Annotated in this window: 107 protein-coding genes, 2 tRNA genes and 3 pseudogenes (1 of these 112 cut by a window edge); 63 read left to right on the top strand and 49 right to left on the bottom strand. The window is 72.0% G+C overall.

Annotated elements, in window-relative coordinates; all coding sequences use genetic code 11:
- A protein-coding gene (locus tag FKN01_RS18860) for a DUF6344 domain-containing protein (protein WP_143622094.1) crosses the window boundary here: on the bottom strand, window positions 1-113 show its 5' portion. 271 nt of this gene lie to the left of the window's left edge; 113 of the gene's 384 nt are visible here — the first part of the coding sequence; the start codon lies at window positions 111-113; its stop codon lies beyond the left edge, outside the window.
- 295 nt (window positions 114-408) lie between these two features.
- On the opposite strand from FKN01_RS18860, the gene FKN01_RS32850 reads away from it, so the two are divergent.
- The gene (locus tag FKN01_RS32850; protein WP_221939369.1) at window positions 409-543 is read left to right on the top strand and encodes a DLW-39 family protein; all 135 of its coding nucleotides are present in this window, start codon (window positions 409-411) and stop codon (window positions 541-543) included.
- 366 nt (window positions 544-909) lie between these two features.
- Window positions 910-2,244: a hypothetical protein gene (locus FKN01_RS18850; protein WP_143622128.1), complete on the top strand. Its 1,335-nt coding sequence runs from the start codon at window positions 910-912 to the stop codon at window positions 2,242-2,244.
- 22 nt (window positions 2,245-2,266) lie between these two features.
- Here FKN01_RS18850 and FKN01_RS18845 read toward each other — a convergent pair whose 3' ends face one another.
- Window positions 2,267-3,658, bottom strand: a complete 1,392-nt coding sequence (locus FKN01_RS18845) for a serine/threonine-protein kinase (RefSeq protein ID WP_143622092.1) — start codon at window positions 3,656-3,658, stop codon at window positions 2,267-2,269.
- 55 nt (window positions 3,659-3,713) lie between these two features.
- Window positions 3,714-4,262 (bottom strand): helix-turn-helix transcriptional regulator, encoded by a 549-nt coding sequence (locus FKN01_RS18840; protein WP_143622091.1) that lies wholly within the window; start codon window positions 4,260-4,262, stop codon window positions 3,714-3,716.
- 168 nt (window positions 4,263-4,430) lie between these two features.
- Here FKN01_RS18840 and FKN01_RS18835 point away from each other — a divergent pair.
- The 6 genes from FKN01_RS18835 to FKN01_RS18810 all read left to right on the top strand — a co-directional run bounded on the left by FKN01_RS18835 (window position 4,431) and on the right by FKN01_RS18810 (window position 10,326).
- Window positions 4,431-4,503: transfer RNA gene (locus tag FKN01_RS18835), tRNA-Ala, on the top strand.
- 176 nt (window positions 4,504-4,679) lie between these two features.
- Window positions 4,680-5,252 (top strand): hypothetical protein, encoded by a 573-nt coding sequence (locus tag FKN01_RS18830; RefSeq protein WP_143622089.1) that lies wholly within the window; start codon window positions 4,680-4,682, stop codon window positions 5,250-5,252.
- 3 nt (window positions 5,253-5,255) lie between these two features.
- Window positions 5,256-6,596, top strand: a complete 1,341-nt coding sequence (locus tag FKN01_RS33590; protein ID WP_143622087.1) for a peptidoglycan-binding protein — start codon at window positions 5,256-5,258, stop codon at window positions 6,594-6,596.
- Window positions 6,597-6,676: 80 nt separating this feature from the next.
- The gene (locus FKN01_RS18820; RefSeq protein ID WP_143622085.1) at window positions 6,677-7,366 is read left to right on the top strand and encodes an ABC transporter ATP-binding protein; all 690 of its coding nucleotides are present in this window, start codon (window positions 6,677-6,679) and stop codon (window positions 7,364-7,366) included.
- On the top strand, window positions 7,363-8,652 hold the full coding sequence (locus tag FKN01_RS18815) for an ABC transporter permease (protein WP_143622083.1): 1,290 nt from the start codon (window positions 7,363-7,365) through the stop codon (window positions 8,650-8,652). The genes FKN01_RS18820 and FKN01_RS18815 overlap by 4 nt, the downstream gene beginning before the upstream one ends.
- Before the next feature lie 15 nt (window positions 8,653-8,667).
- Window positions 8,668-10,326, top strand: a complete 1,659-nt coding sequence (locus FKN01_RS18810; protein WP_143622081.1) for a cell wall metabolism sensor histidine kinase WalK — start codon at window positions 8,668-8,670, stop codon at window positions 10,324-10,326.
- Here the strand turns inward: FKN01_RS18810 and FKN01_RS18805 are convergent.
- Both FKN01_RS18805 and FKN01_RS18800 read right to left on the bottom strand, forming a co-directional pair.
- Window positions 10,312-11,019 carry a response regulator transcription factor gene (locus tag FKN01_RS18805; protein WP_143622079.1) on the bottom strand — a complete coding sequence of 236 codons (708 nt, stop codon included), beginning with the start codon at window positions 11,017-11,019 and terminating at the stop codon, window positions 10,312-10,314. The genes FKN01_RS18810 and FKN01_RS18805 overlap by 15 nt on opposite strands.
- 160 nt (window positions 11,020-11,179) lie before the next feature.
- Window positions 11,180-11,920, bottom strand: coding sequence for a DUF5324 family protein (locus FKN01_RS18800; RefSeq protein ID WP_143622077.1), 741 nt, complete (start codon window positions 11,918-11,920; stop codon window positions 11,180-11,182).
- A 306-nt stretch (window positions 11,921-12,226) separates the two neighbouring features.
- Here FKN01_RS18800 and FKN01_RS18795 point away from each other — a divergent pair, with 306 nt between their 5' ends.
- Together FKN01_RS18795 and FKN01_RS18790 are read left to right on the top strand one after the other, a co-directional pair.
- A complete protein-coding gene (locus FKN01_RS18795; RefSeq protein ID WP_143622075.1) occupies window positions 12,227-12,754 on the top strand; it encodes a peptidylprolyl isomerase in 528 nt (175 codons plus the stop codon).
- A 156-nt stretch (window positions 12,755-12,910) separates the two neighbouring features.
- Complete coding sequence (locus FKN01_RS18790) at window positions 12,911-13,810, top strand: rhomboid family intramembrane serine protease (RefSeq protein WP_143622126.1); 900 nt, start codon at window positions 12,911-12,913, stop codon at window positions 13,808-13,810.
- 316 nt (window positions 13,811-14,126) lie between these two features.
- Here FKN01_RS18790 and crgA read toward each other — a convergent pair whose 3' ends face one another.
- A complete protein-coding gene (crgA, locus tag FKN01_RS18785) occupies window positions 14,127-14,381 on the bottom strand; it encodes a cell division protein CrgA (protein ID WP_143622073.1) in 255 nt (84 codons plus the stop codon).
- A gap of 141 nt (window positions 14,382-14,522) precedes the next feature.
- Between crgA and FKN01_RS18780 the strand changes: the two genes are divergently transcribed.
- From FKN01_RS18780 to FKN01_RS18760, 5 genes are all read left to right on the top strand, one after another.
- On the top strand, window positions 14,523-15,290 hold the full coding sequence (locus tag FKN01_RS18780; protein ID WP_185992893.1) for a DUF881 domain-containing protein: 768 nt from the start codon (window positions 14,523-14,525) through the stop codon (window positions 15,288-15,290).
- A gap of 94 nt (window positions 15,291-15,384) precedes the next feature.
- A complete protein-coding gene (locus FKN01_RS18775) occupies window positions 15,385-15,570 on the top strand; it encodes a hypothetical protein (RefSeq protein WP_143622069.1) in 186 nt (61 codons plus the stop codon).
- On the top strand, window positions 15,567-16,205 hold the full coding sequence (locus tag FKN01_RS18770; RefSeq protein ID WP_018101916.1) for an aminodeoxychorismate/anthranilate synthase component II: 639 nt from the start codon (window positions 15,567-15,569) through the stop codon (window positions 16,203-16,205). The genes FKN01_RS18775 and FKN01_RS18770 overlap by 4 nt, the downstream gene beginning before the upstream one ends.
- Window positions 16,202-17,467, top strand: a complete 1,266-nt coding sequence (locus FKN01_RS18765; RefSeq protein WP_143622067.1) for a class E sortase — start codon at window positions 16,202-16,204, stop codon at window positions 17,465-17,467. The genes FKN01_RS18770 and FKN01_RS18765 overlap by 4 nt, the downstream gene beginning before the upstream one ends.
- A gap of 33 nt (window positions 17,468-17,500) precedes the next feature.
- A complete protein-coding gene (locus FKN01_RS18760) occupies window positions 17,501-18,229 on the top strand; it encodes a class E sortase (RefSeq protein ID WP_143622065.1) in 729 nt (242 codons plus the stop codon).
- Between the two features lie 75 nt (window positions 18,230-18,304).
- Here FKN01_RS18760 and pknB read toward each other — a convergent pair whose 3' ends face one another.
- From pknB to FKN01_RS18730, 6 genes are all read right to left on the bottom strand, one after another.
- Complete coding sequence (gene pknB, locus FKN01_RS18755) at window positions 18,305-20,296, bottom strand: Stk1 family PASTA domain-containing Ser/Thr kinase (RefSeq protein ID WP_143622063.1); 1,992 nt, start codon at window positions 20,294-20,296, stop codon at window positions 18,305-18,307.
- 167 nt (window positions 20,297-20,463) lie between these two features.
- Window positions 20,464-21,921, bottom strand: a complete 1,458-nt coding sequence (locus FKN01_RS18750) for a penicillin-binding transpeptidase domain-containing protein (protein WP_143622061.1) — start codon at window positions 21,919-21,921, stop codon at window positions 20,464-20,466.
- On the bottom strand, window positions 21,918-23,330 hold the full coding sequence (locus tag FKN01_RS18745; RefSeq protein WP_143622059.1) for an FtsW/RodA/SpoVE family cell cycle protein: 1,413 nt from the start codon (window positions 23,328-23,330) through the stop codon (window positions 21,918-21,920). The genes FKN01_RS18750 and FKN01_RS18745 overlap by 4 nt, the downstream gene beginning before the upstream one ends.
- A gap of 23 nt (window positions 23,331-23,353) precedes the next feature.
- A complete protein-coding gene (locus FKN01_RS18740) occupies window positions 23,354-24,859 on the bottom strand; it encodes a Stp1/IreP family PP2C-type Ser/Thr phosphatase (protein ID WP_143622057.1) in 1,506 nt (501 codons plus the stop codon).
- Window positions 24,860-24,988: 129 nt separating this feature from the next.
- Window positions 24,989-25,501 (bottom strand): FHA domain-containing protein, encoded by a 513-nt coding sequence (locus FKN01_RS18735; protein WP_143622055.1) that lies wholly within the window; start codon window positions 25,499-25,501, stop codon window positions 24,989-24,991.
- Window positions 25,502-25,511: 10 nt separating this feature from the next.
- Entirely contained in the window at window positions 25,512-26,384 is an 873-nt protein-coding gene (locus tag FKN01_RS18730) for a DUF3662 and FHA domain-containing protein (protein WP_143622053.1), read from the bottom strand.
- 383 nt (window positions 26,385-26,767) lie between these two features.
- Between FKN01_RS18730 and FKN01_RS18725 the strand changes: the two genes are divergently transcribed.
- From FKN01_RS18725 to FKN01_RS18710, 4 genes are all read left to right on the top strand, one after another.
- Window positions 26,768-26,850: transfer RNA gene (locus FKN01_RS18725), tRNA-Leu, on the top strand.
- Window positions 26,851-27,052: 202 nt separating this feature from the next.
- The gene (locus FKN01_RS18720) at window positions 27,053-28,552 is read left to right on the top strand and encodes a DUF2252 domain-containing protein (RefSeq protein ID WP_143622051.1); all 1,500 of its coding nucleotides are present in this window, start codon (window positions 27,053-27,055) and stop codon (window positions 28,550-28,552) included.
- Between the two features lie 135 nt (window positions 28,553-28,687).
- Window positions 28,688-29,596 (top strand): hypothetical protein, encoded by a 909-nt coding sequence (locus FKN01_RS18715; protein ID WP_185992892.1) that lies wholly within the window; start codon window positions 28,688-28,690, stop codon window positions 29,594-29,596.
- Window positions 29,597-29,663: 67 nt separating this feature from the next.
- Window positions 29,664-30,008: a rhodanese-like domain-containing protein gene (locus FKN01_RS18710; RefSeq protein WP_143622049.1), complete on the top strand. Its 345-nt coding sequence runs from the start codon at window positions 29,664-29,666 to the stop codon at window positions 30,006-30,008.
- A gap of 33 nt (window positions 30,009-30,041) precedes the next feature.
- Here the strand turns inward: FKN01_RS18710 and FKN01_RS18705 are convergent, their stop codons facing one another.
- Genes FKN01_RS18705 through paaA form a run of 5 tightly spaced genes read right to left on the bottom strand, consistent with a single transcriptional unit; the run spans window position 30,042 to window position 33,596 of the window.
- Entirely contained in the window at window positions 30,042-31,097 is a 1,056-nt protein-coding gene (locus FKN01_RS18705) for a 2Fe-2S iron-sulfur cluster-binding protein (RefSeq protein ID WP_143622047.1), read from the bottom strand.
- Entirely contained in the window at window positions 31,098-31,598 is a 501-nt protein-coding gene (gene paaD, locus FKN01_RS18700) for a 1,2-phenylacetyl-CoA epoxidase subunit PaaD (RefSeq protein WP_143622045.1), read from the bottom strand.
- Window positions 31,592-32,293 carry a 1,2-phenylacetyl-CoA epoxidase subunit PaaC gene (gene paaC / locus FKN01_RS18695; RefSeq protein ID WP_143622043.1) on the bottom strand — a complete coding sequence of 234 codons (702 nt, stop codon included), beginning with the start codon at window positions 32,291-32,293 and terminating at the stop codon, window positions 31,592-31,594. The genes paaD and paaC overlap by 7 nt, the downstream gene beginning before the upstream one ends.
- Entirely contained in the window at window positions 32,290-32,580 is a 291-nt protein-coding gene (gene paaB, locus FKN01_RS18690) for a 1,2-phenylacetyl-CoA epoxidase subunit PaaB (RefSeq protein WP_018101933.1), read from the bottom strand. Before paaB ends, paaC begins: the two co-directional genes overlap by 4 nt.
- Window positions 32,577-33,596: a 1,2-phenylacetyl-CoA epoxidase subunit PaaA gene (paaA, locus tag FKN01_RS18685; protein WP_143622041.1), complete on the bottom strand. Its 1,020-nt coding sequence runs from the start codon at window positions 33,594-33,596 to the stop codon at window positions 32,577-32,579. The genes paaB and paaA overlap by 4 nt, the downstream gene beginning before the upstream one ends.
- A 103-nt stretch (window positions 33,597-33,699) precedes the next feature.
- Here paaA and FKN01_RS18680 point away from each other — a divergent pair, with 103 nt between their 5' ends.
- Genes FKN01_RS18680 through FKN01_RS18670 form a run of 3 tightly spaced genes read left to right on the top strand, consistent with a single transcriptional unit; the run spans window position 33,700 to window position 36,346 of the window.
- Window positions 33,700-34,407: a DUF5819 family protein gene (locus FKN01_RS18680; RefSeq protein ID WP_143622039.1), complete on the top strand. Its 708-nt coding sequence runs from the start codon at window positions 33,700-33,702 to the stop codon at window positions 34,405-34,407.
- Window positions 34,404-35,654: an HTTM domain-containing protein gene (locus tag FKN01_RS18675; RefSeq protein ID WP_143622037.1), complete on the top strand. Its 1,251-nt coding sequence runs from the start codon at window positions 34,404-34,406 to the stop codon at window positions 35,652-35,654. Before FKN01_RS18680 ends, FKN01_RS18675 begins: the two co-directional genes overlap by 4 nt.
- Window positions 35,651-36,346 carry a TrmH family RNA methyltransferase gene (locus FKN01_RS18670; protein WP_143622035.1) on the top strand — a complete coding sequence of 232 codons (696 nt, stop codon included), beginning with the start codon at window positions 35,651-35,653 and terminating at the stop codon, window positions 36,344-36,346. The genes FKN01_RS18675 and FKN01_RS18670 overlap by 4 nt, the downstream gene beginning before the upstream one ends.
- Before the next feature lie 118 nt (window positions 36,347-36,464).
- On the opposite strand, the gene paaN is transcribed toward FKN01_RS18670, so the two are convergent.
- Window positions 36,465-38,168 (bottom strand): phenylacetic acid degradation protein PaaN, encoded by a 1,704-nt coding sequence (gene paaN / locus FKN01_RS18665; RefSeq protein ID WP_143622033.1) that lies wholly within the window; start codon window positions 38,166-38,168, stop codon window positions 36,465-36,467.
- A gap of 123 nt (window positions 38,169-38,291) precedes the next feature.
- Between paaN and FKN01_RS18660 the strand changes: the two genes are divergently transcribed.
- Entirely contained in the window at window positions 38,292-38,894 is a 603-nt protein-coding gene (locus FKN01_RS18660) for a TetR/AcrR family transcriptional regulator (protein WP_143622031.1), read from the top strand.
- Between the two features lie 220 nt (window positions 38,895-39,114).
- Here the strand turns inward: FKN01_RS18660 and FKN01_RS18655 are convergent, their stop codons facing one another.
- A complete protein-coding gene (locus tag FKN01_RS18655) occupies window positions 39,115-39,621 on the bottom strand; it encodes an Lrp/AsnC family transcriptional regulator (RefSeq protein WP_143622122.1) in 507 nt (168 codons plus the stop codon).
- A gap of 216 nt (window positions 39,622-39,837) precedes the next feature.
- On the opposite strand from FKN01_RS18655, the gene pdhA (FKN01_RS18650) reads away from it, so the two are divergent.
- The 7 genes and pseudogenes from pdhA (FKN01_RS18650) to FKN01_RS18620 all read left to right on the top strand — a co-directional run bounded on the left by pdhA (FKN01_RS18650) (window position 39,838) and on the right by FKN01_RS18620 (window position 48,629).
- The gene (gene pdhA / locus FKN01_RS18650) at window positions 39,838-41,001 is read left to right on the top strand and encodes a pyruvate dehydrogenase (acetyl-transferring) E1 component subunit alpha (protein ID WP_143622029.1); all 1,164 of its coding nucleotides are present in this window, start codon (window positions 39,838-39,840) and stop codon (window positions 40,999-41,001) included.
- Entirely contained in the window at window positions 40,998-42,029 is a 1,032-nt protein-coding gene (locus tag FKN01_RS18645) for an alpha-ketoacid dehydrogenase subunit beta (RefSeq protein ID WP_143622027.1), read from the top strand. The genes pdhA (FKN01_RS18650) and FKN01_RS18645 overlap by 4 nt, the downstream gene beginning before the upstream one ends.
- On the top strand, window positions 42,029-43,405 hold the full coding sequence (locus FKN01_RS18640; protein WP_143622025.1) for a dihydrolipoamide acetyltransferase family protein: 1,377 nt from the start codon (window positions 42,029-42,031) through the stop codon (window positions 43,403-43,405). The genes FKN01_RS18645 and FKN01_RS18640 overlap by 1 nt, the downstream gene beginning before the upstream one ends.
- Before the next feature lie 40 nt (window positions 43,406-43,445).
- A complete protein-coding gene (locus FKN01_RS18635) occupies window positions 43,446-44,294 on the top strand; it encodes an NTP transferase domain-containing protein (RefSeq protein ID WP_143622024.1) in 849 nt (282 codons plus the stop codon).
- 821 nt (window positions 44,295-45,115) lie between these two features.
- Window positions 45,116-46,513: pseudogene (locus FKN01_RS18630) on the top strand (molybdopterin molybdotransferase MoeA); the annotation flags it as partial.
- Window positions 46,514-46,533: 20 nt separating this feature from the next.
- Entirely contained in the window at window positions 46,534-47,607 is a 1,074-nt protein-coding gene (locus FKN01_RS18625; RefSeq protein ID WP_143622118.1) for a TrkA family potassium uptake protein, read from the top strand.
- Window positions 47,608-47,639: 32 nt separating this feature from the next.
- Window positions 47,640-48,629, top strand: a complete 990-nt coding sequence (locus FKN01_RS18620) for an NAD(P)H-quinone oxidoreductase (RefSeq protein WP_143622023.1) — start codon at window positions 47,640-47,642, stop codon at window positions 48,627-48,629.
- 87 nt (window positions 48,630-48,716) lie between these two features.
- Here FKN01_RS18620 and FKN01_RS18615 read toward each other — a convergent pair whose 3' ends face one another.
- The 6 genes from FKN01_RS18615 to FKN01_RS18590 form a co-directional block, all read right to left on the bottom strand.
- Window positions 48,717-49,262 carry a bacterial proteasome activator family protein gene (locus tag FKN01_RS18615; protein ID WP_143622022.1) on the bottom strand — a complete coding sequence of 182 codons (546 nt, stop codon included), beginning with the start codon at window positions 49,260-49,262 and terminating at the stop codon, window positions 48,717-48,719.
- 95 nt (window positions 49,263-49,357) lie between these two features.
- Window positions 49,358-52,207: an FtsX-like permease family protein gene (locus FKN01_RS18610; RefSeq protein WP_143622021.1), complete on the bottom strand. Its 2,850-nt coding sequence runs from the start codon at window positions 52,205-52,207 to the stop codon at window positions 49,358-49,360.
- The gene (locus FKN01_RS18605; RefSeq protein WP_143622020.1) at window positions 52,204-52,971 is read right to left on the bottom strand and encodes an ABC transporter ATP-binding protein; all 768 of its coding nucleotides are present in this window, start codon (window positions 52,969-52,971) and stop codon (window positions 52,204-52,206) included. Before FKN01_RS18605 ends, FKN01_RS18610 begins: the two co-directional genes overlap by 4 nt.
- Before the next feature lie 40 nt (window positions 52,972-53,011).
- Window positions 53,012-53,635, bottom strand: coding sequence for a PadR family transcriptional regulator (locus FKN01_RS18600; RefSeq protein WP_143622019.1), 624 nt, complete (start codon window positions 53,633-53,635; stop codon window positions 53,012-53,014).
- 72 nt (window positions 53,636-53,707) lie between these two features.
- Entirely contained in the window at window positions 53,708-54,448 is a 741-nt protein-coding gene (locus FKN01_RS33270; protein WP_260696944.1) for a hypothetical protein, read from the bottom strand.
- A gap of 75 nt (window positions 54,449-54,523) precedes the next feature.
- Window positions 54,524-56,164, bottom strand: coding sequence for a protein kinase domain-containing protein (locus FKN01_RS18590; RefSeq protein ID WP_143622018.1), 1,641 nt, complete (start codon window positions 56,162-56,164; stop codon window positions 54,524-54,526).
- Between the two features lie 349 nt (window positions 56,165-56,513).
- On the opposite strand from FKN01_RS18590, the gene FKN01_RS18585 reads away from it, so the two are divergent.
- Window positions 56,514-58,220 carry a protein kinase domain-containing protein gene (locus FKN01_RS18585; protein WP_143622017.1) on the top strand — a complete coding sequence of 569 codons (1,707 nt, stop codon included), beginning with the start codon at window positions 56,514-56,516 and terminating at the stop codon, window positions 58,218-58,220.
- A 35-nt stretch (window positions 58,221-58,255) separates the two neighbouring features.
- On the opposite strand, the gene FKN01_RS18580 is transcribed toward FKN01_RS18585, so the two are convergent.
- The 3 genes from FKN01_RS18580 to FKN01_RS18570 form a co-directional block, all read right to left on the bottom strand.
- Window positions 58,256-59,257: a phosphotransferase gene (locus FKN01_RS18580; protein WP_143622115.1), complete on the bottom strand. Its 1,002-nt coding sequence runs from the start codon at window positions 59,255-59,257 to the stop codon at window positions 58,256-58,258.
- A 63-nt stretch (window positions 59,258-59,320) separates the two neighbouring features.
- On the bottom strand, window positions 59,321-59,746 hold the full coding sequence (locus FKN01_RS18575; protein ID WP_143622016.1) for a pyridoxamine 5'-phosphate oxidase family protein: 426 nt from the start codon (window positions 59,744-59,746) through the stop codon (window positions 59,321-59,323).
- A gap of 89 nt (window positions 59,747-59,835) precedes the next feature.
- Window positions 59,836-60,495 carry a response regulator transcription factor gene (locus FKN01_RS18570; RefSeq protein ID WP_143622015.1) on the bottom strand — a complete coding sequence of 220 codons (660 nt, stop codon included), beginning with the start codon at window positions 60,493-60,495 and terminating at the stop codon, window positions 59,836-59,838.
- Between the two features lie 340 nt (window positions 60,496-60,835).
- On the opposite strand from FKN01_RS18570, the gene pdhA (FKN01_RS18565) reads away from it, so the two are divergent.
- The 4 genes from pdhA (FKN01_RS18565) to FKN01_RS18550 all read left to right on the top strand — a co-directional run bounded on the left by pdhA (FKN01_RS18565) (window position 60,836) and on the right by FKN01_RS18550 (window position 65,225).
- Entirely contained in the window at window positions 60,836-61,999 is a 1,164-nt protein-coding gene (pdhA, locus tag FKN01_RS18565; protein WP_143622014.1) for a pyruvate dehydrogenase (acetyl-transferring) E1 component subunit alpha, read from the top strand.
- A 2-nt stretch (window positions 62,000-62,001) separates the two neighbouring features.
- Window positions 62,002-62,982, top strand: a complete 981-nt coding sequence (locus FKN01_RS18560; RefSeq protein WP_143622013.1) for an alpha-ketoacid dehydrogenase subunit beta — start codon at window positions 62,002-62,004, stop codon at window positions 62,980-62,982.
- Window positions 62,983-62,994: 12 nt separating this feature from the next.
- Window positions 62,995-64,413, top strand: a complete 1,419-nt coding sequence (locus tag FKN01_RS18555; protein ID WP_143622012.1) for a dihydrolipoamide acetyltransferase family protein — start codon at window positions 62,995-62,997, stop codon at window positions 64,411-64,413.
- A 146-nt stretch (window positions 64,414-64,559) separates the two neighbouring features.
- Window positions 64,560-65,225 (top strand): DUF4232 domain-containing protein, encoded by a 666-nt coding sequence (locus tag FKN01_RS18550; protein WP_143622011.1) that lies wholly within the window; start codon window positions 64,560-64,562, stop codon window positions 65,223-65,225.
- Window positions 65,226-65,296: 71 nt separating this feature from the next.
- On the opposite strand, the gene FKN01_RS18545 is transcribed toward FKN01_RS18550, so the two are convergent.
- Complete coding sequence (locus FKN01_RS18545; RefSeq protein ID WP_143622009.1) at window positions 65,297-65,872, bottom strand: TetR/AcrR family transcriptional regulator; 576 nt, start codon at window positions 65,870-65,872, stop codon at window positions 65,297-65,299.
- A gap of 70 nt (window positions 65,873-65,942) precedes the next feature.
- On the opposite strand from FKN01_RS18545, the gene FKN01_RS18540 reads away from it, so the two are divergent.
- The gene (locus tag FKN01_RS18540; RefSeq protein ID WP_143622007.1) at window positions 65,943-66,848 is read left to right on the top strand and encodes an NADP-dependent oxidoreductase; all 906 of its coding nucleotides are present in this window, start codon (window positions 65,943-65,945) and stop codon (window positions 66,846-66,848) included.
- On the opposite strand, the gene FKN01_RS18535 is transcribed toward FKN01_RS18540, so the two are convergent.
- On the bottom strand, window positions 66,803-67,330 hold the full coding sequence (locus tag FKN01_RS18535; RefSeq protein ID WP_143622005.1) for an ATP-binding protein: 528 nt from the start codon (window positions 67,328-67,330) through the stop codon (window positions 66,803-66,805). The genes FKN01_RS18540 and FKN01_RS18535 overlap by 46 nt on opposite strands.
- A gap of 213 nt (window positions 67,331-67,543) precedes the next feature.
- Here FKN01_RS18535 and FKN01_RS18530 point away from each other — a divergent pair, with 213 nt between their 5' ends.
- The 7 genes and pseudogenes from FKN01_RS18530 (at window position 67,544) to FKN01_RS18500 (ending at window position 70,439) form a co-directional block, all read left to right on the top strand.
- Window positions 67,544-68,422 carry a helix-turn-helix transcriptional regulator gene (locus FKN01_RS18530; protein ID WP_143622003.1) on the top strand — a complete coding sequence of 293 codons (879 nt, stop codon included), beginning with the start codon at window positions 67,544-67,546 and terminating at the stop codon, window positions 68,420-68,422.
- A gap of 2 nt (window positions 68,423-68,424) precedes the next feature.
- Window positions 68,425-68,604, top strand: a complete 180-nt coding sequence (locus tag FKN01_RS18525) for a DUF397 domain-containing protein (RefSeq protein ID WP_143622001.1) — start codon at window positions 68,425-68,427, stop codon at window positions 68,602-68,604.
- Window positions 68,605-68,701: 97 nt separating this feature from the next.
- Window positions 68,702-68,968, top strand: coding sequence for a hypothetical protein (locus FKN01_RS18520; protein ID WP_018101969.1), 267 nt, complete (start codon window positions 68,702-68,704; stop codon window positions 68,966-68,968).
- Entirely contained in the window at window positions 68,949-69,467 is a 519-nt protein-coding gene (locus FKN01_RS18515) for a DUF6879 family protein (protein WP_398932714.1), read from the top strand. The genes FKN01_RS18520 and FKN01_RS18515 overlap by 20 nt, the downstream gene beginning before the upstream one ends.
- Before the next feature lie 13 nt (window positions 69,468-69,480).
- Window positions 69,481-69,717 (top strand): annotated as a pseudogene (locus FKN01_RS18510) (helix-turn-helix domain-containing protein); the annotation flags it as partial.
- Window positions 69,718-69,782: 65 nt separating this feature from the next.
- Window positions 69,783-69,926: a DUF397 domain-containing protein gene (locus FKN01_RS18505; protein WP_143621999.1), complete on the top strand. Its 144-nt coding sequence runs from the start codon at window positions 69,783-69,785 to the stop codon at window positions 69,924-69,926.
- Between the two features lie 51 nt (window positions 69,927-69,977).
- Entirely contained in the window at window positions 69,978-70,439 is a 462-nt protein-coding gene (locus tag FKN01_RS18500) for a TIGR03618 family F420-dependent PPOX class oxidoreductase (RefSeq protein ID WP_143621997.1), read from the top strand.
- A 129-nt stretch (window positions 70,440-70,568) separates the two neighbouring features.
- On the opposite strand, the gene hisS is transcribed toward FKN01_RS18500, so the two are convergent.
- The 3 genes from hisS to FKN01_RS32580 form a co-directional block, all read right to left on the bottom strand.
- Window positions 70,569-71,882 (bottom strand): histidine--tRNA ligase, encoded by a 1,314-nt coding sequence (gene hisS / locus FKN01_RS18495; protein WP_143621995.1) that lies wholly within the window; start codon window positions 71,880-71,882, stop codon window positions 70,569-70,571.
- 46 nt (window positions 71,883-71,928) lie between these two features.
- A complete protein-coding gene (locus tag FKN01_RS18490; protein ID WP_143621993.1) occupies window positions 71,929-73,173 on the bottom strand; it encodes a hypothetical protein in 1,245 nt (414 codons plus the stop codon).
- A gap of 87 nt (window positions 73,174-73,260) precedes the next feature.
- Window positions 73,261-73,434: a hypothetical protein gene (locus tag FKN01_RS32580; RefSeq protein ID WP_185992895.1), complete on the bottom strand. Its 174-nt coding sequence runs from the start codon at window positions 73,432-73,434 to the stop codon at window positions 73,261-73,263.
- Between the two features lie 160 nt (window positions 73,435-73,594).
- Between FKN01_RS32580 and FKN01_RS18485 the strand changes: the two genes are divergently transcribed.
- The 3 genes from FKN01_RS18485 to FKN01_RS33585 all read left to right on the top strand — a co-directional run bounded on the left by FKN01_RS18485 (window position 73,595) and on the right by FKN01_RS33585 (window position 75,395).
- A complete protein-coding gene (locus FKN01_RS18485) occupies window positions 73,595-74,338 on the top strand; it encodes a helix-turn-helix transcriptional regulator (RefSeq protein ID WP_143621992.1) in 744 nt (247 codons plus the stop codon).
- Between the two features lie 4 nt (window positions 74,339-74,342).
- The gene (locus FKN01_RS18480) at window positions 74,343-74,816 is read left to right on the top strand and encodes an NUDIX domain-containing protein (protein WP_143621990.1); all 474 of its coding nucleotides are present in this window, start codon (window positions 74,343-74,345) and stop codon (window positions 74,814-74,816) included.
- A gap of 264 nt (window positions 74,817-75,080) precedes the next feature.
- Window positions 75,081-75,395, top strand: a complete 315-nt coding sequence (locus tag FKN01_RS33585; RefSeq protein ID WP_313906160.1) for a hypothetical protein — start codon at window positions 75,081-75,083, stop codon at window positions 75,393-75,395.
- An 8-nt stretch (window positions 75,396-75,403) separates the two neighbouring features.
- On the opposite strand, the gene FKN01_RS18470 is transcribed toward FKN01_RS33585, so the two are convergent.
- The 3 genes from FKN01_RS18470 to eno form a co-directional block, all read right to left on the bottom strand.
- A complete protein-coding gene (locus tag FKN01_RS18470) occupies window positions 75,404-77,119 on the bottom strand; it encodes a GAF domain-containing SpoIIE family protein phosphatase (protein ID WP_143621986.1) in 1,716 nt (571 codons plus the stop codon).
- Between the two features lie 105 nt (window positions 77,120-77,224).
- Entirely contained in the window at window positions 77,225-78,019 is a 795-nt protein-coding gene (locus tag FKN01_RS18465; RefSeq protein WP_143621984.1) for a DUF4097 family beta strand repeat-containing protein, read from the bottom strand.
- A gap of 549 nt (window positions 78,020-78,568) precedes the next feature.
- Window positions 78,569-79,849 (bottom strand): phosphopyruvate hydratase, encoded by a 1,281-nt coding sequence (gene eno / locus FKN01_RS18460; RefSeq protein WP_143621982.1) that lies wholly within the window; start codon window positions 79,847-79,849, stop codon window positions 78,569-78,571.
- Window positions 79,850-80,005: 156 nt separating this feature from the next.
- Here eno and FKN01_RS18455 point away from each other — a divergent pair, with 156 nt between their 5' ends.
- A complete protein-coding gene (locus FKN01_RS18455; RefSeq protein ID WP_143621980.1) occupies window positions 80,006-80,428 on the top strand; it encodes a MarR family winged helix-turn-helix transcriptional regulator in 423 nt (140 codons plus the stop codon).
- A 49-nt stretch (window positions 80,429-80,477) separates the two neighbouring features.
- Here FKN01_RS18455 and FKN01_RS18450 read toward each other — a convergent pair whose 3' ends face one another.
- Both FKN01_RS18450 and FKN01_RS18445 read right to left on the bottom strand, forming a co-directional pair.
- Window positions 80,478-81,026 (bottom strand): DUF1062 domain-containing protein, encoded by a 549-nt coding sequence (locus FKN01_RS18450; protein WP_143621978.1) that lies wholly within the window; start codon window positions 81,024-81,026, stop codon window positions 80,478-80,480.
- Window positions 81,027-81,486: 460 nt separating this feature from the next.
- Window positions 81,487-82,386, bottom strand: a complete 900-nt coding sequence (locus FKN01_RS18445) for a D-alanyl-D-alanine carboxypeptidase family protein (protein WP_185992890.1) — start codon at window positions 82,384-82,386, stop codon at window positions 81,487-81,489.
- A gap of 219 nt (window positions 82,387-82,605) precedes the next feature.
- Between FKN01_RS18445 and FKN01_RS18440 the strand changes: the two genes are divergently transcribed.
- From FKN01_RS18440 to FKN01_RS18425, 4 genes are all read left to right on the top strand, one after another.
- Window positions 82,606-82,926 (top strand): hypothetical protein, encoded by a 321-nt coding sequence (locus tag FKN01_RS18440; RefSeq protein WP_143621975.1) that lies wholly within the window; start codon window positions 82,606-82,608, stop codon window positions 82,924-82,926.
- Between the two features lie 23 nt (window positions 82,927-82,949).
- The gene (locus tag FKN01_RS18435) at window positions 82,950-83,450 is read left to right on the top strand and encodes a GNAT family N-acetyltransferase (RefSeq protein ID WP_143621973.1); all 501 of its coding nucleotides are present in this window, start codon (window positions 82,950-82,952) and stop codon (window positions 83,448-83,450) included.
- Window positions 83,451-83,523: 73 nt separating this feature from the next.
- Window positions 83,524-84,216, top strand: a complete 693-nt coding sequence (locus tag FKN01_RS18430; RefSeq protein ID WP_143621971.1) for a GntR family transcriptional regulator — start codon at window positions 83,524-83,526, stop codon at window positions 84,214-84,216.
- Window positions 84,213-85,523, top strand: a complete 1,311-nt coding sequence (locus FKN01_RS18425; RefSeq protein WP_143621970.1) for a nitrate/nitrite transporter — start codon at window positions 84,213-84,215, stop codon at window positions 85,521-85,523. The genes FKN01_RS18430 and FKN01_RS18425 overlap by 4 nt, the downstream gene beginning before the upstream one ends.
- A gap of 75 nt (window positions 85,524-85,598) precedes the next feature.
- Here the strand turns inward: FKN01_RS18425 and FKN01_RS18420 are convergent, their stop codons facing one another.
- A complete protein-coding gene (locus tag FKN01_RS18420; protein ID WP_143621968.1) occupies window positions 85,599-86,423 on the bottom strand; it encodes a maleylpyruvate isomerase family mycothiol-dependent enzyme in 825 nt (274 codons plus the stop codon).
- Between the two features lie 179 nt (window positions 86,424-86,602).
- Between FKN01_RS18420 and FKN01_RS18415 the strand changes: the two genes are divergently transcribed.
- Entirely contained in the window at window positions 86,603-87,376 is a 774-nt protein-coding gene (locus FKN01_RS18415) for a carbon-nitrogen family hydrolase (RefSeq protein WP_143621966.1), read from the top strand.
- Between the two features lie 61 nt (window positions 87,377-87,437).
- Here the strand turns inward: FKN01_RS18415 and FKN01_RS18410 are convergent, their stop codons facing one another.
- Window positions 87,438-87,929: an LURP-one-related/scramblase family protein gene (locus tag FKN01_RS18410; RefSeq protein WP_143621964.1), complete on the bottom strand. Its 492-nt coding sequence runs from the start codon at window positions 87,927-87,929 to the stop codon at window positions 87,438-87,440.
- Between the two features lie 64 nt (window positions 87,930-87,993).
- On the opposite strand from FKN01_RS18410, the gene FKN01_RS18405 reads away from it, so the two are divergent.
- Window positions 87,994-89,799, top strand: a complete 1,806-nt coding sequence (locus tag FKN01_RS18405) for an NHL domain-containing thioredoxin family protein (protein WP_143621962.1) — start codon at window positions 87,994-87,996, stop codon at window positions 89,797-89,799.
- A 16-nt stretch (window positions 89,800-89,815) separates the two neighbouring features.
- Here FKN01_RS18405 and FKN01_RS18400 read toward each other — a convergent pair whose 3' ends face one another.
- From FKN01_RS18400 to FKN01_RS18380, 5 genes and pseudogenes are all read right to left on the bottom strand, one after another.
- A complete protein-coding gene (locus FKN01_RS18400; RefSeq protein WP_143621960.1) occupies window positions 89,816-90,151 on the bottom strand; it encodes a hypothetical protein in 336 nt (111 codons plus the stop codon).
- Window positions 90,152-90,232: 81 nt separating this feature from the next.
- Window positions 90,233-91,046, bottom strand: a pseudogene (locus tag FKN01_RS18395) (BTAD domain-containing putative transcriptional regulator); the annotation flags it as partial.
- 111 nt (window positions 91,047-91,157) lie between these two features.
- Window positions 91,158-91,376: a DUF6458 family protein gene (locus tag FKN01_RS18390; protein WP_143621959.1), complete on the bottom strand. Its 219-nt coding sequence runs from the start codon at window positions 91,374-91,376 to the stop codon at window positions 91,158-91,160.
- A 124-nt stretch (window positions 91,377-91,500) separates the two neighbouring features.
- Window positions 91,501-92,799 (bottom strand): M18 family aminopeptidase, encoded by a 1,299-nt coding sequence (locus tag FKN01_RS18385; protein ID WP_143621957.1) that lies wholly within the window; start codon window positions 92,797-92,799, stop codon window positions 91,501-91,503.
- 128 nt (window positions 92,800-92,927) lie between these two features.
- On the bottom strand, window positions 92,928-94,754 hold the full coding sequence (locus tag FKN01_RS18380) for an acyl-CoA dehydrogenase (protein WP_143621955.1): 1,827 nt from the start codon (window positions 94,752-94,754) through the stop codon (window positions 92,928-92,930).
- A gap of 148 nt (window positions 94,755-94,902) precedes the next feature.
- On the opposite strand from FKN01_RS18380, the gene FKN01_RS18375 reads away from it, so the two are divergent.
- The 3 genes from FKN01_RS18375 (at window position 94,903) to FKN01_RS18365 (ending at window position 97,611) form a co-directional block, all read left to right on the top strand.
- On the top strand, window positions 94,903-95,343 hold the full coding sequence (locus FKN01_RS18375) for an SseB family protein (protein ID WP_143621953.1): 441 nt from the start codon (window positions 94,903-94,905) through the stop codon (window positions 95,341-95,343).
- Window positions 95,344-95,496: 153 nt separating this feature from the next.
- On the top strand, window positions 95,497-96,453 hold the full coding sequence (locus FKN01_RS18370) for a pirin family protein (RefSeq protein WP_143621951.1): 957 nt from the start codon (window positions 95,497-95,499) through the stop codon (window positions 96,451-96,453).
- Window positions 96,454-96,549: 96 nt separating this feature from the next.
- Window positions 96,550-97,611: an AI-2E family transporter gene (locus FKN01_RS18365; RefSeq protein WP_143621949.1), complete on the top strand. Its 1,062-nt coding sequence runs from the start codon at window positions 96,550-96,552 to the stop codon at window positions 97,609-97,611.
- Window positions 97,612-97,642: 31 nt separating this feature from the next.
- Here the strand turns inward: FKN01_RS18365 and FKN01_RS18360 are convergent, their stop codons facing one another.
- Complete coding sequence (locus FKN01_RS18360) at window positions 97,643-99,757, bottom strand: SpoIIE family protein phosphatase (protein ID WP_143621947.1); 2,115 nt, start codon at window positions 99,755-99,757, stop codon at window positions 97,643-97,645.
- Window positions 99,758-99,908: 151 nt separating this feature from the next.
- On the opposite strand from FKN01_RS18360, the gene aspS reads away from it, so the two are divergent.
- The 4 genes from aspS to FKN01_RS18340 all read left to right on the top strand — a co-directional run bounded on the left by aspS (window position 99,909) and on the right by FKN01_RS18340 (window position 104,681).
- Window positions 99,909-101,690, top strand: a complete 1,782-nt coding sequence (aspS, locus tag FKN01_RS18355) for an aspartate--tRNA ligase (protein WP_143621945.1) — start codon at window positions 99,909-99,911, stop codon at window positions 101,688-101,690.
- Window positions 101,691-101,892: 202 nt separating this feature from the next.
- A complete protein-coding gene (locus FKN01_RS18350; RefSeq protein WP_143621943.1) occupies window positions 101,893-102,735 on the top strand; it encodes a L,D-transpeptidase family protein in 843 nt (280 codons plus the stop codon).
- Between the two features lie 99 nt (window positions 102,736-102,834).
- Complete coding sequence (locus tag FKN01_RS18345; RefSeq protein WP_221939370.1) at window positions 102,835-103,488, top strand: response regulator transcription factor; 654 nt, start codon at window positions 102,835-102,837, stop codon at window positions 103,486-103,488.
- Window positions 103,485-104,681 (top strand): cell wall metabolism sensor histidine kinase WalK, encoded by a 1,197-nt coding sequence (locus FKN01_RS18340; protein WP_143621939.1) that lies wholly within the window; start codon window positions 103,485-103,487, stop codon window positions 104,679-104,681. The genes FKN01_RS18345 and FKN01_RS18340 overlap by 4 nt, the downstream gene beginning before the upstream one ends.
- Here FKN01_RS18340 and FKN01_RS18335 read toward each other — a convergent pair.
- Window positions 104,630-106,057, bottom strand: coding sequence for a VWA domain-containing protein (locus FKN01_RS18335; protein ID WP_398932737.1), 1,428 nt, complete (start codon window positions 106,055-106,057; stop codon window positions 104,630-104,632). The two genes, FKN01_RS18340 and FKN01_RS18335, sit on opposite strands and share 52 nt — an antisense overlap.
- A 704-nt stretch (window positions 106,058-106,761) precedes the next feature.
- Between FKN01_RS18335 and FKN01_RS18330 the strand changes: the two genes are divergently transcribed.
- The gene (locus FKN01_RS18330) at window positions 106,762-107,169 is read left to right on the top strand and encodes an RNA-binding S4 domain-containing protein (protein ID WP_143621935.1); all 408 of its coding nucleotides are present in this window, start codon (window positions 106,762-106,764) and stop codon (window positions 107,167-107,169) included.
- Between the two features lie 14 nt (window positions 107,170-107,183).
- Here FKN01_RS18330 and FKN01_RS18325 read toward each other — a convergent pair whose 3' ends face one another.
- Complete coding sequence (locus FKN01_RS18325) at window positions 107,184-108,137, bottom strand: NADP-dependent oxidoreductase (protein ID WP_143621933.1); 954 nt, start codon at window positions 108,135-108,137, stop codon at window positions 107,184-107,186.
- 43 nt (window positions 108,138-108,180) lie between these two features.
- Window positions 108,181-109,071 (bottom strand): hypothetical protein, encoded by an 891-nt coding sequence (locus FKN01_RS18320; RefSeq protein WP_143621932.1) that lies wholly within the window; start codon window positions 109,069-109,071, stop codon window positions 108,181-108,183.
- A 121-nt stretch (window positions 109,072-109,192) separates the two neighbouring features.
- Here FKN01_RS18320 and FKN01_RS18315 point away from each other — a divergent pair, with 121 nt between their 5' ends.
- Entirely contained in the window at window positions 109,193-109,591 is a 399-nt protein-coding gene (locus FKN01_RS18315; RefSeq protein WP_143621930.1) for a hypothetical protein, read from the top strand.
- Between the two features lie 91 nt (window positions 109,592-109,682).
- Window positions 109,683-110,810 (top strand): MerR family transcriptional regulator, encoded by a 1,128-nt coding sequence (locus tag FKN01_RS18310; RefSeq protein WP_143621928.1) that lies wholly within the window; start codon window positions 109,683-109,685, stop codon window positions 110,808-110,810.
- The last annotated feature ends 131 nt before the right edge of the window (window positions 110,811-110,941 follow it).

Below are 110,941 nucleotides of genomic sequence, written 5' to 3'. Positions count from 1 at the left end.
GCCGTGGCCTGCGCGGCGGTGGCCGTGGAGCTCGCGAAGCCCAGGGCCGCGAGGAGTGCGAAGAACGCTGTGACGAAGGCGGTCCAGATGTTCTTGGCCGTGACGGTGCTCATGGCCCCTCACTTTCGGGTGGTCCGGTTTGCTTACCTTTCCGATGATGTGGATCCGGCCCGCGATTCCGTGGACCGACGCCGCGCATGCGCCGATCTTCAGATGAACACCACTCGTATGGTTCAACCGGCCCGGCCGGCTTTCGGCAGGGGCTCCCTGAGGGGCACGCACAGAGGGGCCCCGGCCGCACTCCGGCAGGCGCCAATTGGGTTGCGGGCAGGTCACCGGTCGATATCGGCCGGTGTGTATAGTCGGGCGGCAGAAGTCCCCTACGCCAACGAAGGACGAGGTCGCGCGGTGAAGAAGCTTCTCCTGGTCGCACTGGCCGCCATCGGCGGGCTCCTCGTGTACCGCCAGATCCAGGCGGATCGCGCCGAGCAGGATCTGTGGACGGAGGCGACCGACTCCGTGCCCGCGGGTTCGGGTGCCTGAGACGGAACAGCCTGGTACGAAGCCCCGGTCGCTGACGCGGCCGGGGCTTCGTGCTGTTGCGGGGCCGTGACGGCTGTGCTCTTGAGTTCACGCAAGCGAATCAATAGCTTGCGTGGGCAAAGGCGCCGCGGGGGCGGGGGTGCGCGAGCCCGGCCGCCGGCTGACGGGAAGGACGGCGGCGAGCGAGGCGACGGGGCCGCCGCCGAAGACAGTCGCGGTGCGGGAGGGGCAGGATGGGCCGTCGTCGCGGCCGAGGGGGCTGCCGCCGTGGCCGCGATTCCGGCCGTGTTCGTATAGGTGGGCGGCCGTCGAGGGGCAGCCGCACGGATGACGAGGGGGAAGCGCGTGATGAGGCGGCGCAGCAGGATGCGGGGGGCGCTCGCGGCGGTGGCGACGGTGTTCGCGGTGGCGGCGCCGCCGGGACAGGCGTACGCGGCCGGTGCCCCCGGCTCGTACACCTTCGATCCGGACGCCGAGTCGGTCGTCGGCGCCGACATCAGCGCCGAGGCGGCGAAGCTGAATCCGGGCGGGGTCTACGAGAGCGCGATCCGGAGCGGGCAGAAGCTGTACTACCGGCTGGACCTGGACGCGAGGACGAACGCCTATGTCTCCGCCGTCGTGGTGCCGAAGAGCGGCGGCAAGGTGGCGTACGGGGACGGGATCACGGTCAGCATCCGGGACAGCTCGGACGACGAGTGCAGTTCGCAGGACGCCGTGTTCGGATCCGCGCAGTACCCGCGCCCCATCGCCGCCTACGCCTCCCGGCGGATCGACCAGGACGGCACCTGCCAGGACGCCGGCACCTACTACGTGCTGATCGAACGGGAGAGCAAGGCGACCTCCGACCAGGGGGAGTGGGGCCTGGAACTGCGTTACGCCTCCGAGCCGGAGCTCGCGAAACCCTCCTCCGAGCCGGCCACCGCCCCGACGGTCTGGCCGTCCGCTTCCCCGCCGCCGCCGGACGCCGCCACGGACAACACCCGGCGCGGGGGCGCCGGTTACTACGACGCCACGAGCCTGGAGACCGGTGAGTGGAAGGACCGGATCGAGCCCGGGCAGACCCTCTTCTACCGGGTCCCGGTGGACTGGGGCCAGCAGTTCTTCGCGACGGCCGAGCTGAGCAACAGCACCGCCGAGAAGAGCGCTTACGTCAGCAGCGCGCTGGCGGTGTCACTGGAGAATCCCGCGCTGGGGCATGTCGCCGATGTGTCGCCCATGTCCTATTCGGGAAAGCCGGTCTCCGTGCCCTTCGACCCGCTGCCCCCGGTGGCGTACCGGAACCGGTACGACTCCGGTGACGATGTCAGCGGGATGCGGTTCGCCGGCTGGTACTACCTCTCCGTCTCGCTGAGCCCGGACGTCGCGAAGGTGTACGGGCAGAAGCCGATCGCCCTGACGCTCAAGATCAGTGTGAAGGGCGAGGCGGGGAAGTCGCCGTACAAGGGGGACGCCGGAATCTTCGCCGTGACCCAGGGCGACAAGGACGCGGCGCGGGAAGGGCAGAGCGGGGCGCAGGCCGCTGAGGCCCGGAGCGAGCGCGGCACGATGAAGCTGGTCGCGGCGGCCGGCATCGGCGCCGGCACCGTGCTCGTGCTCTGGCTGGGGGCGTGGACCCTGGTCGCGCGACGCCGGGCACCGGCCGCACCGGCCGCCCCCACGGGCGGGCAGTTCCCGTACGGCGGGCCGCCCCAGGCCTGGTAGGCGGGGCGGGCCGTCCTCGTACTCAGACCTGGGTCAGCGCCCAGACGCCCACGGCGAAGCAGACCAGCGCCACCAGCAGGACCGGGACCGCCACCTTCGGGGACGGTCCCGGACGCGTTCCCGGGGCGGCGGCCGGGGCCTGGAGCGCGGCCGCACCTTGCCGGGGCCCCGTGTAGGGCTGGGTGAAGGACGGCTGGGTGAAGGACTGGCCGTGCGGACCGGGGACCGGTGCCTGCCCGGGCGCCGCGTCGGGGGCGGGGCGGCCTGCCGGGTTCGGGTAGCCGTACGGGGCCGCAGGTGCGGCGGTTTGCGGGGCGTGGTGTGCGGGAACGGCCGGCCCGGGGGGCGGGAGGTGGAAACTGCCCGTCTCGGACATGGAAGCGGGCGGGGAGGGGAAGGGCTCCGGCTGTCGCGGCCCGGTCGGCGGGGGCGCCGTCGGCTGAGCGGCCGGGGCTTGTGGGGGCGGCGAGGCCGTGGCCGGCTGCCCGGTCGCCCCGTGGTCCGGTGAGTGCGCTGCCGCCGTCCCGCCGGACCGCAGGGGGCCGTCGGGGCCGAAGCCCTCGGGCAGCGGGCCGATCTGGTCGAAGACCTCCACCGGCTCCTCGGTGTCCGATGGCTCGGGAAGCATCTCGACGGCGGCGTTCAGGGCCTTGCGCGCACCCGTGGCCGTGCGGAAACGGTCCTGCGGGTCCGGCTGCAGGAGCCCCGCGATGACCTGCCACAGCGGCTCCGGGACGCCGTCCGGGGCGCTCGGCGTGCCGTGCTCCGCGAAGTGCTCGATGAGCTCCTGCGAGTCGGGTTTGGTGCCCTGGAGCAGATAGAGGGCGACCAGGCCGACCGCGAAGAGGTCCGCCGGGAAGTCCGGTTCGGCGCCCAGCATCTGCTCGGGCGCGAAGTAACCGAGCGTCCCCACCACGTAGTTCGTCTCGGTGAGCCGGGGCTCGCCCTTGCGCATGGAGATGCCGAAGTCCGACAGCCGAAGATGCGGCCGGCCCCGACCGGTGGCCTCCATAAGGATGTTGGCCGGTTTGATGTCCCGGTGCACGACGCCTTCGGCGTGCACCGTGGAGAGTCCGGACAGCAGCTGGTCGAGCAGGGTGCAGACGAACCGAGGGGGCAACGGGCCGTAGTCGCCGATCACATGGGCCAGCGAGCCGCCGCTGACGAGGTCCATGGTGAACAGGACCTGGTCGTCGTCGGCGGCCCAGCTGGCCGGCGCCAGCACATGGGGGTGTTCGATGCGCAGCGCCTGTTCACGGACGAAGCGGAGCAGTGTGTGCGCGTCGCTCTGCTGGAGAACCTTGGCCGCCACATAGCGGCGGCGCCGGTGGTCCCAGGCGCGCCATACGGCACCGACCCCACCGCGTCCGATCGGATCGACCAGTTCGTACCGTCCGGCGAAGACCTCACCCATGGCGCTGCGCCCGCTCCCCGTTCGTGTCCCGGCCCGTGCCCCTGCCCTGCTGGGCCTAGCTCTGGTGGCTCTCGTAGTGCGCCACCGCTTCCGCGGTGCGCCCAGCTCCGTACACCCGGAGGAACTCTGCCAGTTCCGGGTGGGTCGGGGCGAGGGAGTCCGCGGCATCGATGATGTCACCGGCGGCGGCGACCGAGCGCAGCAGCGACTGGATCTCCCGGACCACCCGGCGCACGGTGGGCGCACCGCCGCTCGACGTGGTCTGGCCGGTGCCCGAGAGGACCGAGCCGCCCTGGGACTTCTTGATCTCCTCCATGCGGGCCGTGGCCTCGGCGGCGCTGACGCTGCCGTCGGCGACCTGGCCGGCCAGCTCCTGGAGGGCCTGGACGCGCTGGACGACCGCCGGGTTGCCGATCTTGGCGCGCTGACCGCTCATGAGCTGGGAGAGCATGGGAGCGGACAGTCCGAGTGCCGCGGCGAGGCGGGCCTGGTTGAGGCCGAGGTCGTCGATCAGCCGGCGGAAGAGCGCCCCCAACGGCTCCCCGTACCAACTGCGTTGAAGATCTCTGGCTCTGGCCGTGGCCTCTTGCTGCGCTGCATCCATTGCGTCTCCCCTTCGCATTCGCTTCGCTGCTGCGAACCTCGACCAGCATCTTACGGAGCGTGGTCGCGCACGGGGAGTCCCCGTATTTTTGCAGGATCACGGGGGTGAGCCGGTACTCTGTTCTGCGGCGGTGGCCGGAACATCGAGGTGTTCTGGCTGCGTGCTGTCGGGGCCTTAGCTCAGTTGGTAGAGCGCTGCCTTTGCAAGGCAGATGTCAGGAGTTCGAATCTCCTAGGCTCCACCTCCTCAGAACTCCCCCGACCTGCGGAAACGCGGGTCGGGGGAGTTCTTTGCATGGGCCCGCGCCGGACCGCACGGCCGTCGGACAGGTTCTTCAAAGGTTCTTCATCGTTCCGCTCCTACGTTCGCCCTGCCCGCCGCGCCCGCGGCCGGGCCGACAGGGAGAGCGGGAGAACGATGAGGACGAACCGGGTACGGCCGGCCGTCGCGGCCTCGGTCATGGCCTTCGTGCTGGCCGGCTGCGGCGGGAGCGACGGCGGCGCGGAGGTTCCGACGGCCGGAGGCGGGAAGGTGTCGGCCCCGGCCGCGGCGGGAAGGGCCACGGACGACGTTGCCGCGTACGTGAAGGCCCAGCGCGCTTACGTGAAGTGCCTGCGGGAACACGGCGTGGACGCACCGGACCCCGACGCGAGGGGCACCATCGACTTCGGCGCGGGCGACCAGCGGCGTGAGCTGAAGCAGGACCCGAAGTTCAGGGCCGCCCAGGAGAAGTGCGCGCAGTACGTCTCCGCCGTGCCCGAGAGCGTCGAGAAGGGCAACCAGCCCAAGCTGTCGGCCGCCCAGATCAAGGTGAAGCGCGAGTACGCCGCCTGCATGCAGAGGAACGGTGCCGCCGACTTCCCCGACCCCGGACCCGACGGCCTCGGCCAGGGCGAGTGGGACCAGAGCGCGGCCGGAGCGAAGCGGGCCGCCCGGATCTGCGGGCCGGTCATCGGGGACCCCGGGAACGCGGGACCGGGCAAGGGCTGAGCGGTGGAGACGGTGACAGACCTCGACGAGAAGCGCGGGGCTCGCGGACGGCGGCTCTCTCTCGCCGTCGCCGCTGCGGCCGTCGTGGCGGCGGTCGCGGTGACCGGAGCCCTCGGGCTCGGCGGCGACGGGGACGAGGGGCCGGGCGCCCCTCCCAGGACCGGCTCGACCGTCCCCGTCACCCGGGCGACGCTGACCGAACGCACCGCGGTGGACGGCACCTTGGGATACGGCCCCGAGATCCCGCTGCCGGTCAAGGCGACGGGCACGGTGACCTGGCTGCCCGCGTCCGGCACGACCGCGGGGCGCGGCGACACGCTGCTGCGCGTCGACGACCGCCCGGTCGTGCTGCTCTACGGGGCACTGCCGATGTACCGCGACCTGGGCCCGGCGCCTGCCGCCCCCGAGCCCGACGCGTCCGGTGATTCCGGCGGGACTGGAGGGACCAGTGGGACCGGAGAGGCCGGGGGGACCGGCAAGACCGGCAAGTCCGGGGAAACCGGCGAGGCCGGCGGGACCGGTGGGACCGGTGGGACCGGTAGGACCGGTGGGGCCGGTGGGACCGGTAGGACCGGCGAGACCGGTGATCCCAGCAAGACCGGCGGGACCGATGAGGCGGCGCGCCCCGCCGCCCAGGAGCCGGCGCCCGTACGGGGCATGGACGTCCTGCAGTTCGAGACCAATCTCGCCGCCCTCGGCTACACGGGCTTCACGGTGGACGAGACGTACACGGAGGCGACCGCCGCGGCGGTCGGACGCTGGCAGAAGTCGCTCGGCCTGCCGCAGACCGGCACGGTCGGCGTCGGCGACGTCGTCTACGGCGCGGGGCGGATACGGATCGGCCGGCCGGGCGTCCGGCTGGGCGCCGCCGTCGGAGAGGGCGCCCTCACCTGCACCGGCACGACGCGCAAGGTCGTCGTCAACGCCTCGGCGGCCGAGGCGTCGTGGGCCGTGCGCGGCGCCGACGTGACGATCAGGCTTCCCGACGAGACCCCTGTGGAGGGGCGGGTGGCGTCCGTGGGGAAGCAGGCGAACGAGGCCGAGGGGGAAGGCGGTTCGGGCGAGCGGGCGGCGACGGTGCCGGTGACCCTCACCATCGAGGACCAGAAGGCCCTGGGGAAGTGGGAGAGCGGCCCCGTGACCGTCGAATACGTGGGGCGCCGGGCCGAGAACGTGCTGACCGTCCCGGTCGCCGCCCTGGTCGCCCTCGCGGAGGGCGGCCACGGCCTGGAGAGGGCGGACGGCACCTTCGTCGCCGTGCGCACCGGGCTGTTCGCGGACGGGGACGTGGAGGTGAGCGGTCCGGCGGTCCGCGCGGGACTGAAAGTGAGGATTCCGGAGTGAGCGGGGACTCTTCGGCGCCCGGATCGGGTGGCCCGGCATCCGGCGGGGCCTCGGGGGCGCCCGGCGCGTGCCCTTCGGCGGTGGTGGAATTCGACGCCGTGTCCAAGACGTACCCGGGCGGGGTGCACGCGGTGCGGGACGTCAGTCTGCGGATCGGACGCGGGGAGCTGGTCGCCGTCGTCGGGCCCTCGGGCTCCGGCAAGTCGAGCATGCTCCAGCTGATGGGCACCCTGGACAGGCCGTCCTGCGGCCGGGTGCTGATCGACGGCCACGATGTGGCGAAGCTGTCCGACCGGGAGGTCTCGGCGCTCCGGGCCACCCGGATCGGCTTCGTCTTCCAGCAGTTCCACCTGGCGGTCGGAGTGCCGGTGCTCGACGCGGTCGGTGACGGCCTGCTCTACGCGGGGGTGCCGCTGCGCCTCCGCAGGGTCAGGGCAGCCGCCGCGCTCGCCCGGGTGGGGCTCGGCCACCGCGTCCACCACCTTCCGCATCAGCTCTCCGGCGGTGAACGGCAGCGGGTCGCGGTCGCCCGCGCGGTGGTCGGCGGACCGGCGGTCCTGCTGGCCGACGAGCCGACCGGGAACCTCGACTCCGCTTCCGGGGCGGCCGTGCTGGAACTGCTGCACGAGCTGCACGCGGCTGGCACCACGGTGGTCGTCATCACCCATGACCGGGAGATCGCGGCCGGGCTCCCCCGCCGCCTCGACATGCGCGACGGCCGGCTGATCGGTGACGTCACCCGCGGCGCGACGATCGGGGCACCCCGATGACGGACCGTACGCATACGCCCGGGCCGGCCCGGGAAGAGGCCGGGACGCCCTCGCCGTTCCCGCCCCGGCAGGCGCGAAACCGAAAGCGGGGCCAGTCGTCCCGCCCGCGCCCCGCACGCCTCCGCCCCGCCGACGTCGTACGGCTCGGCTCCACCGGGCTGCGCACCCGCCCCCTCCGCGTCTTCCTCTCCGCCCTCGGGATCGCCATCGGGGTCGCCGCCATGATCGCGGTGGTGGGCATCTCCGGCTCGGGCCAGGCAGAGGTGGACCGCAGGCTCGACGCGCTGGGGACGAACCTGCTGAGGGTCGCCCCCGGCGAATCCCTGTCCGGCGAGAAGGCCCAACTCCCCGAAGAGTCCGTGGCGATGGTCCGCCGCATCCCGCCGGTGCGGCAGGTCGCCGCCACCGGCGAGACCGGCGCGCACGTCTACCGCAACGAACGCATCGCCATCGGGCGCACCGGTTCGCTGAGCGTCCTCGCGGCGGACACCGGTCTGCTGCCCGCCGTCGGCGGACGCCTCCGCGAGGGCCGCTGGCTGGACTCCGCCACCGAGGAGTACCCGGCGGTCGTGCTCGGGGCGACGGCCGCCCAGCGGCTGGACGTGTACCGGCCGGGCATCCGGGTCTGGATCGGCGGCCGTTGGTTCTCGCTGATCGGTGTGCTCGACCCGGTGCCGCTCGCTCCGGAGCTCGACAGCGCCGCCCTGGTCGGCCGGCCGGCCGCGCGGACCTACCTCCGCTTCGACGGCCACCCGTCCACGGTCTACGTACGCGCTGAGGACAGCCGGGTCGCCGCGGTGCGGGACGTGCTCGCGGCCACGGCGTACCCCGAGAAGCCCGGCGAGGTGCGCGTCTCGCGGCCCTCGGACGCGCTCGCCGCCCGCGAGGCGACCGCATCCGCCCTGACCGGGCTGCTGCTGGGGCTCGGCGGGGTGGCCCTGCTGGTCGGCGGCGTCGGAGTCGGCAACACCATGGTGATCTCCGTGCTGGAACGGCGTACGGAGATCGGGCTGCGCCGCGCGCTCGGTGCGACCAGGGGGCAGATCCGCACGCAGTTCGTGATGGAGTCACTGCTCCTGTCGCTCATCGGCGGACTCGCCGGAACGGTCCTGGGGACGCTGATCACCTCGGGCTACGCCCTCAGCCGCGACTGGCCTACGGTCGTGCCGGTGTGGGCGAGCGCGGCGGGCATCGGATCGACCTTGGTCATCGGCGCGGTCGCCGGGGTGTATCCGGCGGTACGGGCCAGCGGGCTCGCGCCGACCCGGGCGCTGGCCGGCACCTGACGGGAGGGGGACAGGATGAGCTTCCGGATACGGGCCCTCGGCCTGCTGATGCTGATCGCGATGACCGCCACGGCGGCCACCGCCTGGCTGACCCTGCGCCAGGCCAACCGCCAGGTGCGGGAGACCGTCACGGCCGGTCAGCAGGACACCTCCCGGATCGCCGGGGCGCTGCGCGCGTACGGGCTGGCGCACGCCACCTGGGACGGGCTCGCGCCGACCGTCGCGGCGCTCGCCAAGGACACCGGGCAGCGCATCCGGGTGGCGACCGAGGCCGAGGCGCTGCTCGCCGACTCCGACACCCTGGCCGGCCGCGCACCGCGCCCGGTGAGCGGTCGGCCGCCGGTGCTCGTCGACGCGCGCCCGACGCTCCGGATCGCCGGGGGACAGGTGCGGCGGGCCGCCATGAAGCAGGCCGCCTCCGCCGTCGCCGCCTACCGTTCGTACGCCGCCGACGCGTCCTGCCTCACCCGCGCGGGGGCCGAGGCCGTCGCCGGGACCGGTGCCTTCGGTGTGCCGACGGTGCGCACGGACCACAGGCCCGCCCGGTGTCCGAAGCCCCGGGACGCGTACGACCCGCTGACCCCCGGGGACCTCGACGCGCTGCGGCCGTGCGAGTTGGAGAAACGGTTCTCCGACTGCTTGCAGCGGGTCTTCGACGAGCGCGTCGTCTCCGTGGCTCCGCCGCGCCTCGAAGTCGGGCTCGGCTTCCGGGACGAGTCGCCGCCGTCCCTGGCCATCGCCCCCACCGCGGCCGTCGCGGCGGGCGTGGCCCTCGTGGTCATCCTGGGCGGGCTGCTGCTGAGCAGGGCCGTCCTGCGCCCCGTACGCGCCCTGACGCTCGCCGCGAAGGGGCTGGGCGAAGGCGACCTGGGGCGGCGGGTGCCCGCGTCCGGCCGGGACGAGATCGCGCAGCTCGGCGGGGCCTTCAACCGCATGGCCGCCTCGCTCCAGGCGGGCGAGGAGCACCAGCGCCGCCTCACCAGCGACATCGCGCACGAGCTGCGCACCCCGCTGGCCAATCTGCGCGGGTATCTGGAGGCCCTGCGCGACGGGGTCCTCGAACCGACCCCCGAACTCCTCGAATCCCTCCACGAGGAGGCGCTGCTGCAGCAGCGGATCGTGGACGACCTGCGGGACCTCGCGCTCGCCGAGGCGGGCGCGCTGGCCTACCAGCGCAGGGACATCGATCTCCGCGAGCTGCTGGAGACGAGCCACCGCGCCCACCTCCCCCAGGCGCGGGGCGCGGGCATCACGCTGGCCCTGGACGCGCCGCGCCCGGCGTACACGCGGGCCGACCCGGACCGGCTGCGCCAGGTCGTGGGCAATCTCGTCGGCAACGCGCTGCGCGCCACCGCCCCGGGGGGAACGGTGACCCTGGCCCTGCTCGCGGACGGCGACCGGGCCGTCATGGAGGTACGCGACACGGGCACGGGGATCGCGGCCGAGGACCTGCCACGGCTCTTCGACCGCTTCTGGCGGGCGGACGCCTCGCGGGACCGGGCCACCGGAGGCAGCGGACTGGGTCTCTCGATCGCCCGCCAGATCGTCGCCGACCACGGGGGCGCCATCGAGGTGCGCAGCACGGTCGGGGAGGGAACCACGCTCGCGGTCGTCCTTCCGCCGGCGCCAGGCGGGCGGCCCCCGGCGGCGGGCGAGGCCTCAGGAGGGCGCTGAGACGGGACCGTCCGCGAGGCGGTAGCCCCTGCCGTACACCGTCTCCACAGGGCGGGGGCCGTCCGGTCCCGTCGCCAGCTTCCGCCGCATGTTCATCACATGGGCGTCGACGGTCCTTTCCAGCACGTCCCGGTCGAAACCGAAGACGCGCTCGATGATCTGGGCACGGGTGAAGACCCGGCCCGGCTCCCGGGCGAGCGTCTCGAGGATGGCGAACTCCTTCGCGGTCAGCTCCACCGGCCGTCCCGCCACCCGGACCTCGAAGCGCGCGGTGTCCAGCTCCACCTCGCCGACCCGCAGCACCGCGGGTCCGTCGCCACCGCCGGACCTGCCCGAGCGGCGCAGCAGGGCCCGCACCCGGGCGGTGAGCTCGCGGGGGCTGTACGGCTTGGTGAGGTAGTCGTCGGCGCCGAGGTCGAGGCCGAGGAGCATGTCCTCCTCGGCCACCCGGGCGGTGAGCAGCAGGATCGGCACGTCGGACTCGGTGCGCAGGATGCGGCACACGTCGAGGCCGTCGACCAGGGGGAGCATCACGTCGAGGACGATGAGGTCGGGTCGCGCCGAGCGCGCCCGTTCGAGCGCCGCCCGTCCGTCCGCGACCACATGGACGGCGTGTCCTTCTCGTTCGAGATAGATCCTGATCAGACGGGACTGCTTCGCGTCGTCCTCGGCGACCAGTATGCGAGCGCTCACGTTCCCCCTCCACGGCCTCCTGCCGGTGTCCGAACGGTAGTACAGAACGACCGGAGGAGCCGGGCACGGAGGGGGTTCCGGGTACGCGGACGGGCGCCGGTGACCTCGTGGTCCTCCGGCGCCCGTCCTGGTGCGCGTGCCGCCCCGCGGTGTGTGCCGGTCAGGGGCGGTCGTCCAGGTCCGTGCCGCCCGCGGCGTCCGGGCCGTCCTCGCCGGCCGCCTCGGCGTCGGCCTGCTTGGCCTCGACCTCGGGGTCCAGGAGCGTCGAGGCGTGCGGGCTCCCGTCGACGGAGGACAGCGGGGCGCGGTCGTCGACCTCGGTGGGGGCGGGCGGTTCCACCAGCCACTCGGGGTTGGCCTGCTTGTCCCACCAGCGCCACACCGCGTAGCCGGCGCCCGCCAGGACACCGGTGATGGCCAGGCCCTTGAACGCCTTGCCCGCCCTGGACCGCCGCTCGTGCTTCCGGGCCAGCTTGCGGATCTGCTCCGCCGTGACCTGGCCGCGCAGGGCGGCCACCGCGGCGGCGCTGCGCGCGGCGGCCTCCTCCGCCACCGGCTGGGCGGCGGCCCGGGCGCTCTCGATGCGCGGGACGGTGTAGTCCGCGGCGCTGCGGGCGGCCTGACGGGTGCGGAGCGCGGCGCGCTGGGCGACCTCGTCGACCTTCGGGGGTACGTGTGTGAGAGCGAGCTCGATACGCGGGGCGACGTGCGCCCCGTACTGGACACGGGCCTGCTTGGCTGCCTTCGACACCTTCGGTGCGAGCAGCGTGCGGGCCTCGTGCGCATAGTGAACGGCCTGGTCCTTGGCCGAGTCGGCGTAGGGCGCCACCACGTCCGCGGCGTGCTGCACGCTGTCCCTCGCCGAGTCGGTTGCGGCACGCACGCTGTCGATGCGGGTCACGGGATCCTCCTCCTTGGTGGCGGGTAGGTAGTCCGCCTTTCCACCCAATTCGAGATCATGCCTGCGTGGGCCGTGTGCGGCATGCGGGGCGGGCATCCGGGTCATTCGGTACCTTCCGACGACCATGCCATGGTTCGTCATGGATCGCGCCGGTTCGTCACGCACTTGGCCGCATCCGTCGTGCCGCGGCGCCGCGGGCGCGGCCCGTGCAAGGATCGGGGCGTCGGCGCGGTCCGCGAACCCGTACCGTGCCGGCGCGCAGCGCAGACGCGCGGAGCACATGTGCAGACTCACGGAAGGCAGATCGTGGCCGAGCAGCTTTACGCCACCTTGAAGACGAACAAGGGCGACATCGAGATCCGGCTCCTGCCGAACCACGCTCCGAAGACGGTCAAGAACTTCGTCGAGCTGGCCAGCGGGGAGCGCGAGTGGACCCACCCCGCGACCGGTGCGAAGTCCACGGACCGGTTGTACGACGGCACCGTCTTCCACCGCGTGATCAGCGGTTTCATGGTGCAGGGCGGCGATCCGCTGGGCAACGGGACCGGCGGGCCGGGGTACGAGTTCAAGGACGAGTTCCACCCCGACCTGTCCTTCAACAAGCCCTATCTGCTGGCCATGGCCAACGCCGGGCCGGGCACCAACGGATCGCAGTTCTTCATCACGGTCTCGCCGACGGCCTGGCTGACCGGCAAGCACACGATCTTCGGTGAGGTGACCACCGACGCGAGCAAGAAGGTCGTCGACTCCATCGCGGGGACGCCGACCAACGCACGCACCGACCGTCCGGTGGATGACGTCGTCATCGAGTCGGTCGTCATCGAGACGCGCTGATCGCCCTGAGCGTCCCCTCGCTCACTCTCCGATTTCCCGTTCGGGGAACAAACCGCCCCGCCCATCCGTATCTCATGACACAACGGATGCGCGGGGCGGTGTCGTGCGCACCCCCGCGACGACGAGGACCGAGGGGACCGGGAAGCCATGGGACCGATGGACCAGCAGCCGCCGGGCGCGTCCGGACCGCCCCCGCCCGTCGAGGGCCCGGCCCACTGCTACCGCCACCCGGACCGGGAGACCGCGGTCCGGTGCGTCCGTTGCGACCGGCCCATCTGCCCGGACTGCATGGTCGACGCGTCGGTCGGCTTCCAGTGCCCGGACTGCGTCCGCCAGGGCTCCGGTACGGGGCGCGGCGCGTCCGCCGCCCGGCCGCGCACGCCGGCCGGGGGCGCCGTCGCGGCGGACCCCCGGCTGATCACCAAGATCCTGCTGGGGATCAACCTCGCGGTGTTCGTCGCGGTAATGACCGACGACGCGCTCCTCGACCGCCTGATGCTGCTCGGCCGTGCCAACTTCTACTACGGAGGGCCGCCCGAAGGTATCGCGGAAGGCCAGTGGTACCGGCTGGTGACGTCGATGTTCCTGCACCAGGAGGTGTGGCACTTCGCCTTCAACATGCTGGGCCTGTGGTGGCTGGGCGGGCCGCTGGAAGCGCATCTGGGCCGGGCCCGCTTCCTCGCGCTCTATCTGCTCTCCGGGCTGGCCGGCGGCGCCCTGACGTACTGGCTCGCGGAGCCGAATCAGCCGTCGCTGGGAGCCTCGGGTGCCATCTACGGCCTGCTGGGCGCCACCGCCGTACTGATGCGCCGGCTGAACTACGACATGCGGCCGGTCGTCGCGATCTTCGTGCTCAACCTGATCATCACCTTCAACCCCTGGGGCGGGATCGCCTGGCAGGCGCATGTCGGGGGTCTGATCGCCGGGGTTCTGATCGGGATCGGCATGGTGCACGCCCCGCAGGAGCGGCGCGATCTGGTGCAGTTCGGGACCTGTGCCCTGGTGCTCGCGGCCGTCGTCCTGATCGTCATGACGAGAACGGCCGCCCTCACCTGAGGCCCGCGACGGCCTTCGCCAGGTGAGTGTGGACCATTTGTGACCGAAGTTGTCCACAGGGTTCCACAGCCTGTTCCGGATCGTGTGCACAGTGCGGGTACAGCTGTGCCCCTTGTCCCTGAGCTGGGTTTTTCCAGTCGGGACAAGGGGCGTTCCGCCCCGCCGCGGAGGCGTCCGCAGTCACACCGGCGTCAACGGCCCGAGAGTTATCCACAGATCGTCTGACCTTTTCCCCCACCTGTGGATAACTCTGTGGGTAACTCAGGGCACGGGTTGCGGAGCGGGACCGGCGTGTGCTTCTACGCGTACGCGCGGACTACTTCCACTGCGTGGAGACGCCGAAGCCGCCGGCGATGAAACCGAAGCCGACGACGATGTTCCAGTTCCCCAGCGACTCCACCGGCAGATCGCCGTCGGTCACATAGAAAACGACGATCCAGGCCAGCCCGATCAGGAAGAGCGCCAGCATCACGGGCGCCACCCAGCTACGGCTGGTCAGCTTTATGTTGGCCGCCTGCTTCGCCGGGGGCGGCGTGAAGTCGGCCTTCTTGCGGATCCGTGACTTCGGCACGAGGAACTCTCCTGTCGATGCGCTGCGTGACCGCGCAGGGAACTGTGGCTGGCGCCGGGGCGGGGCGCGAGGGGGAATGTGGCCTCCCCCGGGCGTCCGTTAGCGTAGTCCTTCCGTGGCACCGAAGGAGATAAGGGTACGTTGAGCAATTCTGCCGACTCTCCCCCCGGGCCGGTCCGCCGCACCTTCCGGCACCCGGCCAGAGTTCTCACGGCCGCCGTTTTCGCCCTCGCCGGAATCATCTTCGTGACCAGCGCGAATACGGCCAAGGGCACCAATATCCGCACCGACGCCTCACTGCTGAAGCTCTCCGACCTCATCCAGCAGCGCAGCGAGAAGAACGCCGCCCTGGAGGAGTCCGCCGCGTCCGTGCGCGGGGACATCGACAGCCTCGCCCAGCGCGACAACGGCAGCACCAAGGCGGAGGCCGCCCGGCTCAAGGCCCTGGAGCGGACCGCGGGCACCACCGAGCTGTCCGGCCGGGCCGTCTCCGTCACCCTCGACGACGCCCCGCCCAACGCCACCGCCAGCCCCGGCTACCCCGACCCGCAGCCCAACGACCTGGTCATCCACCAGCAGGACCTCCAGGCAGTCGTCAACGCCCTCTGGCAGGGCGGCGCCAAGGGCGTCAAGGTCATGGACCAGCGGCTGATCTCCACCAGCGCCGTGCGCTGCGTCGGCAACACCCTGATCCTCCAGGGCCGGGTCTACTCACCCCCGTACAAGATCACCGCGGTCGGCGACCCGAGTGCGCTGCGGCGGGCGCTGGACGCCTCGCCGGCGATCCGGAACTACCTGCTGTACGTGGAGGCGTACGGGCTGGGCTGGAAGGTGGACGAGCAGGGGGCGGCGACCCTTCCCGGCTACTCGGGCACGGTGGACCTGCACTACGCGGAGCCGGTGAAGTAGCAGACGGCGACGGGCGCCGCACAGCTTTCCACAGGCATCCCACGCCGGGCCCCGGGCCCTTTAGTCTGGACCCGGTACCGAATGGAGGGTCTGGATGTACAGCTGGATCTGGCGGCATCTGCCGGGCAACGTGTGGGTGCGTGCGGTCATTTCGCTCGTGCTCGCCCTGGCGGTCGTCTATGTGCTGTTCCAGTACGTCTTCCCGTGGGCGGAGCCGCTGCTTCCGTTCGGCGACGTGACGGTCGACGGGGCGAGCGCGCCGGCGGGGGCCGCCCGATGAGCGCCCGCATCCTGGTCGTGGACAACTACGACAGCTTCGTCTTCAACCTCGTCCAGTACCTCTACCAGCTCGGTGCCGAGTGCGAGGTGCTGCGCAACGACGAGGTGACCACGGCCCACGCGCAGGACGGCTTCGACGGCGTCCTGCTCTCCCCCGGCCCCGGCACCCCCGAGCACGCGGGCGTCTGCGTCGACATGGTGCGGCACTGCGCGGCGACCGGCGTCCCGGTCTTCGGGGTCTGCCTGGGCATGCAGTCCATGGCGGTGGCGTACGGCGGCGTCGTCGGCCGCGCCCCCGAGCTGCTGCACGGCAAGACCTCCCCGGTGCTCCACGAGGGCGCGGGCGTGTTCGCCGGTCTGCCCTCGCCGTTCACCGCGACCCGCTACCACTCGCTCGCCGCCGAACCGGACACGGTGCCCGACGAGCTGGAGGTCACCGCGCGGACCGCCGACGGCATCATCATGGGCCTGCGCCACCGGGAGCTGGCCGTCGAGGGCGTGCAGTTCCACCCGGAGTCCGTGCTCACCGAGCACGGCCACCTGATGCTGGCCAACTGGCTGGTGCGCTGCGGGGACACCGGAGCCGTCGAGAGGTCGGCGGGGCTCGCTCCGGTGGTGGGCAAGGCCGTCGCGTGACCCCACCCCGCCACGGAGCCGGGGCCGGGCAGGACGACCCGCACGATCAGCGGGCGTACGAGGACCCGGGCGCGTTCGAGGCGGCGGTCCACCGCCTGGCGGACCCGTTGAACGACCCGCTGCCGGGGCCGGAGCCCGTGGGCCCGTGGCAGCAGGCGTCCTACGAGCCGCAGGGCCCCCAGCAGGTCCCGCAGGAGTGGTACGACCCCGTCGGGTACCAACGGGACTGGTACGGCCAGCAGAGCCCCGTACAGCAGCCCCTGACGCCGTCGCAGCCCGCGCCCGACGCGGGCGTGGAGCCGGCCACCGAGGTGTTCGGGCGGATTGTCCCGGACGACGGCCCGGCCGTACCGGCGCCCCGCCCGGAGCCGGAGGCGCCCACCGGGGCCGCCGAAGCCGAAGCCGGAGCCGACACGGCCCCGCCCGCGCCACCGCCCGCCGGTGGCCGCGCCGAGCGCAGGCGTGCCGCCAAGGGGCGCGGCCGGCGGCGCCCCGCACCGCGGGCCGGCCCGGCGAGTGCGGCGCCCGCGAAGCCCATGACCCGCATGGAGGCGCGCCGGGCGGCCAAGGCCGCGAAGGACAGCCCCGCGATCGTCATCAGCCGGGGCATCGGCGAACTCCTCATCACCCTGGGCGTGCTGATGCTGCTGTTCGTCACCTACCAGCTCTGGTGGACGAATGTGCGCGCCGACCAGATCGCCGGCCGGGAGGCCCACAAGATCCAGGACGACTGGGCCAGGAACGACGACAACACCCCGAAGAAGCAAGAGGCGTTCGAGCCGGGGCAGGGTTTCGCGATCATCCACATCCCCAAGCTGGACGTCGTCACGCCGATCGCCGAGGGCACCAGCAAGGAGAAGGTCCTCGACCGGGGCATGGTCGGCCACTACAGCGAGAAGCCGCTGAAGACGGCGATGCCCTCCGACAAGCAGGGCAACTTCGCGCTGGCCGGCCACCGCAACACCCACGGCGAACCGTTTCGGTACATCAACCGGCTGAAGCCCGGCGACCCGATCGTGGTCGAGACCCGGGAGGCGTACTACACGTACGAGATGACGAGCGTGCTGCCGCAGACCTCGCCCTCCAACGTCTCCGTGATCGCTCCGGTGCCGAAGCACTCAGGGTTCACGGAGCCCGGCCGGTACATCACCTTGACGACGTGTACGCCGGAATTCACGAGTACGTACCGTTTGATCGTCTGGGGCAAGATGGTCGACGAACGGCCGCGCAGCGAGGGGAAGCCCGACGCGCTCGCGGACTGAACGGGCCGGACGCCATGACGACAGGGCGGTGCTATGACAGCGACGACCGAGGACCAGGAGCGGACCGACGAGCCCGCGCCACCCGCGCGCAAGCGTGGCCGCCACCCCATCGCGACCGCCGTCAGTGTCTTCGGTGAACTGCTCATCACCGCAGGTCTGGTGCTCGGCCTCTTCGTCGTCTACTCGCTGTGGTGGACGAATGTGCTCGCCGATCGCGAGGCCACCAAGCAGGGTCACACCGTCCGCGACAAGTGGGCCGGCGGCCCCGGCGCGCTGGACACCAAGGACGGCATCGGCTTCCTCCACGTACCGTCGATGAAGAACGGCGAGGTGCTCGTCAAGAAGGGCACCGACACCGAGACGCTCAACGACGGTGTCGCCGGCTACTACACCGATCCGGTGAAATCCGCGCTCCCCTCCGCCGAGGAGGGCAACTTCTCGCTGGCCGCGCACCGGGACGGCCACGGGGCGAAGTTCCACAACATCGACAAGGTGCGCACCGGGGACGCGATCGTCTTCGAGACGAAGGACACCTGGTACATCTACAAGGTCTTCAGCGAGCTGCCGGAGACGTCCAAGTACAACGTCGACGTGCTGGGCCCCGTCCCGAAGGACTCGGGTGCGAAGAAGCCCGGCCGCTACATCACGCTCACGACCTGCACCCCGGTCTACACGTCCAAGTACCGCTACATCGTGTGGGGCGAGCTGGTCCGTACGGAGAAGGTCGACCGCGACCGCACGAAGCCGGCGGAGCTGCGCTGAGCGGTGTTGCGCCAGAGGGCCCCGGCCGCCTTCGCGGTGACCGGGGCCCTCTGTTCGTACCGGGTGCGGAGCGGGTCAGTGACCCCTGCCGCCGTTCAGCCCGCCGAAGATGTTGCCACCGCCGCCGCCCTCGACGGTGGTCAGGGTGACCGTGCCGCCCTTCTCCACTTCCTGGGTGGGCATCGGGGAGCTCAGGACCACCTTGGCTTCCGGCTTGTCGACCGAGCCGGGCTGGAGCGCGACCACCAGGCCCATCCCCTCAAGCTGCGCCTTCGCGTCCTGGTAGCTCTTGTTGAGCAGGTCACCCGGGATGGTCACCTTCTCCGGCTCGGCCGGGCCCTTCGAGACCTTCAGGATGATCGAGGTGTCCGCGCCGACCTTCTCGTTGGCCACGGGCGTCTGCTCGACCACCGTGCCCGCCGGCTTGTCGGAGTCCACATCGCTGCGGCCGATGTTCTTGAAACCCACCCCGTTCAGCTGGGCGACCGCGTCGTCGTACGAGCGGTCCGTCACCGGAGGCATCGTGAGCAGCTTCTCCGTGGCGACCTTGAGCTTGACCTCGGAGTTCTCCTCGGCCTTCTCGCCGCCCTTCGGGGACTGCTCCAGGACGGTGCCGGGCTCGGCCTGGTCGGACTCGACCGAGTCGACGGAGACCGTGAAGCCCTGCTTCTCCAGGACCTCGCGGGCGTTGTCCTCGGACTTCTCCGTGACGTCCGGCACCTCGACCTTCGGCGGGCCGCTGGAGACGAAGACCGTGAGGGTCTCCTGCTCCTTCATCTTCCCGTCCTCAGGTGTCTGGCGGCAGATCTTGCCCTTGGGCTGTTCCTTGCACTCTTCCTTCGGGCCGACCTTGAGAACGATGTTCGTGTTGTCGGCCAGTTTCTGGGCGTCCTTGACCGTCGTGCCGACCACATTGGGCACGTCGAACGCGCCGTCGTCTCCGCCGCTGCTGAAAACCGCCTTGCCGATGAGGATCGCGCCGATCAGCACCAGGATGCCCGCGACGACCAGGAGGATCGTCGAGGTGTGGTTCTTCTTCTGCCTGCGGCGGGCCGGGCGGTCGTCGTAGCCGTAGCCGCCGTCGTCCGGGTTGACCGGCGGCAGCATCGACGTGCGCTCGCCGCCCTGGTCGGCGGCGCGCAGGGCGGTGGTGGGCTGGTCGTTGTCGTACCCGCCGGGGTAGCCGCCGTAACCCGCCGCGCCCATCGCGGCGGTCGCGGCGACCGGCTGGCCGTCTAGGCACGCCTCGATGTCGGCGCGCATCTCGTCGGCCGACTGGTAGCGGTAGTCGGGGTCCTTGGTGAGGGCCTTCAGCACGATCGCGTCCATCGCGGGCGTGATCTCGGGGTCGAAGTTGCTCGGCGGCTGCGGCTCCTCCCGTACGTGCTGGTACGCGACCGCCACCGGGGAGTCCCCGACGAACGGCGGGCGGACGGTCAGCAGCTCGTAGAGCAGGCAGCCGGTCGAGTAGAGGTCGGACCGGGCGTCGACCTGCTCACCCTTGGCCTGTTCCGGGGAGAGGTACTGGGCGGTGCCGATGACGGCGGCGGTCTGGGTCATCGTCATGCCGGAGTCGCCCATGGCGCGGGCGATGCCGAAGTCCATGACCTTGACCTGTCCGGTCCGGGTCAGCATGACGTTGGCCGGCTTGATGTCCCGGTGCACGATGCCCGCGCGGTGCGAGTACTCCAGCGCCTGGAGGATGCCCACGGTCATTTCGAGCGTGCGCTCGGGCAGCAGTCTGCGCCCGGAGTGCAGCAGCTCGCGGAGCGTCGAGCCGTCGACGTACTCCATGACGATGTACGGGATGGAGACCCCGTCGACGTAGTCCTCGCCGGTGTCGTACACCGCGACGATCGCCGGATGGTTGAGCGAGGCGGCGGACTGGGCCTCACGGCGGAACCGGGCCTGGAAGGACGGGTCGCGGGCGAGGTCCGCCCGGAGCGTCTTCACGGCGACGGTGCGGCCGAGCCGGGTGTCGTGGGCGAGGTAGACCTCGGCCATGCCACCACGGCCGAGCACCGAGCCCAGCTCGTACCGGCCGCCGAGGCGACGCGGCTCTTCCATAACTGTTCCAGCCCTCTCCGTCAGTCCTGACCGCACCGGTGCGCGGTCCGGCGGTGTGCTGTTCGCGCATACGCTACCGGCCGCGCATCAGCTGATCGGCCCGGAGGCGATACCTGATATCCGACCGGTATCCGCACAGGCGCATTCGCGCCCGGGTGTGAGCGGTCTCACTTCTCGCTGTCGATGACCGCCTTCATGACCGCCTTCGCGATCGGAGCGGCCAGGCCGCCACCGGAGATGTCGTCGCGGGTGGCGTCGCTGTCCTCGACCACGACGGCCACGGCCACGGGCGAACCGCTGTCGGTCTCCGCGTACGAGATGAACCACGCGTACGGGTTCTCGCTGTTCTTCAGGCCGTGCTGGGCCGTACCGGTCTTGCCGCCGACCGTGACGCCCGGGATCTGGGCGTTCGTGCCGGTGCCCTCCTTGACGACGGTCTTCATCATTTCCTGGAGCTTCTGGGCGTTCTCCGCCGAGAGGGGCTGACTGAACTCTTCCTTCTCGTGCGTGTAGATCACGTCCAGGTTGGGTGCCTTGCGCTCGGCGACCATGTACGGCTGCATCAGCTTGCCGTCGTTGGCGACGGCGGCGGCGACCATCGCCATCTGGAGCGGGGTGGCGCGGTTGGACGCCTGGCCGATGCCGGCCATGGCGTTCTGCGGCCGGTTGTCCTTCGGGTACACGCTGGCGTTCGAGCGGACCGGGGTGAAGATCTCCTTGTTGAAGCCGAACTTGGTGGCCTCGTCGATCATCTTCTGGTTGCCCAGGTCATCGCTGATCTTGCCGAAGACGGTGTTGCAGGAGTAGCGCAGCGCGTTGCGGAGCGAGGCGTTCTCGCACGGGATGTTGCCCTCGTTGGGCAGGTTCTGGCTCGTCTGCGGCAGGCGCCAGGGCATCGGGGACTTCGTGTCCTCGTCGATGTCGGTGTAGAGCCCGTTCTCCAGGGCGGCGGCCGCGGTGACGACCTTGAAGGTCGAGCCGGGCGGGTAGGTCTCGCGCAGCGCCCGGTTGAGCATGGGCTTGTCCTTGTCCTTCAACAGGGACTGCCATGCCTCGGTGTCTGACTTGCTGTTGCCCGCGAAGGTCGAGGGGTCGTACGAGGGGGTGCTGGCGAGCGCCAGGATGGCGCCGGTCCGCGGATCGAGGGCGGCGACGGCGCCCTTCTTCTTGCCGAGTCCCTCGAAGGCGGCCTTCTGGGCGGCCCCGTTGAGCGTGGTGACGACGTTGCCGCCCGTCTTCTCCTCACCGGTGAACATGGACATCGTCCGGTTGAAGAAGAGCTGGTCGTCGTTGCCGGTGAGGATGCCGTCCTCCAGCTTCTCCAGCTGCGAGGCGTCGAACGCCTGCGAGGAGTAGCCGGTGACGGGCGCCCACATGGGGCCGTCCTTCCAGACCCGCTTGTACTTGAAGTCGCTGCCCTTGGTCTCGACGGACCCGGTGACCGACTTGCCGTCCACGATGATGTTGCCGCGCTCGTGGGCGTACCGCTCGATGCGGACGCGGCGGTTCTCGTCGCGGGTGTTGAGGTCGTCGGCCTTCACGTACTGCAGGTAGTTGGTCCGTGCGAGCAGGGCGAAGATCAGGACGCCGCAGAAGATCGCGATCCGGCGCAGGGGCTTGTTCACGGGCGGACCACCTGGGTCATCTCGGCGTCGGTCGAGGGTGCGGGGGCGGGCGCGGGGCGGCGGGCGGTGTCGCTGATGCGGATCAGAATGCCGATCAGAGCCCAGTTCGCGATCACGGACGAACCACCGGCCGCGAGGAACGGCATCGTCATACCGGTGAGCGGGATCAGGCCCATGACGCCGCCGGCGACGACGAAGACCTGGATCGCGAAGGCGCCGGAGAGGCCGATCGCGAGGAGCTTGCCGAAGGGGTCGCGGGCGGCGAGCGCCGTGCGGACACCGCGTTCGACGATGAGGCCGTAGATGAGCAGCACGGCCATCATCCCGGCCAGGCCGAGTTCGTCACCCACCGTGGCGAGGATGAAGTCGGCGTTGGCTGCGAAGCCGATCAGGTCGGAGTGGCCCTGGCCCCAGCCGGAGCCGAGCGTGCCGCCCGACCCGAAGGACATGATGGCGTTGCCGATCTGCTCGCAGGCGCCATCCGTCTGGAAACATTTGAACGGGTCCTGCCAGGCGGTCACACGGGCTTCAACGTGCGGTTCGAAGGTCGCGACGCCCACGGCTCCGGCCGCCGACATCAGGAGACCGAAGACGATCCAGCTGGTCCGCTCGGTGGCGACGTACAGCATGATCACGAAGAGGCCGAAGAACAGCAGCGACGTTCCGAGGTCGGTCTCGAAGACCAGGATCAGGATCGACAGCGCCCAGATGACCAGGATGGGGCCCAGGTCGCGCCCGCGCGGCAGATACAGCCCCATGAACCGACGGCTGGCGAGCGCCAGCGCGTCCCGTTTGACCATGAGATACCCGGCGAAGAAGACCGCGATGATGATTTTCGCGAACTCCCCTGGCTGGATGGAGAAGCCGGCGATGTTGATCCAGATCCTCGCGCCGAACTTGGCCGGAAAGAACATCGGAAGAATCAGCAGGAACAGCGCGACCGCCATCGAGATGTACGTGTAGCGCTGCAGGATGCGGTGATCCTTCAGCAGCAGCAGTACGCCGACGAACAGCGCCACACCGACTGCCGAGTACATCAGCTGCCGGGGGGCGGACGGGGTGAACGCCCCGAAGGCGCTCTTGGCATCCCTGATCAGCTTCGGCGACTGGTCGAGCCGCCAGATCAGCACCAGCCCGAGCCCGTTGAGCAGGGTGGCCAGCGGCAGCAGCAACGGGTCGGCGTACCGGGCGAACTTGCGCACCACGAGGTGGGCGACGCCGCCGAGCAGGATGAGCCCCGCTCCGTAGCCGAACATGCCGGAGGGCAGCGTGCCGTCCATGGCCAGGCCCACGTTGGCGTAGGCGAACACCGAGATGGCGATGGCGAAGACCATCATCATCAGTTCGGTGTTGCGCCTGCTCGGTGCGTCGATCGCGCCGATCGTGGTCGTGTTGGTGACAACGCTCATGGTGCTGAAGGCCCCCTACGGCTCTACTTCTTACCGCACTGCGGGACCAGCTTCTTCTCTTCCTCCGAGAGGCTGGGCCCAGGAGTGGGAGTCGTGGAAGTCTGCTCGGACTTGGTGTCGCCACCGGATGTCTTGCCGGACTTGGACGCCTTGGTGGCGTCGGTGTCCGTGCCCTGCGCCTGGCCCTCGTCGCTGTGCTCCTTCTCCGCCGCGCGACGTGCCGCGTCCTTCTTGCAGGCGGACGCCTGGGTGGAGAGCTCGGCGATCTTCTCGCGGGCGTCGGCGAGGCTGCCCTCGGCGATCGTCGCCTCGACCTTCTTGCGCTGGTAGGGCGGGAGGTACTTGAGTTCGATCTCGGGATGGTCGGTCTCGACCTTCGAGAGCGAGAGCCAGCCGAGATCCTGGCTGATGCCCCGGTACAGCGCGACGTTGTCGTTCTTCGCGCCGACGTAGAACTGGGTCTGGGTCCAGCGGTAGCCGCCGTAGAGCCCGCCGCCGACGACGGCCAGCGCGAGCACCACGTACAGGGACCGCTTGATCCACTTGCGGCCGCCGCGCTTGACGAAGTCGTCGTCGGAGTACGACCCGAAGGCCCCATCGGGCATTCCGTCGTAGCCGGAGCCGTCGCCGCTGCCGGGCGGGCCGAAGCTGCCGGAGGGCGGCGGTACGGGGCGGCCGAGGCCGGCCGCGCGGCCCGCGGGCGTGTGCATCGCGCCGCCGTCGTTCAGCTGGGCCGCCTGGTTCTCGGCGACCGCGCCGACGACGACCGGGGTGTCATTGAGCTGCCCGGCCAGGGTGTCGTTGCTGTCGACGTCGAAGACATCGGCGACGATGCAGGTGATGTTGTCCGGTCCGCCGCCCCGCAGGGCGAGCTGGATCAGGTCCTGGATCGTCTCCTGCGGGCCCTGGTAGCTGGCGAGCGTCTCCTCCATCGTCTGGTGGGAGACGACGCCGGAGAGCCCGTCGGAGCAGATCAGGTAGCGGTCGCCGGCCCGGACCTCGCGGATGGAAAGGTCGGGTTCGACGTGGTCGCCACTGCCCAGCGCGCGCATCAGCAGGGAGCGCTGCGGGTGGGTGGTGGCCTCCTCTTCGGTGATCCGGCCCTCGTCCACCAGCCGCTGGACCCAGGTGTGGTCCTGGGTGATCTGGGTGAGGACGCCGTCTCGGAGCAGGTACGCGCGCGAGTCGCCGACGTGCACCAGGCCGAGTCGCTGGCCGGTCCAGAGCAGGGCGGTGAGCGTGGTGCCCATGCCCTCCAGCTGGGGGTCCTCCTCGACCATCATCCGGAGCTGGTCGTTGGCCCGCTGGACCGCCGTGCCGAGCGAGGTGAGGATGTCGGAGCCCGGGACGTCGTCGTCGAGCTGGACGAGGGTGGAGATCACCTCGGAACTGGCGACCTCACCGGCCGCCTGGCCGCCCATGCCGTCGGCGATCGCGAGAAGGCGGGGGCCGGCGTAGCCGGAGTCCTCGTTGCCCTCGCGGATCATGCCCTTGTGCGACCCGGCGGCGAAGCGCAGGGACAGACTCATGCGCACCTCACCCGTCGGTTCGGGGTACAGCCGGTCTCGAGCCACACTGCCCACCCTCCGGTCGGGAGCCCCGCCGGGTCCGATGCCCGGACCCCCGCGGCTCGCTCGCTCCGCTCGCTCATTGTCGTACTACTTCCGCAGCTCGATGACGGTCTTGCCGATCCGGATCGGCGCGCCCAGCGGAACGGGCGTCGGGGTGGTGAGGCGGTTCCGGTCCAGGTACGTGCCGTTGGTGGACCCGAGATCCTCGACGATCCACTGGCCGTCACGGTCGGGGTAGATCCTGGCATGCCTGCTGGACGCGTAGTCGTCGTCCAGCACGATCGTCGAATCGTGGGCACGGCCCAGCGTGATGGTCTGCCCCTGGAGCGCCACCGTGGTGCCGGTGAGCGTGCCCTCGGAGACGACCAGCTTGGTCGGCGCACCCCGCCGCTGGCGGCCGGGCTGCTGGCGCTGCTGCGGCGGTGCCGCGTTCTGGCGTCCCTGGGGCGGACGCGCGTCGGTCGCGGTGCGGCGTGAGCCGCGCTGCGTGACGCGCGTTCCGAACAGGTCGCTGCGAATGACCTGGACGGCCACGATCACGAACAGCCACAGAACAGCCAGGAAACCTAGCCGCATGACCGTCAGGGTCAGCTCTGACATTGCCCCCGCTTCACCCTTCGGCTTGCCGGTAAACGATGGTGGTGCTGCCCACGACGATCCGCGAGCCGTCGCGGAGCGTAGCGCGGGTGGTGTGCTGCCCGTCTACCACGATGCCGTTGGTAGACCCGAGATCCTGGATCGTCGAGGGCGTTCCGGTCCTGATCTCACAGTGCCGGCGGGAGACGCCGGGGTCGTCGATCCGCACATCGGCGTCGGTGCTGCGGCCCATGACCAGCGTCGGGCGGGAGATCTGGTGGCGAGTGCCGTTGATCTCGATCCAGCGCCGCACCTGCACGTTCGGCGAGGAGGGAGGGGCGGCCGGCGGACGCCGGTCGGGGCCGCCGTGACGCCCGGCACCCGGCGGCGGACCGGCGGGCATGGGCGGGGCGGAGGCGGGCGGGTAGCCGTAGCCGCCGGGGGCCTGCGGGGCGGGACGTCCGGGGTACCCCTGCTGCGGTGACGGGCCGCCGTAGCTCTGGCCCTGTGCCGGGCCCTGGCCCTGTGACGAACTCGACGCCAGGGTGCGGCTGCGGACCCGGTAGAGGCCGGTGTCGAGGTCCTCGGCCTTCTCCAGGTGCACCTTGATGGGGCCCATGAACGTGTAACGCTGCTGCTTGGCGTAGTCCCGGACGAGGCCGGAGAGCTCGTCGCCGAGCTGGCCGGAGTACGGACTCAGGCGCTCGTAGTCGGGGGCGCTGAGCTCGACGATGAAGTCGTTGGGGACGACGGTGCGCTCACGGTTCCAGATGGTGGCGTTGTTGTCGCACTCCCGCTGGAGGGCACCCGCGATCTCGACCGGCTGGACCTCGGACTTGAAGACCTTGGCGAAAGTGCCGTTGACCAGGCCTTCGAGACGCTGCTCGAAACGCTTCATCACTCCCATGGGGCACCTCCTCCGGTGTCGTCGTCCCTGTACTGCTTACTGATCGTATCCACGCGTCGGGAAATCGGCTGGTTCCCCTTGTCTGCCCTGTGTGAGGAGTGTCCCCCCTCACACGGATCGTAGAGGTGGCCTCCTCACAGTGTCCCGCACCTTGGACCCACTCAGGAGGAGTGGGTGGCGGCCCCTGGGGGTTCCCGGTTCCTTTCGGACGTTCTGCGGACGCCGGCCGAGCGTTCTGCGGGTGCCGGCCGAGCGTGCGGCGAGTGCCCGGTGATCGGGCGGCGAAACAACGGATGTGAATCCACCCAGTCCAGCGTGCTAATCTTCCGGATGTCGCCAGGCGCTCACACCGAAAGGTGGGGGAGCCCGGAAGCACCACTCTTGCGCGAGTGGCGGAACGGCAGACGCGCTGGCTTCAGGTGCCAGTGTCCTTAGGGACGTGGGGGTTCAAATCCCCCCTCGCGCACAAGTAGGAAGCCCCCCAGGCCTCGGCCCGGGGGGCTTCTTCAATTCTTGGCCGATCCCTTCCCTGTGTGTTTGGTTTCACGTGAAACGCCCGTTTCGCGAGGGCAGACGGCGGTCGGTGTGCGGCGGTACCGTCGGCGGCGGTTGATGTTGGGGCAGGTACCCGGCTGCTGCGCCGGGCGGGGCGGGGGAGGCTGCGCGCCATGGATGCGACCGGGACGGGAATGCCGCCTGTGCGACTCGTCGAACTCGGCGGTGGTGACGCGATGGCGGGGGCCGTGCTCCCCGTGGACGGGGAAACGCCGCGCATACCGGCCGTGCCGGGGTTCGCACGCCGTACGGATCGGACTTACGCGGGGGCCGGCGGGAGACCGAAGGAGAGGGGCAAGGCGCTGCGGGCGCGGGTGCCCCGGTCCGCGCACGCGACGCTGGACCTGCCGGGCGGGCGCCCGGATGCGGTGCGCGCGGTCGAGGAGTCCAACCGGGGCCGGGTCCCGGAGCTGACGCCGATACGGGTGGGCCGGATGGCCGCCACCCCCTTCGCCTTCCTGCGCGGCTCGGCCGGGCTGATGGCCCACGACCTGATGGGGGCCCCGGTCACCGGGGTCGTCGCCCAGCTCTGCGGCGACGCGCACGCGGCCAACTTCGGGCTGTACGGCGATGCGCGAGGCGGCCTCGTCATCGACCTGAACGACTTCGACGAGACCGTGGCCGGGCCCTGGGAATGGGACCTGAAGCGCCTGGCGACCTCCCTGGTGCTCGCGGGCCGGGAAGCCGGTGCCGACGAGGACTCCTGCCGCAGGGCCGCCCACGACACCGTGGGCGCCTACCGCCGGACGATGCGGCTGCTGGCCCGGATGCCCGCGCTCGACGCGTGGAACGCCATCGCGGACGAGGAGCTCGTCTCGCACACGGACGCGCGGGATCTGCTCGGCACCTTGGAGCGGGTCTCCGAGAAGGCCCGCAACAACACGAGTGCCCGCTTCGCGGCGAAGTCCACGGAGGACTGCGAGGACGGTGGCCGCCGCTTCGTGGACGCGCCGCCGGTACTGCGCCGGGTCCCGGACGTGGAGGCCGCGGCGGTGGCGGCGGGGCTGGGGGACTATCTGGGCACCGTCTCCGAGGACCGGCTGCCGTTGCTGGCCCGGTATGCGATCCATGACGTCGCGTTCCGGGTGGTCGGCACCGGCAGTGTGGGCACCCGCTCCTACGTGGTGCTGCTGCTGGACCACCGGGGAGAGGCCCTGGTGCTCCAGGTGAAGGAGGCCAGGCCCTCCGTTCTCGGGCCGTATCTGGCCGCCGTGGGGTTCGAGGTGCCGGAGGCCGCGCACGAGGGGCGGCGCGTCGTGCTCGGGCAGAAGCGGATGCAGGTCGTCAGCGACCATCTGCTGGGCTGGACGACGGTGGACGGCCGGCCCTTCCAGGTGCGGCAGTTCCGGAACCGCAAGGGCAGCGTCGATCCCGCCGCCCTGGCCGCCGACCAGGTCGACGACTACGGCCGGATGACGGGGGCGCTGCTGGCGCGAGCCCATGCGCACAGCGCGGACCCCAGGCTCCTGGCGGGTTACTGCGGCAAGAACGAAGAGCTGGACGAGGCGGTGGCGGCCTTCGCGGTGACCTACGCGGACCGCACGGAGGCGGACCACGGGGAGCTGGTGCGGGCGATAGGGACGGGCCGGATCGCCGCCGAGCGGGGGGTCTAGCGGGGCGCGGCGAGGGTTGTGCGGGGGTGGTGGGGTCGGTGCGGGGCGTATTGCGGGGGCAGCGGGGTCGGTGCGGGGCGTTTGCGGCGGTGGACGTGTGTCCTCGGTGGCGGGCCGGGGTCATACGCTGGGCGGGTGACCCACGAAGCCGCCGGGGTGCCCTCCCGGAACGACGATGACCAGCAGGACGAGGCACGGCCGGACGCCGGAGAGCCTGAGGGCGGTGAGCCCGGTCCCGGGGCGCCGGGGGACGGCGCGTCCGGGGCAGAGCAACGGCCCGAGGCGCGGCTCGCGCAGGCGGTTCGGGTGGCCGAGCAGGCGCTGATCGAGTTCGAGATCGCGGTGGAGACCTTCCGGGTCGAGGTGGAGAACTTCTCCCGGCTGCACCACCAGCGGCTGGGCCCGATGTACGCGCGGCTGGACGAGCTCGACGCGCAGATCGCCGAGGCGCGGGCGGCGAAGACGGGTGATCCCGAGGACCTGCGCAAGGCGGAGGAGGCGCGGTCGGTCGTGATGCCGATGCCCGGCGTGGACGAGCTGTTCCACGACTGGATGGACTCCGAGGGCCTGTCCCCCGAGGCGTCGGCCATGCTGACCGACCAGACGGTGCGCCCGCCCAAGCGCGTCCGGCCCACCGACGAGGCGCGCAAGCTGTACCGCGACCTGGTCCGCAAGGCGCACCCGGACCTCGCCCAGGACGAGGCGGAGCGGGTCAGGCGCGACGAGTTCATCGCGCGCGTCAACGCCGCCTACGGGCGCGGGGACGAGGCGCTGCTCAACGAACTGGCCGAGGAGTGGGCGGCGGGACCGGCCGCGCCGCGGCAGGAGCTGAGCGAGGCCGATGAGCTCTACGCCCGGCTGGACTGGCTGACCCAGCGCAAGGAACTGCTGACGGAGTGGGCCCAGGAGCTGGAGGAGAGCGCGATCGGTGCCATGCTGAGGATGGCCCCGGACGACCCGGACCAGCTGCTGGAGGAGATCGCCGAACAGTTGCTGGGCGAGGTCTCGCAGCGGGAGGCGGAGCTCGCGGCCTTGGTGCAGTAGCGTCTTGAACGGCCCCGAGCGCACTGATTCGGTGACCCGAGCGCACTGACGAGAGAAGGCATGACCCATGAATTTCGGCCCGCTTCCCACGGTCGATGTCGCGTCCGTCCCGGCGGACGGCCTCGTGCTGGACGTCCGGGAGAACGACGAGTGGGCGGCCGGGCACGTCGAGGGCGCCCTGCACATCCCCATGAGCGACTTCGTGGGCCGCTTCGGTGAGCTGACCGAGGCGGTGGAGGACGGTCAGCGCGTGCACGTCATGTGCCGGGTGGGCGGCCGGTCCGCCCAGGTCACCCAGTACCTGGTGCGGCAGGGGATCGACGCCGTCAACGTCGACGGCGGCATGCTCGCCTGGGACGGCGCGGGCCGCCCGATGGTCACGGACAACGGCACCCCGGCCTTCGTCGCCTGACGCCACCCCCGGCTCTCCCGCCGCGCCGGGGCATCAGCGGTCGAAGTCGAGCTCCACCTCCTCGGTGACCGGCCGGGACTGGCAGGCCAGCACGTAGCCCGCCTCCGTCTCCTCCGGCTCCAGGGCGTAGTTGCGGTCCATTCGCACCTCTCCGGAGACCAGGAACGCCCGGCAGGTACCGCAGACGCCGCCCTTGCACGCGTACGGAGCGTCCGAGCGGCTGCGCAGCACCGTCTCCAGCAGCGACTCGCCCCCTTCCACCGGCCAGCTGCCGGACCGGCCGTCGAGCGTCGCCGTCAGGACGGAGCCGACGGGCGTCTCGACCCGCGGCCCCGCGGACGCGGGGGTGTCCTCGACGTGGAAGATCTCCTGATGGATGCGGGAGCGGTCCACGCCCAGCCCGTGCAGCGCGACCTCGGCGGTCCGGACCAGGCCCAGCGGCCCGCACAGGAACCAGCCGTCGATCTCCGCCACCGGCAGCAGCGCCGGCAGCAGTCCGGAGAGCCGCTCGCCGTCCAGCCGGCCCGAGGGCAGACCCGCCTGCTGCTCCTCCCGGGACAGGGCGGTGACCAGCTGGAACCGGTCCGGGTAGCGGTCCTTCAGGTCGGCGACCTCGTCCAGGAACATCGTCGAGGCAGCCGTCCGGTCACTGCGGAACAGGCAGAACGTGGCGTTCGGCTCCTGGGCGAGCAGGGTGGCCGCCATGGACAGCACCGGGGTGATGCCGCTTCCGCCGACGATCGCCGCGAACTGGCCGGCACGGGGGGTCAGGACGAAACGCCCCATCGGGGGCATCGCCTCGATCGTGTCCCCGACCAGCAATTCCTTGAGCGCGTACGTGGAGAACGCGCCGCCTTCCACGAGGCGGATGCCCACCCGCAGCGCCGGGCCGGCCGAGGGCTCGGGGGCCGGTGCGCAGATCGAGTACGAGCGGCGGACCTCCTCGCCGCCCACGGTGTAGCGGACATTGAGGTGCTGGCCGGGCTTGTGCCGGAAGGTCTCGTGCAGGCCGGGCGGGACGGCGAGGGTGACGGCCACCGAATCGTCCGTGAGCCGCTCGATCCCGCTGACCCGGAGCGGATGGAACATCTACAACTCCTTGAAGTGGTCGAACGGCTCCTGGCAGGCCACGCAGCGCCGGAGTGCCTTGCACGCGGTGGAGGAGAACCGGCTCAGCAGCTCCGTCTCCGTGGAGCCGCAGTGCGGGCAGCGCACGGACAGGGCCAGCGGCACCGGGCCGCCGGACGCGGTCTCGTGCGGCCGGGGCGGGGCTATGCCGAACTCCGCCAGCTTCCGGCGCCCTTCGGCGCTCATGTCGTCCGTCGACCAGGCGGGCGACAGGACCGTCTGCACGGACACCTCGGCCACGCCGTGGGCGTGCAGCACGCGCTCGATGTCCGCGGACATCGCCTCGATCGCCGGGCAGCCGGTGTACGTCGGCGTGAGCCTGACCGTGACGTGGTCCGGGTCGTGCACCTCGACGCCCCGGACCACCCCCAGGTCCTCCAGGGTCAGCACGGGCAGCTCCGGGTCGGGGACGGAGCCCGCGAGTCTCAGCAGCTCCTCCTCGACGGAGGTCCAGGTCACCATGACGCCCCCGGGTGGCTGCGGTGCAGGTGCTGCATCTCGGCGAGCATCCGGCCGAAGGACTCCGTGTGGATGCCCTGCCGGCCCGCGCCCGCCGTCCAGGCGCCGGACTGCGGGCCCGTCGGCACGGTCAGTGAGGCCCGCCCGAGAACGTCGGTGACGTCCTCCAGCCAGCGGCTGTGCAGCGCCTGCCAGTCGGCGTCGACGCCTTCGACGGGCTGGAACAGCTCGCCGGTGAAGCGCCACAGCGCGTCCACCGCCCGCTGCATCCGCGCGTGACTCTCGTCCGTCCCGTCCCCGAGGCGCAGCGTCCACTGCTCGGCGTGGTCCCGGTGGTAGGCCACCTCCTTGACCGCCTTGGCCGCCATCCCCGCGAACGGACCCTCGCCGGCGGCCAGCTGCGCGTACAGGCCCTGCTGGTGGACCGAGAAGTAGAGCTGCCGGGCGATGGTGTGGGCGAAGTCGCCGTTCGGCTGCTCGACCAGCTGGACGTTGCGGAAGGCGCGCTCCTCACGGAGGTAGGCCAGCTCGTCCTCGTCGCCCTCGATCGAGAGCAGGAGGCGGGCCTGGCCCAGCAGGTCGAGGGCGATGTTGGCGAGGGCGACCTCCTCCTCCAGCACCGGGGCGTGGCCCGCCCACTCCCCCAGCCGGTGCGAGAGCACCAGCGCGTCGTCGCCCAGGGCGAGGGCCGCGGTCACAGGTGCTTCACCCCGTCCGGGATCTCGTAGAACGTGGGGTGCCGGTAGGGCTTGTCACCGGCCGGTTCGAAGAACGAGTCCTTCTCGTCCGGCGAGGACGCCGTGATCTGGGCGGAGGGCACGACCCACAGGGAGACCCCCTCGGACCGGCGGGTGTAGAGGTCGCGCGCGTTGCGCAGGGCCATTTCGGCGTCCGGCGCGTGGAGGCTGCCGGCGTGGGTGTGGGAGAGCCCGCGCCGCGAGCGGACGAACACCTCCCACAGCGGCCAGTCCGTCGAGCTGCTCATGCTGTCGCCTTTCCATTCCGTACGGCCGGGTCCGCGCCGGGCGTGTGCTTGCGGGCATATGCGGCGGCGGCTTCGCGGACCCAGGCGCCTTCTTCGTGCGCCCGGCGGCGCTGGGTGAGGCGCTGCTCGTTGCACGGCCCGTTGCCCTTCAGGACCTCCTGGAACTCGGTCCAGTCGATTGGGCCGAAGTCGTGCCTGCCGCGCTCCTCGTTCCACCGGATGTCCGGGTCGGGGAGGGTCAGGCCGAGTGCCTCGGCCTGGGGGACGCAGATGTCCACGAACCGCTGCCGCAGCTCGTCGTTGGAATGCCGCTTGATCTTCCAGGCCATCGACTGCGCCGAGTGGGCCGAGGCGTCGTCCGGCGGGCCGAACATCATCAGGGAGGGCCACCACCAGCGGTTCACCGCGTCCTGGGCCATCTCGTGCTGTGCGGGGGAGCCGTTGCTCAGCGCGAGGAGCAATTCGTACCCCTGGCGCTGGTGGAACGACTCCTCTTTGCAGATACGGACCATCGCGCGGGCGTAGGGGCCGTAGGAGCAGCGGCAGAGGGGCACCTGGTTGGTGATCGCGGCGCCGTCCACGAGCCAGCCGATGGCACCCACGTCCGCCCAGGTCAGCGTCGGGTAGTTGAAGATCGACGAATAGCGCTGGCGGCCTGCGTGGAGCTTGTCGAGCAGCTCCTCGCGGCCGGTGCCCAGGGTCTCGGCCGCGCTGTAGAGATACAGGCCGTGGCCCGCCTCGTCCTGCACCTTGGCCATGAGGATCGCCTTGCGGCGCAGCGAGGGGGCCCGGGTGATCCAGTTGGCCTCGGGCTGCATGCCGATGATCTCGGAGTGGGCGTGCTGGGCCATCTGCCTGACCAGCGAGGCGCGGTACGCGTCGGGCATCCAGTCGCGCGGCTCGATGCGCTCGTCGGCCGCCACCGCCGCGTCGAAAGCAGCCTGGAGGGCCGCCTCCGGCCCCTCTCCGCCGCCTGCTGCCGTCTGCGCTGTCTGGCTCGCAGTCCCTGCCGCCATCCCCGACTCCCTACCGACCGATCGTTCGGTTCAATGTCTTCAATGGTGAGTCCGGGGCCCGTAGGGTGTCAACCCTGTGGATAACCGACGCGATCGGGGCGGGATGGATTCGGACGACGACAGGGACGCCCAGGGCGAGGGCGGAACCGTTCCCGCCGCCGAGGCGCCCGCGGCTCCGGGCGGAATGGCCGGGCTCTCGTTTCCGTACCAGATCGTCGCCGCCGTGGCGCTCGCCGCCTTCGGGGTGCTCGCCTGCGTGCAGCTGGCCATGGTCTTCCTGCACGTCGCACCCTCCAACACACTGACCAAGCAGCACGGCGCGGCGGTGGACGACTGGGTGTACCCCGAGTTCGAACAGAACTGGAAGCTCTTCGCGCCGAACCCGCTGCAGCAGAACGTGGCCGTTCAGGTGCGCACCGAGACAGCCGGCCCCGGAGGTCCGCGCACGTCCGCCTGGCGGGATCTCTCCGCCGAGGACGGCCGGGCGATACGCGGCAATCCGCTGCCCAGCCACGTCCAGCAGAACGAGCTCCGCCGGGCCTGGGACTTCTACGTCGGATCGCACGACGACAAGAACCGGGCCAACGGCCTGCGCGGCACCCTGTCCGAGAAGTACGTCCGCCGCCTCGTGATGCTGCGCCTCGGCGACCAGGACGACGGCGAGATCCTGAGGATTCAGGTCAGGTCCGAGGTACGGGCCGTCGCGGCGCCCGAGTGGAGCGACGAGAAGATCAGCACCGGCCCGTCCTATCGCGTCCTTCCCTGGTGGAAGGTCACCGCCGACGACCTGCCCGGGGAGGCGGGACAGTGAGCACGCCCCAGCCGGCCCGCGGCCTCGCCGGCTCGATCCAGCGCGTCACGGCCTCGGCCCTCGGCCCGTACCAGAGCGCCGTGATCCGTATCGGCTTCGCGGCTACCTTCCTGCTGTTCCTGCTCCGTGAGCTTCCCCACCGGCACGAGATGTACGGGCCCGACGCCCCCTGGCGCTGGGACCTGGCGCGGCAGCTGATATCCGGGAACCAGGCGTTCACGACCCTCATGTGGTCGGACAGCGCTCTCTGGTTCGAGATCGTCTACGCGCTGGCGCTGCTCTCGTCCCTCCTGCTGATGCTCGGCTGGCACACCCGGGCCGTCTCCGTGGTCTTCATGGCCGGAGTGCTCTCGCTGCAGAACCGCAGCATCTTCATGGGCGACGGCGGCGACAACGTCCTCCACCTGATGGCCATCTACCTGGTGCTGACCCGCTGCGGGCAGGTCTGGTCGCTGGACGCCCGGCGGGCGCGGCGCCGCGAATCCGCGGGGGACGCCGGCCAGGAGGCCGGTGGGCGGCGGATGCCCGGGGAGCCGGCCGGGATCGTGCTGTGGGCGGTGCTCGGGGCCGTCCTGGTGGGGGCCTCGGCAGCGGGCGGTCTGGGCGGAACCGTATGGCTGCCGCTCCTCCTGTGGTGTCTGTGGATCGGCCAGGGCGCCTGGTGGGCCGTGAACCGGTACGCGCCGCGCCATGAGCTCCGTACCCTCCTCGACGTCATCGCCAGCCTCGCCCACAACGCCACTCTCCTCGTGATCATGGCCGAGGTCTGCCTGATCTACGCCACGGCCGGCTGGTACAAGATCCAGGGCTCGCGCTGGCAGGACGGGACCGCGCTGTACTACCCGCTCAAGCTGGAGTACTTCACGCCGTGGCCCGCCCTCTCGGACCTCCTGGCCTCCAGCGGCGTCATGGTCATGGTGCTGTCGTACGCCACGGTCATCGTGCAGGTGGCCTTCCCGTTCACCCTCTTCAACCGGCGCGTGAAGAACTTCCTGCTCGGCGCGATGATCTGTGAGCACGCGGGGATCGCGCTCCTGCTGGGGCTGCCGTTCTTCTCGATGGCCATGATCACCGCGGACGCCGTCTTCCTGCCGACCGCCTTCCTGGTGTGGCTCGGCGGGCGGGTGACCACCGGGCGTGAGCGGGTGTTCCGGCGGTGGGGGCGGGTGCCGGCGCCGCGTGCCGCCGCCGGCGGTCCGGAGGCACCGGAGCCCGGCGGCGACGGGAGCCATACCCTCGTCGGGTGAGCAGTGAGACCGGCAGCACCGGTGAGACCAGCGGCAACGGCGCGCCTGCGGGTGACGAGCCCGTGCAGTACGACGAGGGGTTCGGGACGGAGATCGGTGTCGGGCCGCATCCGCTGCCCTGGCCGGAGGGCGAGCGGTACGACCCCGAGCTGCTGGCGGGTGGCGACCGGCGGAACGTGGGCGACGAGTACCGGTACTGGACCCGTGAGGCGATCGTCGCCGACCTCGATCTGCGCCGCCACGATTTCCACGTGGCCGTGGAGAACTGGGGCCACGACTTCAACATCGGGTCCGTGGTGCGGACCGCGAACGCCTTCCTGGCCAAGGAGGTGCACATCGTGGGGCGGCGGCGCTGGAACCGGCGCGGGGCGATGGTCACCGACCGCTACCAGCACGTCCGGCACCACCCCGACACCGCGAGCCTGACCGCCTGGGCGGCGGCCGAGGGGCTGCCGATCATCGGGATCGACAACCTGCCGGGGGCTGTGCCGTTGGAGCGGACGGTCCTGCCCCGGCGGTGTGTCCTCCTGTTCGGGCAGGAGGGGCCCGGGCTGACGGAGGAGGCTCGGCGGTGTGCGGAGATGGTGTGTTCCATCGCGCAGTTCGGTTCCACGCGGTCGATCAACGCGGGGGCGGCCGCCGCGATCGCCATGCACGCCTGGGTGGCAAGGTACGCGGTGATTCCTGGGTGAGGCGGGCGGGGCGGGTGCGCCTGCGGCGGGCTTGCCCCCTACCCGCCCCCTCCCGAAACCGAAGCTCTGGCCCGGACCCCGCGCCTCAAACGCCGGCGAGGCCGGGGTCCACGCGGCTTCACCTCTGGCGGCGGACCTCGATCGTGCGGAAGCGGTTGGAGACGAAGGCGCCGTCGCAGAGGGCCGCGTTGGCCGCCGGGTTGCCCCCTGAGCCGTGGTAGTCGGAGAACGCCGCCGTCTGGTTGACGTACACACCGCCGGTGAGGTTCAGGGAGAGCTGCGCGGACTCGTCCAGGCAGACGGCCTCCACCGCACGCTCCACCTCCGGGGACGTCGTGTACGCGCCGACCGTCATCGCGCCCTTCTCGCGGATCGTACGGCGCAGCAGCTCCAGGCCGTCCGCCGTCGAGTCGACCGCGACCGCGAAGGAGACCGGGCCGAAGCACTCCGAGAGGTAGGGGGCCGTCTCGCCCGCCGTCTTGGCGGCGTCGAGCTTGACGATCACCGGGGTGCGGACCGTGGCGTCCGGGAAGTCCGGGTTGGCCACCTCGCGGGACGGAAGCGCCACCTCGCCCAGCTGGGCCGCCGACTCCAGCCGGGCCTTCACATCGGGGTTGACCAGGGCACCCAGCAGGCCGTTGGCCCTGGCGTCGTCGCCCAGGAGGCCGGTGACGGCGGCGGCGATGTCGCCCACCACGTCGTCGTACGTCTTGTCGCCGGCGTCCGTGGTGATGCCGGAGCGGGGGATGAGCACGTTCTGCGGGGTGGTGCACATCTGGCCGCTGTACAGGGAGAGCGAGAACGCCAGGTTGGCGAGCATGCCGCGGTAGTCGTCGGTGGAGTCCACGACGACCGTGTTGACGCCGGCCTTCTCCGTGTAGACCTGGGCCTGGCGGGCGTTGGCCTCCAGCCAGTCGCCGAACTCCGTGGAGCCCGTGTAGTCGATGATCTTGATCTCGGGGCGGACCGCCAGGGTCTTGGCGATGCCCTCGCCCGGGCGTTCGGCGGCCAGGGCGACGAGGTCGGGGTCGAAGCCGGCCTCGGCGAGCACCTCGCGCGCCAGCCGGACCGTGAGGGCCAGCGGCAGGACCGCGCGGGGGTGCGGCTTGACCAGGACCGGGTTGCCCGTGGCGAGGGAGGCGAAGAGGCCCGGGTAGCCGTTCCACGTGGGGAAGGTGTTGCAGCCGATCAGCAGCGAGATGCCGCGGCCCGCCGGGATGAAGGTCTTGTGCAGCGCGAGCGGATCGCGCTTTCCCTGCGGCTTGGACCAGTCGGCCGTCCGGGGCGCGCGGAGCTGCTCCTCGTAGGCGTAGGCGACGGCTTCGAGGCCCCGGTCCTGGGCGTGCGGGCCGCCGGCCTGGAACGCCATCATGAACGCCTGGCCGCTGGTGTGCATCACGGCGTGCGCGAACTCATGGGTGCGGGCACTGATCCGCGCCAGGATCTCCAGACAGACCAGGGCCCTGGTCTCGGGGCCCGCCTCGCGCCAGGCCGGCATGCCCGCCCGCATCGCCGGAAGCAGCACGTCCAGGTCCGCGTGCGGGTACTCGACGCCGAGCTCGGGGCCGTACGGAGAGACCTCCCCGCCCGTCCAGCCGTCGGTGCCCGGCTGTCCGAGGTCGAAACGGCCGTGCAGCACGGCGTCGAAGGCGGCCTTGCCCTCGGCGGCGCCGAGGCTTCCCGGAGCGCCGCCCTCTCCGTACGCCTTCGGGTGCTCGGGGTGCGGGGACCAGTAGTCACGCGTGCGGATCGCTTCGAGGGCCCGGTCCAGCGTGGAGCGGTGCCTCTCGGACAGCAGGTGCGGGGAGAGCTCGGCGGCCATGACGGACCAACTCCTCATCGAGCTGGGCAGGGACGGGCGGACAGAGTTAGAGTAACCGAACGATCGGTCGGGACAAGGGGGCCCACGAAACCTGTGGACAACTCGTAGGGGAGGATCGCGGACATGACCACGGCCAAGCGGGACACGTACACCCCGGAGACTCTGCTGACCGTCGCCGTCCGCGTGTTCAACGAGCGCGGCTACGACGGCACGTCCATGGAGCACCTGTCCAAGGCGGCCGGTATCTCCAAGTCGTCCATCTACCACCATGTCGCGGGCAAGGAGGAGCTGCTGCGCCGCGCGGTCAGCCGGGCTCTCGACGGGCTGTTCGAGATCCTTGACGAACCGGGGGCGACGCGGGGCCGCGCCATCGAGCGGGTCGAGTACGTCACGCGTCGTACCGTCGATGTGCTGATAGCCGAACTCCCCTACGTCACGCTGCTGCTGCGGGTGCGGGGCAACACGAAGACCGAGCGCTGGGCCCTGGAGCGGCGGCGTGAGTTCGACCAGCGGGTCGCCGAACTGCTGAAGGCGGCCGTCGCGGACGGCGATCTCCGCTCCGACGTGGACATACGGCTCGCGACGCGGCTGCTGTTCGGGATGGTCAACTCGCTCGTGGAGTGGTACCGGCCGCTGCCCGACGGAGGCGCGGACGGGGACCGCCTCGCCGACACGGTGGTGCGGCTGGCCTTCGACGGCATGAAGGCGGGCCCGGACCGCCGTTGACCACGGGGTGGGTGCGGCCTCACTGGCGGGCTGTTCGTCGGACGGCGGGGACGGTAAGGGCGACGGCGGTGGCGCGCAGGCCGGGAGGCCGGATGATTTCGGCTGTCTGACGCCGGAGGGGGCCGAGCTGGCGTCGATCACCTTCCCGGGCGAGGACACGCGCTGGGCCACCGTGCGCGGTTTCCTCGCGAAATACGGGCTCTGACCTGCCCGTATCCGTTCAGGCGAGCTCGGTGGGGCAGTCCGGTCCCGGGTCCAGGTCCGTTTCCTCGAACACCAGCAGCGTGCGCGTGGAGAGCACTTCCGGAATGGCCTGAATACGGGTCAGCACCAGCTCGCGCAGCGTCCGGTTGTCCGGCGTGTGCACCAGGAGCAGGACGTCGAAGTCGCCGCTGACCAGGGCGATATGGGTGGCTCCCGGCAACGCCTGGAGCTGTTCGCGGACGGTCCGCCAGGAATTCTGGACGATCTTGAGCGTGATGTACGCGGAGGCGCCCTGCCCCGCCCGTTCGTGGTTCACCCGCGCGCCGAAGCCCCGGATCACGCCGTCCTCGATGAGCCGGTTGATCCGGGCATACGCGTTCGCGCGCGATACGTGGACCCGGTCGGCCACCGACCGTATCGAGGCGCGTCCGTCCGTCCGGAGCAGTCGGAGGATGGCGTGGTCGACCGAATCGAGCGGGCGTGCCGGCGGAACCTGGCCCGGCCCCTCGGCCCCGTCGGCCATTTGTTCAGCTGGCATGTTCCCGCGCCTCCCCGTCCTGGACGACCTGCCCCTATCCCAGGCTGTGGATAACCGTTTGTCCACAGGCTGACGGCGCCTGTAGCCAAAATGCGCTCGCGACCGAACAATCGGTAGGTGAGGCACGCCACACCTGCGCCTCACATCGTTTTCGATATATCACCATATGTCGACACCCCTCGATGCTCGGAGGTGCCTGTCATGACGGTCCAAGAGCTGCCCGGTGCGGCCGCCTACCGGCCCACGCCGCCCCCGGCCTGGAAGCCGCTGACCGATCCCGCGCCGCTGCTTCCGGACTCGGAGCCGTACCGGGTCCTCGGTACGGACGCCGTGGCCGAAGCCGATCCCGAGCTGCTGCTGCGGCTCTACGCGGAGCTGGTGCGCGGACGGCGGTACAACGCCCAGGCGACGGCCCTGACGAAGCAGGGCAGACTGGCGGTCTACCCGTCGAGCACGGGCCAGGAGGCGTGCGAGGTCGCGGCGGCCCTGGTCCTCGAGGAGCGGGACTGGCTCTTCCCCAGCTACCGCGACACGCTCGCGGCGGTGGCCCGGGGCCTCGACCCGGTCGAGGCGCTGACGCTGCTGCGGGGCGACCGGCACACCGGTTACGACCCGCGGGCGCACCGCATCGCCCCGCTGTGCACCCCGCTCGCCACCCAGTTGCCGCACGCCGTGGGGCTGGCTCACGCGGCACGGCTGAAGGGCGACGACGTGGTCGCGCTGGCGATGGTCGGCGACGGCGGCACCAGTGAGGGCGACTTCCACGAGGCGCTGAACTTCGCGGCGGTCTGGAAGGCCCCGGTGGTCTTCCTCGTGCAGAACAACGGCTTCGCCATCTCCGTACCGCTGGCCAAGCAGACGGCGGCGCCGTCCCTGGCCCACAAGGCCGTGGGGTACGGCATGCCCGGCCGGCTGGTCGACGGAAACGACGCGGCGGCGGTGCACGAGGTGCTGACCGATGCGGTCGCCCGGGCCCGGGCCGGCGGCGGTCCGACGCTGGTCGAGGCGGTCACGTACCGCATGGACGCCCATACGAACGCCGACGACGCGACCCGCTACCGCGGCGACGGCGAGGTCGAGGCATGGCGGGACCACGATCCCGTCCAGCTCCTGGAGCGCGAGCTGACCGGACGCGGCCTGCTCGACGACGAGGGGGTGGAAGAGGCACGGATGGCCGCCGAGCGGATGGCCGCGGCGCTGCGGGACCGGATGAACGCGGACCCGGTGCTCGATCCGATGGACCTCTTCACCCATGTGTACGCGGAGCAGACGGCGCAGTTGCGGGAGCAGGCCGCCCGGCTGCGCGAGGAGCTGGCCGCGGAGAACGACCAGCACGGACCGGAAGACGGGGGAGCGGCGCGATGACCACGGCAGCGGTGACGACCGGGGCGCGGACGGCGAAGGCCAAGCCCGCCACCATGGCGCAGGCGCTGGGGCGCGCGCTGCGCGACGCGATGGCCGAGGACCCCGCGGTGCACGTCCTCGGGGAGGACGTCGGGACGCTCGGCGGGGTCTTCAGGATCACCGACGGGCTGGCGAAGGAGTTCGGCGACGAACGCTGCACGGACACCCCGCTCGCCGAGGCCGGCATCCTCGGGGCGGCGGTCGGCATGGCGATGTACGGGCTGCGGCCCGTGGTCGAGATGCAGTTCGACGCGTTCGCGTATCCGGCGTTCGAGCAGCTCGCCAGCCATGTCGCCAAGATGCGGAACCGGACCGGGGGCGCGATGCCGCTCCCGATCACCGTCCGGGTGCCGTACGGCGGCGGTATCGGAGGCGTCGAGCACCACAGCGACTCCTCGGAGGCGTACTACATGGCGACCCCGGGTCTCCATGTCGTCACGCCGGCCACGGTCGAGGACGCGTACGGGCTGCTGCGGGCCTCGATCGCCTCGGACGACCCTGTGGTCTTCATGGAGCCGAAGCGGTTGTACTGGTCGAAGGCCGACTGGTCGCCGGAGCACCCCACCGCCGTGGAGCCCATCGGCCGGGCCGTCGTGCGCCGCCCCGGCCGCAGCGCGACCCTGATCACGTACGGGCCGTCCCTGCCGGTCTGCATGGAGGCCGCGCAGGCGGCGGTCGAGGAGGGCTGGGACCTGGAAGTGGTCGACCTGCGCTCGCTGGTGCCGTTCGACGACGAGACCGTCGCCGCCTCCGTCCGGCGCACCGGGCGCGCGGTCGTCGTCCACGAGTCGACCGGCTTCGGCGGGCCCGGCGGTGAGATCGCGGCCCGGATCACCGAGCAGTGTTTCCACCACCTGGAGGCGCCGGTGCTGCGGGTCGCCGGGTTCGACATCCCCTACCCGCCGCCGATGCAGGAGCGGCACCACCTTCCCGGGGTGGACCGGGTCCTCGACGCCGTCGCGCGGCTCCAGTGGGAGGCGGACAACTGATGCCTCAGGTTCTTGAGTTCAGGCTTCCGGATCTCGGCGAGGGGCTGACCGAGGCCGAGATCGTGCGCTGGCTGGTGGAGGTCGGGGACGTCGTCGCCATCGACCAGCCGGTGGTGGAGGTGGAGACGGCCAAGGCGATGGTGGAGGTGCCCTGCCCGTACGGGGGTGTGGTGACCGCCCGCTTCGGCGACGAGGGCACCGAGCTTCCGGTGGGAGCGCCGCTGCTGACCGTGGCCGTCGGATCGCCCGTGGAAGGCGACGGCGGCGGGACGGACGCGGATTCCGGTGCGCAGGATTCCGGCTCCGGGAACGTGCTGGTGGGGTACGGGACCGGAGCGCCGCCGGTGCGGCGCCGGCGTGTCCGGCCGGAGGGGCCCAAGGCGGCCGTCCCGGCGCCCGTGGCGGCCGTCGCGGCCCCGGCTCCGGCCCCCGTGTCCGACCCCGCGCCCGGGCCGGTCGCGGTCGTGTCACCACTGGTCCGCAGGCTCGCGCGGCAGCACGATCTGGACCTGCGCCGGCTCACCGGATCGGGGCCGGACGGGCTGATCCTGCGCGCCGACGTCGAATCCGCGATCCGGTCGGCCACCGAGGCACCCGCACCGCAGGCCGCCGCGTCCTCCGCGCCCGTCGCGTCCTCCGCGTCCTCCGCTTCGACGGCGCCCGCCGCTTCGTCCGCCGCCGGTGAGCGGGTCGCTTTGCGCGGTGTACGGGGAGCGGTCGCCGACAAGCTGTCCCGCAGCCGGCGGGAGATCCCCGACGCCACCTGCTGGGTCGACGCCGATGCGACCGAGCTGATGGCCGCGCGTGCCGCGATGAACGGTGCCGCCGGGGCCGGCGCCCCCAAGGTGTCGGTGCTCGCGCTCCTCGCCCGTATCTGCACGGCGGCCCTGGCCCGCCACCCGGAGCTGAACTCCACGGTGGACCAGGAGGCGCGCGAGATCGTCCGGCTGCCGCAGGTCCACCTCGGCTTCGCGGCGCAGACCGACCGGGGCCTGGTCGTCCCCGTCGTACGGGACGCCCACGCCCGCACCACGGAGTCGATCGGCGCCGAGATCGCCCGGCTGACCGAGGCGGCCAGAGCGGGCTCGCTGACGCCGGCCGAGCTGACCGGCGGCACGTTCACGCTCAACAACTACGGGGTCTTCGGGGTCGACGGCTCGACGCCGATCATCAATCACCCCGAGGCCGCGATGCTGGGCGTCGGCCGTATCGTGCCCAAGCCGTGGGTCCACGAGGGGCAGCTCGCCGTGCGCCAGGTCGTGCAGCTCTCCCTGACCTTCGATCACCGGGTCTGCGACGGCGGCACCGCCGGGGGCTTCCTGCGGTACGTGGCGGACTGCGTGGAGCAGCCGGCGTTGCTGCTGCGGAGCGTATAGGCCCTGGGGCCCGGCCGCCCGGGCCCCGCATACTCGGGGCATGACCGCGTACGACGCCATCGTTCTCGCCGGAGGGGCCGCCAGGCGGCTGGGCGGTGCCGACAAGCCCGCCGTGCGGGTGGGCGGCCGTCGGCTCCTCGACCGGGTGCTCGCCGCCTGCCCCGACGCCCGGACCACCGTCGTGGTGGGGGACCGGCGGCCCACCGCGCGTGCGGTGACCTGGGCGCGCGAAGTCCCGCCCGGCGGAGGTCCGTTGGCCGCGCTGGCGGCCGGGGTCCGGCACACCTCGGCGGAGCGGGTGCTCGTGCTCTCGGCGGATCTGCCGTTCCTGGGCGGCGAGACGGTCGCGGGGCTGCTGGCCGCCTCGGGCCGGCAGGGTGCCGAGGGCGCCCTGTGCACCGACGAGAACGGGCGCGACCAGCCGCTCGTCGCCGTCTACCGGGGCGAACCGCTCCGTCGCGAACTGGCCCTCCTCGCCGTCGAGCACGGGGGACTGGGCGGGCTGCCGCTGAGGCTGCTCACCCAGGAGCTGACGCTGTGCCGGGTGGCGGCGGGCCCCCTCGCCTCGTTCGACTGCGACACCTGGGAGGACATCGCTTCGGCCCGGGCCCGGATCAGAGAACATGGGACGGTGCTGGATGAATGGATCACCGCAGTCAAGGAAGAACTCGGCATCGACCTCGACGTCGACACCGGCCTCCTGCTCGACCTCGCCCGTGACGCCGCCCATGGCGTCGCCCGGCCCGCCGCACCCCTGACGACCTTCCTGGTCGGCTACGCGGCGGCGAAGGCGAGCGGCGACGGCGGAGGGCCCGAGGCAGTGGCGGAGGCCGCCCGCAAGGCGACCGCGCTCGCGCTCCGGTGGGCGGACGAGAACGAGACACCGTGACGGGGCCCGGGGGAGCGGGGGGCGCCGGGGGCGCCGGGAAGCCGGAAGACTCCGGCGGCCTCGGTGGCGATGCCGCTTGCGGGGACGAGCGCCACGCAGGGGACGACCCCGGCGCCGTCGCGGGGACGCGGGCAGCCGGTGCGTGTGCGGCCGATGCGGAGGCAGAGGCCGACGAGGAGCGGGCCGTTGCCCAGGCCCTGGCCCTCGTGAGCCGGCAGGCGCCCCACCCGGCGGGCGCGCCGTCCGTCAGGCCCGCCGGGCCGCAGGGCGATCAGCGCTCCCCCGCGCCGGGCGACTGGCTCACCCGCCTCCACGACGACTGGCCGCAGACCCCGGCCGACGGCGCGCCGGGTGCCGGGCCCAGCGCCCCGCCGGCCGGGTCCGACCGCACGGACCAGCCGGACAGCCACGGCCCCGACGCGTCTGCTTCCGGTCTCGATGCGTCCGCCTCTCGGTCGGGCGTGTCCGCCTCCCGGCCCGGCGCCTTCCGGTCCGATGCGTCCGCTTCCCGGTCCGGCGCGCCTGCCTCCCGGTCCGGCGCGCCTGCCTCCCGGCCCGGCGCCTCCCCTGCCTCCCCCCGGCCCGGCGCCCCCCAGAACGGCGCCTTCCCCCGGTCCGACGCGTCCGCTTCCCGGTCCGACGCGTCCGCCCCCCGGCCGGGCGCCTCCCCTGCCTCCCCCCAGACCGGCGCCCCCCGGCCCGGCGCCTCCCCCGCCGCCCCCCAACACGGCGCCGCCTCCCGGCCGGGCGCCTCCCCTGCCTTCCCCCAGACCGGCGCCTCCCGGTCCGGCGCCTCCCCCGCCGCCCCCGCCTCCCCCCGGCCCGGCGCCTCCCCCGCCGCCCCCCAACACGGCGCCGCCTCCCGGCCCGACGCCGCCTCCCGGCCGGGCGCATCCGCCCAGACCGGTGCCGCCCCCACCTCCCCCGGACACGGCGCCGCCCCCCGACACGGTGCCTCCCTCAACTCCCCCCCGCCCCGGCACCTCTCCTGGCGTGCGGCTCGGGGTGTTGCCACGCGGGCCGGGCAGTGTGGTGCTGTCCGTACCGAGGGGCTCGGGCTCGGCTTGGCGCTGGGGCGGGTCCTGGGGGAGGCACTGGTCGCGCTCACCGATCTGCCGTCCTTCGACACCTCGGCCATGGACGGGTGGGCCGTTGCCGGGCCGGGGCCCTGGCGCATCCGGGACGACGGCGGCATCCTCGCCGGGCACGGCGCACCCACCCCGCTGCACGACGGAGAGGCCGTGCGCATCGCCACGGGTGGCCGTATCCCCGCAGAGGTCACCGCGGTCATCCGCAGCGAGCACGCGCACGCCGACGAAGCGAAGGGGCTGTTGTACGCACAGCGGTCCGTGAGCCAGGGGCAGGACATCCGGCCGCGCGGCCAGGAATGCCGGTCGGGGGAGATCCTGCTCCCCGCCGGCACCGTCGTCACGCCCGCCGTGCTCGGACTGGCCGCGGCCGCCGGCTACGACGAGCTGCCCGTCCGTGCCCGTCCGCGCGTCGACGTCCTGGTGCTGGGCGACGAACTGCTGACCGCCGGGCTGCCGCACGACGGGTTGATCCGCGATGCGCTGGGTCCCATGATCGGGCCCTGGGTACGGGCACTGGGCGTCGAGGTCGCGCCGCCTCGGCGCCTCGGCGACGACGCGGAGGCCCTGCGGAAGGCTCTCACCGGCTCCGAGGCGGACCTGATCATCACGACCGGGGGCACCGCTGCCGGGCCCGTCGACCACGTCCACCGCGTCCTCGGCCGGATCGGGGCGGAGCTCCTGGTCGACGGGGTCGCCGTGCGGCCCGGCCATCCGATGCTGCTGGCCCGGCTCCCCTCCGCCGGGCCCTGGCTCGTCGGGCTGCCCGGCAACCCCCTCGCCGCCGTCTCCGGACTGCTCACCCTGGCCGGGCCGCTCCTCGGCGGACTGGCCGGCCGCACCCCCGACGACGGATACCGGGTGGCCGTGCGCGACGATGTGCACGGGCATCCCCATGACACCCGGCTGGTGCCCGTGGTCCACCGGACGGCCGGAGAACCCGGAACCGCAGGCGGGGCAGAGCACGTCGTACCACTGCACTACAACGGTCCCGCCATGCTGCGCGGGATCGCCGCCGCAGACGGGTTGGCCGTCGTGGAGCCGGGCGGGGTACGGTCCGGCACCGAGGTGGAGATCCTCGATCTACCGTGGGCCCCGGCGACGCCGTGGACTGAAGGGTGTTTCACGTGAAACTTCCGGGCCAGGACGCGATGGCCAGGCGGGCGGACGAACAGGTCGTTCCCACCCGCGTGATGCTTCCGCGCCGGGTCGTGGACGGCCCGGCGCGCCAGGTGGCCAAGCGGCTGATGATGGCTCTGATGGTGCTCGCCATCACCGTGTTCATCGTCTGGATCGACCGGGACGGCTATCACGACGCGGCCGACGGCAAGGTCGACCTGCTGGACTCGGTGTACTACGCGACGGTCACCCTCTCCACCACCGGCTACGGCGACATCACCCCGTACAGCGACGGGGCCCGCCTCATCAATGTGGTGCTCGTGACACCGCTGCGCGTGCTCTTCCTCATCATCCTGGTCGGCACCACCCTTGAGGTCCTTACGGAGCGGACCCGGGAGGACTTCCGGCTGAAGCGTTGGAGAACCAACTTGCGTGACCACACCGTCGTCGTCGGCTTCGGCACGAAGGGCCGCTCGGCCATCCAGACCCTGCGCGCCACCGGGCTGAGCAAGGAACAGATCGTCATCGTCGATCCGGCGTCCAAGGTGATAGAGATCGCCAACGCCGAGGGCTTCACGGGTGTCGTCGGGGACGCCACGCGCAGCGAGGTGCTGCTGCGGGCCGAGCTCCAGAAGGCCCGCCAGGTCATCATCGCCACCCAGCGCGACGACACCGCGGTGCTGGTCGCGCTGACCGCTCGCCAGCTCAACCGGGGCGCGAAGATCGTGGCCGCGGTCCGCGAGGAGGAGAACGCCCCGCTGCTGCGGCAGTCCGGCGCGGACGCCGTCATCACCAGTGCCAGCGCGGCGGGCCGGCTGCTCGGCCTCTCCGTCCTCAGCCCCAGCGCGGGCACGGTGATGGAGGACCTCATCCAGCAGGGCAGCGGACTCGATCTGATCGAACGGCCGGTGATAAAGAGCGAGGTCGGCAAGAGCGTCCGGGAGACCGACGACCTCGTCGTCAACGTGCTGCGGGGCCACCGCCTCCTCGGCTACGACGACCCGGCGGCGAGCCCCCTGCAGCTGACGGACCGCCTGATCACCATCGTCCGCGCCTCGAACGAGCCGCCCACCCACCCGCCGCACCAGGGCATCCCGCGTTCCTGAGACCGCCCCGGCCCAGGAGTAGCCTCGTGGCCATGCATGCGATCACCATCCCCGAACCCGGTGGCCCCGAGGCACTCGTCTGGACCGAGGTGCCCGATCCGGTCCCCGGCGAGGGCGAAGTCCTCATCGACGTCGTGGCCAGCGCGGTCAACCGGGCCGATGTGCTCCAGCGGCAGGGCTTCTACGACCCGCCGCCGGGAGCTTCCTCCTACCCGGGCCTGGAGTGCTCCGGCCGGGTCTCGGCCCTCGGCCCCGGGGTCACCGGCTGGGCCGTCGGCGACGAGGTGTGCGCGCTCCTCGCGGGCGGCGGTTACGCGGAGAAGGTCGCCGTCCCGGCGGGTCAGCTCCTCCCCGTCCCCAAGGGCCTCGGCCTCGTGCGGGCCGCGGCGCTGCCCGAGGTGACGGCCACGGTCTGGTCCAACGTGTTCATGGTGGCCCATCTGCGGCCCGCCGAGACCCTGCTGGTGCACGGCGGGTCCAGCGGCATCGGCACGATGGCGATCCAGCTCGCCAAGGCCGTCGGCGCACGGGTCGCCGTGACGGCCGGAAGCCCCGACAAGCTGGCACGCTGCGCGGAGCTGGGCGCGGACATCCTGATCAACTACCGCGAGCAGGACTTCGTGGAGGAGATCCGCGAGGCCACGGCCGGGGCGGGCGCGGACGTCATCCTGGACAACATGGGCGCGAAGTACCTCGACCGGAACGTCCAGGCGCTCGCCGTCAACGGCCGGCTCGCCATCATCGGGCTCCAGGGCGGCGCCCAGGGCGAACTGAACCTCGGCATGCTGCTCAACAAGCGGGCGGCCGTATCGGCGACCTCGCTGCGGGTGCGTCCGCTCGCGGAGAAGGCCGCGATCGTCGCGGCGGTCCGCGAGCACGTCTGGCCCCTCATCGAGGAGGGCGTGGTCAAGCCGGTGGTCGACCGTACGGTGCCGATGCGGGACGCGGCGGAGGGCCACCGGGTCATGGAGTCCAGCACCCACATCGGCAAGGTGCTGCTCCAGCCGCCGACAGCCGCCTGACCGCGGGCGAACGTACGCCTGACCGCGGGCGAACGTACGAGAGGGGCCCGGCGCACTGCGGTGTGCCGGGCCCCCGTGCGTGGTCGGTTACAGGTACGGCCCCGAGCGGACCGGGCCGTGCGGGTCGATCCCGCCGTCCTCCTCCGGGCCACTGCCGGGCGGCAGGGCGCGGCGCATCTGCTCCAGCTGGGCGCGGGCCGCCATCTGCTGGGCGAACAGCGCGGTCTGGATGCCGTGGAACAGGCCCTCCAGCCAGCCCACCAGCTGGGCCTGGGCGATCCGCAGCTCCGCCTCGGAGGGCACCGAATCCTCGGTGAACGGCAGGGACAGCCGCTCCAGCTCCTCCACCAGCTCCGGCGCCAGACCGTCCTCCAGCTCCTTCACGGAACCGGCGTGGATCTCCTTGAGGCGTACCCGGCTCGCCTCGTCGAGAGGAGCGGCCCTGACCTCCTCCAGGAGCTGCTTGATCATGCTGCCGATCCGCATGACCTTCGCGGGCTGCTCGACCATCTCCGTCACCGGGACCTCCCGCGACTCGTCGTCAGTGCCACCGCCGCCGATCGCCATTCCGTCCTGCCCCACTACGAGGACCTGGGGGTGCTCCTGCGACCGTTCATTCATCGGCATCTCCATGCCGCCATTGTCTCGCACACACGGTGTTCAACACTGTGGTGCCCCCGGAAACGGTTGATCCACCGCCCCGGGGGCACCGAACAGCTCAGCGGCACTCAGCCGGCCCGGCGTGCCAGGGCCACCCGCGAGCGGGTGAACGCCGCCGCGAGCCCGCCCGCCAGCAGCGGAACGGCCACGGCCAGCAGCCCGAGCGTCGCCCAGGGCAGCACGATCGGCGTGTACGCGGACTCCATGGGCTGCTCGCGCATCTGCTCCATCGCGTCCCGCAGATCGACCAGCCGCAGCGCCACCGCGGGCACCAGCCCCGCGGCCGTTCCGAGCAGTACCCCGGTCAGCGCCACCACCAGGCACTGGAAGCCGGAGAGCGACCGCCGCACGCGCGGGGGCGCGCCGACCGCGCTGAGCGTGGTGAGGTCGGCCTCCGCGTCCGCCTTGGCCAGGCCGGTCGTGATCGCAGCGGCGCCCATGGTCACCACCCCGGCGAACAGCGTGAGGATCAGCTGGATGGTGCTGCCCCGGTCGTTGGGGCCGGAGCTGGACTGCACCCAGAGTCCACCGCCGGCCTGGTCGATGGCGGCCGACGTCCGCTGGCTCTCCGCGTCCGTGGGCTGGTGACCGACGGCGTACACACTGCCGTAGGGCTCCGTGTGCAGGCCGAGGCGTTCGGCGGTCCGCTGCGGAAGGATCATGCGGATGCCGGGCGTGGTGGCGTACTCCGGCTTCGCGACGTACACCTTCAGCCGGTCGGTGGTCTTCCGGGTCTTGCCGGGGTGCAGCTCGCGGTTCTCCTTGTCCTTGGGGTTGTACCGGTGGACGGCTTCGAGGGTGACCTCGCCGTTCTCCGCGTACGCCTCGTTGAGCAGGACGGGGGTGCCGGCCTTCAGGGCCGCGGCCGCCGCCGGGTCGCGCAGCTTCACATACGTGTCGAGGAGGGCCGCGTCGCCGACGACGATGTTGTTGGAGTCCGAGCTGAAGGTGCCGACGGAGATGCGCACGTCCACGCAGGCGGGGGTCCGCATCATGGCGCGGTGCTCCTCGGCGGAGAGCCGGCCGGCCAGCTCCCTGGCGCCCTTGTCCGCGAGGGGGCAGGTGTGGCCCTTGCCGGTGGGCTTGACCAGCGTCATGGAGCCGCAGCTGCTCTCGTCCTCGTAGTAGACGTTGCAGTCGCTGCCCGCCCACACCCGGGAGATGTCCGCCCGGCCGCCGGTCACCGCCATGTTGTGCTCCACGGCGGCCCGGGCCGCCGGAAGGCGCTTGACGGCCTCCGCGTCGCCCGCCGACAGGGAGATCGTCCCCTCCGCGAGCATGGGCGTGTACTCGTAGTCGGACTCGGCGAGATTGCTGGCCATGTAGGTGGCGATGGCCACCGACCCCGCCACGGCCGCCATGACGGCGGCCACCGCCGGAGCGGTGCGGCCCCGGTTGCGGGCCGCGTCGCGCAGCGCCATCCGGGGGGAGAGCGGGAACCTGCGGCCGAGCCGGCCCAGCAGCCCCACGATCACCGGAATGCAGGCGAGCAGGCCCACCTCGGCGACGACCGAGCCGCCGGCGACCAGGGTGGAATCGCCGCTGGTGCCCCCGAGGACGGCGACGAGCACGCCGAGGGCGAGCACGCAGGCGCCCGTGACGGGCAGCACCCGGGAGCCGCGGCGCACCCCGCGCCGGCCGGTGAGCGATTCCAGCACGGACTGCCGGCCCGCCACGATCGCCGGGGCGAGAGCCGCCAGAACACCGGTGACCAGTCCGAGCACGGCGATGACCAGGAGATCGGCGGGACGTACCACCAGGGAACCGAAGCGGTGCCCGGCCCAGCCCTCGATCAGCGGCCGGCAGACCACCGTGAGCAGCAGCCCGGCCACCACACCGGCGACCGCGCCGGCGCCGCCGAGCACCAGACCGCCGCCGAGGACCACCGCGCGGACCTGGCTCCGGTCGCCGCCGCACGTGCCGAGCAGGCCCAGCTGGCGCCGGGAGCGGCGGGCGCCGACGGCGAACGCGGGCCCGGCCAGCAGCACGATCTCCAGGATCGTCATCGCGACGACGGTGACGAGGGCGGCGCTGGTCTCCTCGCTCCCGGTGTCCATCGCGTTGTAGTCCGGGTGCGTCCGGAGCAGCGGGATCTCGGAGTCGGGCGGGGGATTCTCGGAGACCTGCCGCGAGGTGACGACGGCACCGGCCTTGTTGGCCGCCAGCACGTCCTCCCAGCCGATTCCGGCCTTCCCCGGCCCCTCGACCAGCCACTGCGCCGGGCCCGCGTTGGGCGCGGGGACCTTCGTGTCGTGGTCGGCCATCGCCTGCCAGGGGGCGATCACCGCGCCCGGATCGGCGTACAGCCGCTTCGCCTCCAGGTCGGCGGGCAGTTCGACCGCCCCGGTGATCGTGTACTTCTTGCCGGACGGCGTCACCGTGGTCACGGAGCCCACGTGCAGGCCCGCCGAGTCCAGGAACGGCTCGGTGGCCACCATCTCGTCCGTGGAGCGCGGGAACGCGCCCTCCAGGAGGTCGATCCTCCCGCGGGCCATCCGGTCCGAGGTCCTGAACTCGACGACCTCGACGCTCGCGATCCCGTACGCGGTCGTGACCGTGGCGGGCACGGACTGTTCACTGATCGCCCGCGCGCCCTCGGGAAAGGCGCCGCGCATGTCGATCGGCGCGGGTTCCTCGCTAGGAGCCTCGCCGCTCACGCTGTCGTACATGTCGCCGTCGGGCATCTGCTGGACCGGCCCCATGGCCGCATCGCTGTACAGCGCGTCGGCCGCCCCGAGCCGGGACGTCAGCTGCTCCGCCGGGCTCAGGTCCGCGCTGCGGTACGTGATGTCGGCGGCCGTCACGCCGAGGACCGGCAGCGCGATCATCGCGACCACCAGGGCGCTGCGGCCCTTGGCCCGAAGGGCGTCGCGGCGGGCTATCCGGAGGGCGGCGCGCCACCCCGTGAAGAGGCTCACTCGGCTCCCCCGGCGGCCAGCAGCGAGTCGGCCCCGGCCGTCAGCGTCTGGTCCACGATCGAACCGTCCCGGAGGAAGACGACCCGGTCCGCCCAGGCCGCGTAACGCGGTTCGTGCGTGACCATCACCCCGGCCGCGCCCTGGTCGCAGCGGTTGCGCAGGAGCGCGAGGACGGCCTCGCCGGTCTCGGAGTCGAGCGCGCCGGTCGGCTCGTCGGCGAGGACGAGGCGCCGGTCCCCCACCAGCGCGCGGGCGATGGCGACGCGCTGCTGCTGGCCGCCGGACATCTCGTCCGGGAAACGGTCCGCGATCTCCAGGAGGTTCATCTCCTCCAGCGCGGCGCGCGCCTCCTTGCGGGCCCTGCGGACCGAGACGCCGTCCAGCTCGCGGGGCAGGGCGATGTTCTCGGCGGCGGTCAGGGCGGGGATCAGGTTGTAGTCCTGGAAGACGTAGCCGACGCTGCGGCGGCGCAGGGCGGCGAGGCCCTTGCGGCCGAGCGTGGAGATGTCCTGGCCCTCGATGATCACCTGGCCGCCGCTCGCGGTGTCGAGGCCGCCGGCGAGGGTGAGCAGGGTGGACTTGCCCGAGCCGGACGGGCCCATGACGGCGACGAGCTCACCGGCGTGCACCGACAGGCTGATGCCGCGCAGCGCCTGCACCTCGGCGATGCCGGTGCCGTGGGTGCGGGTGAGCGAGCGGAGTTCGAGCACCGGGGCGTCCACCGGCAGGGGCGGAGCGGATGGGGACGGGACGTGCGGGGACATGGTTCCCTCTCGGAACGGGTGGACGGAGCGGGCGCCGGGCTCAGCGGCGTGCACGGGACCGGCCGTCGGGCCGGGCGGCGGTGCGGGCGGCCGGCCCCGGAGGCGGACCGGGCTCCGGCTCGGTGGCGGCGGCCTCGGCGAGGCGGATCAGCCGGGCCTCGCAGTGGTCCAGCCAGCGCGCTTCCGCCTCGGCCTGGAAGATCAGCTGCTCCACCACGAGCAGCCACGCCACCTCGTCGCGGTTGGCGGGGGCCTGGGCGAGGGACCGCGCCTTGAGGCGGGTGTAGTCCTGCATGGCCTTCACGGTGTGGTGGCGCTGGGCCTGGATGACGGCCTTGACGTCGACGCCGGGCGCCCCGACCGCCATGGCCAGCTTGATGGCCAGCTCGTCGCGGGGCGGGTTGCTGCGGTCGACCGGCGTCTCGAACCAGGTGCGCAGCTCGGTGCGCCCGGCGTCGCTGATCGAGTAGAGGGCGTGGCCCTGGTCGTCCTCGCCGTCCTGGACGACCAGGCCGTCGCGCTCCAGCCTGCTCAGCGTCGTGTACACCTGCCCGACGTTGAGCGGCCAGGTGGAGCCGGTGCGCGACTCGAATTCGGTGCGGAGCTGGGAGCCGTAGCGCGGCCCGCGCTCCAGGAGGGCGAGGAGCCCGTGACGGATCGACATACTGAGTATGTATACCGAGTATGTTGATCACCGCAAGTCTTCCCCGGAGCGTTTCCGGTGGGCCCCGTACGGTCAGCGGGCGCGGCGCATCCGCAACGCCAGGAAGCCGAGACCCAGCCCGACCAGGGCGATTCCCGCGCCGAGCGACACCTGCTCCACCCGCCGCACCGTCGCCCCGTCCAGGGCCTGCCGCCCCTCCGGCGGATCGCGGAATGCGTCCGGGTCGGGCGTGAGGACCGGCACGGCGGCCGGCTCGGAGGGCGAGGGCCGCGGCTCCCGGTCGTCCAGCGCGTCCTGCCGCGCGACCTCGGCGGCCGACCGCCCGGGCCGCTGCCGCCCCGCCCCGGCGGGCCGCCCGGCGAGCGGCGACTGCATCTCCCCGGGACGCGGCGACCCGCTGGACGCGGGGGACGGCGAGGGCGGCCCGGAGGCGCCGGGAGCCGCCGCTGCCAGGGCTGCGGTGGGCGCGGTGGTGCCCGGGGCCGCTGCCTCCAGGGCTGCGGTGGGCGCGGTGGTGCCCGGAGCCGCTGCCTCCAGGGCTGTGGTGGGCCCGGGGGCGCCCGGAGCCGCTGCCCCCGGGGTCGCAGTGGGCGCGGAGGTGCCCAGGGTCGCGGTGGGCCCGGAGGCGCCCGGAGCCGCTGCCCCCAGGGTCGCGGTGGGCCCGGAGGTGCCCGGGACCGCTGCCCCCAGGGTCGCGGTGGGCCCGGAGGTGCCCGGAGCCGCCGCCCCCAGCGTCGCGGCTGCCATCAGCACCAGGCAGGCCACGCCCCGCGAGGAGCGCGAGGAGCGCGTGGAAGGCTGTCCTGGGGCCATGCGGTCACCGTCACACGGGACGGCGCGAGCGGCATCCCGGGTGCGGCGTACGGATGGCGGAGGGCCGCCCGTGGACTACGCGGGGTCGCCCGTCGAGATCTCCAGCTCGAAGTGCGCGCCGACCTCGGGCACCGCGGTGCCGGGTGACGGGAACTGGTTGATGACCTGGTCCTCCGCGTACGCGTTGCCCTCGACCTTCTTCTGCTTGATCGTCCAGCCGGCCGCGTCCGCGCAGGCGCGCACCGAGAGGATGTCCTTGTACATGAAGCTCGGGGCGTCGACCTTGTTCGGGTCGTCGATGTCCTCGTTCGCGTCCGTGCAGTCCTCCGTCTTCATCGTCCGGTTCCGCTCGGGCTCGCGGTGCTCGCCGGCCGGGGACTCGCTGGCCTTGGCCTCCGCGCCGCCCTTGTCGCCGCCGTTGAGCGCGATGACCGTGATCAGGCCGCCGATCGCGGCCAGCGCGACGACGATCGAGCCGATGATCACCGGCATGTTCCGCTTGGAGCCGCCGCCCGAGGCCGGGGCCGAGGCCGTCTGCGGGGAGACCGTGTACGGCGCGGGCGTCTGGTGCTGCATCGGCGCCGGGCTCTGGTACGCCGGGGCGGGCGTCTGCGGGTAGCCGTACGCCGGGTTGGTGGCGGGGGTCGGCGTCGCGGGGCCGTACGGGCCGGGCTGGGGCTGGTACGGGCCCGGCTGGTACGGCGTCTGGACGTTGTGCGGGGCCGGCGCGGACTGGTCGACCGGCGGGAAGACCGCCGAGCCGACGCCGGAGCCGCTGTTGGCCGGGGCGCCGCCGTCCCCGACGATCACCGGGGCGCCGGTCCGGCCGCTCGCGCTCAGCACGCGCGCGATCTCGTCCTGCATGGCCGCCGCGCTCGGGAAGCGCTCGTTCGGGTTCTTCTTGAGCGCGCGGGCGACGAGGGCGTCCATCGCCGGCGTCAGCGAGCGGTTGATGGTGGACGGGGCGACCGGCTCCTCCTGCACATGCGCGTACGCGATGGCGAGCGGGGAGTCCGCGTCGAAGGGGAGACGCCCGGTGAGCAGCTGGAAGAGCATGATGCCGACCGAATACAGGTCGGAGCGCGCGTCCACGCCGCGGCCGAGGGCCTGCTCGGGGGAGAGGTACTGCGGGGTGCCGACGACCATGCCGGTCTGCGTCATCGACGTCACGCCCGACTGCATGGCGCGGGCGATGCCGAAGTCCATGACCTTCACGACGCCGCGCTTGGTCACCATGACGTTGCCCGGCTTGATGTCGCGGTGCACCAGGCCCATCTCGTGGCTGGTGTCGAGCGCGGCCAGCACGTCCGAGGTCACCTTGAGCGCCTTGTCGGCCGGCATCGCGCCCTGGGCGCGGATGTCCGCCGCGAGCACGGAGCCGAGCGGCTGCCCCTCGACGTACTCCATGACGATGTACGGCATCAGGGCGCCGCCGAGCTCGTCCTCGCCCGTGTCGAACACCGAGACGATGTTGGTGTGCTGGAGCTTGGCCACGGCCTGGGCCTCGCGGCGGAAGCGCTCACGGAACGACTGCTCGCGGCCCAGCTCGGTGTGGAGCGTCTTGATCGCGACCTGCCGGTCGAGAGCGGTGTCGTACGCCAGGTATACGGACGCCATCCCGCCTTCGCCGAGCAGGTCGCGCAGCTGGTAGCGTCCGCCGGCGACGGAACCGCCCGCGTACCGACCCTGCGAACCGTGTGCGCCGTCGTGGCTCATGACTTGCTTCCCCCTCGGCGCGCGACTCCCGGGAACTCGGCGCGCGACTCACGCGATCATCCGTAATTACTGGCCAAGTCTGCCCGAGGGGTACGACACGTCAAGCCGGGTGCCCGTTCCGTGACCGTACGCGCCGGAAGCGTCTCGGAAGCGTTACAGGACCGCCATGGAATTTGCGTCGGCGGCGCGCCAGCCGATTGGATGACCGGTCCGGCGCCGGATCGGCCTGTCCTACCGAGGCTGTAGCGTGACGGGAACGCGGCCGGCAGCGCAGCCGGCGACGCGGCAGGACACCGTGAGACCCCGCGGACGCGCGGACGGACGCGGACAGATACGACGGCGAGGACTGATGGCACCCGAACCCGAAGCAAACGGCGGCGGCGTTCCGGATGGCACCGATTCCTGGGGCATCGGCGGGGTCGTCGGCGACGGACGGTACCGGCTGACCCACCGGCTCGGCCGGGGCGGCATGGCCGAGGTGTTCGCGGCGGAGGACGTCCGGCTCGGGCGCACCGTCGCCGTGAAGCTGCTGCGCTCCGACCTCGCCGAGGACCCGGTCTCCAAGGCCCGTTTCACGCGCGAGGCGCAGTCGGTCGCCGGGCTCAACCACCACGCGGTCGTCGCGGTGTACGACTCCGGCGAGGACACCGTCGCCGGCCAGACCGTCCCGTACATCGTGATGGAGCTGGTCGAGGGCCGCACCATCCGCGACCTGCTGATCAGCGCCGAGGCCCCGCCGCCGGAGCAGGCGCTGATCATCGTCTCCGGGGTCCTGGAGGCGCTGGCCTACTCGCACCAGCACGGCATCGTGCACCGCGACATCAAGCCCGCCAATGTGATCATCACCAACTCCGGCGCGGTCAAGGTGATGGACTTCGGAATCGCCCGCGCGCTGCACGGCGCGCAGTCCACGATGACGCAGACCGGCATGGTGATGGGCACGCCGCAGTACCTCTCCCCCGAGCAGGCGCTCGGCAAGGCCGTCGACCACCGCTCCGACCTGTACGCCACCGGCTGCCTGCTGTACGAACTGCTGGCGCTGCGGCCCCCGTTCACGGGCGAGACGCCGCTGTCCGTGGTGTACCAGCACGTCCAGGACACCCCGGTCCCGCCGTCGCAGGTCTTGGACTCGGTGCCGCCGGAGCTGGACGGGCTGGTCATGCGCTCGCTGGCGAAGGACCCGGACGACCGCTTCCAGAGCGCCGAGGAGATGCGCGGCCTGGTCCAGTACGGCCTGCAGATGCTCCAGGTGCAGGGCGGCCACACCGGTACGTGGAACACCGGCCCGGTCGTCCTGAACGAGGGCGCGGGCACCCCGCCCGGGGGCATGACCGGCGCCACCCACGTCATGGGCGGCTACCCGCAGCACGGGGACACCTCGAAGTCGCCGATCCTGCCGCCGATGAACCCGAATGACGGGGCCTACGACGGCGGCAGCACCCTGCAGGGCGGCGGCGGGCGCGGCAAGCTGTGGCTGTTCGTCGTGCTCGCGCTGATCGCGATCGGCGCGGGCGTGGCCATCGCGCTCAACGCGGCGAACGGGGGCGGCCAGAAGCACGAGAAGCAGCCGACGGAGACCTCCAGCTCGCCGACGCCGACGGAGGACTCCCCGACGCCGACCCCGCAGGAGACCGAGAGCACCACCCAGCAGCCGGGCGACAGCACCGGTGGCGGCTGGGGCGACGACACCTGGCCGCCTTCGTCCCCTCCGAGCGAGACCTCCGAGTCCCCGACCGTCACCTCGCCCCAGCCGGGCACGGGCGGCTCGGACAACGGCGGCGCGGACGACGGTGACAGCGGCGGCAGCGGCTCCGGCGGAAGCGGCGGCAGCGGTTCCGGCAGCGGCGGTGCGGGGGGCACCGGCGACACCGGCACGACCCCCGCCGGCGGCACCGGCACGACCGCCGACGGCGGCACGAGCGAGGGCACCGACGCCGGGGCCGGCGACGGCGCGGCCGCGGGCGCGGCGGGCGCCCCGGGCGGCGCCGCCCCGGGCGCCGCCGCCGGGACCACGGGCACGGGCACGGGCACGGCGGGCACGGGCACGGACGACTGACCCCCGCTCACCCGTGAAGGGCGACTGACCCCCGCTCACCCCGTGAAGGCCGCGCGCACCGCCTCGTACTCACGGGTCCACCAGACCGCCAGGGCCGACACCGCGGGGAACTGCGGGTCGGCCCTCCGGTCGTTCAGGCAGTAGCGCCAGCGCAGTATCCAGAAGTCGTTGAGCCGTTCCCACCAGACCCGGTGCACCGCCGCCGCCAGCTCGGCGGCGTCCGCCCCGGCCGCCCGCCGGTACGCCCGGGCGTAGGCGCGCACCTTCGCCAGGTCCAGCGTCCCGGCCGGCTGCACGAAGAAGATCGCCGCCGCCCGGACCGCCTCCTCCGCCCGGGGCTGGACGGCCAGCCGGTCCCAGTCCAGGATCGCGACCGGGTCGGCGCCCCGGTAGAGCACGTTCAGCGGGTGGAAGTCGCCGTGCACCCAGCCGGTCGCGGGCGCTCCCGGGTTTGGCGGCCGGCGGTCGGCGTACCGTTCCAGCAGGACGCGCCGCTCGCGCAGCCGGTGCTCGGCGAGCTCGTCGAAGGCGTCCCGGCGCAGGCGCCCGCGCGCGGCGGCGAGCAGGTCGCCGATCAGCGCGAAGGTGTCGGCCGCCTCCGGGCTCGCGTAACCGGGCGGATGCCCGCCGCCCGGCCCCGTATCGCGTTCGGCGGCCATGACCCGCGCGAGACCCGTGTGTACGGCTCCGAGGAGCGTCCCGAGACGCGTCGACTGGGCGAGGGTGAGCTGGGCGCCGCCCCGGTGCAGGCCGTCGACCCAGGGGTGCAGGGCGTAGCAGCGGCCGGCGATCTCGGTGACGGTCTCGCCGTCGCGGGCCCGGACGGGCGGGGCGACGGGGACTCCGAGTGACTGGAGGCGCCGGGTCGCGCGGTGCTGGCGGACGATGGTGGCGCGGTCGCGGGTGGTGTCGTCCGAGTGGTGCTTGAGGAAGTACGAGCCCCGCGTGGTGGACACCCGGTAACCGTGATTGAGCAGGCCCTGGGAGAGCGGGGAGCAGGTGAGCGGCGTACCGGCGTCCGGGTAACGGCGAAGCACCTCGCCGACCGGCGGGACCGGCGGGGAGGCGACAGATGAGCGCGACACGCGTCAGATGTTAAATCACGCTGCGTTGCGGATCTGCCGGCTTGCGTGGAAGTCCAGAGTGTGCACCGTGACGAAGTGAGGTTCGAGCCAGAGGTACGAGGGGGCGAACGGTTCGCCGTTGACCTCGACGGGCGGCGGTCCGAAGCGCTCGCGCTGGGCGGGGGTCGGCTCCACGACCCGCGCGGGTCCGGTGAACTGCACGGACCACAGGTCCTCGGTGCCGACGGGAGCGCCGTTGAAGTTGTCCGCGCCGTAGGCCACGACCGCGCCGTCGCAGGCGCCGTGGTGCCCGAGCCCGCTGTGCATGCGCAGCACGACGCGCCCGTCGATGACGATGTGACGGGCCACCGTCAGCATCGGGAGGGCCCGCATGCTGGTCGCCAGCCGGCCGTAGGGGACCCGGCCGAGCAGGTCGATCGCGTGGAGTTCCTCGGTGGACATGCCTTCCACTGTCGGCCGTCGCGTGTGGGCCGGATAAGAGGCCGCGGCCCCCGTTTCGCAGGGACCAAAGTCCTTCCCCGGTCCTTCCCTCAGCGCTTCTCGGCCTGGAGCCGGGCCACGTAGGCGGCGGCCTGCGAGCGGCGTTCCATGCCCAGCTTGGACAGCAGGCTGGACACGTAGTTCTTGATCGTCTTCTCCGCGAGGTGCAGCCGCTCGCCGATCACCCGGTTGGTCAGCCCCTCGCCGATCAGGTCGAGGATCTTGCGCTCCTGGTCCGTGAGGTTCGCCAGCTTCTCGTCGTCCCGCCCGCGCTTGCCGTCGCGCAGCCGCTCCAGCACGCGCGCGGTCGCGACCGGGTCCAGCAGCGACTTGCCGGCCGCCACGTCCCGTACCGCCGTCAGCAGCTCGTTGCCCCGGATCGCCTTGAGGACATAGCCCGCGGCGCCCGCCATGATCGCGTCGAACAGCGCCTCGTCGTCCGCGTACGAGGTCAGCATCAGGCAGTTGACGGAGTCGTCCTGGGAGCGGATCTCGCGGCAGACCTCGACGCCGCTGCCGTCCGGCAGCCGTACGTCGAGCACGGCCACGTCGGGGCGGACCGCCGGAATCCGCGCCAGCGCGTCGGCCGCCGTCCCGGCCTCGCCGACCACCTCGATGTCGTCCTCCATCGAGAGCAGTTCGTGGACCCCGCGCCGGACTACTTCATGATCATCGAGTAGGAATACGGTGATTTTTCCTTTTTCGCGCACAATCGCAGTCTCACACACTCACCTCTTCCCTGCCGCTGTCGGGCGGGATAACGTGCCGTTGTTCCGGCGGCCTGCGAGGCTGTGATCAGTGTTGTGACCAGCGAGACTTCCCGAATTCCTCGATTTACTTGGATATCCAAGCAAAATCGCAGGTCAAGGCGGGTTTCGCAGTTGTGGGACGCACTGGGTAACGTGCCTTGGACAGGGCGCTCGCCGGGGCACCTGTCACGCCTGTTTCCCGGACCGAGCGGCACCCACCCCGTGCACGGGTACGGACACAGGCGAGCCGCACTGGTCTCCCGGCAGACCCCGGGGGCCGGACCGACGGAGGAGCACGCACGTGACCGTGGAGAGCACTGCCGCCGCGCGTAAACCGCGACGCAGCAGCAAGCGGACCAGCGCCGCGAAATCGCCCGCGAAGACGCCGGAGGGTTCGACGCCCGAGCTCGTACAGCTGCTGACGCCCGAGGGCGAGCGCGTCGAGCACCCGGACTACTCGATCGACCTGAGCGCACAGGAGCTGCGCGGCCTGTACCGGGACATGGTCCTCACCCGCCGCTTCGACGCCGAGGCGACCGCCCTCCAGCGCCAGGGCGAGCTGGGCCTGTGGGCCTCGCTGCTGGGCCAGGAGGCCGCCCAGATCGGGTCGGGACGGGCGCTGCGCGACGACGACTACGTCTTCCCGACCTACCGTGAGCACGGTGTGGCCTGGTGCCGGGGCGTCGACCCGACCAACCTGCTCGGGATGTTCCGCGGTGTGAACCACGGCGGCTGGGACCCGAACAGCAACAACTTCCACCTGTACACGATCGTCATCGGCTCGCAGACCCTGCACGCCACGGGTTACGCCATGGGCGTGGCCAAGGACGGCGCGGACTCCGCCGTGATCGCGTACTTCGGCGACGGCGCGTCCAGCCAGGGCGACGTCGCGGAGGCGTTCACCTTCTCCGCCGTCTACAACGCGCCGGTCGTCTTCTTCTGCCAGAACAACCAGTGGGCGATCTCCGAGCCCACCGAGAGGCAGACGCGGGTGCCGCTCTACCAGCGCGCCCAGGGCTTCGGCTTCCCCGGCGTCCGGGTCGACGGCAACGACGTCCTGGCCTGCCTGGCCGTCACCAAGTCCGCCCTGGAGCGGGCCCGGCGCGGCGAGGGCCCCACCCTGGTCGAGGCGTTCACCTACCGCATGGGCGCGCACACCACCTCGGACGACCCGACGAAGTACCGGGCCGACGAGGAGCGGGCCGCCTGGGAGGCGAAGGACCCGATCCTGCGCCTGCGCGCGTACCTGGAGAAGCAGGGGGCGGCCGACGAGGCGTTCTTCACCGCCCTGGACGAGGAGAGCGAGGCGCTCGGCAAGCGCGTCCGCGAGGTCGTACGGGCGATGCCCGACCCGGACCGGATGGCGATGTTCGACCACGTCTACGCCGACGGGAACCCGCTCGTCGACGAGGAGCGCGCCGAGTTCGCCGCCTACCAGGCGTCGTTCGCCGAGGAGGGCAAGTAACCATGGCCGTGGAAAAGATGTCCCTCGCGAAGGCGCTCAACGAGTCGCTGCGCAAGGCCCTCGACACCGACCCGAAGGTCCTCATCATGGGTGAGGACGTCGGCAAGCTCGGCGGCGTCTTCCGGATCACCGACGGCCTCCAGAAGGACTTCGGCGAGGACCGCGTCATCGACACCCCGCTCGCCGAGTCCGGCATCGTCGGCACGGCGATCGGCCTCGCCCTGCGCGGCTACCGGCCCGTCGTGGAGATCCAGTTCGACGGCTTCGTCTTCCCCGCGTACGACCAGATCGTCACGCAGCTCGCGAAGATGCACGCCCGCGCGCTCGGCAAGGTCAAGCTCCCCGTCGTCGTCCGCATCCCGTACGGCGGTGGCATCGGCGCCGTCGAGCACCACAGCGAGTCCCCCGAGGCGCTGTTCGCGCACGTCGCGGGGTTGAAGGTGGTCTCCCCCTCCAACGCGTCCGACGCGTACTGGATGATGCAGCAGGCCGTCCAGAGCGACGACCCGGTCATCTTCTTCGAGCCGAAGCGGCGCTACTGGGACAAGGGCGAGGTCGACACCGAGTCCATCCCGGGCGCGCTGCACGCCGCCGCCGTCGCCCGCCCCGGCACGGACCTCACGCTCGCCGCGTACGGCCCGATGGTGAAGGTCTGCCTGGAGGCCGCCGCGGCCGCCCAGGAGGAGGGCAAGTCGGTCGAGGTCGTGGACCTGCGCTCGATGTCCCCGATCGACTTCGACACCATCCAGGCGTCGGTCGAGAAGACCGGCCGCCTGGTCGTCGTCCACGAGGCGCCCGTCTTCTACGGCTCCGGGGCCGAGATCGCCGCTCGCATCACGGAGCGGTGCTTCTACCACCTGGAGGCGCCCGTGCTGCGGGTCGGCGGCTACCACGCCCCGTACCCGCCGGCGCGGCTGGAGGAGGAGTACCTGCCGGGCCTGGACCGGGTGCTCGACGCCGTCGACCGCTCGCTGGCGTACTGAGGAGAGAGGAGCGTGACCACCATGACCGACACTTCCAACGCTGCTCGCTTCCGTGAGTTCAAGATGCCCGACGTGGGCGAGGGACTGACCGAGGCCGAGATCCTCAAGTGGTACGTCCAGCCCGGCGACACCGTCACGGACGGCCAGGTCGTCTGCGAGGTCGAGACCGCGAAGGCCGCCGTCGAGCTGCCCATCCCGTTCGACGGCGTCGTCCACGAGCTGCGCTTCCCCGAGGGCACCACGGTCGACGTGGGCCAGGTGATCATCGCGGTGGACGTGGCGCCCGGGTCGGACTCCGGCGCCGAGGAGCCCGAGGCCCCCGCTCCGGCCGCCGAGGCCGCCGCCCCGGAGGCCGAGGCGCCCAAGGGCCGCCAGCCCGTTCTGGTGGGTTACGGCGTGTCCGAGTCCTCCACGAAGCGCCGGGCCCGCAAGGGCGCCGAGACCGCGCCCCCGGCCGCCGCCCCCGCCGCCGTCCAGGCCGAGCTGAACGGCCAGGGCACGGCGGCGGTCCCGGAGGCCCGTCCGCTGGCCAAGCCGCCGGTCCGCAAGCTGGCGAAGGACCTGGGCATCGACCTGGCGACGGTCACCCCGACCGGGGCCGGCGGGATCATCACGCGCGAGGACGTGCACGCGGCGGCGACGCCTTCGGAGCCGGTGGCGCCTGCTGCGCCTGCTGAGCCGTCCGTGGCGCCTATGGCTGCGGAAGCGGAGGTTCCTGTTCAGCAGGGCGCCCGCGAGACGCGTATCCCGGTCAAGGGCGTCCGCAAGGCCATCGCGCAGGCCATGGTCGGCAGCGCGTTCACCGCTCCGCACGTCACCGAGTTCGTGACCGTCGACGTCACGCGCACGATGAAGCTCGTGGCGGAGCTGAAGGAGGACAAGGACATGGCGGGGGTGCGGGTCAATCCGCTCCTCCTCATCGCCAAGGCCCTCCTGGTCGCGATCAAGCGGAACCCCGAGGTCAACGCGGTCTGGGACGAGGCGAACCAGGAGATCGTCCAGAAGCACTACGTGAACCTGGGCATCGCCGCCGCCACCCCGCGCGGCCTGATCGTCCCGAACATCAAGGACGCCCACGACCAGACGCTGCCGCAGCTGGCCGCGTCCCTGGGCGAGCTGGTCGCCACCGCCCGGGACGGCAAGACGTCCCCGGCCGCGATGGCGGGCGGCACGGTGACCATCACCAACGTGGGCGTCTTCGGCGTCGACACCGGTACGCCGATCCTCAACCCGGGCGAGTCCGCGATCCTGGCGGTCGGCGCGATCAAGCTCCAGCCGTGGGTCCACAAGGGCAAGGTGAAGCCCCGTCAGGTGACCACGCTGGCCCTGTCGTTCGACCACCGGCTGATCGACGGCGAGCTGGGCTCCAAGTTCCTGGCGGACATCGCCGCGATCCTGGAGCAGCCGAAGCGGCTGATCACCTGGGCGTAGGTGTGTGCGAGGGGCCCGCGCGAGGTGCGCGCGGGCCCCTCCGCATGTGTAACAAGGGCGTATTAGGCGCTGGTCGGCCGCAACGGGTTCCCGCCCCGGACAGTTCTTGCTGATCGGAACTGTCAACGGACACCGAGGACGAAACGATGCGCGCTCACAAGATCACCCTCGCCGCCCTGGCCGTCGTCGCGGGCCTCTCGCTCACGGCCTGCCAGAACGACGGCGACGACGCCGCAGCGCAGCCGGACCCGTCGTCGGCCGCCACCGCGTCCGCCTCCGGCGGCGGTTCGGGCGCGGGCGGTTCGGACAGCGGGAAGGACACCGCCGCCGGGGCCGGAGCGGACCAGTCCGACCAGTCCGGCCAGGCCAACCAGTCCGGCCAGTCCGGCAAGACCGCCAAGTGCCGCACCGCCGGGCTGGCGATCACCGCGAACGACACCTACATCGACGGCGACCCCGACGCGACCGTCGCGGTGGAGATGAAGAACACCAGCGGCCGGGACTGCGTGATCGCGGGGTTCGCGGGCGTCGACTTGAAGACGAACGCGGGCACGATCTCCGCCGAGCGCAAGGGCGCGCCGGCGGACCCGTACGTCCTCAAGGACGGCAAGACGATCGGCTTCGCCATCACCTACCCGCTCAACGAGACGGGGGGTTCCGGCGTCCGCATCACCGGGCTGGTGGTGACCCCGCCGAACGAGACGAATCCGGTCACCCTCGCCTGGCCGGGCAAGCCCTCGCTGCCCGTCACGGACGGCTCGGGCGCCCCCGTGACGGTCGGCCCGATGGGCAGCGCGGGGCAGGGCGGCTGAGCGGTACGTTCCGTTTCCCCGGGGGTCCCGCGTGATGCGGGGCCCCTCATTCGTGTGCCGGCCGGGTGCCCTCAGGGGGCCGTGGACTCCCAGGCCGCCTCGATCATCCCGAAGATCTCGTCCACCGCGCCCTCCGGATCGGCCGCCTCGCGGGCCAGCGCGTGCGCGTCGACCACGAACCTGGCGATCGTCCGGCAGGCCGTCGGGGTCCGGGACAGCCCGGGGTCGGAGGCGATGGCCGTCGCCAGTGACTCCGCGTGCCGCAGCCTCATCGACTCCTCGTACTCCCGCAGCGAGGTCGATCCGTCGATCATGCGCCAGACGGGGGCGGCGCCCTCCGCCGTGCAGTGCCGCACCATGGCGTGCATCTCGCGGCGCAGTGCGGGCATGAGCGGTGCGTCCGGTGCGCGGCCGGTGACCGCCTGCGCGAGCCGGTGCTCGAAGTCGGCGTCCTGTTCGAACACCAGGGCCTCCTTCGAGGCGAAGTGGGAGAACAGCGTGGTGACGGCCACGTCGGCCTCGGCGGCGATGTCCCGGATGCCCACCGCGTCGTACCCGTGTTCCAGGAAGAGCCGCAGGGCGGTGTCGGCGATCTTCTGGCGGGTCGCGGCCTTCTTGCGCTCACGGCGCCCGGACTGCACGGTCATGCGCTCACGCTAGCAGGTACGTAACCGTAACCGTTCCAAAACACTAACCGTTAGTGCTAGCGTCCCCGGTATGAAGAAAGTGAGCTTCGCCGAGTTCGGCGGCCCCGACGTCCTGCGCCTCATCGATGCCGAGGAGCCCCACGCGGGCCCCGGCCGGATACGTATCGCCGTGCGGGCGGCAGGGGTGAACCCGGTCGACTGGAGGGTCCGCGAGGGCCAGGTTCTGGGCGCCCATCCGACCGTGCTGCCCTCCGGCGTCGGGCTGGATGCCGCCGGGGTCGTGGACGAGGTCGGGGAGGGCGTCGAGGGCGTGGAGACCGGCGACCGCGTGTTCGGCGAAGGGGCCGACACCTACGCCGAGTTCGCCGTGCTGTCGGCGTGGGCCCGGATGCCCGAGGGGCTGACGTTCGAGGAGGCGGCCGGCTATCCCTCCGTGGTGGAGACCGCCTTGCGCGTCATCGACCAGGTCGGCGTGCGCCCGGGAGAAACGCTGCTGGTCAGCGGGGCTTCCGGGGGAGTCGGTTCGGCGGTGCTCCAGATCGCCCGCGACCGGGGCATCGCGGTGATCGGCACGGGCGGTGCCGCGAACCAGGAGTACCTGCGGGGCCTGGGTGCGCTCGCCACGACGTACGGGGAGGGCTGGGTGGAGCGGGTGCGGCGGCTCGGCCGGGTGGACGCGGCCCTCGACCTGGCCGGCGCGGGCGTGATCCCCGAACTCGTCGAGCTGACGGGCGATCCGGGCAGGGTGCTCACCATCGCCGATCTCGGTGCGCCGGAATACGGCGTCCGCTTCTCCGGCGTCGCCGGCAGCGTGCCGGACGCGCTCGCGGAGGCGGTGGACCTGATCGCGCGCGGGAGGCTCCACATCCCGGTCGAGAAGTCGTACGCCCTTACGGAGGCGGCCCAGGCGCACGTGGACAGCCAGGCCGGTCACACGCGTGGGCGACGGGTCATCGTCGTCCGGCCCGCCGCCTGACCGGAACCCGCCCCGGCCTCCGAGCCGAGCCGCTGCGGGCCCATCGGCGCCTCCTCCGCCGTCCGTAGCGCGAGTTCGGCGAACACGGTCTTCCCCACGGTGCGCGGCTCGACGCCCCACCGGTCGGCGACGGCGTCCACGATGACGAGCCCGCGCCCGTAGCACTCGTCCCGGTCCGCCTCACGGAGCCCGGGCAGCCGTTCCCCTCGCGGGTCGCTGACCTCGATACGGAGGGCGGTGCCGGTGACGGTGAGGCGGACCCGGAAGAGTCGCCCGCGCAGGCTGCCGTGGATGAGCGCGTTGGTCGCCAACTCGGAGACGAGGAGGGCGGCTTCGTCGGCGCGGTGGGGGTGCCCCCAGGCGGTGACGAGCCGCGCGGCGCGCCGGCGGGCGAGGGTGACGCTGCGGGCGGTGGGGGTGTAGTCGAGGCGGTCCTCGTGGAGCGGGGGGTTGTCCTGGGGGGCCTCTGCGGGTGTGGGCATGGGTGGGCCTTCCTGTGGAGTGGGAGCGGTGGCAGTGCCGTCGTGTGCCCTTGCGGGCAGGACGGTGCGCTTCCGCTGTTTCCTTGCGCTGTGCCAGCGGGTCTGAACTGAAAGTAGCGACGACCCGAGGATTGCGGCAAGTGAAACGGAGACAATTGTCTCCAACGGGTGATCGGGTCGACGTCCGTGCGCGCAGCGCGAGAGACTGAGCCGGTGAATCGAGCGACTCAGCTAGGTAATCGGTCGTCAACTGTTCTGGGCCGCAGGCTTGGTAGCGAGCTGCTGCGCCTGCGGGACGCTTCGGGCAAAACTCAGCAGCAAGCCGCGCAGGTCATCAGCGCCACGAACTCGAAGATCGTCAAGATGGAGCGTGGCTGGGTGCCGATGAGGGACCCGGACATCCGCACTCTGTGTGAGTTCTACGGCCTTACGGACGCGAAGCTGCTCGGCCGGTTGCTGGAGGTCGCCAGGTTGGACCGGGAGCGCCGCAAGGCCAAGGGCTGGTGGAACCAGTACCCGGAGCTGCGGTCGCTGGTCGAGTACGTCGCACTCGAGGACATCGCGACCCAGATCAGAACCTGGCAGGGTGCTTTTGTGCCCGGACTGCTTCAAACCCGGGACTACGCCAGGGCGCTCGCCGTGGGTAACGCGGACTGGGACGACCCGGACGAGATCGAGCGCTTCGTCGAGGCAAAGATCGCACGGCAGGAGCGATTGGTGGACGACAAGCCGCTCGCGCTGTGGGCGATCGTTTCGGAAGGGGCCCTGCGCCAGTTGGTCGGAGGCCGGGACGTGATGCGCGCGCAGTTGGAGCGCCTGGTAGAGGCGGCGAACGAGCCAAATGTCACCGTGCAAATTGTTCCGTTCCTCGCCGGGTCCCACCCGGGCATGACCGGCGCATTCAGCGTCGTTTCGTTCGCTGAACCAGGTGCCATGGACGTGGTCTACATGGACACCACGTCGTCTACGCTGTGGCTGGAAAGCGAGACGGATGCCGAACGGCACAACGTCACGTTCGGTCGTATCGCCAGGAACGGACTCGCTCCCCGCGATTCCATCGCTCTGATGGAGCGAATCCGCAAGGAGTTGTAGTCGTGCCACACTTCGAGTTCGTCAAGTCCAGCTACAGCAGTGGAAACGGCGAGTGCGTCGAAGTGGCCCGCAACGTCCCCGGGACCGTCGCCGTCCGCGACTCCAAGCGGGCCGCCGGCCCGGTCCTCGTACTCACCCCCACCGCGTGGCACGCGTTTCGGACGGGGCTGCTCCGGCCGTAGCCGCCCCCTATGGCGGGGAAGGCGCCCTTGACGGTGCGCGGGCATGAACGTGACGCTCTCCCACGCATGTTCTGCCGACCGATGGAGGTGGCATCCCGTGGCGCTGAAGTTCCTTGGCATCTGGCCGAATACCCCGGACGACGGATCGCCTACGATCTGGCTCGATGAGACCAGTGGCGACCTGGTCATCCAGTCCTGGACGGCGGACGAGGAAACCGTCAGGCAGGCTCAGGAGGTCGGGTCGGTGCCCGGGCACTCGACTGACATCCCGGCCCACGAGAGTGTGATCCGCCTCCCGGCGAACATGCTTCAGTTCATCCCCCGGCCGGACAGTGAGGTCAACGGTGGCAACGGCGGTACGTGAATGCCTTGCCAGGGCGCAGCGCTCGGCGATGCACCTGGAAATGCGGGACAGCTACATGCGCGACGACCCGGAGTTCGTCCGATGGCAGGCCGGGCATCGGTACGACCGCGCAGACCGTGATGCGTGGTGGCGGCCGTGGCTCGACGTGGTCGCCGAGGCGACGGCCAGAGGCGTGGTCCTGCGTCGGCTGCGCGTGGTGTCCGAACCGCTGAGCGACTACGTGCGTTACGAGTACGACGGCACGTACACCAACGTCGCCGCCGGTGAGGACGTGCGTTGGCTCCCCCGGTCCCGGGCGCGGGGGCTGCTTCTCCCCGTCCTGGACGGTTGGGTCATGGACGAAGAGACGGTGATCCTGAACCACTTCAGTGGCGAGGGCCAGTGGACCGGGCCGCGCATGGAGGTCGTCCGGGACGCGGAACTGGCCAAGCAGTATGCGTCGGCGTACGAGGCAGCTTGGGAGCGTGCAGTCCCGCACGCCGAATACCGGCCTGCCTGAGCTCTGCCCCACCATGGCTCACTCCGCGTCGTCCAGCGCTCAGCAGGCCCGGCAGGCTCTCGCGGACCGGCTTACGGAAATCTGCCGGGATGCCGGCCTGACCAAGCTCGACCTGGCCGGACGCTGTGGATGGAGTGCGTCGAAATCGTCTCGCATCATGAACGCGAGAACCGCTCCGACCGCTGAGGACATCCTCGCATGGTGCAAGGCATGCGGTTGTGAGGATCAGGCCGCAGACCTGGTCGCCGCGCGCTTTGAACCGGACGCACCGGAGCCCAACAGCCTCGTCGTGGCCGCCTCGGCGGCCACAGCACCTTGGAGAAGGACTGTGTCGAGGTCGCCCGCAACGTCCCCGGGACCGTCGCCGTCCGCGACTCCAAGCGGGCCGCCGGCCCCGTCCTCGTACTCACCCCCACCGCGTGGTCCGCGTTTCGGGCGTCCCTGTCCGAGCAGCTGTAAAGGGCTGCTTAGAAAGGGAATCCCTTGCTGGGAACGGGCGTTGAGCCCGTCATGACTCAAGGACCCGCGCCGCGCTCCCTGTCCGACGCCTCCCTGTCCGAATTGCTGGGGACGCAGCAGTTCGGCACGCTCGCCACCGTCAAGCGCAGCGGCCACCCGCACCTGACGACCATGCTGTACAGCTGGGACGCGGAGGCCCGCGTCGCGCGGTTCTCCACGACCGCGGAACGGGTCAAGGTCTCGCACCTGCGCCGCGACCCGCACGCGGCGCTGCACGTACGGGGTGACGACGTGTGGTCGTTCGCGGTGGCCGAGGGTACGGCCGAGGTCTCCGAGGTCACGACCGCTCCGGGCGACGCGGTCGGGCGGGAGCTGCTCGGCATGATCCCGCCGGCCGCGCGACCCGAGGACGAGGACGTGTTCCTTGAGCAGCTGGTGGCCGAGCGCCGGGTGGTCATCCGGCTGAAGGTGGACCGGCTGTACGGAACGGCTCTGGACGTGACGGGAGTTTAGGGGCGCCCGCTCAGAGGCGGTCGCGGACCATAAGGTGCCCGTCCGGGTGTCGTTGGGCTTTCAGCCCCGGAACCTCCGGGCGCCGGGGAACCGGTGCCCGGAGCGAGTCACCCGTCCTGGAGGGCCCTTCTATCGGTCCACCAGCAGCCGGCGCACATGGTCTGCTACGGCCGATTGGGCCACGGTGGTCTGCTCGCCAGTCGTCATGTTCCGTACCGTGACGGTTCCGGCAGCCTCCTCGTCGGGTCCCAGGATCGCGACGACGCGGGCGTGCTGGTCGGCCGCCCACTTCAGTTGGCGGGCCAGCTTCTTCGACGTACCGAGGAAGACACCGGTGCGCAGGCCCTCTCGCCGCAGCTGCGCGGCCAGGGTTGCCACGGAGGTTTCATCGACGAGTGCGGGAACGGCGACGTCCAGTCCGCGAGGGGTGGCGGTCTCGTGGCTCTGGACGGCGAGGATGCGCTCGACACCGATGGAACCGCCGCACGCGGGCATGTCCGGGCCGCCGAGCGTGGCGACCAGTTTGTCGTAGCGGCCACCCGCGCAAATGGAGCCCGGGTAGGAGGGGGCGGTCGCTTCATAGATCACGCCCGTGTAGTAGTCCAGCCCACGGACCATGCTCGGGCTGTAGGCGATCCGGCCGGCCGGGAGGCCGGCATCGGTCACCAGTTGGATGAGGGTGTCGATCTCGGCAAGACCCGCTGTCCCGCCCTCGGCGGAGGACAACCGCTCACGGATGACGTCGCGGTCGTCGGCGGTGACGTCGGCAACGAGGCTGTCGGCAGTCTCCGTCGGCAGACCGGCCGCGCCGGTCGCCAGTTCCTTGGCGACGGCGTCCGGGCTCACCTTGTCGAGCTTGTCCAGAGTGGCCAGCACGGTGGTCGCCGCCTGCGGGGCGACACCGTAGACATCCAGCAGCGCGTGCAGCGCTCGTCGCGAGTTGACGTTGAAGGTGAAGCCCTCCACGCCGAGCGCGTCGAGGCCGTCCGCGAGCGCGAGGACGATTTCGGCGTCCGCCAGGGGCGAATGGGAGCCGACCGTGTCGATGTCGCACTGAACGAATTCCCGGAAGCGGCCGTCCTGCGGGCGGTCCGCCCGCCACACCGGGCCGATGGCGTAGCGCTTGTAGGGCTGCGGCAGCTTCGATCCATGGGTCGCGATGACGCGGGCCAGGGGAACCGTGTGGTCGTAGCGCAGGGCAAGGTCCGCCTGCCCGCTGGACTCATGGATGCCGCGCTTGAGGATCTTGAAGATCAGACGGGCGGCCTCCTCTCCGTACTTTCCGGTGATCACCGAAAGGTTCTCGAACGCCGGAGTCTCCAGCGGGTCGAAGCCGTAGCGTTCGAAGATCTCGGCCAGAGTGTCGAACGCATGCTTACGGCGACGGAGATCATCTGCGAGGAAGTCGCGGGTTCCGGACGGGGGCTGAGCGGCCTTGCCCATGCGCGGTGTACTCCGTTGGCGTCTAGGTCGGTTGAATGCGCGTAGCCTACTTCGCCGTTGAGCGGTCGAGGCGCCAGCTGGGGAAGTATCGGGCCAGCGTCGACAGCAGCTCGTGCACTTGCTCCTGGTCGCCGTAGCCGGTGTGCATCAGCGGAGTCCCTTCGATCTCCGTGAGCTGTTCCCAGCCGCTCAACTGGTCCATCAGCTTCTTCACGCCGGTCATCAGCGACAGCGACATGGAGGGTACGAGGGCATCGATGCCGTGGGCCATGTAGTAGATCGACGACCGGCGTACGGCGGAGGAGTCCACCCGTTCGCTGTAATTTTCCTCCGAGAAGCGCGGGTAGCAGGCATCGAGCATGCCCTTGGGGACGTCCCATACGGGCATCAGTACGTCAGTGCTACCGGTGCGGCGGACCGGGAACGGCATGGGACGGCGGCCATTGATCAGGCAGAACAGCAGTTCCGCCGCGACGTCCTCGCGGTTGTAGCCGACCATCAGCCGAGATCCGCCGATCTCCTCGCAGAGCGCCCGGCCGACGAGATTGATCAGGAACGTGGCGAAGAAATGTGCCAGATCCGGACTGTAGCGGCTGGAGAGTTCGCGCCACAGCTCGTCCGGGCCTTTGCTCATCCCCAGCAACATCGCGATCTCGTCGGGGTGAAGCACCCGATGTGCGAAGCCTGCCTCCGCGCAGAGTGCCGCTGCCCGCTCGGTAGCCGCTTCAGGCCAGATCGGCTTCATCGTCAGCGTGAAGCACACCACTTCCGACGGGTCCAGACCGTGCTTGGCCACATAGCGGTGGGTGCCCTGCACGAGGGTGTTGGAGTCACCCCCGCCGGAGATGCCGGCCACCAGAGGCGGAGTCGCGGCGTGGTCGGTGAGGAAGTCGCAGATCCTGGAGAAGACGATCTCCTGTGCCCGCTCGGCATCCAGGGCGTGGACGCGATGAGTGGGTCGTTTCGCATCATCGGCCCACTGAAAGTCGTACATCGCAACGGCCGGATTCCGGCCATGTTCCACGGTCTCCACCCTGCCGGGATCAATCGCGTCGATGTCGGTATTGCGGATGCACTGAAGAATGACCTGCCGGTCGTCCTGCACCTCTGCCAAGGTCGCCGAAATGGGAATCGGCTCGAGGCTGCCGTCACCGGGCACCTCGTATGCCTGGAACAGGCTGGGGGGAAGCCGGTGGGCGAGAAGGACGTCGGCCAGTGTCAGCAGATCCTGGGATTTCGGGCTCCGGGCGCCTTGCGAGAACAGCATCGTGACGTGATCGAGCGTGACCATGTGCGTCTCCAGTGTCGTCGGATATGCGCGGCGGCTGTGCGCAGTCGGCCCCGTCCCGCCGGGTGCACAGGGACGGGGCCGCTGCTTCTAGATGTGCGCGGTCAGCGCCGCGACGGCCATGACTTCCTCGACCTTCTCCGAGGTCATTCGGTCCAGTCCGGCCTGCGGGAGCGTGCGCGCCATGACTTCAGTCAGTGATCGGATGTCGAAGCATTCCGCCGCAGCGGTGGCCGCCTCGGTGCGTGCCTGTTGTGGGGGCATTCGGATTCCTCCTTCGTTTGAAGGTGCGGGCCCCGATGCTGAAACCCGTCGGTGGGACGGTGAAACCTCGCTAAAACACCACATCGGGACGTCCCGCGTCGGGTAGAGCGTCCCTGGCAACGTCCGTGGCACCGTCCCGGCACCCAGGGGGAGACTGTCCATGCGGAACGAGCGATTACGCGAAGCGATGGCTGCGGCCGGCTTCACCCACGGCAGCCTCGCCGAGAAGGTCGGTGTCGACCCGAAGTCCGTCGAACGGTGGGTCAACCTCGGCCGAGTCCCGCGCCGCAGGACCGCCCTGAAGGCGGCTGAGAAGTTGGGGGAGGACGTGCACGCGCTCTGGCCGGCGTTACGACAGGTGCGCCCAGCCCGCGCCGCCAGTCCTGAAGTCATTGCCGTCTACGATCAGCGCGCGGACTTGCCTGCCTCTGCCTTCGTCGAACTGTTCGCCCGGGCCCGCGAGCACATCGACATCCTTGTCTACGCCGCCGTACACCTGCACGAGGCGTACCCAAGGCTGAACGATCTTCTCAGCGAGCGCGCAGCCGCCGGCTGTACCGTACGAATCGCGCTGGGTGACGCGGACAGCGACCACGTCAGGCAGCGTGGCCGGGAAGAACGGTACGGACACGGCATCGAGTCGCGCTGCCGTCTTGCCCTGATGCACTTTCGCCCCCTCGTCGGCGTCCCCGGCATCGATGTGCGTGCGCACGCGACGACCCTTTACAACTCGCTGTACCGGGTGGATGACCAGCTCCTGGTCAACGCACACGTCTGGGGTGTGAGCGCCTACGCCGCGCCCCTGTGGCATCTACGCCGTCAGAGCGCCGGGGGGATGTTCACGACGTACGCGGTGTCCTTCGACGCCGTCTGGTCCACCGCCACCCCCGTCCAGGAAGGCTGAGCGCATGGCAGGCCGTACGGAGTACTACGACGACCCGGACGCCCCGGAGCCCAACAGCCTCGTCGTGGCCGCCTCGGCGGTCGTCACCGACGATGCCGGCCGCATCCTGCTTCAGCGCCGTCGCGACAACGGTCTGTGGGCGCTGCCCGGGGGCGGGATGGACATGGGGGACTCGCTGCCCGGTACGGCGGTGCGCGAGGTGAAGGAGGAGACCGGGCTCGATGTGGAGATCACCGGGCTCGTCGGTACGTACACCGACCCGAGGCACGTCATCGCGTACAGCGACGGCGAGGTGCGCCGGCAGTTCAACGTGTGCTTCACGGCCCGGGTCACCGGTGGCCGGCCGGCGCTGTCGGACGAGTCGACCGAGCTGCGCTTCGTCGCGCCCGGAGATCTGGACGCGCTGCCGATGCACCACACCCAGCGGCTGCGTCTCGGCCACTACCTGGAAGGCCGCGAGCGCCCGTATCTGGGCTGACTGTCGCGTACCGGAGCGTCGGACGCGTGGTGCAATGGCCGCATGACGGTGAACCACGTATCGCTGGGACCGCTGGAACTGGCCGACGGGCGTTGGGGGATCGGGGACGCCGCTCGGCCCGGCGCTCATTGGGTGGAGCTGTGTCCGGAGGGGTTCCGCCAGCATGTGCCCCGTGGCGTCGGGGAGTTGGTGCCCTGGTCCAGGGTCATGTCCGGTATCAGGATCACCTGGGGCAGGCACGCCCGGAGTACGAGCAGCCGAGGCATGTACACGCTGAAGGGCATGGTCGCCGACCGCGACGGCGGGTGGCTCCACATGACCCTGCGCGACCCGTACGAGGACCACCAGCTGCGCTTCGACCAGCACCCGCGTCCCTACCGGGCGGTGGACGCTCTCCGGCTGGAGGCCCTGCTGCGGCGGCTCACCGATGAGGGGAGGCCGCGTCTCCTCGGCGACCCGGAATGGGTCGGCCGGGCCGCCGCGTCCCTGGCCGGCGGGAAGAACCGCTGGGTCACCGGGGGCTCACTGGAGCAGGCGGTGGCCGAGGCCCTGGAGGCGGCCGGCACCGGCAGCTCCTGACGGAACCGTCATCCGCCGCACCCGTCGACCCGCAACGCGAGTACCGCCACGTCGTCCCTGTGCGGGATCTCCGCGAGGCCCGTGGAGAGGGCCTGGAGGAGAAGGGGGAGGGGCTTGTCGGCGTGGCGGGCGAGGGTGGCCGCCGTGTGGGCGGTGCACGCGTCGATGTCCTCGTCGCGGCGCTCGACCAGGCCGTCCGTGTAGAGGAGGAGCACGCTGCCCGGGGGCAGGTCGCGGGTGTGGTCCCGGCGGGGCGGGGCGTCCGGCAGGCCGAGCAGGAGGAGGTCGTGGTCGGGCAGGGGCGTGACGCCTGATCCCGGGACGTAGAGCAGCGGTGCGGGGTGTCCGGCGTTGGACCAGGTCAGGCGCCAGCGGTTGGCGGCCCGGTCGAGGCGGGCGTGCACCGCCGTCGCCCCGACGCCCAGGGGCAGGACGTCGATGGCCTGGTCGATGGCGTGCAGGGCGGCGGCGGGTGAGCGGGCCGGGTCGTCCAGGCTGGCCTGGCGGAGCATGCTGCGGATCTGGCCCATCACGGTGGTGGCCCGGACATCGTGGCCGATCACGTCGCCGATCGAGAGCATGAGGGCCGTGGGCAGCGGATAGGCGTCGTACCAGTCGCCGCCCACCATGTCCTGGTCGGCGGCGGGCAGGTACAGGGCGGCCATGTCCAGGCCGGGCACGTCCGGCAGCTCCGTCAGCATCGCGGCCTGGAGCTGCTCGGCCGTGCTGAGCCGGTTGGCGACGAAGCGGGTGCGCTCCACGGCCTGACTGACGTACCCCACCACCGTGGTGAGCACCGCCTCCTCGGTCGGTGCCATGACGTGCGGGCGGGACCAGCACCACGTGAGCACGCCGTGGCCGTCCGGCAGCGGGACGGACAGGACGGACTGGAGGCCCAGCGAGTCGTACACGGCGACGGCCTCGGGCCCGAAGCCGGCCACCAGCGCCGCGCGGTCCGGGACGAAGAGGGCGCGCTGTTCGCGCATGGCCTGCGCGCTGGGGAAGGCCGCGTCCCGGTCCAGACGGTCGGTGGCGCTCTCCGCCGGGTGTACGTCGTCCGGGTCGACGACCCGCCACAGCCCCTGGCCGTCCGCCAGCAGCAGGCCCACGAAATCCGGCTGGGAGGGCCCCTGGAACAGCTGGCGGAGGCGGCGGGTCAGGTCGGTCGGATCATGGGCGTGGGCGAGTTCGACCGAGGCGCGCAGGAGCAGACCGGCATGGTCGCGGTCCCGCTGGATCAGCTCCGACGCGATCCTCAGCCGCAGCTCCATCGAGCAGGCGGCGGTGAGGTCCTCCAGGTCGCGCAGCTCGTCCGCCGTCCACTCCCGGGGATGGTGGTCGATGGCGCAGAGCGACCCGAGCACCCGTCCGTCGGCGTCGGTGAGCGGCATCCCGGCGTACGCGACCACCTTGAGATCGGGGATGGCCAGGCTGGCGCAGGTGCGGGGGTGTGTCCGGGTGTCGCTGAGGACCAGCGGGCCGCCGTCCGCGACGACGTGCTGGCAGAAGGAGTGGTTGAGCGGGGTCTCGCGCCGGGCCGCCCAGTGGCCGGCCATCCCCACCATGCCGGGGAAGACCTGCCGGTCGGGCTCCAGCAGCGAGACCAGCGACACCGGGACGCGCAGCAGGCGCGAGACCAGCCGCGCGAACCGGTCCATGCCGGGATCGGCCGCCGCGGTCAGCCCGGCCAGCCGCAGCGCCTCAAGCCTTCCTGGGTCCCTCACCCCGGGGCCTCCGTCCGGGCGGGGAGGAAAGGCGCGATGCCCATAAAACGCATTTTTCGAATATAAGGGTGATAGGCCGTGCTGTCCTGGCCGGAAGCGGGGCCCCTACCCCCGACGCGCCTCCGTGTCGCCGTTCACGGTGCGCAGGGTCAGGCGGCGCGCGTGGTCCGGGGACTCGGCCGCCGGGATGTCTGAGGTCGAGCGGCCGTTGACGGTGCGCGCGTCCGTCGCGTACGCGGGCGCGTCGGCCGGGAGGGTGACGCGCGCGGAGCCGTTGCGGGTGATGCCGCTGAGCGTGTCCGGGGCGGTGGCGCACCGTACGTCCACGTCGCCGTTGACCGTCTCGGCGTCGATGCCGGCGCCCCGGAGGCCGGTCGCGCGGACTGAGCCGTTCCGGGTCACCAGGTGCTGACGGGTGCCCTTCGCGCCGGAGTCCTGCACGGTGACGTCGCCGTTCACGGTGCTCAGGCTCAGCCCGCCCCGCATCTCGCTGACGTCGATCCCGGCGTTGCGCGCCCGGACGGTGAGCGTGACGCCCGCGGGGACGCGTACGAGGGGCATGCCGCCGCAGTTCTTCCGGGCCCGGTCGTCGGTCCCGTCGGTCCCATCGGCCCCGCCGCCCTCGTCGCACGGCAGGTCGAGGGTGTACGTATCCCCGTCCCCGTCGTCCCCGTGCGCGAGGACCGAGTCGTCCACCGTGACGTGGTCGCCGTCCGTCCCGACGACCCGCACGCCGCCCGCGGTGGTGATGACGAGCCGGGTGTCCCGGGCGAGGGAGGCCGTCCGGAATTCCGCTCCCCGCGCGTCGGGGCCGTCGTGGCCGCAGGCGGACAGCACCAGCAGCGCGCACCCGGCCAGGACGGCCGCCCGGCCCTTCGCTTCGCTCCGCGATGAGGTCATGGGAGGCGTGTGCCCCGGAAGCGGGGGCTTACGGCCCAGGCACCCGCCGTGCCGCGGCGCTTTGGAGGGGCGCTGCGGTGCCGGGCGGCGTGGGGCGGCGCTTTGGAGGTGCGGCGTGGTGCCGGGGGCGGCGTGGCGTCGCGCTCCGGAAGTGCGCCGTGGCGCCGCGCTCCGGAGGTGTGGCGCCGCGCTCCGGAGGTGCGCCGTGGCGCCGCGCTCCGTGGTGCCGGCGATCCCCGCCGCGTGGGCCGCGAGCGCCCGCTCCGCGTGGTCCGCCGTCAACGGCACGATCACCGTGGTCGGCCGCCGGCTCCCGGGCCCGGTGGCCGCCGTCGTCAGCGGCCGTTCCCGCGACCGCCCGTGAACGCCGAGATGATCCAGATCACCAGCAGGGCCAGAAAGACGACGACGATGATCGTGGGAAGCGCTGACACCCTGGTCCCCCTTGGGTCGTGTGAGCGTAACTCCCGTGCCCCATGGGGCTCATGGGGCCGGGACCGACCGGATGTTACGCGCCCGCTGCGAGGGTCGCCAGGGCCCCGGCACGCCCTACCGGCGGCGCAGCACCTCCGCTCCCGCGTACCGGGCGCTCGCGCCCAGCTCCTCCTCGATGCGGATCAGCTGGTTGTACTTCGCGGTGCGGTCGGAGCGGGACAGGGAGCCCGTCTTGATCTGGCCGCAGCCCGTGGCGACCGCCAGGTCCGCGATCGTGGTGTCCTCCGTCTCGCCCGAGCGGTGCGACATGACGACCGTGTAGCCGGCGCGGTGCGCGGTGGACACCGTGGTCATCGCCTCCGTCAGGGTGCCGATCTGGTTGACCTTCACCAGGATCGAGTTGGCGACACCGGAGGCGATGCCCTCGCGGAGCAGGGTGTCGTTGGTGCAGAACACGTCGTCGCCGGTGAGCTGGCAGCGGTCGCCGACGCGGGCGGTCAGCTCGCGCCAGCCGTCCAGGTCGTCCTCGGCCATCGCGTCCTCGACCGACACGACGGGGTAGGCGTCGATCAGCTTCACCAGGTGGTCCGCGTGCTCGGCCGGGGTACGGCGTACGCCCTCGCCCGCGTAGTCGTACACCCCGTCGCGGAAGAACTCCGACGTCGCCGGGTCCATGACCAGCCCGATGTCCGTACCCGGCCGGTAACCCGTGCGCTCGACGGCCGCCACGACGAAGTCCAGCGCCTCCTCCGCCGTACGGAGGGCGGGCGCGAAGCCGCCCTCGTCGCCGACGCCCGTGGAGTGGCCGGCGGCGAGCAGGTCGCGGCGCAGGGTGTGGAAGACCTCCGAGCCCATGCGGACGGCCTCGGCGAAGGTCTCCGCACCGATCGGGGCGATCATGAACTCCTGGAAGTCCAGCGGATTGTCGGCGTGGGCGCCCCCGTTGACGATGTTCATCATCGGTACGGGCAGCAGTCGGGCGTCCGATCCGCCGAGGTACCGGTACAGCGGCAGGCGGTGCGCCGCCGCCGCGGCCTTCGCGGCGGCCAGCGAGACGCCCAGGATCGCGTTGGCGCCGAGCCGGGACTTCGTGGCGGTGCCGTCCGCCGCCACGAGCGCGGCGTCGAGGCCCGCCTGGTCCTCCGCGTCCCGGCCGATCACGGCCTCGGTGAGCTCGGTGTTGACGTGGCTCACGGCCCGGTCGACGCCCTTGCCGTGCCAGCGGGCCGGGTCGCCGTCGCGCAGTTCCACGGCCTCGCGGGCACCGGTCGACGCCCCGGAGGGGACCGCTGCCCGGCCGAGCGAGCCGTCCGACAGGACCACGTCCACCTCGACGGTGGGATTGCCCCGGCTGTCCAGGATGCGGCGGCCGGTGACGGAAGTGATGGCGGTCATGGGAGTCCTTCCCGTTGTCGCGTGCCGCGGTCCGGCTGCGACGACGGTGGCGCGGGACCCGGCGGGGAAAACTCTACAGCAATGCTGTTCAGTATGGCTGAACAGCATTGCTGCGTGGTTCGGTCTCCTGATTCCGCCCCCGCGTTAAAGTGCGGTATGCCCCTCCCGGAATCCGCCTCCATCGCCGCCGAGCTGCGCACAGCGATGGGCAAGCTCACCCGTCGCGTGAAGCGTGAGGACCAGATGCCGCTCGGCCAGGTGGCCGTGCTCGGCGAGCTGGACCGCAACGGCGCCATGACGACCAGCGAGCTCGCCGTCGCCCAGCGGGTGCGGCCGCAGTCCATGGCGCGCGCGGTCGGGCTGCTGATGGACCAGGGGCTGATCACGCGCCGCGCCCACCCCACCGACGGGCGCAAGAGCCTGGTCGAGCTGTCGGACGCCGGGCGGGCCCTCCTGGAGGAGGAGCGGGAACGCCGGGCCGACTGGCTGGCCCGCGCGATCGACGCGGAACTGAGCGAGGAGGAACGCGCGTTGCTGGCGCGCGCGATCGGGCTCGTCGGACGGCTGGCGGCGCACTGACGGCGGGGCCGGCGCCCGCGGGGCGCCGGCCCCCGTTACGCGCCCCGCCTCACCGCTTCAGCAGGAAGCCGAAGTCCGTCGTCGTCCGCCCGGTCAGGCGGACCGGCGAGACGAGGTTCCCCTCGGCCAGCAGGCGTTCCGTCCCGGCCCGGGAGAGGCCGAAGCCGTCCGCGATCAGGCGCAGCGGACGGACGGGGACCGGGGCCTCGAAGCGGACGGACACCTCGGCCGCCTCGCGGTCCAGGTGGTCCGCGCTCCCGGTGTCCAGGCGCCAGGCGCCCGTCCAGTCGAGGGCGATGCGGTTGCGGCGCCGCAGGACGCCGTCCTGGAGGAGTTCGCCCGCCAGGGCCGGGTCGTTGGCGTGCATCCGGTCCAGCAGCTCGGGTCGTACGGAGCGGACGTGCGCCCGCTCCAGGACCGTGACCTTGGTGGTGTCCCCGCACCCCGTGCAGAGCGCGAGGAGCCAGGCGTCGAGCAGCTTGTGGTTCGCGTTGACGCGGAACTTGCCGTGCGGGCGGAAGGCGCCGGACGGGCAGGCGTGGCAGCGGCGCAGGACGAGGGGCAGGCGTGTGGGCATGACGGCCCAATGGATGAGCACAGGTGTACACCGGTTTCCGTGTGAGAAATCCGCAGCGGGAAGCAGCGCGGCGCACAGGCGCGACGCGCGGCAGATCAGCAGTGGGGAGGTCTCACGCGATGTACAACGGAACGCCCTTCCGGTGGACGGCAGATGGGGGCGCCGCGCCGCGAACGGGCGGGCCCGGCTGGACGGTAGCGGGGCGAGCCGGCGGACTTCCACCGGTTTTCCGCCGGCGGTGCGGGGGAAGCCCCCGTGACCCGTGGGGGTTGTCCGTGACAGCACCCGGGGGATCACGGGATGGCCCCGCCCCCCTGCGGCTGGTGCGATGAGGGTCCGTCACCGGCTGCGGCGGCCCGGCTACGGAGGCGGCCATGCTCGCGCTCATGGACCGGGAGCTGTGCGCGGCGCCGTGACGCCGGGAAGGAAAAGGCGAGGGCCCCGCACGGCGGTGTGCGGGGCCCCGCGCGTACCTGGCGGGCTACTTCTTGAAGCCGTAGTCCATCAACTTCTTCGCGTCCGACATGCGGTTCGCCTCGGACGAGGAGGTCAGGACCGTGCCGATCACCGTCTTGCCCTTGCGGGTCGCGGCGAAGACCAGGCAGTACTTGGACGCCGGGCCGGAGCCCGTCTTCACACCGATCGCGCCGCTGTACGTGCCCAGCAGCTTGTTCGTGTTGGTCCACGACATGTAGCGGTAGCCGCCGCTCTTCGTGGTGACCTTCTGCTTGGTCGACTTCGTCTTCACGACCGTGCGGAACGTGGAGTACTTCATGGCGCTGCTCGCGAGCTTCGTCAGGTCGCGCGGGGTCGAGTAGTTGGACCCGTTCCCTATGCCGTCGAACGAGTCGAAGTGCGTGTTCTTCAGGCCGAGGGTCTTGGCGGTGCTGTTCATCTTGCCGATGAACGACTTCACCCGCGCCGCGCGCGTCTTGCCGGAGCCGAACTTGTCCGCCAGCGCGTACGCGGCGTCGCAGCCCGACGGCAGCATGAGGCCGTAGAGCAGCTGGCGCACGGTGACCTTGTCGCCCACGATCAGCCGCGCCGAGGACGCGCCCTTGGAGACGATGTAGTCGCTGTACGCCTTCTGGATCGTGACCTTGGAGTCCAGGTTCAGGCCCTTCTGGGCCAGCACCACGCGCGCGGTCATGATCTTCGTCGTCGAGCCGGTGGAGCGGCGGGTGTCCGCGGCCTTGGTGAACAGCGTCTTTCCGGTGCCGTTGTTCATCACGAAGCCGCCCTTGGCGACGATCGAGGGCGCCTTGGGTGCGGCGGCCTGTGCCGTGGAGGAGAAGGCACCGCCCGCGATCAGGGCGCCCGTGGTGAGAGCCACCGTGACGGTCGCCGAACCGCGCTTTATGCCCTTAATGCCGAGTTTCAAATTGAACGCTCCAAATACCCCTGGAAGGCGGCCACATGAGGGTGCCGCCGCGCTGATAAGACGAACGACCGCGCCGCATGGTTGGGCCCACGCTTGGGTGATTTTTTACGACATCCAGGGGCGGTGGGGCGGCCGGCGGCGTCCGCGTGGCGATGGCGCGCGGTGGCCAGGGGCTACGATCGGCGTCACATCCGAGCGCCCCAGAGGCCGGAGGCAACCGTGGACGATGTCGTGCGCGCGCAGGAGTCCGTCAGGGCGTACGGCGAGCTCCTCGCCCTCGCCGAGCGCCTTGACGCGTTGCGGCAGCTGGGCGAGGACGGGGTCGAGGCCCATACGACGGCCGCGCTGCACGCGGTCCGCTTCGCCGCGACGATCCTGTGGCGGACCGTGCCGGACGTGCCGGAACCGGCCTACGGGCAGGACGAGGAGCGCCTGCTCGAACTGGCCGCGCACTGGCGTGAGGCGGCGCTCGGCCTCGGCGAGTTCGCGCCCCGGCGCCCGACGCTGCGGCTGGTGGAAAACGACGGGTCATCCGCATAGCGGCTGGGATAGCGTCCCTCGGCATGACGCCTTCCCTGCGCAGCGAGCGCCTGCTCCTCGAACCGTATGTGCCCGCCGACGAGGAGGACTTCGTCGCCCTCTTCGCGGACGAGCGGGTCTCCCGCTGGATGGGCGACGGCCCCGAGCCGGAGGACAGCAACCGCGCCCTGTTCGCCCGGGTCTTCACGCACGTGTACGAGACGGGGGCCTTCGACGTCTGGGCCGTGCGCAGGGACGGCCGGATGGTCGGCCACGCGGAGATCAAGCCGTCGAAGGCCGTCGAGGGACATGAGCTGATCTACGCCCTCGCGCACGAGGCGTGGGGCCAGGGCCTCGGTACGGAACTGGCGCGGACGATCGTCGCGTACGGCTTCGAGGTGCTGGGCCTGGACCAGGTGTACGCGACCGTGGCCGAGCCGAACGCGGCCTCGCTGGCGGCCCTGCGGAAGGTGGGGTTCGAGCACGTCAGGGACATCGCCGAGGAGGACGGCGGCACGACGCTGCTGCTGGTCCGCAGCCGGTAGCGGACCCGGCGCGCCGCCGCCCACATCGTGGACGGGGCAACGCTTGCGTGCATGTTGTATCTATGCTGTGTCCATGCCTGTCCCCGCACCCTCCACGTCCCCCGGCCCCACGCCCGTCACCCAGCCCGCGAAGCGGCCCCCGGCGGCCGACCGCGTCTACACCCACGTCAAGGACGCCGTCCTCGACCGCCGCTACGAGGGCGGCACCCTGCTGACCGAGGGCGGCCTCGCCGAGGCCGTGGGGGTCTCGCGCACACCCGTGCGCGAGGCGCTGCTGCGCCTGGAGGTCGAGGGGCTGATCAAGCTCTACCCGAAGAAGGGCGCCCTGGTGCTCGCCGTCTCCGCCCAGGAGATCGCCGACGTGGTGGAGACCCGGCTGCTGGTCGAGGAGTTCGCCGCCCGCAAGGCGGTGCCCGCGTCCCCGCAGCTGATCAGCCGGCTGGAAGCGCTCCTGGAGGAGCAGCGCCACTTCTCCGAGGCGGGCGACCTGGCCACCGTCTCCGTGAAGGACCGCTGCTTCCACGCCGAGATCGTCCGCCACGCGGGCAACGAGATCCTGTCCCGCCTCTACGACCAGCTGCGCGACCGCCAGCTGCGGATGGGCGTCGCCGTGATGGAGGCCCACCCGGACAGGATCGCCGCCAACATCGCGGAGCACGGCGAGCTGCTGGAGGCGATCAGGTCCGGCGACGCGGAGTCGGCCGCCCAGGTCGTGCGCCGCCACGTCGGGCGGGTCAAGGTGCTGGTCCGGGGTGAGGACCGGTGAGTTCCGCCGCCGCGCCCACCCTGCCCCTGCCCGGTGACCCGCCCGGCGGCCGACGAGCCGTCAGGGTCTGGGGCATCGGCGTCGCCGTCTACTTCGTCGCCATCATCTTCCGGACCAGCCTCGGCGTCGCCGGACTCGACGCCGCCGACCGGTTCGACGTCAACGCCTCGGCGCTCTCCACCTTCTCCATCCTCCAGCTGCTCGTGTACGCGGGCATGCAGATACCCGTCGGCCTGATGGTGGACCGGCTCGGCACCAAGCGGGTCCTCACCCTCGGGGCCGTCCTGTTCACCCTCGGCCAGCTCGGCTTCGCGCTCTCCCCCTCGTACGGCACCGCGCTCGCCTCCCGCGCGCTGCTGGGGTGCGGCGACGCGATGACGTTCATCAGCGTGCTCCGGCTGGGGACGCGCTGGTTCCCGGCCCGGCGCGGACCGCTGATCGGCCAGGTCGCCGCCCTCTTCGGGATGGCGGGCAACCTGGTCTCCACGCTGGTCATCGCCCGCGCCCTGCACGGCTTCGGCTGGACGACCACCTTCGTCGGCAGCTCGCTGGCCGGGGTCGTCGTCCTGGTGCTGCTCCTGCTCTTCCTCAAGGACCACCCCGAGGGCTACGAGCCGCCTCCCGTACAGCACGCCGGCGGGGCGTACGTACGGAAGCAGATCGCCGCCTCCTGGCGGGAGCCCGGGACCCGGCTCGGGATGTGGGTGCACTTCACCACGCAGTTCCCGGCGATGGTGTTCCTGCTGCTGTGGGGCATGCCGTTCCTGGTCGAGGACCAAGGGCTCGGCCGGGGGACCGCCGGTGAGCTGCTGACCCTGGTGGTGCTCTCGAACATGACGCTGGGGCTCGTCTACGGGCAGGTGATCGCCCGTCACCACGCGGCCCGCATCCCGCTCGCCCTCGGCACGGTCGGCACGACGGCCGCGCTGTGGGCGGCGACGATCTTCCACCCCGGCGACCATGCGCCGATGTGGCTGCTGGTCGTGCTGTGCGTGGTGCTCGGGGCGTGCGGCCCGGCCTCGATGATCGGCTTCGACTTCTCCCGCCCGGCCAACCCGCCGGAGCGCCAGGGCACCGCGTCCGGCATCGTCAACATGGGCGGCTTCATCGCCTCGATGACCACGCTGCTCGCGGTCGGCGTGCTGCTGGACGCGACCGGTGACAACTACCGGGTGGCCTTCTCGTCGGTCTTCGTCCTGGAGGTGCTGGGCGTCACGCAGATCCTGCGGCTGCGCGCGAGGGCGGCGCGCCGCGAGCGCGACCACCATGTGATCAGCCGGGTGGAGGCGGTGCACGTGCCGGCCTGATCCGGGCCTGAACGGCGGCGCGCCCGTCCCCCGTCGCGGGGGCGGGCGCCGCTGTGTGCCGGGGCTCCCGCGGGGCTACGGGGTGACGGCGAAGTGCTGGAGGATGGCGTCGGCCAGTTCCTGGTCGCCCTCGGCCTTGACCCGGTCGGCGACGGCGGCGGGCCGCACCCGGCCGCAGGCCAGCCGTACGTACGTCTCCCAGTCCATGGACAGCGTCACGGCGGGCCCGAGCGACGGGGCGACGTCCAGCGAGCCGCGCCCCTCGGCGTCGACCCGTACGGTGCGCATGAACTCCAGCGGCCCGTGCACGTCCAGCACCACGGCGGAGCCGGCCGGTGCGCCGGCCCTCTTGGCCACCACCTTCGGCAGCCCCGGCAGCAGGGTGTCCCGGGCGACCAGGGCACCGGGGGAGTCCAGGTTGCCGGGCCTGCCCAGGGCCGTCCGCAGGTCCTGCTCGTGCACCCAGACGTCGAACGCGCGCATCCGCAGCGCCGTCTCCAGGGTCTGCTCGGCGCCCAGCGGCGCCCGCACCATGGTCTCCGGGTCCCGCGTCTCGTTCCGCAGCTGCCGGGAGCGGCGGATGATCGTGTACTCCAGCTCGGAGGTCATCTCCGGCGCGGTGTGGTGGCGCCGGACGTCGACCTGCATCTCCATGTAGCGGGCGAACTCACTCTGCACGTGGAACAGGTCGCGCGGCAGGGAGTGGATCGGGCGCGGGTCGCCGAGCTGTTCGCACTCCATCCCGATGATGTGCGACACGATGTCGCGCACGGACCAGTTGGGGCAGGGCGTGCGGCCGTTCCACTCCCCCTCGACGAGCGGGCTCACCAGCTCGGCTATCGACTCGATGGAGTGGGTCCAGGCATCGGCGTAGGTCTGGAGGCTGGGATGGACGGTCACGGGACCCCTCGTGCGGTTCTGCGGTGCATGGGCAACTGGGCGCGGACGGTCGGGCTGCTGGCTGCGGGCGGCGATGAGGTTCGGTGGCTAAGTTACGCTGCGAGCAGGCACCCCGGCAGTGCTTTCGTGTGACGATCGTAGGCCGGTGTTGACGGCTCGAATGCCAGGACGGTGGTAGTGTGCGCGCCTCCCTCATCCAGATCGCAGTAGACCCGGACGAACCGTCCGATTCCCGCAGGGAACGCGCCGCTTCCCTGGTCGTCTCGCAGCGGGACGCGGACCTGGTGGTCCTTCCCGAACTGTGGCCGGTCGGCGCCTTCGCCTACACGGCCTTCGAGGACGAGGCCGAGCCGCTGACGGGCCCCACGCACGAGGTCATGTCCAAGGCCGCAGCCGAGGCGGGGGTCTGGCTGCACGCCGGCTCCTTCGTGGAGCGGGCCGAGGACGGCACCCTCTACAACACCACGCTCGTCTTCTCCCCCGAGGGCGAGCGGGCCGCCGCCTACCGGAAGATCCACCGCTTCGGCTTCGACCAGGGCGAGGCGGTCATGATGGGCGCCGGCGAGGACCTGGTCACCGTCCCCCTCCCGGAGACCACGCTCGGTCTCGCCACCTGCTACGACCTCCGCTTCCCGGAACTCTTCCGGGGCCTGGTCGACGCCGGCGCCGAGACCCTGATCGTCGCGGCCGGCTGGCCGGAGCGCCGCCGCGCCCACTGGACCCTGCTCGCGCGGGCCCGCGCCGTCGAGAACCAGTCGTTCGTCCTCGCCGTCGGCTCCGCCGGCACCCACGCGGGCATCCAGCAGGCCGGCCACTCCCTCGTCGTGGATCCCTGGGGCGAGGTGCTCGCGGAAGCGGGCGCGGACGAGGAGATCCTGACCGTCGAACTCGACCCGGCCAAGGTCGCCGCGACCCGGGAGCAGTTCCCGGCGCTGAAGGACCGGCGACTCTGAGAGCCGCACGACGGGTCCGTGTTTCACGTGAAACACGGGCCCAACGGAGTGTGCTCCGGGGTCAGTCCTCGTATTCCTTCTCCGCGAGCACGATCACGCACACCGCCACCGCGATCAGCAGCGCCGCGTCCGCGTCCTCGCGCACGATGTCGATGCCGTACGTGTCGCGGACGGTCAGCCAGCGGCGGGAGATCTGGGCGAGCAGTTCGCCGTCGTAGTCCACGGCGAACTCACGGTCCAGGATCTTGCCGCTGACATCGAGCTCCGTGCCGTCCGCGAGGGTCACGCGGTAGTGGTTGCGGAGCAGGGACAGCCGCTTGCGCTTGATCTTGGCGAGCTGTTCGCCGTCCCGCTCGATCAGCATCGTGTCGCGCAGGCTCAGAAGCTTCTGGCGGATCTCCACGACGATCCGGCCCTGCGCGTCCTTCAGCTCGAAGGTGTCGCGCACCCGCATGGCCTTGCCGTCGACCAGGAAGACCTTGCGGCCCTCCGTGTCCTCGATCCAGTAGTCGTCACCGATACCGAACAGGCGCTCACGCACGAGAAGTCTCATGGCTCACAGGTTCCCCGAGCCACCTGCGGAATGCGGGAACGCCACGGTGCTGTTGACTGGTCTCATGGCAACACGTGCACGCGTCAGGGCCCCCGAACTCATCGGCAAGGGCGGCTGGCTCAATACAGGCGACCGGCAGTACACCCTCGCTGACCTGCGAGGACGCATCGTCATCCTCGACTTCTGGACCTTCTGCTGTGTGAACTGCCTGCATGTTCTCGACGAGCTGCGCGAGCTGGAGGAGAAGCACCGCGACACCGTCGTGATCATCGGCGTGCACTCGCCGAAATTCGTGCACGAGGCGGAGCACCAGGCCGTCGTGGACGCGGTCGAGCGGTACGAGGTCCACCACCCGGTCCTCGACGACCCCGAACTGGCCACCTGGAAGCAGTACGCCGTGCGCGCCTGGCCCACGCTCGTCGTCATCGATCCCGAGGGCTATGTCGTCGCCCAGCACGCCGGCGAGGGGCACGCCCACGCCATCGAGAAGCTGGTCGAGGAGCTGGAGTCGGAGCACGCGGCGAAGGGCACCCTGCGACGAGGGGACGGGCCGTACGTGGCGCCGGAGCCGGTCGCCACGCATCTGCGGTTCCCCGGCAAGGCGCTGCTCCTCGCGGACGGCGGCTTCCTGGTCTCCGACACCACCCGGCACCGGCTGGTCGAGCTGGACCCGGACGGCGAGACCGTGCGCCGGCACTTCGGGACGGGTGAGCGCGGGTTCGCGGACGGCGGGCCCGAGCAGGCCCGGTTCAGCGAGCCGCAGGGGCTCGCCCTGCTGCCCGACGGGCGGATCGCGGTCGCCGACACCGTCAACCACGCCATCCGCGCCCTCGACCTCACCACCGGGGAGACGGTCACCCTCGCCGGCACCGGCCGACAGTGGTGGCAGGGGTCGGCCACCAGCGGCCCGGCCCGCGAGGTGGACCTCTCCTCGCCGTGGGACGTCGCCTGGTTCGGTGGCCGGCTCTGGATCGCCATGGCCGGGGTGCACCAGCTGTGGACGTACGACCCCGAGGACGGCACCGTACGGGTCGCCGCCGGGACCACCAACGAGGGCTTGGTCGACGGGCCCGGCGCGGAGGCGTGGTTCGCCCAGCCGTCCGGGCTCGCGGCGACCGAGGAGCGGCTGTGGGTCGCCGACTCGGAGACGTCCGCGCTGCGCTGGGTCGACCGCGAGGGCGTCGTGCACACCGCCGTCGGTACCGGCCTCTTCGACTTCGGCCACCGGGACGGCGCCGCGGGCCAGGCCCTGCTTCAGCACCCCCTCGGCGTCACGGCCCTGCCCGACGGGTCCGTCGCCGTCTGCGACACGTACAACCACGCCCTGCGCCGCTACGACCCGGTGAGCGGTGAGGTCACCACGCTGGCCACGGACCTGCGGGAGCCCAGCGACGCCGTGCTGGTGGACGGCGACCTCGTCGTCGTGGAGTCCGCCCGGCACCGGCTGACCCGGCTGCGGCTGCCCGAGGAGGCGGTACGCGTCGCCGAACAGGCGCACCGCACGCAGCGGGCCGCCACCGAGGTCGCCCCCGGCGCGCTCCGGCTCGACGTCGTCTTCCAGGCGCCGGCCGGCCAGAAGCTGGACACCAGGTACGGGCCCTCGACCCGGCTGCTGGTCTCCTCGACCCCGCCCGGGCTGCTGGCCGAGGGCGAGGGCGCGGGCACCGACCTCTTCCGCGACCTCGTCCTCGCGGACGGCGTCACCGAGGGCGTCCTGCACGTCTCCGCGATGGCCGCGTCCTGCGACGACGACCCGGCGAACGAGTACCCGGCCTGCCACGTCCACCAGCAGGACTGGGGCGTCCCCGTCCGCGTGACGGAGGGCGGCGCGGTCCGGCTGCCGCTGGTGCTGGCGGGGATGGACGCCTGAGGCGCCAGGGGCTGTCTCAGGTGTTCGCCGTCAGGCGGTGGGCCGCTTCGGTGTGGCGGCGTACGTGGTCGGGGCTCGCCGCGACCCGGAGCAGTGCGTCCAGGGCCCGGACCGCGCCCTCGTCGTAGCCGGCGCGCTCCGCCTCCGTGGCCGCCTCGTCCAGGAGCCGGACGCCCTCCGCCTCCGCACCGAGGGCGAGGTGGGCCTCGCCGCTGACGGACAGCAGCAGCACCCGGCGGGCCGCCTCCTCGTGCTCGGGGCCCAGGCCGAAGGCGGTCCGGGCGGAGTCCAGGGCGTCCTGCGGGCGGCCCGCCGTCAGCTGCATCCTGGCCAGGTGCTGGAGCGCGAGCATCTCCGTGTGCGCGTCGGGAGGGCGGCACGTGCGCCGGCCCGACGGCCTGCGCCCCGCCGGGCCCGTCGGCGGACGCCTCGGCGAGCGGCGGCGTACCGGCCCGCAGGGCGCCGGGGGCCCCGGCCCCGGCGGTGTGCCCGGGAACGACGGGCCCGCCCTCCCCGCGCAGGATGCGCGCATACGCGTCCGCCAGCTCGCGGCCCGGGTCGACGCCCAGTTCATCCGCGAGCAGGCGCCGGGTGCGGTGGAAGCAGTCCAGGGCCTCGGACTGACGGCCCGAGCTGTGCAGGGCCGTCATCAGGGCCGCCGCCAGGGATTCGCGCAGCGGGTGGGCGACGGCCTCCGCGCGGAGGGCCGCCGCCGCGCGGTGGTGCTCGCCCAGATCCCCGTACGCGCGGGCCAGTTGCTCGACCGTCGAGAGGCGGGACTCCTCCAGCGCGTGGGCGGCGGCCTGGAGCGGGGCGCTCGCGAAGGTGCCGGTGAGGGCGGGGCCCTGCCAGAGCGACAGGGCCTCCCTCAGCATCAGCACCGTGTCGGCGGGGTCCCGCTGCTCACGGGCGAGCATCAGCAGTTCCTCGAACCGCTGGGAGTCCAGCAGGGTTTCGGGCGCCCGGAGCACATACGCGTCGCCGAGCGTCGCCAGTTCCACCCCGTACGCCTGCGCGTCCGCGCCGACGAGCAGGGCACGCAGCCGGGAGACATGCCCCTGGATGACCGTGCGGGCGTGGAGCGGAGGCTCGTCGTCCCACAGACAGTCGGTCAGCCGCGCCATGGACACGGGGGTGTTGGCGTGCAGCAGCAGGGCCGCGAGCAGGCTGCGGCGCTTGGCGGGGCCGAGGGGCAGCGGCCCGGTCAGCGTGTCGACGCAGACGGTGCCGAGCAGCCGGAACTCCACGAGCGGCTCCCCTTCCGGGTCTGACGCGCCCGGTTCCGGGTCACGGACAAGTGCCCAGAATATCGGGGGTTCCGCCGTGGCGTTCCGGGGGTGTGGCCGGATCGCCCCCGGTCACAGGTGCCGTTCGTCGTCGGAGACGACCGTCGTGGTGGGCGGCACGACCATCCGACGGCGCCGGATGACGCTCGCGTAGACGAAGACGCCGATGACGCCGACGATCATCATGATCCAGCCGACCAGGTCGACGTTGACGGTGTCCAGCTGCCAGTCGGTCGCGAAGGCGAGGATCGCCCCCGCGCCGATGAGGATGATGCATCCTCCGAGTCCCATGAGTTCCGCCTCCTCGGCGGCCCGGGACCTCCGGGCCGTGTACGGAGCGCGTACCCGGCCCGGTGACGAGCATGCGCGGGCGGGAGGCCGGGGCCTCCCGCCCGGTCCGCGATCCGGTGGCCCGTCAGCCGGCCAGGAACGCGGCCAGCGCGTTCGCGAGGAGGTACGGGTCGTCCGCGCCGCACAGCTCGCGGGCGCTGTGCATCGACAGGATGGCGACGCCGATGTCGACGGTCTTGATGCCGTGCCGGGCGGCAGTGATCGGGCCGATCGTCGTGCCGCAGGGCATCGCGTTGTTGGAGACGAACGTCTGCCACGGCACGCCCGCCTTCTCGCAGGCCGCGGCGAACACGGACCGGCCGCCGCCGTCGGTGGCGTACCGCATGTTGACGTTGACCTTCAGGATCGGTCCGCCGTTGACGACCGGGTGGTGCGTGGGGTCGTGGCGCTCCGCGTAGTTCGGGTGGATCGCGTGGCCGGTGTCGGAGGAGAGGCAGACCGTGCCGGCGAAGGCGCGGGCGCGGTCCTCGTAACCGCCGCCGCGGGCGAAGACCGAGCGCTCCAGGACCGTGCCGAGCAGCGGCCCGTCCGCGCCGGTGTCCGACTGCGAGCCGTTCTCCTCGTGGTCGAAGGCGGCCATCACCGGGATGTACGGCAGCTCGGCGTCGGGCTGTCCGGCGACGGCGGCCAGCGCCGCGGTCGCCGCGTGCACCGAGAGCAGGTTGTCCATGCGCGGCCCGGCCAGCAGCTCGCGGTCGCGGCCCAGGTAGGCCGGCGGCTCGACGGGGTGCGGCATCAGGTCCCAGCCGGTGATGTCCGCGGCGTCGACGCCCGCCTCCTCGGCGACGAACCGGATGAGGTCGCCCTCCTCGACGTCCCCGAGCCCCCAGATCGGCTGCATGTGCTTCTGCCGGTCCAGCTTGAGCCCGTCGGTGTTGGCCGACCGGTCCAGGTGCACGGCGAGCTGCGGGACGCGCAGCAGCGGGCGGTCGATGGAGATCAGCCGGTCGCTGCCGTCGCGCAGCGAGATCCGGCCGGCGAGACCGAGGTCGCGGTCCAGCCAGGTGTTGAGCAGGGTGCCGCCGTAGATCTCCACGGCGATCTGGCGCCAGCCGTACGCCCCGGTGTCGGGCAGCGGCTTGACCCGCAGGTTCGGCGAGTCGGTGTGCGCGCCGACGATCCGGAACGGGGTGTGCGCCCCGGCGCCCTCCGGCACGTACCAGGCGACGATCGCGCCACCGCGCAGGACGTACTTGCCGCCGGCGGTCCCGTCCCAGGCCGCGGTCTCCTCCACCTGCCGGAATCCGGCCTTCTCCAGCCGGGCGGCGGCGGTGGCCACGGCGTGGTACGGGGAGGGCGAGGCCATCAGGAAGGCCATCAGATCGTCGGTGTGCCCGCGGTCGAAGCGGAGGGAGGAACTCATGTTCTTCACTGTAGCCAGACGTGGCCGAAAGGATTCCCTGTCGCCCCCCGGGCCACCGCGCCCATCATGCGGCGCCGCCCCCGGAAACGGTCCCGGGGGCGGCGGCGGTGGATCTGCGGGGCGGCTCCCTAGAAGGCCGCCTCGTCCAGCTCCATCAGGGAGTTGTCGACGGACTCGGCGAGAGCGCGCTCGGCGGCGACGCCCGGGAGGACGTTCGCGGCGAAGAACTTCGCGGCCGCGATCTTGCCCTGGTAGAAGGGAACGTCCTTGCCGGAGGCCGTCGGCAGCTTCTCGGCGGCCACGGCCGCGCCCTTGAGCAGCAGGTAGCCGACGACGACATCGCCGGAGGCCAGCAGCAGGCGGGTGGTGTTGAGACCCACCTTGTAGATGTTCTTGACGTCCTCGCCGGTCGCGGTGAGGTCGGTGATCATCGTGCCGACGATCGCCTCCAGGTCCACCGCGGCCTTCGCGAGGCTGTCCAGCGCGCCGGACAGCTCCTCGTTGTCCTGGGCGCCCGCGAGGAACTTCTTGATCTCCTCGGAGAGCGCGTTGAGCGAGGCGCCCTGGTCGCGGACGATCTTCCGGAAGAAGAAGTCCTGGCCCTGGATGGCCGTCGTGCCCTCGTACAGGGTGTCGATCTTGGCGTCGCGGATGTACTGCTCGACCGGGTACTCCTGGAGGTACCCGGAGCCGCCGAACGTCTGGAGCGACTGCGCCAGCTGCTCGTACGACTTCTCGGAGCCGTAGCCCTTGACGATCGGGAGGAGCAGGTCGTTGAGGCCGTGCAGCGCCTTGGCGTCCTCGCCCGCGGCCTCCTTCTCCTGGATCGCGTCCTGGACGGAGGCGGTGTAGAGGACGAGGGCGCGCATGCCCTCCGCGTACGCCTTCTGCGTCATCAGCGAGCGGCGCACGTCGGGGTGGTGCGTGATGGTGACCTTCGGCGCGGTCTTGTCCATGAACTGCGAGAGGTCGGTGCCCTGGACGCGCTCCTTGGCGTACTCCAGCGCGTTCAGGTAGCCCGTGGAGAGGGTGGCGATGGCCTTCGTGCCGACCATCATGCGGGCGAACTCGATGATGCGGAACATCTGGCGGATGCCGTCGTGCTTGTCGCCGATGAGCCAGCCCTTGGCGGGGTGGCGGTCGCCGAACGTCATCTCGCAGGTGTTGGACGCCTTGAGGCCCATCTTGTGCTCGACGTTCGTCGCGTACACGCCGTTGCGCTCGCCCAGCTCGCCGGTGGTCCAGTCGAAGTGGTACTTCGGGACCAGGAAGAGGGAGAGGCCCTTGGTGCCCGGGCCGGCGCCCTCGGGGCGCGCCAGCACGTAGTGGAGGATGTTCTCCGACATGTCGTGCTCGCCCGAGGTGATGAAGCGCTTCACGCCCTCGATGTGCCAGGACCCGTCCTCCTGCTCGACGGCCTTCGTGCGGCCGGCGCCGACGTCGGAGCCGGCGTCCGGCTCGGTCAGCACCATCGTCGAGCCCCACTGCTTCTCGACGGCGATCTCGGCGACCTTCTTCTGCGCCTCGTTGCCCTCCTCGAAGAGGATGCCGGCGAACGCCGGGCCCGAGGAGTACATCCAGACGGCCGGGTTGGAGCCGAGCAGCAGCTCCGCGTAACCCCAGATCAGCGAGCGGGGCGAGGTGGTGCCGCCGATCTCCTCGGGCAGGCCGAGGCGCCAGTACTCGGAGTCCATGAACGCCTGGTACGACTTCTTGAACGTGTCGGGGACCGGCGCGGTGTTGGTCTCCGGGTCGAAGACCGGCGGGTTGCGGTCGGCGTCCGCGTAGGAGTCGGCGAGCTCGTTCTCGGCGAGGCGGGCGACCTCCTCGAGGATGCTCTTCGCCGTGTCGACGTCCATCTCCGTGAACGGTCCGGTGCCGTACAGCTTGTCGCGCCCGAGGACCTCGAAGAGGTTGAACTCGATGTCGCGGAGATTCGACTTGTAGTGCCCCATGGGAAGGCTCCGTAATCAATAGCAGTGGCGCGCAGCGCCCCGTGGAGGGGTGGCCCGGACATATCAGGTGACCTCTCCGATGATGCTACCCGCCAGTAATAAGACGCAACCCCCTGAGCCCCGGATGTGGCCGATTACTCTTTGTCCCATGTACGGCTACGACCAGAACCAGGGCGCGCAGCAGCCGATGGGGGGCGGCTACGGCGGGCAGCCGCTGTACCCCGAACCCTCGCCGCCGTCGCTGGGTGACGCGGTACGGGCCTTCACGACCGGCTCGCTGTCCGCCGAGGACTTCCAGCAGATCTTCGCCACCTCGAAGGTCTACTGCCCGCGCGGCGACAACCCCGGCTTCCTCGCGCTGCACAACACCCAGCAGCCCGTGATCCCGATGTTCACGACGCTCAAGGAGCTGCGGCTCTACGCGGGCAAGGACTCCAAGTACTTCGTGATCACCGGTGCCGAGGTGATCGACCTGCTGCCCACCGGCTACGGCTTCGTCCTGGACATGGAGGGCGAGCACCGGATGGTCTTCGACGCCAAGGCCGTCGAGCAGATGGTCGACTTCGCGATGCGCCGCATGTACGGCTGATCCACGGCCCGAGGCCTGCCGGAAGGGGCCCGTACCGCTCTCGGTACGGGCCCCTTCCGGCTGTCCGGGGGCGTGCGGGAATGCGTGGCGCCTTGCGGGATGTTCACCATTCAACTAAATTGGTGGCAGTACCGTCCCCCGGAGGTGGCTCCCATGCCCGCAGTGACCGTCGAGAATCCGCTGACCCTGCCCAAGGTGGCCGCTTCCGGCGACGCCGCGGCCCGCCCCGTGCTCGCCGTGACCACGGCCCCGAGCGGCTTCGAGGGCGAGGGCTTCCCGGTCCGCCGCGCCTTCGCGGGGATCAACTACAAGTACCTCGACCCGTTCATCATGATGGACCAGATGGGTGAGGTGGAGTACGCGGCGGGCGAGCCGAAGGGCACGCCCTGGCACCCGCACCGCGGCTTCGAGACCGTGACCTACCTGATCGACGGCAGCTTCATCCACCAGGACTCCCACGGTGGCGGCGGCACCATCGGCAACGGCGACACCCAGTGGATGACCGCCGGGTCCGGGCTCCTCCACATCGAGGCGCCGCCGGAGTCCCTGGTCATGTCCGGCGGCCTCTTCCACGGCCTCCAGCTCTGGGTGAACCTGCCGAAGGCCGACAAGATGATGGCCCCGCGCTACCAGGACATCCGCGGCGGCCAGGTCCAGCTGCTCGCCTCCCCGGACGGCGGCGCGCTGCTCCGCGTGATCGCCGGCGAGCTGGACGGTCACGAGGGCCCCGGCATCACGCACACCCCGATCACGATGATCCACGCCACCGTGCGCCCCGGCGCCGAGGTGACGCTGCCCTGGCGCGAGGACTTCAACGGCCTCGCGTACGTGCTCGCCGGGCGCGGCACCGCCGGGGCCGAGCGCCGCCCGGTCCACCTGGGCCAGACCGCCGTCTTCGGCGCCGGCTCCTCGCTGACCGTGCGCGCCGACGAGAAGCAGGACGGGCACACCCCGGACCTGGAGGTCGTCCTGCTCGGCGGCCGTCCCATCCGCGAGCCGATGGCGCACTACGGGCCGTTCGTGATGAACAGCCAGGCCGAACTGAAGCAGGCCTTCGAGGACTTCCAGGCCGGCCGCCTCGGCACCGTGCCCGCCGTCCACGGCATGTGACCCGCGCGCCCGCCCGCGCCGCCGTCGTGTGACGCCCCGTCACTCGTACGGCGGCGCGGGCGGGACACCGCTGCCGGGCCGTGATCGGCTGGAAGGGTGCAGACCCCGAAGCCACTCCTGCCCGAGGGCGCCCGGCGGACCGCCGCCTGGTGCGGTGTCGTCCTGCTGGTCACCGGTGTCGCCGCCGTCGCGGTCTGGCTGTGCGTCACCCTCAAGACCGCCGTCACCCCGGTGCTGCTCGCCCTGCTCGGTACGGCGCTGCTCGGGCCCGTCCACCGCCGGATGACCGCCCACGGGGTGAACCGCTCGCTGGCCGCCGCGGTCACCTGCGCGGTGCTGCTGGCCGTGGTCGGCGGGGCCGGCTACATCGTCGTCGCCGCGCTCGTGGAGACCGGCGACCAGATCGTCCAGTCGCTGAAGGACGCCGGGCAGTGGGTGGTCGACCACTTCCAGGTCGCGGACGACATCGACGTGAAGGACCTGGAGACCAGTGGCCGCAAACTGGTCGAGAAGTTCGGCGCGACGGCTGCGGGCGGGCTCCTCACCGGTATCAGCGTCGTCGGCTCCCTCGTCGCGACCAGCGTCCTGGCCCTGCTGCTGACCTTCTTCTTCCTGCGCGACGCGGACCGGGCCGCGGACCTCGCCCACACCATCGCCCCGCGTGGCACCGGCGACATGGTCGAGGCGATGGGCCGGCGGGCCTTCGAGGCCGTCGAGGGCTTCATGCGCGGGACGACGCTCATCGCCCTGATCGACGCCGTCTGCATCACGGTCGGGCTGCTGATCCTGCGGGTGCCGGGCGCGGTGGGACTCGGCGCGCTGGTGCTCGTCGGCGCCTACATCCCGTACCTCGGCGCCTTCATCTCCGGGGCCGTCGCCGTGCTGGTGGCCCTCGCGGACCGGGGATTCGCGATCGCGCTCTGGGCGCTCGGTGTGGTCCTCGCCGTCCAGGTGCTGGAGGGCCACATCCTCCAGCCGATGATCCAGAGCCGTACGGTCCAGATGCACCCCGCGATGATCCTCATCGCCCTGACGGCGGGCGCGAGCGTCGCGGGCATCCTCGGGATGCTGCTCGCGGTCCCGCTCTGCGCGGCGGCCTTCGGCATCATCGGCGAACTCCGCAAGGGCGGGCGGACCGCGCCGGAGGAGAGCCCTTAGGGCTGTCCGGCGGATCAGGGTCGGACAGGCCCTAGTCCAGGTCCAGGTCCGGGAAGTCCGGTTCCGGGTGCTCGGCCTCGTTCAGCTCGAACCAGATCGACTTGCCCGCACCGCGCGGATCGACCCCCCACTTGTGCGCGAGCATCTCCATCAGCACCAGACCCCGGCCGCTGGAGGCCATCTCGCCGGGCCGCCGCTTGTGCGGCAGCTCGTCGCTGCCGTCGGACACGTCGACGCGCAGGCACCGTTCCCCCGGTGTCCCGGTGGCCTGGGCGACCATCAGCGCGTCCCCGTCCGTGTGCACCAGGACGTTGGTGACGACCTCGGAGAGCAGCAGCACCGCCGCGTCGACCTGGTCGGCGTCCGCCCAGTCGTGCAGCAGCTCCCGCAACAGCTGCCGGGCCGTCGAGATCCGCTCCGGTTCGGCCTGGGCGATGGAGAGCGCGGTCCGCCGGGGCGCCGACGGAGACGCGACGGTGCCCTCGCGGCGCAGCAGCAGGAGCGCGACGTCGTCCTCGCGCCGGTCCGCGAGCGGCCCGGTCGTGTAGTGCGAGCCGGGCCCGTGCACCGCCTGGATCAGCGCGTCCGCCAGCTTCTCCAGATCGCCGGTGTGCCGCTCCAGGATCGGCCGGAGCCGGACCCAGCCGGAGGCGATGTCGTGGCCGCCGGTCTCGATCAGCCCGTCCGTGCAGAGCATGATCGTCTCCCCGGCCTCCAGCACGATCCGCGTCGTCGGGTAGTCGGCGTCCGCCTCGACGCCCAGCGGCAGCCCGCCCTCGGTCTGCCGGACGACGGCCGTGCCGTCGGCGGTCAGCACCACGGGGTCCGGGTGGCCGGCCCGGGCGATGTCCAGCACACCGGTCTCCGGGTCGGCCTCCGCGTACAGGCAGGTCGCGAAGCGCGCCGCCGCGGCCTCGTCGTCCTCGCCGGGGTCGGTGAGGCCGGAGAGGAAGCGCGAGGCGCGCGCCAGCACCGCGTCGGGACGGTGGCCCTCGGAGGCGTACGCGCGCAACGCGATCCGGAGCTGGCCCATGAGCCCCGCCGCCCGCACGTCATGGCCCTGCACGTCGCCGATCACGAGGGCGATGCGGCCACTGGGCAGGGGGATCAGGTCGTACCAGTCGCCGCCGACCTGGAGGCCGCCGCCGGTCGGCACATAGCGCGCGGCCACGGTCATCCCCGGGATGTCCGGGCCGAGGGAGGGCATCATCGTGCGCTGGAGCCCCAGCGACAGCTCGCGCTCCGTGTCGGCGGCGCCCGCCCGGGCCAGCGCCTGGGCGAGCATCCGGGCCACGGTCGTCAGCACCGACCGCTCGTCCGGCGAGAAGGCCACCGGGTGCCGGAAGCCGGCCATCCAGGTCCCCATCGTCCGCCCCGACACGATCAGCGGCAGGAAGGCCCAGGAGCGGCGCCCGAACCGCCGGGCCAGCGGCCAGGTGGCGGGGTAGCGGGCCTGGTAGTCCTCCGGCGTCGGCAGGTAGATCGCCCGGCCCGTCCGTACGACCTCGGTGGCCGGGTAGTCCGTGTCCAGCGGCATGTCGGTGAAGGGCCCCTCGTCGCTGAGGGTGTGCCCGTGCTGCCCGACGACCGTCAGCCGCTCGCCCTCGACGCCGAAGACCGCGAGGCCGTCCGGGGAGAACCCGGGCATGGAGAGCGAGTAGGCGACCCGCAGCACCTCCGTGGTGGATCCCGCTTCCGCCAGGGCCCGCCCGGCGTCCAGCAGGAACGCCTCACGGGAGCGCCGCCAGTCGCCGGTGATGGCGGTGTGCGTGCCGACGGTGCCCGGCGGGGGCTCGGCGACCTCCTGGAGCGTGCCGATGAGCACGTAGTCCTGGCGGCCCTCACCGGCCGGGACCGGCTTGGAGCGGCTGCGTACGGTGCGCAGGACCCGGCCGCTGCCGTCCACGATGCGCAGCCGGGCCTCGGCCAGCGTGCCCTCGGTCACGGCGAGGCGGATCACCCCGGCGATCTCGTTCCAGTCGACGGGGTGGAAGCGGGAGCGGACCTCCGATTCACGGAAGACGCCGGGCTCGGCGGGCAGCTCCAGCAGACGGGCGGCCTCCGCGTCGAGCGTGACCGTCCCGGCTCCGTTGTCCCAGCGCCACAGCCCGGTCGCGGTCGCGGCCAGCACGTCCTCGGTGCGCATTGCCCCACTTTAAACCGGCATGCGTGGCGAGGGCGCGGGTGCGGGGCGACGGACGATCTTGGTGCGGACAATGACAATGAAACGCTCCGGTCGCGGGCGGTAGCCTGGGAGGGCTGAATTTCCCCCAACCGCGAAGACTGGATGAACGACGATGCATCGGTACAGGTCCCACACCTGCGGCGAGCTCCGCGCCTCTGACGTCGGCACCGACGTCCGGCTGAGCGGCTGGCTGCACAATCGCCGAGACCTGGGCGGCATCCTCTTCATCGATCTGCGCGACCACTACGGGCTCGTGCAGCTCGTCGCCCGCCCCGGCACGCCGGGCAACGAGGCCCTCGCGAAGCTCACCAAGGAGACCGTCGTCCGGATCGACGGCAAGGTCTCCGCGCGCGGCGCCGAGAACGTCAACCCGGACCTGCCGACCGGCGAGATCGAGATCGAGGTCTCCGAGGTCGAGGTGCTGGGCGAGGCCGGCCCGCTGCCCTTCACGATCAACGCCGAGGACGGCGTGAACGAGGAGCGGCGCCTGGAGTACCGCTTCCTGGACCTGCGCCGCGAGCGCATGCACCGCAACATCATGCTGCGCTCCGCCGTGATCGCCTCGATCCGCTCCAAGATGGTCGCCCTCGGCTTCAACGAGATGGCGACGCCGATCCTCACCGCGACCTCCCCCGAGGGCGCCCGTGACTTCGTCGTCCCGTCCCGGCTGAACCCCGGCAAGTTCTACGCGCTGCCGCAGGCCCCGCAGCAGTTCAAGCAGCTGCTGATGATCTCCGGCTTCGACCGCTACTTCCAGATCGCGCCCTGCTTCCGCGACGAGGACGCCCGCGCCGACCGCTCGCCCGGCGAGTTCTACCAGCTCGACGTCGAGATGTCCTTCGTGGAGCAGGAGGACGTCTTCCAGCCGATCGAGAAGCTGATGACCGAGCTCTTCGAGGAGTTCGGCAACGGCCGCCACGTCACCTCGCCGTTCCCGCGCATCCCGTTCCGCGAGTCGATGCTGAAGTACGGCAACGACAAGCCGGACCTGCGCGCCAAGCTGGAGCTGGTCGACATCTCCGATGTCTTCGCGGACTCGGAGTTCAAGGCGTTCGCCGGCAAGCACGTCCGCGCCCTTCCGGTGCCGGACACGGCGGGCCAGTCCCGTAAGTTCTTCGACGGCCTCGGCGACTACGCCGTGCAGCACGGCGCCAAGGGCCTCGCCTGGGTCCGCGTCGGCGAGGACGGCACGCTGGCCGGGCCGATCGCCAAGTTCCTCACCGAGAACGACGTCAAGACGCTCACCGAGCGGCTCTCGCTCGTCCCGGGCCACGCCGTCTTCTTCGGCGCGGGCGAGTTCGACGAGGTCTCCAAGATCATGTCCGCCGTCCGCGTCGAGGCCGCCAAGCGGGCCGGCCACTTCGAGGAGGACGTCTTCCGGTTCTGCTGGGTCGTCGACTTCCCGATGTACGAGAAGGACGAGGAGACCGGCCGGATCGACTTCTCGCACAACCCCTTCTCGATGCCCCAGGGCGGCCTGAAGGACCTGGAGGAGAAGGACCCGCTGGACATCCTCGCCTGGCAGTACGACATCGTCTGCAACGGCATCGAGCTGTCCTCCGGCGCCATCCGGAACCACGAGCCGGAGCTGATGATCAAGGCGTTCGAGATCGCCGGCTACGACCGCGAGACCGTGGAGCGCGAGTTCGCGGGCATGCTCAAGGCGTTCCGCCTCGGCGCCCCGCCGCACGGCGGCATCGCCCCGGGCGTCGACCGCATCGTGATGCTGCTCGCCGACGAGCCGAACATCCGCGAGACGATCGCCTTCCCGCTCAACGGCAACGCCCAGGACCTGATGATGGGCGCGCCCACCGTCCTGGAGGAGACCCGCCTCCGCGAGCTCAACATCCAGCTCCGCAAGCCGGCCGCACCGGCGAAGGACGCGCAGAAGTAGCTCCGCCTGTTTCACGTGAAACAGCCCTCGGCCGCCACTGGCCGGGGGCTGTTCGCGTGACGGACCGCCGGCGGTTCCGATTAAGTACACGAATCACCTGAACGGCTACGGCCGGATGGGCTCCGCCCCGGATTGGGCGTGGACGCGGGCGGCAATGACTGGGTGGGCCGACACCGGCGCACCCACTGCTGAGGAGCCCTCCGTGCCCGTGCCCCCTTCGCGCGCACTCCTGCGCCTGCCGCACGTCGTCTGCTCCCTGGCCCTGATCGCGTTGCTGGCCGGCTGCGGGGCGGGTGGCTTCGCCGGTACGGGGACGAGCGGCACCGGCACGGAGCAGGCACGGATCAACGGCGTACCGGGGCCGCCCGGTGGTGCCGCGTCCGCCGCCGGGGCGCCGTCGCGAGGGCCGCTGCCCGTACCGCCGGCTCCGGCGGCCTCGCCGCAGCCCACGGAGCTGCCCGGCCTCGGACCGAAGACCCGGGCGGCGGTCCCGGCCACGGCACGGCAGGCGTTCGTGGTGACCGGGGACTCGGCGGACTCCAACCGGTCGACCGCCGTCCTCTACACCCGGGACGGGCCCGCCGGGCCGGGCTGGCGGGCCACGCTGGGCCCCTGGCCCGCCCACAACGCCCTCAACGGCTGGACCGGCGAGCACTGGGAGGGCGATCTGCGCTCGCCCATCGGGGTTTTCACCCTCACCGCGGCGGGCGGCCGGCTCGCACCGCCGGAGACGGCGCTCCCGTACGACCTGAGCCCGGACTTCCGGGTGACGGGCGAAGGGTTCCACGGGGAGCCGCTGGAGGGCTCCTTCGACTACGTCGTCGCCATCGACTACAACCGCGTCCCCGGCACCTCCCCGCTCGACCACACCCGCCCCCTCGGCCAGGAGCGGGGCGGCGGGATCTGGGTGCACGTGGACCACGGCGGGCCGACCCAGGGCTGTGTCTCGGTCACCGAGGACCGGATGAAGGAGCTCCTGAGGGCTCTCGATCCGGCCATGGAGCCCGTCATCGTGATGGGGGACGCGGAGTCGCTGAGCCGCTGAACGTCCCCGGCCGGAGAGCTTTGCGAAACCTCCCTTCCCGTATCAAGGACGCATCCTGGGAGGGAGTGGACACGCATGCACGAGGCTAGGGACATCACGATGCGGGTACTGGTCGCCGAGGACGAGGAAATTCTCGCGGAGCTGGTCGCCACCGGGCTGCGGCGGGCCGGCTTCGCCGTCGACACGGTGTACAGCGGTGATGCCGCCCAGGCGTACCTGGGGCTGCACGACTACGACGTGGTCGTCCTGGACCGCGATCTGCCCCGGGTGCACGGCGACGACGTGGCGCGCGGGCTCGTCGCCTCCGGCTCCCGGACCAGGATTCTGATGCTGACGGCCGCCGGCTCCACGGAGGACCGGGTCGCCGGGCTCGACCTGGGCGCCGACGACTATCTGGGCAAGCCGTTCGAGTTCCCCGAGCTGGTCTCCCGCGTACGCGCGCTGCGGCGGCGCAGCGCCCGCCCCGTACCGCCGCAGCTGGAGCGGTACGGCATCCGGCTCGACACCGTACGGCGGTCGGCGACCCGGGACGGGCGGGACCTGGACCTGTCGCCGAAGGAGTTCACCGTGCTTCAGCTGCTCCTGGAGGCGGACGGCGGGACCGTCAGCGCGGAGGAGCTGCTGGAGCGGGCCTGGGACGCCAACGCCGACCCCTTCACGGGCGCCGTCCGGGTCTGCATGAGCAAGCTGCGCGGCAAGCTCGGCGAACCCGCCGTGATCCGTACCGTCCAGGGCGTGGGGTACGCGCTGTGAAGCGTCCGGCCCGGCTGCCGCACTCCACGATCAGGACCCGCATCGCCCTCGTCTACGGCGGGGTCTTCCTGGTCCTCGGCACGGCCCTGCTGGCCACGGTCAACCTGGCCTCCCGCGCCGGGACGGACTCGCAGGCGCGTGCCATCGCGGACACCGCCGTCGTGGTCCAGCCGGGCTACGCGGTCAACGGTCCGCTCGTCAGCCGCCGCCGACTCGGTCCGCCTACCGTCTACGACCTCACCGACCATGTCAGCGACGCGGCCGGCCACCAGCTGCTCATCTGGTCCGCCGCCGCGCTGCTGGTGATGACGGCCTGTGCGGTGGGCGTCGGATGGTGGACGGCGGGGCGGGTCCTGCGGCCCGTCCACGCCATGACCGCCAAGGCGCGCAAACTCTCCGCGCACACGCTCCATGAGCGGATCGCCTCCAGCGGGCCCGACGACGAGCTGAAGGAGCTGGGCGACACGCTCGACGCGCTGCTGGCCCGGCTGGAGCGGGCCTTCGACAGCCAGCGGAGGTTCATCGCCAACGCCTCGCACGAGCTGCGCACCCCGCTGGCCACCCAGCGCGCGGCGATCCAGATCGGCCTGGACGACCCGACGCCGGAGGACCTCGTCCGCACCCGGCAGACGCTCCTGGACAACAACCGGCGCAGTGAACGGCTCATCGACGGGCTGCTCGTCCTGGCCCGCAGCGAGCGGGGGCTCGACAAGAGCGAGCGGGAACCGGTGGACCTGGCCCGGGTGGTGGCGGAGGAGGCGGCCCGGCACCCGGGCGTCCGGCTCGACACCCGGACCTGCCCGGTGCGCGGGAACCGGCTGCTGCTGGCCCAGCTGGTGGCGAACCTGCTCGCCAACGCGGTGACGTACAACGTGCCCGGCGGGAGCGTCGACGTGTCGGTGGTCCCGGCCGGCGGCGGGGTCCTGCTGGAGGTCCGCAACACCGGGCCCGTGGTGGACGCGGCGGACGTTCCCGGGCTGTTCGAGCCGTTCCGCAGGGGCGAGGGCAGGGACCGGATGGGGCCGGGCTCGGGCCTCGGCCTGTCGATCGTGCGGTCCATCGCGCTGGCCCACGACGGTACGGTCACGGCGGTGCCGGGCCCCGGGGGCGGGCTCGCCGTGACCGTACGCCTGCCGGCGTCTCAGGAACGCGTGGCCACCCAAGCGGGGAGCGCGGCCAGCAGCTCGCGGTAGAACGTGGTGTCCGGCACCTCGCGGGGGGCGGGGCCGGCGTGGAAGAAGCCGGTGTTCGGGGTGTCCAGCTTCCGCAGGAAGTCGAAGCCCTTGGCGTCCTGCTCGCCGAACGCGACGAACTGGAAGAACAGCGGCAGCCGGGCCGCCGCGTCGAGCGCCTGGCGGGCGGCCTGCCGGGCGTCCGGCGGCCCGTCCGTCTGGAAGACCACCAGCGCGGGGCCGGTGGCCCCGGACTTCTCGTAGTGCGCGACGACCTCCTCGACCGCGCGGTGGTAGTTCGTGCGGCCGAGCCGGCCGAGGTCCGCGTTGAGGGCGTCGATCCGGCCCTCGTGGCCGTCCAGCTCCACCGTGCCGGTGCCGTCGATGTCGGTCGAGAAGAACACGACCTGCACGGTGGCGCTCTCGTCCAGGTGCGCGGCGAGCGCGAGCGTGCGGTCGCCCAGGTGCTGGGCGCTGCCGTCCTTGTAGAACGGGCGCATGGAGCCGGAGCGGTCCAGGACCAGATAGACGGTGGCGCGCAGCCCGGTCAGCCCGTGCGCCTTCAGCCCGGCCTGCGCCGCCTTGTACGCGCCCGCCAGCTCGGGCGCCCGCGCCTTGACCTTGGCAAGGGTGAGTGCGGGCTTGCCGGGGGCGGCCGGGGCCGCCTCGGGCTCCGGGTCCATGTCGATGACGATCGGCGCGGGGGCGTCGGCCTCCGGCTCGGGGGTCGCGACGGGTGCCGGTGCGGCGGGTTCCTGCGGTTCCGCCGCGGGGGTCGGGGTCTCTGCGACCGGCTCGGGCTCGGCCACCGGCTCCGGCTGCGGGGTCTCGCTCGCCTCGACCGGCTCGGGCTCGGGCGTCTCCGAGGCCACGACGGGCTCGGGCGCCGCGATGGCCTCGACGGCCGGTTCGGGCGCCTCCGGCGCCTCGGGCGCCTCCGGCGCCTCCGGCTCCGGGGCTTCGGCCTCCGCGACGGGCGTGGGGGCCTCGGCCTCCGGCTCGGGGGCCTCGGCCTCGGCGGGCGGTTCGGGCGCCTCCGGCTCCGGGGGTGCGGCCTTCGCGAGGGGCGCGGTGGTCTCCGCCGCCGGCTCGGGGGTCTCGGCCTCGGTGGGCGGTTCGGGTGCCACCGGTTCCGCGACGGGCGCGGGGGCCTCGGCCTCGGCGGGCGGTTCGGGCGCCTCCGGCTCCGGGGGTGCGGCCTCCGCGACGGGCGCGGCGGTCTCCGTCACCGGCTCGGGGGCCTCTGCCTCCGCCTCCGGGGCTGCCACCTTCGGGGCCTCCGCGACGGGCTCGGTGGTCTCCGCCGCCGGCTCGGGGGCCTCGGCCTCGGCGGGCGGTTCGGGCGCCTTCGGCTCCGGGGGTGCGGCCTTCGCGACGGGCGCGGCGGCCTCCGCCACCGGTTCGGGGGCCTCCGCCTCCGGGGCTTCCACCTCCGGGGCCTCCTCGACGCGCGCGGCGGTCTCCGCCTCGGCGGGCGGTTCGGGCGTCTCCCGGGTCTCGGCCTCGGGCGCCTCCGGGGTTTCGGCCTCAAGCGGCTTCGGGGTTTCGGCCTCCGCGTCCGGGCCCTTGCTCTGGGCCGGGACCGTGGGCGTGGACGGGTTGTCGAAGGCCGCGGCCACCAGGTCCGACGCCTTGGCCTCCGCGTCCGACGCCTTCGGGGCCTCGTCGGACGACGCGGGGGCGGGCACCGAGATCCTGACGGGTGCCTCGTCCGCCGGCTCCGGCTCCGCGGCACTCGAGTGCTCGCCCTGGGGCGGGACCGTGGCCGTCGTCGGGTCGTCCTGTTCCGTGCGGTCACGGCCGAACACCTTGCGCAGCAAGCTCCGAATGCCCATGGGCGAGCCTTTCGCGTGAGTTGGGTGCGATGAATGTCCGTACTGCGGGAATTGATCCCTGGCCAGGGCGGATACGTAAGGTTAGCGGCCGGATAAGGCCGTTCGGCGGTACGGCCCGCATGTGGGACGACCGAGAGCGAACCGTGCCCCGACCGAGTCCTGAGGCCCGTACGGGCGTTCACCGCGCCCCCGCTTCACCTGCACCGCACGGGCGCCGAGTTGACGCGGGAACGTACCGCCCGGGCCCACCGCCTAGAGTCGGACGCATGGTTTCGGGTGAGGCTCCGCAGACGGAGGGCAGTGTCCGGGTCGATGTCTGGATCTGGTCGGTCCGGCTCACGAAGACCCGGGCGCAGGCCGCCGCCGCCTGCCGTGCGGGTCATGTGAAGGTCGCGGGCGAACGCGCCAAGCCCGCGCAATCGGTGCGGGTCGGTGACGAGGTACGGCTCCGCCACGCGGGCCGGGACCGGATCGTCGTCGTGTCGAAGCTGGTGAAGAAGCGGGTGGGTCCGCCCGTGGCAGCCGAGTGCTTCGTCGACAACAGCCCGCCCCCGCCGCCGCGCGAGGCCGCGATCCAGGTCCCGGTACGCGACCGGGGCGCGGGGAGGCCCACGAAGCGGGACCGCCGCGAGATGGACCGGCTGCGCGGACTGGGCCCGGGCCCGGCGGAGTAGCGGCGCCCCGCGCGTCAGCGGTGCAGCGCGATCACCGTCTTGCCGCGCGCCCCGCCCGCCCGGTTGCGCGCCAGGGCCGTCGGCGCCTCCTCCAGCGGCAGTTCGGCCTCGACGGGCAGGCGCAGGACGCCGTCCGCCGCACCGGCCGCCAGCACGTCCAGCAGGACCGGGCTCGGGTCGAGACGGAAGTCGACGCCCCTGACGCCCTCGGGCAGCCGGGCCCCGGCGGCGGCGCCCCGGGTGGAGAGCGCGATGCCGCCCGGCCGGACCGCCGCCGCGTGCGCCGCGAACGCGTCCGGGGCCGCCGACGCCAGGTCGGCCAGCGCGTCGATGCCGTCCGGGCAGGCCCTCCGCAGCGCGTCGGAGGACGGGCCGTCCGTGAGGTCCACCGAGGCCGCCGCGCCCAGCGACCCCATCCTGGACCGCTCGTCACCGCGCACGGCCGCGATCACGCGGACGTCCCGGGCCCGGGCGAGCTGGGTCAGGCAGCAGCCGACCCCGCCCGCCGCCCCGATGACCAGCAGGGTCTCGTGGCCGCGCAGGGCCACCGCCTCCAGGATCTGGGCGGCGGCCATCCCGGCGGTCGGCAGCGCGGCGGCGGCCCGGGCGCCGAGGCCGCGCGGGACGAAGGTGAGGGCGGAGTCCTGCTCCACGCACAGGTACTCCCCGTACGAGCCGCCCGCGTCGGCCACGTCCGCCCGCCCGAAGACCGGGTCCCCCACCCGGAAGCGGTTCTCGCCGCCGCCGATCATGTCGACGCGGCCCGCGTAGTCCACGCCGACGACGAACGGGAAGGCCCGGGGCGCCGGGGCGATGCCACCGGCCGAGCCGTCCGCGACCTGCCAGTCCAGCGGGTTGAGCGACGCGTATTCGACCCGCACCCGGACCTCGCCGGGCCGTGGCTCCGGCTTGGGCAGCTCGACCAGCACCGGGTCGGCCCGCAGCGCGCTGACGGCGATGGCTCGCATCCGTACACCTCCCAGTCGGGCCGCTCCGGCGGGAGCGGACGCGTCATTCCGCCGGCGCCGGCAGCACCCGCTGGGCCCAGATCCGGGCCGCCACCGCGCACACCGCGACGGCCAGGCCCAGGCCGAAGACGATCCACACCGTGGTGCGCAGCGAGGAGGTCAGCGCGTCGTAGACGGCCGAGGCGGCGCCCGTGTCGCTGTCCGGGACCTCGTCGAGCACCCGGTCGCGGGCCAGCGCCAGCGCCCCGCGCAGCACCAGCGCGCCGAGCGCGAAGCCCGCGCCGGCCACGGCGGTGCCGGCCATCGCGGCCAGGGCGCGGGCCCGGCGGCCGGGTCCGCCGCGCGTCCAGGCGAGCGCGACGGCGAGCAGCGCGAACAGGGCCGTGCCGACGGCCGGCCACACACTGGCGGAGCGCAGCCACCGGAAGGTCTGCCGCAGCTGGTCCGCGCGGTCGGCGGAGACCAGCTGGATGTCGGTGTGCTGGACGGGGATGCGGTCGGCGAACGGCACCCCGTTGTCCACCAGGTTCTGCTTCACCTGTTCCGTGACGGGCGCCAGGTCGATCGTGACGCTCTCGCCGCTCCGGCCGTCGAGCGCGGCGGTGACCGTCTCGTGCGCGGTGCGGTTGGCGGCGGTCCAGGCGTCCTGGAAGGCGTCCGTGGTGGTGAAGGACTCCACGGCCTGGTGCAGGAAGTCCCGGACGGTGTTCTGGAGCGGTCCGACGTCGATCTGCTTCATCGCGCTGTCGGTGATCAGGTCGGCGACGGTGCTCCGCACCGCCGGGTCGTCGGCGAGCGGGGCGACGGCGGAGACGTAACGGTCCGTGTCGTCGATCTCCAGGTCGACCCAGGCGGACAGCGCGCTCAGCGGCACCAGGACGGCCAGCAGCACCAGCAGTACCGCCGACAGGGCCACCGAGAAATACGTCCGCACCCCTCCAGGGAATCCCGGATGGTCGCCGGACGCCCCGGGCCGTGGGCCATCCGAGTTGCCGGGCGGCCCGGCCAGGTGTGCCCTGGAGGGAAAGCGGGGGTGACGGAAGGAGCTCTCTGCCATGGCCGCACACGTTTCGGTGCCGGCGCGCGGGAGGCGTGCGACGCCCGCTCGGCACCGCCCGGTCCTCAGCTGGGCGATCCCGGCCACGCTCGGCCTGATCTTGGGCTGCTACGCGACCGCCATCGTCCGGGGCGGCGGGGTGCTGACGGGCACCCGGCTCGCCCTCGGACTGGTCTCAGGCGCCGTGCTCGCGGTGCTCTGCTTCGGCCTCGGCCGCATCCAGAACCGGCTGCCGCGCGAGCTGCGGGCCGCCGCGTACGGGGTGCTGACCGGCGCCTCGATCGGCTTCCTCTACAGCCTCTCCGGTGCCAGCATCCTGTCGGCGTCGGTGATCGGGCTGATCCTCGGACTCGGCGGACTGCTCGCCGCGTACTACTACTTCTACACGCGGGAGTGACACCCGCGCCCACCCGCACGCCCCGGTCCTTGACCTTCTCCATGGGGGAAGGCCAAGGATCGAGTGTGCCGGGGCGGGAAGTCCGCCCGGTATGAGGAGGCGTGCGGTGACGGAGGACGGGCAGGGGCGGGGCCTCGGCGCGGAGCTGGTGACGATCGGGGCGTTCGCCCGGCTGTCCCGGCTGTCCGCGAAGGCGCTGCGCCGTTACGACGAGCTCGGCCTGCTCCCGCCGGCCCTGGTCGACCCGGTGAACGGCTACCGGTACTACGACCCGGCGCAGGTGCGGGCGGCCCGGCTGGTGGCCTGGCTGCGCCGGATCGGGATGCCGCTCGCCCGGATCAGGGAGGTGATCGCGCTGGAGTCCGGCGCGGCCGCCGCGGCGATCCGGGCGTACTGGGCGCGTGTCGAGGCGGAGACGGCGGCCCGCCGTGACCTCGCGGCCTTCCTCATCGACCAGCTGTCGACGGAGGACGTCATGACATCGGTGGGCACACTCGGAATCCGCTACGCGGCCCGCACCGACACGGGCGCGGTGCGCGAGACCAACCAGGACGCGGTCTACGCCGGGGCCCGGCTGCTCGCGGTCGCCGACGGGTTCGGCGTGAGCGGCGCGGGGGCCAGCACGGCGGCGATCGAGGCGCTGAAACCGTTCGCACCGGGCGCGGTGCCGGCGGCGGAGCTGCTGAACACCCTGCACGACGCGGCGGAGCGGGTGGCGCTCGCGGTGCGGGAGGCGGTGGCGGGGAGCGAGGGGGGCGGGGCGCCTCAGGAGTCGGGCACGACGCTCACGGCGATGATGTGGACGGGCTCGCGGCTGGGCCTGGTGCACATCGGGGACTCGCGGGCGTATCTGCTGCGCGGGGGCGAGCTGTTCCGGATCACGCACGACCACAGCGTGGTCCAGTCGATGATCGACGACGGTTCGCTGACGGAGGAGGAGGCGTTCTCGCACCCGCAGCGGGCGATGCTCCTCAAGGCGCTCTCCGGGGACGGCCCGTACGGCGGACCCGATGTGGACGTCCGGGACGCGCTGCCCGGCGACCGCTATCTGCTCTGCTCGGACGGGCTCTCGGCGGTCGTGGACGGCGGGGACCTGGCGCGGGTGCTGGCCGGGGCGGACGGGCCGGCCACCGCCGTGGGCGCGCTGATCGAGCTCGCGGAGGCGGCCGGTGCGCCGGACAACGTGGCGTGTGCGGTGGCGGACGTCGTGGAGCTGTGAGTACGAGGGGTGGGGCCCCCCCCCCGCCGGGCGCGGGGGCCGGGGCCGGCGCGCGGGGCCGGGGGGCCCGCCGGGCCCCCGGGCGGGGGGGGGGGGGGGGGGGGGCGGCGGGGCCGCGCGCCCCGCGGGGG

It is taken from the genome of Streptomyces sp. 130 (assembly GCF_007096885.1).
Classification (GTDB): Bacteria; Actinomycetota; Actinomycetes; order Streptomycetales; family Streptomycetaceae; genus Streptomyces.
Note: the sequence above shows the minus strand (reverse complement) of the source record. Positions and strands in the feature narration are given on the sequence as shown.

Bases quoted from the DNA above. Each gene is read 5' to 3' on its own strand.
- FKN01_RS18850 (WP_143622128.1), top strand. From the start codon at position 910: ATGCGGGGGGCGCTCGCGGCGGTGGCGACGGTGTTCGCGGTGGCGGCG.
- FKN01_RS18845 (WP_143622092.1), bottom strand. From the start codon at position 3,658: ATGGGTGAGGTCTTCGCCGGACGGTACGAACTGGTCGATCCGATCGGA.
- FKN01_RS18840 (WP_143622091.1), bottom strand. From the start codon at position 4,262: ATGGATGCAGCGCAGCAAGAGGCCACGGCCAGAGCCAGAGATCTTCAA.
- FKN01_RS18830 (WP_143622089.1), top strand. From the start codon at position 4,680: ATGAGGACGAACCGGGTACGGCCGGCCGTCGCGGCCTCGGTCATGGCC.
- FKN01_RS18815 (WP_143622083.1), top strand. From the start codon at position 7,363: ATGACGGACCGTACGCATACGCCCGGGCCGGCCCGGGAAGAGGCCGGG.
- FKN01_RS18810 (WP_143622081.1), top strand. From the start codon at position 8,668: ATGAGCTTCCGGATACGGGCCCTCGGCCTGCTGATGCTGATCGCGATG.
- FKN01_RS18790 (WP_143622126.1), top strand. From the start codon at position 12,911: ATGGACCAGCAGCCGCCGGGCGCGTCCGGACCGCCCCCGCCCGTCGAG.
- FKN01_RS18775 (WP_143622069.1), top strand. From the start codon at position 15,385: ATGTACAGCTGGATCTGGCGGCATCTGCCGGGCAACGTGTGGGTGCGT.
- FKN01_RS18770 (WP_018101916.1), top strand. From the start codon at position 15,567: ATGAGCGCCCGCATCCTGGTCGTGGACAACTACGACAGCTTCGTCTTC.
- FKN01_RS18760 (WP_143622065.1), top strand. From the start codon at position 17,501: ATGACAGCGACGACCGAGGACCAGGAGCGGACCGACGAGCCCGCGCCA.
- pknB (WP_143622063.1), bottom strand. From the start codon at position 20,296: ATGGAAGAGCCGCGTCGCCTCGGCGGCCGGTACGAGCTGGGCTCGGTG.
- FKN01_RS18745 (WP_143622059.1), bottom strand. From the start codon at position 23,330: ATGAGCGTTGTCACCAACACGACCACGATCGGCGCGATCGACGCACCG.
- FKN01_RS18740 (WP_143622057.1), bottom strand. From the start codon at position 24,859: ATGAGTCTGTCCCTGCGCTTCGCCGCCGGGTCGCACAAGGGCATGATC.
- FKN01_RS18735 (WP_143622055.1), bottom strand. From the start codon at position 25,501: ATGTCAGAGCTGACCCTGACGGTCATGCGGCTAGGTTTCCTGGCTGTT.
- FKN01_RS18730 (WP_143622053.1), bottom strand. From the start codon at position 26,384: ATGGGAGTGATGAAGCGTTTCGAGCAGCGTCTCGAAGGCCTGGTCAAC.
- FKN01_RS18720 (WP_143622051.1), top strand. From the start codon at position 27,053: ATGGATGCGACCGGGACGGGAATGCCGCCTGTGCGACTCGTCGAACTC.
- FKN01_RS18710 (WP_143622049.1), top strand. From the start codon at position 29,664: ATGAATTTCGGCCCGCTTCCCACGGTCGATGTCGCGTCCGTCCCGGCG.
- FKN01_RS18705 (WP_143622047.1), bottom strand. From the start codon at position 31,097: ATGTTCCATCCGCTCCGGGTCAGCGGGATCGAGCGGCTCACGGACGAT.
- paaD (WP_143622045.1), bottom strand. From the start codon at position 31,598: ATGGTGACCTGGACCTCCGTCGAGGAGGAGCTGCTGAGACTCGCGGGC.
- paaB (WP_018101933.1), bottom strand. From the start codon at position 32,580: ATGAGCAGCTCGACGGACTGGCCGCTGTGGGAGGTGTTCGTCCGCTCG.
- paaA (WP_143622041.1), bottom strand. From the start codon at position 33,596: ATGGCGGCAGGGACTGCGAGCCAGACAGCGCAGACGGCAGCAGGCGGC.
- FKN01_RS18680 (WP_143622039.1), top strand. From the start codon at position 33,700: ATGGATTCGGACGACGACAGGGACGCCCAGGGCGAGGGCGGAACCGTT.
- paaN (WP_143622033.1), bottom strand. From the start codon at position 38,168: ATGGCCGCCGAGCTCTCCCCGCACCTGCTGTCCGAGAGGCACCGCTCC.
- FKN01_RS18660 (WP_143622031.1), top strand. From the start codon at position 38,292: ATGACCACGGCCAAGCGGGACACGTACACCCCGGAGACTCTGCTGACC.
- FKN01_RS18655 (WP_143622122.1), bottom strand. From the start codon at position 39,621: ATGGCCGACGGGGCCGAGGGGCCGGGCCAGGTTCCGCCGGCACGCCCG.
- pdhA (WP_143622029.1), top strand. From the start codon at position 39,838: ATGACGGTCCAAGAGCTGCCCGGTGCGGCCGCCTACCGGCCCACGCCG.
- FKN01_RS18645 (WP_143622027.1), top strand. From the start codon at position 40,998: ATGACCACGGCAGCGGTGACGACCGGGGCGCGGACGGCGAAGGCCAAG.
- FKN01_RS18640 (WP_143622025.1), top strand. From the start codon at position 42,029: ATGCCTCAGGTTCTTGAGTTCAGGCTTCCGGATCTCGGCGAGGGGCTG.
- FKN01_RS18635 (WP_143622024.1), top strand. From the start codon at position 43,446: ATGACCGCGTACGACGCCATCGTTCTCGCCGGAGGGGCCGCCAGGCGG.
- FKN01_RS18625 (WP_143622118.1), top strand. From the start codon at position 46,534: ATGGCCAGGCGGGCGGACGAACAGGTCGTTCCCACCCGCGTGATGCTT.
- FKN01_RS18620 (WP_143622023.1), top strand. From the start codon at position 47,640: ATGCATGCGATCACCATCCCCGAACCCGGTGGCCCCGAGGCACTCGTC.
- FKN01_RS18615 (WP_143622022.1), bottom strand. From the start codon at position 49,262: ATGGAGATGCCGATGAATGAACGGTCGCAGGAGCACCCCCAGGTCCTC.
- FKN01_RS18605 (WP_143622020.1), bottom strand. From the start codon at position 52,971: ATGTCCCCGCACGTCCCGTCCCCATCCGCTCCGCCCCTGCCGGTGGAC.
- FKN01_RS18600 (WP_143622019.1), bottom strand. From the start codon at position 53,635: ATGTCGATCCGTCACGGGCTCCTCGCCCTCCTGGAGCGCGGGCCGCGC.
- FKN01_RS33270 (WP_260696944.1), bottom strand. From the start codon at position 54,448: ATGGCCCCAGGACAGCCTTCCACGCGCTCCTCGCGCTCCTCGCGGGGC.
- FKN01_RS18590 (WP_143622018.1), bottom strand. From the start codon at position 56,164: ATGAGCCACGACGGCGCACACGGTTCGCAGGGTCGGTACGCGGGCGGT.
- FKN01_RS18585 (WP_143622017.1), top strand. From the start codon at position 56,514: ATGGCACCCGAACCCGAAGCAAACGGCGGCGGCGTTCCGGATGGCACC.
- FKN01_RS18575 (WP_143622016.1), bottom strand. From the start codon at position 59,746: ATGTCCACCGAGGAACTCCACGCGATCGACCTGCTCGGCCGGGTCCCC.
- FKN01_RS18560 (WP_143622013.1), top strand. From the start codon at position 62,002: ATGGCCGTGGAAAAGATGTCCCTCGCGAAGGCGCTCAACGAGTCGCTG.
- FKN01_RS18550 (WP_143622011.1), top strand. From the start codon at position 64,560: ATGCGCGCTCACAAGATCACCCTCGCCGCCCTGGCCGTCGTCGCGGGC.
- FKN01_RS18545 (WP_143622009.1), bottom strand. From the start codon at position 65,872: ATGACCGTGCAGTCCGGGCGCCGTGAGCGCAAGAAGGCCGCGACCCGC.
- FKN01_RS18540 (WP_143622007.1), top strand. From the start codon at position 65,943: ATGAAGAAAGTGAGCTTCGCCGAGTTCGGCGGCCCCGACGTCCTGCGC.
- FKN01_RS18535 (WP_143622005.1), bottom strand. From the start codon at position 67,330: ATGCCCACACCCGCAGAGGCCCCCCAGGACAACCCCCCGCTCCACGAG.
- FKN01_RS18500 (WP_143621997.1), top strand. From the start codon at position 69,978: ATGACTCAAGGACCCGCGCCGCGCTCCCTGTCCGACGCCTCCCTGTCC.
- hisS (WP_143621995.1), bottom strand. From the start codon at position 71,882: ATGGGCAAGGCCGCTCAGCCCCCGTCCGGAACCCGCGACTTCCTCGCA.
- FKN01_RS18490 (WP_143621993.1), bottom strand. From the start codon at position 73,173: ATGGTCACGCTCGATCACGTCACGATGCTGTTCTCGCAAGGCGCCCGG.
- FKN01_RS32580 (WP_185992895.1), bottom strand. From the start codon at position 73,434: ATGCCCCCACAACAGGCACGCACCGAGGCGGCCACCGCTGCGGCGGAA.
- FKN01_RS18485 (WP_143621992.1), top strand. From the start codon at position 73,595: ATGCGGAACGAGCGATTACGCGAAGCGATGGCTGCGGCCGGCTTCACC.
- FKN01_RS18480 (WP_143621990.1), top strand. From the start codon at position 74,343: ATGGCAGGCCGTACGGAGTACTACGACGACCCGGACGCCCCGGAGCCC.
- FKN01_RS33585 (WP_313906160.1), top strand. From the start codon at position 75,081: ATGTACACGCTGAAGGGCATGGTCGCCGACCGCGACGGCGGGTGGCTC.
- FKN01_RS18465 (WP_143621984.1), bottom strand. From the start codon at position 78,019: ATGACCTCATCGCGGAGCGAAGCGAAGGGCCGGGCGGCCGTCCTGGCC.
- eno (WP_143621982.1), bottom strand. From the start codon at position 79,849: ATGACCGCCATCACTTCCGTCACCGGCCGCCGCATCCTGGACAGCCGG.
- FKN01_RS18455 (WP_143621980.1), top strand. From the start codon at position 80,006: ATGCCCCTCCCGGAATCCGCCTCCATCGCCGCCGAGCTGCGCACAGCG.
- FKN01_RS18435 (WP_143621973.1), top strand. From the start codon at position 82,950: ATGACGCCTTCCCTGCGCAGCGAGCGCCTGCTCCTCGAACCGTATGTG.
- FKN01_RS18430 (WP_143621971.1), top strand. From the start codon at position 83,524: ATGCCTGTCCCCGCACCCTCCACGTCCCCCGGCCCCACGCCCGTCACC.
- FKN01_RS18410 (WP_143621964.1), bottom strand. From the start codon at position 87,929: ATGAGACTTCTCGTGCGTGAGCGCCTGTTCGGTATCGGTGACGACTAC.
- FKN01_RS18405 (WP_143621962.1), top strand. From the start codon at position 87,994: ATGGCAACACGTGCACGCGTCAGGGCCCCCGAACTCATCGGCAAGGGC.
- FKN01_RS18400 (WP_143621960.1), bottom strand. From the start codon at position 90,151: ATGCTCGCGCTCCAGCACCTGGCCAGGATGCAGCTGACGGCGGGCCGC.
- FKN01_RS18390 (WP_143621959.1), bottom strand. From the start codon at position 91,376: ATGGGACTCGGAGGATGCATCATCCTCATCGGCGCGGGGGCGATCCTC.
- FKN01_RS18385 (WP_143621957.1), bottom strand. From the start codon at position 92,799: ATGAGTTCCTCCCTCCGCTTCGACCGCGGGCACACCGACGATCTGATG.
- FKN01_RS18380 (WP_143621955.1), bottom strand. From the start codon at position 94,754: ATGGGGCACTACAAGTCGAATCTCCGCGACATCGAGTTCAACCTCTTC.
- FKN01_RS18375 (WP_143621953.1), top strand. From the start codon at position 94,903: ATGTACGGCTACGACCAGAACCAGGGCGCGCAGCAGCCGATGGGGGGC.
- FKN01_RS18370 (WP_143621951.1), top strand. From the start codon at position 95,497: ATGCCCGCAGTGACCGTCGAGAATCCGCTGACCCTGCCCAAGGTGGCC.
- FKN01_RS18360 (WP_143621947.1), bottom strand. From the start codon at position 99,757: ATGCGCACCGAGGACGTGCTGGCCGCGACCGCGACCGGGCTGTGGCGC.
- aspS (WP_143621945.1), top strand. From the start codon at position 99,909: ATGCATCGGTACAGGTCCCACACCTGCGGCGAGCTCCGCGCCTCTGAC.
- FKN01_RS18345 (WP_221939370.1), top strand. From the start codon at position 102,835: ATGCGGGTACTGGTCGCCGAGGACGAGGAAATTCTCGCGGAGCTGGTC.
- FKN01_RS18330 (WP_143621935.1), top strand. From the start codon at position 106,762: ATGGTTTCGGGTGAGGCTCCGCAGACGGAGGGCAGTGTCCGGGTCGAT.
- FKN01_RS18325 (WP_143621933.1), bottom strand. From the start codon at position 108,137: ATGCGAGCCATCGCCGTCAGCGCGCTGCGGGCCGACCCGGTGCTGGTC.
- FKN01_RS18315 (WP_143621930.1), top strand. From the start codon at position 109,193: ATGGCCGCACACGTTTCGGTGCCGGCGCGCGGGAGGCGTGCGACGCCC.
- FKN01_RS18310 (WP_143621928.1), top strand. From the start codon at position 109,683: ATGAGGAGGCGTGCGGTGACGGAGGACGGGCAGGGGCGGGGCCTCGGC.